We start from the raw sequence: 115,343 nt of genomic DNA, 5'->3' as shown, positions 1-115,343 counted from the left end.
GAGGATCCTTTTCTGTATAACTTAAAATCTGACGCTTTTTTTTAATAAATCCATCAAAAAAATTTGCTCTTGTATATCCACCACCTTTGATACCATTCTCAATAAATTTTGCTACATAATGTTGCCCTTGCTCATCTTTTTCATTTATCAAATTAGTGCCAACTTTTTGCTTATGATAATGCGTTAAATATGTTCCCTTGCCATCTATTGAAAAAAAACGGATATGCGGATGTCTTAAATCTACTTTTTCTAAAACAGATATAAGTTTTTTGCGTATTTGCCCATCATTGTAACCTTGTTGTTTATATTCGTTATAAATATTATCAGCAAATACCTTAAGTCCAACAACAACAACTTTCGCCGTATCTTTTGCATCCTCAACCACCAACTCTTCAATTGTTTGATGACTTATATCTTTAATATCATTAAACCCTCTAAATGAAATAAAAATATTTACGAGACATAAAATACCAAGAGATAAAAAAATACATAACAGTATTTTATATTGTATTTTCATAAAATACTCCTTGTTTTGTTTTTTTTAAATTCTTGTATTATATTTTAATTTTTTTAATTTTTTTAATTTTTTTGAAAAATTATTTAAGTAATATTTTAATTTTTATAAAAAATTGGTCAATCGATTTTTAAAACTGCTAAAAATGCTTCTTGAGGCAATTCTACTTTTCCGATTGCCTTCATACGCTTTTTACCTTCTTTTTGTTTTTCTAAAAGCTTTCTTTTACGCGTAATATCTCCACCATAACATTTTGCAGTTACATTTTTTCCCATAGATTTAATCGTTTCTCTAGCAATAATCTTATTGCCAACGCTTGCTTGAATCGCAACCTCAAAAAGCTGTCTTGGTACAATTTCCTTCATAGATTCTACAAGTGCTTTACCCTTTTCATAAGCCTTTGTCTTATCTACAATAATAGATAGTGCATCTACCACTTCTCCTGCCACTCTTATATCAAGCTTTACTAAATCTCCTTCCCTATTTTCTATAGGTTCATAATCAAAACTTGCATATCCTTTTGTGCAAGATTTTAATTTATCATAAAAATCCATTACAATTTCATTGCTGGGAATGGCATATTCAAGCATTACTCTCGTCTCACTCAAATAATCCATTTTTTCCTGCACCCCTCTACGATTACTAAGCAAAGTGATAATATTACCTAAATATTCTGTCGGAGTAATGATAGAAGCTTTAACATAAGGCTCTTTAATACTGCTAATTTTTTGCTCTGGGGGCAATTCGCTTGGATTTTGTACAAAAACCTTGCTGCCATCTGTAAGCTCCACTTCATAAATCACCGTAGGAGCAGTTGCAATCAATGCCAAATCAAACTCTCTTTCCAAACGCTCCTTTACTACTTCCATATGTAACAATCCTAAAAATCCAACCCTAAATCCAAAACCAAGTGCCACTGATGTTTCAGGTTCAAAACTTAATGCAGAATCATTTAATTTTAATTTATTTAATGCATCTCTTAAATCTTCAAATTTATCAGTCTCTATGGGATAAAGCCCCGCAAAAACAAAAGGTTTTGCAGGCATAAACCCTGCCACAGCCTCTGGTGTAGGATTTTTAGCATCTGTAATACTATCGCCTACTGCAATATCTGTTACACTCTTAAGCCCTAAAGATACAATTCCAATTTCCCCACAACCAATTTTTTTAGTAGAAATTCTTTGTATAGGATTAGGATAATAAAGGCCTAAAACCTCTTGTTTTTTACCTGTGCTCATAATTACAACTTCTTGATTGATAGAAATCTCTCCATCAATCACCCGCACTAAAGCCAAAGCACCCAAATAATTATCAAACCAAGAATCATAAATCAAAGCTTTTGTAGGAGCATTTTTATCACCATTTGGCGGTGGTACTTGCGTAATAATCCTTTCAATCAACTCTTTAATCCCTACTCCACTTTTTGCACTCACCTGCATAGCATCTGTGCAATCAATCCCAATGCTTTGTTCAATTTCTTCTGCTACTCTCATAGGGTCTGCGGCAGGAAGATCAATTTTATTAATTACGGGAATAATCTCTAAATCATTATCAAGTGCAATATAAACATTTGCAATTGTTTGCGCCTCTACCCCCTGTGATGCATCTACAACAAGTAATGCCCCCTCACAACTACTCAAACTCCTACTTACTTCATAACTAAAATCCACATGTCCTGGTGTGTCAATTAAATTTAAAATATACCATTCATTATTATATTGATACTCCAATCTTACAGATTGCGCTTTTATCGTAATTCCACGCTCTTTTTCTATATCCATCGTATCCATAATTTGACTAACCATCTCCCTGTCACTCACTCCATGGCATTCTTGTATCAAGCGATCTGCCAATGTTGATTTTCCGTGATCAATATGTGCAATAATTGAAAAATTACGGATGTTTTTCATTTTTTACCTTTTATTTAATTATTTATTTATTGAAATTATAGCAAATCTAGCTTTTTTGCTTTGAATTTTTCTCCACTTCCCAAAAAAATACTTAGAATTAACAATTGTATTTTTGATAAACTTTAAAAATATTTTTTCTTAAGGGGTATTATGCGTTACCAACTAATTTTTTTATTTCTTATTCACACAACTTTTGCGGATATTCTTTGTGATTTTAAAATTTCTATACTTGAAGAAAGCCTAAAAATTGCGGATTCTAAAAAAGATTTACAAAAAGCAACACAATTAAAAAACCAAATTATCAATCTAAAAAAACACTGTGATAATACAATGATTCTAGAAGAAAGTAAGGAATATATCAAATCTCTACAAAAACAAATCGCGGAAAAAAAACAAACTCTCTATCACGCACAACTCTCCAAAAACCTAGCACAAGAAAAAAACCTCAAACTAGAAATTAATCTTTTACATGAGCAACTCATCGCAGCCAAACAAGAATTACTACGCCTAAAAGACAAATTAAAAGAATAATTTTTTACAAAAGGATAACATTTTTCAAATATAATCTGGAATATCTTTAAAAAAGGAAAAATATGAAAAAAATACTAATTCCCCTAGCAGATGGCTTTGAAGAAGCTGAATTCATTGGCATTGCTGATGTTTTAAAAAGAGCAAGCGAAAACGTACCAGATTTTGAGGTCATCATTGCTTCTTTGGATAAAAATCTCTTAGTCAAAGGTGCAAACAATATTAGCATTCAAGCAGAAACTACTCTAGATAAAGTTGATCTCAATTCACTTGATGGTATTGCTCTAGCCGGTGGTTTTGGTGGTATGAATAATCTTAAAAATAACCCTACTATCATTAAAATTATTCAAGATCTTCATAGTAAAAATAAGCTTGTTGCAGCAATTTGCGCTTCTCCTATAGTTTTAAATCATGCAGGGATTTTAAGTGGGGATTTTACCTGTTATCCAGGTTGCGAAAATGGCTTAAATGGAAATCGCCTCAATCAAGCAATTGTTGTAAATAAAAATGTTATCACATCTGCAGGTCCTGCAACAGCAATACTTTTTGGATTAGAGATTGTGCGTTATCTACTAGGAGAAGAAGTTTACAAAGCACTCTATGAGGGTCTACTCATTCCTCTTACAAAATAATCTTATTACCTTAGCCAAAAGCTAAGGTAATTTATCTCTTTTTTATTTGTAGTTTTAAATACATACCTATAATAATCCCAAGTATTCCTAAAAATATCATGTAATATCCAAGTCCCATAATATTTTTCTGCATAAAAAATGTCGCAACAATAGGAGCAATGCCCCCAAAAATTGCATATCCAATATTATATGCAAAGCTTAGGGCACTAAAACGATAATATACAGGATATAGCAACACCATAGCAAGAGGACAAAAAACCATTACCCCATTTGCAAAAGTGGTTAATAAATATGTTGCAAGCACAATTTGTGCATTAGGATTCATCTGGCTTAATATATAAAAATACATACCATTACTTAAAATAAAAAATACAAAAAAAGCCATCAAACTTTTTATAAACCCATATCTATCTACACAAATCCCCACAAAAATACAAGAAAGACTTGTAAAAAACACTGCAAAAATCTGCACATCTAAACGTTCAAAATGATTAAGCTTTAAAATACTCTCCATAAAATTTGGCATCAAAAGCACAAGCACTACAATACAACCTGTAAGAATCCAAGTAAGCATCATACCTACAAAAATATCAATCTTAGAAAATTTCAACATCTCCTTAATAGGCAAAATCGATCCATTACTTTTTTGAATAGCCAAAAATTCTGGCGATTCGTTCAACATTTTTCTTAAATAAATCGAAAAGATTCCAAAAACTCCACCAAGCAAAAAAGGAATTCTAAAAGCCCAGCTATTAATCTGTTCTTCACTAAAAAGCATATACAACAATAAAGTTACAAACCCTCCAACAAAAATGCCTCCTGTAACGGATGCGGTCAAAACTCCAATTGCAAAGCCTAATTTATTTTTACTAAAATGTTCGCTTACATATACCCACGCTCCAGGCAACTCTCCCCCTACTGCCACACCTTGCAAGATTCTAATTATCACCAATATCAAAGGTGCAAAATACCCAATGCTCTCAAAACTAGGCAATATACCAAGCACAAAAGTAGGAATCACCATCAAAAGCACAGAAAGTAAAAATACATTTTTCCTTCCTTTTTTGTCACCAAAATGCGCCATAATAATCCCTCCCAATGGCCGTGCAAAATATCCCACCGCAAAAGTAGAATACACACCAATAAGCCCCCAAAAACCATCATCTGTTGGAGGATAAAAAATTTTATTAATAATCGCAACAAAGAAAATAAAAATAATAAAGTCATAAAATTCTAGTATCCCACCCAGAGATGACAAAAATAGTATTTTTTTCATAAATTAACCTACTTTTATTAAAGATATTTTCCTCGTATCATACACTATTTTTTATCCAAAATAATTTAAAATTTTTGTCTATTGACAATACTTAAATATATATTATTACACTAAAAAAACTTTATATCACTCCTATAAAGTTTTATAAAATTTATCAATTTTTGCTACAATCTGCTAAATTTATTTTAAGGAGTTTGTATGAGCAAAAAACATAATTTTCAAACTGAAATTAACCAACTTTTAGACCTAATGATTCATTCGCTTTATTCTAATAAAGAAATTTTTTTAAGAGAGCTTATTTCTAATGCCTCCGATGCACTTGACAAACTAAATTATCTTACTCTAACAGATGAAAAGTTAAAAAACCTTACATTCCAACCGGCAATCACAATCCATTTTGATGAAACAAAAAAAACTATAACCTTAGAAGATAATGGAATCGGAATGAATGAAGAGGATTTGATTAATCACCTAGGAACAATTGCAAAATCTGGTACAAAAAGCTTCCTTTCTAATCTCAGTGGTGATAAGAAAAAAGATTCCGCACTCATTGGACAATTTGGTGTAGGATTTTATTCTGCATTTATGGTAGCAGATAAAATTATTGTACAGACAAAAAAAGCAGGTGAAAATCAAGCTTTTGCATGGATTAGCGATGGCAAAGGAGAATATGAAATCAATCCTTGCACAAAAGAATCTCAAGGAACACAAATCACTCTGTATCTAAAAGATGAAGACAAGCATTTTGCTTCGAAATGGGAAATTGAAAATATTATAAAAAAATATTCTGACCACATTCAATTCCCTATTTTTTTACATTACACACAAAGCAAATTTGAAGGCGAAGGTGAAAATAAAAAAGAAACCAAAGAAGATAAAGTAGATCAAATCAATAACGCTAAAGCAATCTGGAAAATCTCTAAAAATGAATTAAAAGATGAGGATTATAAAGAATTTTATAAAAGCTTTAGCCATGACAATAATGATCCTCTTAGCTGGGTACACACAAAAGTAGAGGGGAATTTAGAATACACCACTTTATTTTTTATTCCAAAAAATGCACCTTTTGATCTCTATCGCGTTGATTATCAATCAGGAGTTAAACTTTATGTAAAGCGTGTATTTATCACGGATGATGACAAAGAATTGCTTCCACAATACTTACGATTTGTCAAAGGGATAATTGATAGCGAAGATCTTCCTTTAAATGTAAGTAGAGAAATTTTACAACAAAACAAAATCTTAGCAAATATCAAATCTGCTTCTACAAAAAAAATTCTTAGTGAAATTGCCAACCTTGCCAAGGATGAAAAAACATATAAAGATTTTTATGATAACTTTGGAAAAGTACTTAAAGAAGGACTTTATAGCGATTATGAAAATAAAGATAAAATTCTTGAACTTCTAAGATTTCATACCAACACTCAAGATTCTATGATCTCTTTAAAATCCTATAAAAACTCTATGCCAAGTGATCAAAAAAGCATCTACTATCTTCTTGGAGAAAATCTTGATCTCCTGAAAGCTTCTCCACTTTTAGAAAAATATGCAAAAAAAGGCTATAGTGTTTTATTACTCAATGAAGAGGTAGATTCTTTTGTAATGCCAAATGTTAGCGAATATGAAAAAACTCCGCTAAAAGACGCATCGAGCAAAAATGCTTTAGAAGAATTAGGACTAGATAGTATTGATGAAAATATACAAAAAGATTTTGAGAGCCTTTGCAATACTATCAAAGAAATTACAAAAGATCAAATCAAAGATGTCAAACTCTCCAATACTCTACAATCTCCAGTAGCATTAATCGGTGAAGAAGAAAATGCAATGATGGCAAATCTCATGCGTCAAATGGGTCAGCCAGTTCCTCCAGCACAAAAAATTCTAGAAATCAATATTAATCATCCAATTATTCAAAAATTAAAAGAAGTGCAAGACAAAGCTACTTTGGAAGATTATATTGTTTTATTATTAGATTCTGCAACACTCCTTGAAAAAGGGAGCATTCAAAATGCAAAAAACTTTACACAAAAACTCTTTGCGCTTTTAGAAAAGCAACTCTAAAAGCATTTAGATTCTCTTAAAGAGAATCTAAAATTCTATAGCATTTTCATATTCATATCAACCCAGACTGCCTTATGAATCAGCGCACCCGAACTAATTGCATCAATACCAGTTTGTGCATATTCCAAAAGATTTTCTTTTGTAATATCTCCACTTGCTTCCAATAATACATACGGATATTCTTTATTGCGATATGCCACAACTTCGCGTATTTCACTAGGCTTCATATTATCACACATTACTATATCTACCCCACATTCCATAGCAAATTTTGCAAACTCAATACTCTCACTCTCAATCTCAATCTTACTTGTCCAAGGAATCTTTTTTCTCGCTTGATTAATCCATTGCTTCAAATCACTATTAGGGATATATTTTAAATGTGTATCTTTAAGCATCAATGCATCATCAAGTCCTAAACGATGATTCTTACCCCCACCATTTCTTACAGAATATTTTTCAAAAACTCGCAACAAAGGGCGCGTTTTTCTTGTATCCAACAATTCTACTTTTGTGTCTTTTAAAATCTCTTTGTAGCTATGCGTAAGTGTCGCAATCCCACTAGAATGCTGCAAGATATTTAAAATACAACGCTCTAATTTTAAAAGTAAAGTATAATTACCCTCTATTTCAACCAATGCATCCCCATAAGCAAAAAGTTCAGAATCCTGCTTAAAAAATTTTGCTTCTAATTGATGCATTTTACAGAGCACTTCTACATATTCTACTCCTGAAAAAACCCCCTTGCTCTTTGCTTTGATCCAAGCCTTTGATCTCAAATCCTTCGGACCAATTTTTTCAAACAAATCTCCTCTGCCAATATCTTCATCATACATTAAGCGTAAAAATTCTTCTTTATTCATCAAGAAATCTCCAACATTCTCTCTAAAGCTAAGGCCGCATCTTTCCTAATGTGCTCCTCTAATACAATCTCATTATGCACTCGTCCTTGGTCATAAGAATACAATAATTTCAAAATATCATTTAACCCTGTTTCATTCATTGTAGGGCATTCTGGAATCGTACTAGAAAGAACAAAAGTATTTTCTTTAGCATGTGGTCTTAGCCGTGAAACCAAATTAAACTCTGTACCCACTGCCACACTTTGTGATGCTGGTAAAGATGTTACATAAGCAATAATTTGACTAGTTGATCCTACAAAATCAGCCTTTTTTACCACTTCAGGCTTACACTCTGGATGCACAACAATTTTAATATCCTTATAATTTTCCCTAAAAAAATCAATATCTTCAGGGGTAAAAAGCTGATGTACAGAACAAAATCCATTATAACAAATCACTTGGGAATCTAAAATTTTTTCCTTATTATCCACACCCAAGATTCCACAAGATAAACCATACATATTTGCCAAATTTTCACCCAAACAACGATCCGGTAAGAAAAATATTTTTTTATTTTCTTGTAAAATACGCTCAAAAATCTTTTTTGCATTCGCGCTTGTACATACCATCCCTCCCATGGCACCAACCTTTGCCTTTACTTCTGCACTAGAATTAATATAAGTAATAGGAATAAAATCTGTAATTCCATAACTTTCTAACATATCCACAGAACGATCATAATAATCACTACTCACCATCCTAGCCATCGAGCAGCAAGAAATTTTTGGCATCAATACTCTTTTATGAGGAGCCAAAATCTTCACACTCTCCCCCATAAATCCTACTCCACAAAAAATTACCAAATCCCTAGAATCAGAAGTAGCTTTTTTTGCCAACTCCAAGCTATCGCCACAAAAATGCGCAAGATTTACAATTGCATCTTTTTGATAAAAGTGTGCCACTAAAAGTGCTTGATGCTTTTGCAAAAGACTCTTAATTTCTTCTTCCATGTTACTTCCTTAAAATTTTCCTATCGTCTCTCCAAACAATACTTGTTGTCCTAATGAAACTTCTAAATTTATATTTTTTGCAAAGACAACAACAGTTGATCCCATTTCAAACATTCCAATCTCATCACCCTTTTTAAGCAAAATTTCTTGATCATAACAAAAATTATTTCGCCCATTAGCAATTGCATTGGTCTGCACCCTTGATTCAAAATGAACTAATATTTTACCAACATTTAAAGCTCCAACAGCAACAAAGAAAAATTTTTCTTTATTTTTATCCTCTGCCACAATTACCACGCGTTCATTTTGCACAAATAAACTTTGATTTTTTTTCAAAGATGGCAAATTTACCGGTAAAAGCTTTCCGCCAAAATATCTTACCTCAAGCACCCTTAAATCACAAGGACTATGATAGCGATGATAATCTTTTGGTGAAAGATAATAGTTGATAAAACTATAACAAGAATCTATTTCTTCACCCAAAAGCTCTTTTACACTATACTCCATTCCCTTAATTTGCAAAGCCCTATCTTGCTTCACTTTCCCAAACTCCGTAATCACACTATCTGTCGGAGCAATGATTGTATCCTCATTTCTACAAAATCTTCGTGGCTTTTTTAGTTTTCTGGTAAATAATGCATTAAGGGTTTTATAGGTTTCTATGCTATCAAAATCACTCAAGTCAATCTTAAAAATTTTTACATATATACGATTGATAAAAATTTGAAAAAATTTTGGAAATGCATGATTTGCAAACCTTCCAAAAATTCTAGACATTTTATTAGTCATCAACACTCCTATAATTTTTATAAATTGCTGTATCAAAAATATCTGGAGTATTACATAAAATCTCAAAAGGCTTAAAGCGTGATTTATATCCAAGACTTTTGTGTCCATCTATCCAATATCCAGGATAGAAATAAGAAATATTTTTTTGCTTAGCAATATAAAGCTGCGTAAGAATATTAAAAACCCCAAAACTGCGTTTTTCTACATCTGGATCGTAAAAAAAATAAATTGCACTCATCGCATCTGGCAATATATCTAAATACCCAACCCCCAAAAGTCGCTCATCTAAAAAATAATTTATCTCATATCCAAAATTTAAACTCCCTACCACAAAAGTGTCGTAATAATACCGCTCACTAACTTTTTGATATTTCCATTGTTTTTTTAATTCCATATGACGATGATATTTATCATACAACACCAATTTTTCATCACTCAAACTAGGTTTCTGTAAAATTACTCTTATATCTTGATTATTTTTTAGCACTCTTTTGTGATTTCGTGTAGGCAAAAATTCCCCTGTTTTTTGTCGAATTGTCTTACAAGCATCACAAGACTTACAAATCGGCACAAAAAAATACTCCCCAAATCTCCTCCAACCTCGCTCTAATAATCCTTTATAAAAATGTGCGCTACATTCCTCAATATAAAAATATCGAAATGTATGTGTTTTATCTTCCAAATAACTACAAGATGCATCATCAGGAAAAAACTCTACAAGCTTCAAGCTATTTCCTTAAATATCTGCCAACTTTAATGTAAATTCTACTTCGCCACGTCCTATACGCAACTCTTTTGCAATAGAATCTATACTCCAACCTTCCTGAAATAACGCAATAATTCTTTTTTCATCTACATCGCTATCACCACTTAAATAACCAAAATCACGCACTCTATTCTCAAGTTTTATGATTTTTTCTTCAAGATAATTTCTCTCGTTTCTAATATTCTCTTTCATTTCCTTTAATTGTTGATAAAATTGATTAAGTCCTGATTCCACATTATTTTGAAATTCATCTCCCATTGTCAATCGCACAAACTCTTCTTTTACTTTGATTTCTTGTATATTTCTTTGTAATTGATGTAGCTCATTTGTGAATTTATCAATACTCTCTTCCAAAAGTGCATATTTTTTGGTATTTTTTTTGTCCTTTAAATAAAGATCTACAACGACGCATAGCAAAATAAAAACTATTCCACTAATCCCCATGATCACTTCATTTATCATTTACTCTCCCTTTAAATATTTTTGCACTCTTATTGTTGCCATCTCTGTATTTGCAATATAGCTATCAAAATCTTGAATATCCCTTGCTTGCATCTTTGTAATCTGTAAAATATTTACACTCAACGCCTTAGCAAAAATCGCTATAATTCTATCAGAAAAACTTGGTAAAACAAAACGCAAATAATAAATACTCCCAACCTCTAATATCTCATCTTCCAAAAATAACACTCCATGCCCTAGAGCTAAAATATTACTTTTTGATTCCAAGGCAACAAGATCAAGTTCCTGTCTAATCATTCTATGTTCTAATCGAGAGATTTTTTTATACAATTCCATCAAAATCTCCAAAACCAAAGTATCCTCACCCCTATCTTTTAATTTATTTCCCCAAGGATTTACATCCTCATACGCCGCACCAATTCTAAAATACTCCTCCAGAAACTCTTTTTTTTCAAGAGAAAATTCCACTGCAATAACACTTTCAACTACTCTTGTATTTATCCCTCTATCTTTACAAAATTCATAAAGCTTATGCATAATACATCCTTGCCAAAACATCTAGAATCATAAATCCTAAAAACACAAATCCCAAATATCCATTTGTCACAAAAAATGCCTTAGGAATATTTCTAAAATCTTTAAAAACAATATATTGCTCATAAACTAACATAATTGCAGAAATTGTCAATCCAACAAATGCAAAAAAACCTCCTCCACAAAGCAAAACAAACAATAACCAAAATATCACCGCAAGAATATGTGAGATTCTTGAAACCACAAGAGTTTTTTTCTCTCCAAATTTTGCAGGAAAAGAAAAAAGGCCTTCTTTTTTATCAAACTCTAAATCTTGTAGAGAATACAATAAATCAAATCCTGCAACCCAAAACATTACCCCTAAAGATAATGCAATGCTCCATATAGGCACCATACCAAGCATAGCAATAGCTCCAGAAATAGGTGCTAAACCAAGACACACCCCTAGTACATAATGAGCTAAAACACTAAAACGCTTCACATAAGAATATCCTGCCAAAATCACCAAAAAAACAAACGAAAGAAAAAAAGCAAGAGTGTTAATAAAATAACTCGCCATTACAAACAAAAAAGCATTAATAAGACAAAAAACAATTTGTGCAGCCACTCCTACTCTTCCATCTACACTAGGGCGACTTTTGGTACGAGAATTTTTAGAATCAATATCGCGATCACAAAAACGATTAAAAGCCATTGCAAAATTCCGCGCCCCAATCAATGCCACAATACACCATAAAAACAACTTAAAATTTTCCCAAAAATCCCATTGATCTAAAGATTTTTCATAAAGAGAAATCACAATTGCCATAAGACTAAAAGCTGCAGAAAATACCGTATGTTCAAACATTACCAATTCACTAAAATTTTTTATTTTTCTAAACATCTTTTATCCTAATTATTTAATTCCTAAAGATACAACTTTTTTCAAACCATCAGAAACATTCATGTCAGTTTTTCTAATTTTATCTTTTGGCACACGCAGCAAGATTCCGGAAGTAGGATTTGGTGTAGTAGGAACAAAAACCCAAAAAAACTCCTCTTCTTCTTTAGTAATAAAGCCAATCACATCATTTCCTGCAAGACTTACAAATGCTACACCCAAATAACTCTGCCCCCCAGAACCACTAAACATTTTAACCATATCCTTCAAAACTGCATACACAGCACCAATCCCTGGAATCTTTTCAATCACAAATTCTGAAATTTTTAATAGCAAAAACTCACGATTTTTTTCCAACAAATAACCTGCATAAATTAAAGTTAAAAACATCACAACAAGCACAATAGAAGTACCCAAAACACTATTTGACGTTGTGTTAAAAACAAATTGCACAATATAATTTACAATACTAAAAACAAAAGATAAAATCCATATCAAAATAACAAAAGGCAAAATTACTAAAATCCCCTTGCCCAATAAACGAAAAATCCATTTCATAAAAACTCTTTTTATTTTTATTATATAAAAATTTTTACCTCATCTCAAAAGAAATCTTATAAACAAAAAAACATAAAATATCACACTAACCCCTAACGCTCCATAAAAAAATTTTTTAGAAAAAACCGCAAAAACACATAAAGACATATAAAAAAACAGCAAATACCATGGCGCATAAAATTCTATAAAAGGAATATCAAACTTCAATGCTTCTATATAAACTTTATCAAAAATCCCTCCGATTCCAAAAATATGGGCAATCAATACTATTGGAAAATAAATTACAAACATTAAACTAATAAGAATCGAGATAAATTGATAAGGTGAAAAATAAGGAAAATAAAAATGCACTACAATACCCATCAATAAAAATATACAAATATCAAACCATAAAACATAACTCCACCATCTTTTTTTAGGGATATGCTTCACAAAAAGTAAAATAAAAAATACTCCTGATGCAGACAAAATAAATCCAATATTAAAAATAAAGGAAGGAAAAACTGCTAAACAAATCACTACAACAATCCCTAACATTTTAAATGATAAAATTTTCACACCACTAAAATAAAAAAAATAACCCAATAAAGCCATCAAAAATGCCCTAAAAAATGCAGGTTGATAATCCAAAAATACAAGATAACCATACATACACAACAATACTAGAAACCCTAAATCATAAAAAATATTACGATAGGTAAAATAGTGCTTTTGAAAGAATTTATAAAACAGAGAAAATAACACAAAAAGGATTCCAGAAAGCACTCCCAAATGAAAACCGCTAATTGCAATAAGGTGGGCTATTCCTGTAACATTTGAAAAATTTCTCCATTTTAAATTTACTCCATCACCAAAAAACAAAGCTTTATATAAAATTGCACTATCTAAATCCTCATGCTGCTTATCAATAAAACCCCGCAAAGGTTTTTTATAATCTTTATCAGGAAGTAAACTAATTTTATAGGCCTGAAAATAGCAGCTTTTTAAAAATTTCCAGAAACTACACCGCCCTATTTTCCCATATACACGCACTTTACGATAAGTAATGTCTTTAAGATCTTCAAAAGAAGTAAGATAAAAAGTATAATTTTTACTATCTTGTAATTTTAAAACAAAATATTTTTTATCATTTTTTTCTTTAAGATACTGAATCTTAACTTCACCTCTAATTTCATAAGCATCGGGCTGTTGATAAGATTTATAATCCTTATAGGCACTAAAAAGATTATAAAACAATACTCCGCCAAGAAAAATAAAAAAAATAATCCATTCTTTAGAGTTTGTAAAAATTTCCCCACTAAAAGGGCTTGATAATAATTTTTGCAAAACAAAAACTTAAAATCTAGATGGCATTTCTATAGATTCGCCTAAATTTTTCTCATCATAATTTTTTGTAGCTTGATAGGACTTTTCTTCTGCCATATCCTCCCTACTCGCCTTATTTTCAAATCTCGTAACTTTCTTACTAAATTGTAAGGGTACATCTCTAGTTTCCCCAAATTGACAAGTTATATAGTATTGTCCTTTTTCATATTCAATAAATTTAAAAATTGGCATTACTTTAAAAACATTTTTTTCATTCATTGTGTTTTTGTCTAACAATCTAAAATCTTCCACATAAACTTTTTTTGCCATCGAGTAACAAATATCTCGTAAATATTTATGTCCCATACTTGTTGATTTCCATTGCCATATTTCAAAAATTTCACTAATCGGGATTTGAAATATTTTAAAAAAGGTTTCATTTTCACTATTTAAATGTGCAATTATCCACATAAAAAGTTTAATTTCATTAGCATTCATATCATATTTTGCATAAACAAAGCGATTGTCTTGGGTTACTATAAATTTTTTAATTTTTTGTTTAATAATTTTTTTGTTAGAGGTCTTAGTAGTTAGGGATTGCGTAGTCATTAATAATATCCTTTTAGATAGCTTGAAGATAGAAAAATCTTATACTTAATATTATTTGCATAATACCTCTTTAATATTTTACCTTAAAGAAAAAATAAAGGTGATAGTATTTTAATTATTTTTTTGCCAAGAAGAATTAAAAAAAATTTTTGATTTTGCCTTTTAATTCATTTTTTTATTCAAGTAAAGGTATGGTATAGGGTAATTCATTTTAAACGATTTTTAGGCTAATTCTGTGCGTTTTAAGATATGTTTTTATTTTTATCTAGCTTTAATTAAAAATTGTCTTTTTGCTTTGTATTTTTTTGCCAAGAAGAATTAAAAAAAAATTTTTGATTTGCTCTTGTTTAATATAAGAATCTTGTTTAATGATTCTTGTTTAAGAGGTGTTTTTAGTGCTTTAAACTCCGTAAAATAGGGAGGTCATTTTTCTAAAAAATAGTTTTTTTATTTTAAAAGATAGTTTTTTTATTCCATTTTTTGCCTTAAAAGATAGTTTTTTTATTCTAAAAAGCTTAATTTTTGTCTTTTTGCTTTGTATTTTTTTGCCAAGAAGAATTAAAAAAAAATTTTTGATTTGCTCTTGTTTAATATAAGAATCTTGTTTAATGATTCTTGTTTAAGAGGTGTTTTTAGTGCTTTAAACTCCGTAAAATAGGGAGGTCATTTTTCTAAAAAATAGTTTTTTTATTTTAAAAGATAGTTTTTTTATTCCATTTTTTGCCTTAAAAGATAGTTTTTTTATTCTAAAAAGCTTAAAATCTAGATGGCATTTCTATAGATTCACCTAAATTTTTCTCATCATAATTTTTTGTAGCTTGATAGGACTTTTCTTCTGCCATATCCTCCCTACTCGCCTTATTTTCAAATCTCGTAACTTTCTTACTAAATTGTAAGGGCACATCTCTAGTTTCCCCATTTCTATTTTTTGCAACAATAACTAAAGCATCACTACTCTCACTTTGTAACATGTCTCTAAGTTTAGCTTTCAAAGCAAGAGTATCTTTCCCTGCTTCTGTTTCTTTTGTAATTTTTTGCTCCAATTCCCTCTTAGCATAAACCTCATGACGATATAAAAATAAAATAATATCTGCATCTTGCTCAATAGAACCAGATTCTCGCAAATCTGACAAAATAGGTTTTTTATCATCTCTACTTTCTAAAGAACGATTAAGCTGAGAAAGTGCAATGATAGGGATTTCTAATTCTCTTGCCAGAACTTTTAGCCCCCTACTAATCTCACTTACTTCAAGATGGCGATCTTTTCCACTTCCTTTCATGAGCTGTAAATAATCAATTACTGCAAGTCTAATATTTGGATTCTTAGATTTTAATCTTCTAAGTTTGGAGCGTAATTGTGTAATACCTAACGCCCCTTCATCATCAACAAAAAACTCCTTTTCTCGCATATAATTTATACTATTTGTTAGTTTTCCTATTTCATTTTCATCAAGCATTCCTATTTTTAGCTGTTGTAGACTAATAGAGGTTAAAGAAGAAAGCATTCTTAACATTAATTGTTCAGCAGGCATCTCTAAGCTAAACATTGCCACTCCTATATTGTGATTTAGAGCGTTTTGTATCATATTTAAAGCCAAAGTTGTTTTTCCCATCGATGGTCTTGCACCAATAATAACCAAATCCCCTTTATTAAAACCAGTAGTAACTTTATCAAGATCAGTAAATCCTGTGGGAACACCTGTTACTATCTGATTTCCATTTTTCTTTAATTCAAGTATCATATTTGCAGTAGATTCTAAAATATCTGACATTTTTCTAAAATCTTTTTGTGTAGTTTGTGTAGAAATTTCATAAATCTTTTTTTCAACACTCTCTAATATAGTGTCACTATCTAACTCACCTATTAAAGACTGCTCTCTTAACACATTGGCTAAAGCGTGTAGTTCTCTTTTTAAAGAAATATTTTTTAATTCTTTAATATAAGCTTCAAGATTTCCAATAGGATTTGCTGCAAAAATCGCAACATATTCATTCTCGCTAACTATTTTTTGATTTAAACGATTTTTTACAATTTCTTCATCTATAGGATTGCCCTGTTTATAAAGATTGACACAAATATCAAAGATATGGCGATTTGCAGGATATGCAAAATCTTTAGATTCTAAAGCATCAACAATCCCCTCAAAAATACTAGGGTCAAATAGTATTGCACTAATAATCATTCGTTCTAAATTTGCATAATATCCATTGCCATCATTTAATACAGCAATTTCATCTAGCTTTGCCATTACTTCGTCCTAATTTTAAGTATTTTTGTGATATTAACATGAATTTAATTAAAAAAAATTTATGCTACACCCTTATGCAAAAAAATATTTTTATAAAATCACCAGAATCTAATTTTTGTTTTTATAGATTCATAGAGCTTTGCTACAATAAATAAATATTATCATTTGCTCAAATATTCAAAATACAGGATCACATGAACACAGTACAAAAAAATAAAATTTATTGGATTAATCTTATTACCATTATTCTTATTAGCCTTAATTTACGCGTACCCATCACCTCCATTGGACCTATTGCAGATTTATTACAAACACACTATCAACTCAATGCTACACAAATTAGTCTACTTACCTCTCTCCCACTTTTTGCATTTGGCAGCATTTCTTTCATTGTTGCTTTTTTCCAACCTCTAAAAGCAATGATTTTTGGACTCCTTTTTATATTTTTTGGAGAGATTTTAAGAATCTTTGATTCTAATTATGCACTTTTTATTGGCACTATGATTGTGGGAGTAGGAATTGCAATAGCAAATGTATTGCTCCCCAGCCTTATCAAAGCCAAATTTCCGCGACAAATTCCAAAAATCATGGGATTTTACAGCCTTGCACTTAATATTTCTGCAGCACTAGGAATGGTAACAATTATTCCTCTAACCCATATTATTCCCATTCCTTATACTCTATTAATTTGGAGTATTTTTGCAATTTTAGCCATCATAAGCTTTATACCACAAATAAAAAATAACAGAATTACAAGATTTCAAGGCAAAAAAATTGATATTTTTTCTATTTTTAAAAAACCTGATGCATGGAAAATCAGCTTTTTCATGGGACTTACAAGTTTTTTAGCTTATAGTTTTATGGCTTGGTATCCTAATACAATAACATCACTAGGCTATGACAAAAACACCACTGCACACCTTATCTTTCTTTCCCAGTGCATTGTTATTCCTTTTTCATTTTTCGCCCCTATAGTTTTAGGAAATATCGCAAAAAATTATCGTATTTATTTTATTATCATTTTATGCAACTGCTATACTCTAGGCTTTTTACTCCTCTCTTTTTCTCAAAATTTCTGGGGAGTAATACTAGCTACAATTCTTACAAGTATCCCTGTTGGTGGCGTTTTTAGCATTGCTCTACTTTTTATTTCCTCAAAAAGCTCTAGCGTAAAAATTGCTACCAAACTCTCTGCGATGGCGCAAGGAGTGGGATATTCTTTAGCTTCCTTTGGACCTCTAGCAATAGGAGCAATTTATGATTATTTTCATAATTTTCAAGTCGCTCTTATTCTTTTGGCAAGTTGTGGCGCGATTTTAAGCATACTTGGAATCTTTGTACATAAAATCTCACCTATCAAATAATTAAAAATTATATTTTAATTCCGCCATTACGCGGATTTTATTTAAATCGCCAAAATAAAAAGAGCTTGCCATTGATAAGTCAAGTTGTTTGGTAAAACTATATTTAATACTTGGTGTAAGTTCAACAAAACTCAAATCTCTAAATTTATCTTTAGTATTTTTAGAATTTTGCACTGCATTTGTAAGAACAAAATTATTTTTTCCTGTAACATATGCAACATCTAAGGCAATTTTTAATGGAAATTTAAAACTATAATCTGTTGTAGCATAAATTACTTGAATATCAGAATCTTTCTTACTTCCAGAACTTAAAAAACCAAACCCCTCATAAGTTGCAGTAAAATTACTAAGCCACATTTTTCCCACTACATCAAGCCCACCTTTTGAAGTCATAAGCACTCCATATCCATCGCCAAAACTCTTCAAAAATCCCGCCTTAATCCCATATCCAGAGATTTTATAGGATAAAGAAATATTATAAACTCCACGATTTTTAGCTTGATCTTTTAAAGTATTTTTCAAATCACTATAAATACTTTTCCCTCGATTACCCCCAAGCAATAAATTTGGTGTTGTATTCAATCCTGCCATAGCAATTTGTGCACGAACCCCAAACTCCCCATAATCTCTTTTAATTTTATATTGTCCATCAAGAAAAAGCATATAATCAATAAAATTTACCGCATTTCCAAAAGTCACATTAAAATCCAATCCTCCAAAAATATTTTTTCCACTAGCTCCTAGTAAAAATAAATCATTCCCAATCCCAATTGCTGCTGCCTGTTGATTGCTCAAAGTAGTTGTATCTGAGGCATTTGCTTTTGGATTACTCTGTCGAATTACATAAGCAAAATTATCACTCATCCAGCTATTAGAATAAGAAAAAAAGTATTCAATTCCTTGATATTTTAAAGAAATGTGTGCACCAGAAGCCATATCTAAATTTTTATCATTTAATGGGCTTTGCAAATTCATTCTTCCTATATCAAATTTTAATTGCAACTTTTCAAAATCCATTTGCTTACTTGCATAAAAAACCCCAATTCCAAAACGATCTGAAAAATTGTCATTATAAGCCACACCACGACTTCCTTGCACAGATCCATGAGTTACACTTCCTACATCTGGAGTGCTTGTACCTTGAGAAAAAAATAATCCTCCTGTAACACTATAACCATATATCGCACCCGTTGTTACATCTAATTTAATACGATATTGTTGCGACATTCCCTCACCATCACGCCCAAAATTTCCAAAATACCTAGCAAAACCAAAACCATTAAATTTTAAATCACTAAACATTTTTTTGCCAATAGATTTAAAAGAATTTTGCTCTATTTTTTCTACTTCTTTAATCTCTTCTGTTTTAACTTGATTTGCACACAAACCAAAAAAAGCAGATAAAAATAACAATATTTTTTTCATTTTTTACTCCAAAATCAATTTGCGAAAAAATTCTAAAAACAAGCTGTAAAAATAAAAAGTTTTTTAAGTAAAAATTATGTAAAATTTACCAAAAGGAATAAGTTTGATCAAAAAAATTAAGCATAACATTATTGTTATTTATAATTTTCTCACCCATGAGCAAGAAATTTTATACTATGCTGCGAGTCTGAGCTTTTATACAATTTTTGCCATTATTCCTCTCCTATTTATCGCATTTTCTATTGTTTCTAATCTACCGAGTTTTCATGGAAAAATCGAAGATTTAAAACACTGGATTTTTTCTTACATAGTGCCCACTAATAGTGAGATTTTAAGTAACATGTTAGATACTTTTATAACAAACACTCCTAAAATGGGAATGGTAGGGGTTATATATATCGCTTTTACTTCTTTATTTTTTTTCAGAAATTATGAATTTATTACTTCAAGGATGTTTAACTCTAAACCACGCAAGCTGTTAGATTCTTTAACAATGTATTGGGTGTTTATCACATTTTTTCCCATCATGATAGCTGGAGTTTTTTATCTTATTAATATTTTTGGTACTTTGCTAAGCAATGCTTTTCATTTTTTTTTATTTACCAAAATTGCCTCATGGATGACAACTTATTTTTTATTTATTCTGCTTTTTCAACTCTCTGCTAATAAGGCACTAAATAAAAAAATTCTTTTTCTCTCCTCATTTATTTCTGCAAGTGTTTGGCAATTTTTCAAATGGGGATTTATATCATATATAGCCTACAATAAGGCATATCCAAGCTTATATGGCTCAATCTCCATACTTCTTATTTCTATGTTATGGATTTATCTTTTTTGGACAATTTTATTATTTGGAATGAGGCTTTGCGAGGGAATTAATATTGCTACAGACATAAAAAAAGACATTACCTAAAAATATAAAGGTAATGCCTCTAAAAATAATTATCAATCTTTTAATAACTTAACAAAACAAAAAGGAGAGCGACGCACAACCTATAGCAAAGAAAGGAGGGGGAGGTAACCTTGCTATACTGTGCGTCGAGTCAGCTCTTTGGCTGACTGGTAGAATTATAATCATAGTTTTTATACACAAAGTAAACAAAAAATAAAAAATGATGAATATTAAAAATAAAATAATGCTTAAATTAATTTAAATTTATGTTATAATTTATTTTATTATAAGAAGAAATATAAATACTAAGTTCCATAGAGGATAATACAAATGCGTATCTTGCTAATCAATGAGCTAATCAACTTAATTAATGAAAAACCCAATACTGAAGAAGCCAGAGCTATTAAAGATTTCATTTCTTTTTTTATAAAACGCAATTATCAAACAGATACTGCGGGAAATCTTAAAGATGGTCACTACTATATTGGAATACGACACTATGATGTGGTTCTTTTAAGCTTAGCATGTAAAGAAGATGTTTCAGAGCTCATTGCAGAAATCAAAGCAAAAAATGCAAAAACTGTTATTATTGTTACTGATAAAAAAAATAATCCGGAATCAGAAATTAAAATTTTCAAACTAGGTGCAGATGATTACATCACTGAACCAATTGATAAAAATGCCCTTATGGCAAGAATTGAAGCAAGATTATCTTTTAATGACACAGGAGCAATTGAATTTGGCGATCTTGTTATCAATCCAGAAGAAGAACGTGTTGCATACAAAGGTAAAGAGATTGAAGTAAAAGGCAAACCTTTTGAAGTACTTACACATCTTGCAAGACATAAAGATCGTATCGTGTCTAAAGAACAATTATTAGATGCAATATGGGAAGAACCAGAACTTGTGACACCTAATGTTATTGAAGTTGCAATCAATCAAATTCGCCAAAAGCTTGACAAACCTCTCAAAATTTCTACCGTGGAAACCGTAAGAAGAAGGGGTTATAGATTCTGTTATTCTGAATGATTTTATGATCTAAAGATCATAATCCCCTCCCCTATTTTTTATCTTTATTATTTTATATTTTTATATTTTTCTCTAACTTTTTGACATGCTTTTTTCAAACGCTCAAATCCCAGTTGCATTTCTTCCTCAGTTATTGTCAATGGAGGCAAAAATCTCACAACATTGCGTCCTGATCTTAAAACAATCACTCCCTGCAAAAAAGCATTTTGCAAAATATCTGTTTGTATTTCTATACTTTTTGCTTGCAAACCTCGCATCATCCCCAATCCCGTAACTTCATTAAAAAGATCTGCATAATCTTCAAGTATTGCAAACAAATAAGAATCAAGTTGTTGTATATTTTTTTCTAAAAACTTATGATTTTTATAAGATTCTAAAATTTCCAAAACCTCAAGACCTGCACGACAAGACAATAAATTTCCCCCAAAAGTGCTTCCATGATCCCCTACTTCAAACACATCTTTTAGCGTCGTAAGCACTGCTCCTATAGGAATCCCTCCTGCTAGTCCCTTTGCCAATGTAATAATTTCAGGCTCTATTTCATAAACTTGACTAGCCAACATCTCACCCATCCTAAAAACACCTGTTTGCACCTCATCTATAATCAATAAAATATTGTTTTCTTTAAGATATTTTGCTAATTCTTGTACTTGTTTTTTGTCAAATGCATAAACACCCCCTTCTCCTTGTATTAATTCAAGCATTACTGCACAAGTCTTATCATCAATCAAACTATACACATCATACAAATCTTTAGCAATCTCAAAACCTTCAGGAAATGGTGCAAAATGTTTATGAAATTTTTCTTGCCCAGTAGCACGCAATGTAGCCAATGTTCTACCATGAAAACTAGATTCTAAAGTAATAATTTTATAGCGACCCATCTTGCCATCTTTTTCACCAAATTTTCTTGCAACTTTAATGGCACATTCATTAGCCTCCGCACCAGAATTACCAAAAAAAACTCTCGCATCAAGCCCGCTAAGTTGCACAATTTTTTCTGCTAATTTTGCTTGCAATGCATTTAAATAAAGATTAGAAACATGAATTAACTTATCCACTTGATCTTTGATTGCATTATTTAGTTTTTCATTACTATGTCCAACACTACACACCCCAATTCCGCTACCAAAATCTATATAATCTTTGCCACATGCACTAAAAAGCCTTGCCCCCTTACCATATGAAAAATCTACCAACCCTCTATTGTAAGTAGGAAGAATATATTTTTTATCCAACTCTATCAACTCTTCAAGCTGCATTTTATTTCCTTTGAAATTTTTCTAAATTATAGCCAAGTTATTATCTACTTTTATTTTTCATTATTTATTTAAAACAAAACATATTTAGTTACAATGATGCATCCAAACAATTTTTATGGATGAATAAATTTCAAATCAGGAGACTTTAAATGTTTGAACTAAGACAATTACCTTATGAAAAAGATTCTATGGGGGATTTTTTAAGTCCAGTGACTTTTGAATACCATTATGGAAAACATCACCAAACTTATGTAAATAACCTTAACAATCTTATTAAAGATAGTGAATTTGCAAATAGTGATCTATTTGACATTATTACAAAATCAAGCGGTGGACTCTTTAATAATGCAGCACAAGTTTATAATCATGATTTTTACTGGGATTGCATTGCACCACAAACAAATTCAATGAGCGACTCATTAAAGGCTGCTCTAGAAAAAGAATTTGGTTCTACAGAATCCTTTAAGGAAAAGTTCTTATCTAGTGCTACAACTTTATTTGGTTCTGGCTGGTGCTGGCTTGTATTGGATCCTGCAAGCAATAAATTAGAAATTATTCAAACTAGCAATGCTGCTACTCCTATCACACAAAATAAGATTCCTTTACTTGTAGTAGATGTGTGGGAACATGCATATTATGTTGATCACAAAAATGCAAGACCTGCGTATTTGGAAAAATTCTACAGCCATATTAATTGGGAATTCGTCTCTCAAGCTTATGAATGGGCTTTAAAAGAAGGTATGGGTTCTGTAAAATACTATATCAATACCTATGTAAGAGGCAAGTGATACTCTTGATTTATTAATAAGTTGCATATACAATTTGTAAAATATTTACAAGGATTGTTATGCAAAATAAAACCTATGAAGAGTTGCTTTTTTACTTTACTGAAAGTAAAGTTTTTAAAGCTTCTCTTTTTTCCATTGCTGCAACGACAGTTTTGGGTGCAACAATTATTGCCCCCTCACTACCTGCATTACAAAATCATTTCTCACATATCGGGTATTCTATTGAAGTTCTCTCTAAGCTTATTCTAACAATCCCTGCTCTTTTTATGATGTTATTTTCTCCAATAGCTGGCTTTATGTATGAAAAATTCAAAAAATTAAATATTATTTTTATTTCTCTTTTTATTTGGAGTCTTGCAGGAATTGCTGGATTTTTTCTAGACAATATTTATTATATTTTATTTTCACGCTCTATTCTTGGTATTAGTGCAGCATTTTTAATGACGGGTATTGGAGTTTTATTAGCTGATTATTATACGGGTATAAGAAGAGAAAAAGCACTTGCACTACAAGGATTTTTTATGGCATTTGGTGGAGGAATCTTTTTGATTCTTGGGGGATATCTTGCAGATTTAGATTGGCGTTATCCTTTTTTAGTATATTTTCTTGGAATCTTAATTTTGATTTTTGCATTTTTTCAGCTCTTTGAACCCATTAAACACACACATAATAACCACACAAAAACACTTCACCCTCCATTTAATTTTACAAAATTTCTCCCTGTATACATCATGGCAATTTTTTGTATGACTTGCTTTTATATCGCACCCACACAACTTCCATTTTTTATGACCCAAGATTTAGGAATCAGGCAATCCAATATCGGAAAATGCATGGCTGCAGCATCTGTTGCTATGGCAATTGGTTCATTACTCTACCCCAGAATAAGAAAAATTTTTAATATCTATGAGATTTTTTTTATTGCTTTTAGTATTTTTGGTATAGGTTTCGCCTGCATTAGCCTTTTACATGACTTTAAAAGTATTTTAATTGGCTTTGGATTAATAGGGGTTGGCATTGGTCTTATCACTGTAAATAACAATGCTTGGCTTTTTAGTCTTGCTTATGAATATGAGCGTCCTAGGGCATATGGGTTTTTAGCAAGCTCATTATTTATGGGACAATTTATCTCTCCACTTCTTACACAAATTTTTGTACATTATATTGGAATGGTCAAAATGATTGGTGTTTTTTCTCTCATGATTCTTGGTTCTGGTTTCTTATTTCTTTTATTTTCCTTAAAAAATGGAGGAAAAATTGAAAGATAATCTCTTTGCACAAGACTATGGTAAGCAATTTGAATTTGATTCTAAGGTTGCTAGTGTATTTGATGACATGTTGACACGCTCTATCCCTTATTACAACACCACACTTGAACTTAGTATCGATTTTATTCACTATCACATCAAAGATAAAGCTATGCCTATCATCTATGATCTTGGTAGCTCTACAGGGAATTTTTTACTTTCACTCAAACAAACTCTTCAAAAAGAATCTTTGCTTTATGGACTTGATAATTCTCCTGCAATGATACAAAGAGCTATGGAAAAATCAAAAGCCTATGGCTATGATATCCATTTTGAATGTCAAGATTTTTTAAAAACAAATTTTTTAGATTGCGATGCAATTATTGCACACTACACCATACAATTTATTAGACCCTTATATCGTGAAAAACTTATCCAAAAAATTGCTAACGCACTTTACAAAAAACAAGGAATTTTTATTATGAGTGAAAAAATGACCACTCAAGATAAAAAACTTGATAAAGAAATGATTGATCGTTACTACTGCTTTAAAAAACAACAAGGTTATAGTATTAATGAAATTACAAAAAAAAGAGAGGCACTAGAAAATGTACTTATCCCATACACATTAGAGGAAAATATACAGATGCTAAAAAATTGTGGTTTTAAATCCATTGAAGTGCTTTTTAAATGGATTAATTTTGGCACAATTATCGCCAAAATCTAACTTCATACTTCAATAGTTTCTTGGATCTTAAGATCAAAACCGCCCAATGCACTATATTCACGAGAAGAAGAAGTAATCAATCTAAAGCTATCAATTTGAAGGCATTTTAGAATCTGTGCCCCAATTCCAAAATTTTTTACCACTTCATCCTTACTACCATTATCACGCAAGAAAATCAAATATCCCCCATCATTTTTCAGCTTTTCTACTGCACGCATCAAAAAATCAAACTTTTTTTTATCACTCAATATTATATAATCATCTTGAATAATATGAAATCTCACTAATGGTATCTGTACCCCTGTACCATCGAACCGAAATACAATATGTTGGCGATCAAAATGATCTTTAAAAACTTGTTTTTTACATTTTGTATCCATAAAGGATTCTATGTTTTCTTCTAACATTTGTAATAAATTTTCATGCTTCATGCGATAAGACACTAAGTCAGAAACATATAAAGTTTTTAAATTATGTTTTTTTGCAAAATCTAAAAGAAACTTATCCCCTCTTCTTGCCATCGAACCATCTTCTTTCATGATTTCACAAATTACACTCACAGGCTTCAATCCCGCAATTTTACACAAATCTACGCTTGCTTCTGTATGCCCTGTTCTTACCAAAACCCCTCCTTCTTTAGCAATTAATGGAAAAATATGTCCGGGCCTCACAAAATCATCAGGAGTACTGCTATCATCACACATCAACTGGATTGTCATATCTCTTTCAAAAGCCGAAATCCCTGTTTTTGCCTCTTTTGCATCAATAGAAATTGTAAAAGCTGTTTCATGATTAGAATCATTTTTTGCAACCATAGGAGGTAAATCAAGTTTTTTTGCAAGTGAGTTGGTAATAGAAACACAAATTAAACCTCTTGCTTCTTGAGCCATAAAATTAATTTTTTCTGGGGTGCTAAAAATACCTGCCAATACCAAATCTCCCTCATTTTCTCTATCTTCATCGTCCATAATAATAATCATTTCTCCATTACGAAATGCCTCAATCGCCTCTTTTATCCGTACATGAAACATAGCTTTCTCCAAAATTTTAAATTATAGTTATAATACAACAGTATTCTGAATTATTTTTAAATTACTATTGACAAGAATAAAAAAAAATATTATAATACCATTTCTTTTTTATTGATTATCATGAGTCTTCAGATTGGGGTATCGCCAAGCGGTAAGGCACCTGGTTTTGGTCCAGGCATTCAGAGGTTCGAATCCTTTTACCCCAGCCACTTTTTCGATCTTACTAGATTATTATCGCGGGATAGAGCAGTCCGGTAGCTCGTTGGGCTCATAACCCAAAGGTCGGTGGTTCAAATCCGCCTCCCGCAACCATTTTTTATTAAATCTTTTTTTATTATTTTTTTATTACTTTTCCATCTTCAAAATAAAAAACTTTATTTGCTAATTCAATCGTGCTTGGTCTATGTGCAATCAAAATTACAATTTTATCTTTTGCGATTTTTGAAATTGTTTCTTTAATAGATTCTTCAGTTTTACTATCTAAAGCAGAAGTAGCTTCATCTAAAATCAATACTCTAGGGTTTTTATAAATCGCTCTAGCAATAGCAATTCTTTGACGCTGACCACCACTCAAATTTGACCCAAATTCATCTAAAATCGTATGTATTCCTTGTGGCAACTTCTCTACAAAATCTAATGCATCAGCTTTTTTTAACGCTTCTTGCACTCTTTGCTCATCAATCTCACTACCATAAGCAACATTTGCCAAAACACTATCATGGAAAATAAAAATTCTTTGTGTCACAATAGCCATCTGCTCACGAATACTATACTGCGTAAAATCTTTTATATTTTGCTGGTTAATACAAATCTCCCCACTAGTACAATCATATAATCTTAACAAAAGATTAACAAGACTACTTTTACCACCTCCACTTTTTCCCACAAATGCTACAATATCATTAATTTTTAGTTGCATTGATACATTTTCCAATGCCTTGTGCTTGCCATACTTTAATCCAACTTGTTTAATATCAAGTACTTCAATCAATTCTTCAAGCTGCTTTGCTCCATCCTTAATCAAAGGAGTTCTTTCTAAAATTTCAAAAATTCTATCACTAGCTACACTTGCTTCTTGATAAGAACTCACCATATTTACCAGTCTTTTTATCGGTGTATACATCATAAAAAGTGCAGTAATAAAAGAAAAAAATTCCCCTGCACTAAGATTGCCAGATATAACCTCCCTGCCTCCCAAATAAATAATAAGTCCAATTGCAAGTGCACCTAAAAATTCCATAATAGGTGTATTTAATTGCCCCCAAAATGCACTTTTCAATCCTAATTTAAAAAAAATCTCATTTTGTAAAGCAAAATTTTTAGCTTCTATTTTTTCGCCATTGTTTGCCTTAATAATCTCTATATTGTTAAAAATTTCTGATAACTTCGCGGTAATATCTGAGTTTTTTTCCTGATTTTCTTTAGCAATTTTTTTAATTTTTTTAATAATACGACTAAGTGGATAACTTGCAAGTGGCATAATAATAAGTCCAATAAATGCTAATTTGGGACTTTGATAGATTACAACACCAATCAATCCTACCACCGTAAAAATCTCTTGTGCAGCCTGAGCAAAATAATTTGAAACACTTGCTCTAATTAAACCAATATCATTTGTAATACGCGCAATCAACTCCCCATTACGCATGCTATTAAAAAAATTAATTTCCATTTCTAACATTTTTTCTAACATTCTATTGCGTACTCTTCGCACAATATCTAGGCCAATGTAATTCATAAAATAAGTCTGTACCAATATCCCTATTCCCTTTCCTGAATACGCAAGTATCACAAATAAAGGAAGTATGATAAGCATATGGGAATCTTTTTTAATAAAAATTTCATCTAAGGCTGGTTTGATAAGATATGCTCCCCAAGCAGTACAAGCTCCCGTCAAAGAAGTAGCAAGAATTGCAATTGTAAAAAATAATTTATATTCTCTGATATAGGGCCAAAAACGAAAATAAAATTTTTTCATTCTTTGATATCAAATCCACTATCTAAAATAGCTTCTTTAATATTATTTTCTAAGCTAGATGGTTCAAAAACTACTTTAACTTGAGCATTTTTTAAATCCACGTCAACAAGCTCTACACCATCAATTTCACCAACAAACTTTTCAATCTTATCAATACAATGATTACATTTCATTCCTACTACATGAAAAACTTTTTCCATTTCTCTATCCTTATTTAATAAATTTAAATGCTCTCAATCTCTGTGCATTAAAAATAACACTGAGACTACTCATACACATCGCAAAAGCTGCTATCATTGGATCAAACATAATATTCCAGTGATAAAGCAATCCACACGCAATGCTAATGGCTATTATATTATAAAAAAATGCCCAGAATAAATTTTGCTTGATATTTAAAAAAGTTTTTGCAGATAATCTAATTGCATTAACAACACCATAAATATTGTTATTTAATACCACAATATCTGCTCTTTCCTTAGAAAGATCATTACCTCCACCCATTGCCAAAGAAACATCAGCCAAAGCTAAAGCTGGTGCATCATTTAATCCATCTCCTATCATCATTACCTTCATACCACTTGCTTTTAAATCCTCAATTTTATTATATTTTTCATGAGGTTTAAGATTCCCAAAATACATATCAATCCCTAATTTTTGTGCCACATTTTGAACAACCTTTTCATCATCGCCACTTAAAATCATAATTTTAAATTTCATAGATTTCAAAATATCAATTACTTTTTTTGCATTCGCCTTAATCTTATCCTCTAAAAACAAGATGCCTAAAATTTTTTCTTTACCATTTTCTACACTACCAATAACAACACTTGTATATCCTGATATATCTATTTTTTCTTTGAAAAATTCTTTATTCCCCATTTTATAACAAATTCCATCAATTACCCCCTCTATCCCCATGCCTGCAGTATTTTTAATTTCAGAAGCCTCTTTTGCTTTAACCTGCAAATTATCTGCATATTGTATAATAGCTTTTGCGATAGGATGCTCACTTCTTTCTTCCAAACTCCTTGCAATCTCCAAAAGTTTTACAACCTCCATTTGAGGATCAAAAATTTCTACCTTGCAAACTTCTAATTTTCCTTCTGTTAATGTTCCTGTCTTATCAAAAATTATCATGTCTACTTTATGTGCATTTTCCAAAATCTTAGAATCTTTAAAGAGCAAAGAATTTTTAATCCCCTGTGTACTTGCAATCAAAATTGCCATTGGGGTAGCAAGTCCTAATGCACAAGGACAAGAAACCACCAAAATATTTATAAACATCTTTAATGCAAAACTAAAATCCTGTTTATATACCCACCAAAATACCATGGTACAAATTGCCACAACAATTACAAAAGGTACAAAATAACCAGATATCACATCTGCAAATCGTGCAATAGGAGCCTTAGTATCTTGTGCTTTTCGCACAAGTTTTAAAACTTCTGCAATTGTGCTATGTTGAGAATCTTTTTCTACTTTTACAATACAACCTTGATCTAAGATTATCGTTCCTGCCAAAACACTATCCCCAACAGTCTTATACACCGGCAAACTCTCTCCGCTAATCATAGATTCATCGATATTTCCCCCACCATCTTGAATAATTCCATCTACAGGAATAGTTCCACCAGGCAAAATTTTTAATATATCACCCTTATAAACATCTTTTAACAAAACCTCTTGAAATACTCCTTGAGAATCTTGTCGCAAAGTAGTTTTTTGATAAAAATTTAACACTAAATTCAATTGTTCTAAAGATTTTGTTTTAGCATATTGCTCAAGATATTTACCCAATAAAATGAGACTAATAATCACACATACACTTTCAAAATATAATGCAGAAGCCACACCATCAAACATTAATTTAATATAAATAAATAAGCTATATAAAAATGCTGCACCACTTCCTAATGCTACCAAACTATCCATATTTGGACTGGAATACACCAATGCGCCAAACCCACGGATATAAAATTTTCTCCCCAAATGCATTACCAGCAAAGTAATCACAAGTTGCAAAGAAGATGAAAGTTTAACTCCTAATAAATTTTCAGCACTCAAAGCCTCACTAAACATCCCAAACATCGAAAGATATAAAATTACTATACTAAGAAATAAACTTAAAATCACGCGTCTTTTAGGAGTTAAAAATACATCATCCCATTTTTCAATAGAACTTATTTTTTTTTCTTTTTGTGCATTAGGAGTGTATCCCATTTTTAAAATCTGTGCAAAAATACTATCTAAACTAATAAGATTTTCATCATATTCAACACGGGCATTTTCACTAACTAAATTAACCTCAATAATCTTAATCCCTTTTTTTCTCTTTAAAGAACGCTCAATTCCACTAGAGCACGCAGAACAAGTCATTCCCTTAATTGAAAAAAACACTTCTTTCATTGCATAACTCCACACCCAATGATTCTAAAAATTACTTTTTTATTTTTTAAATAAGATTTTTATGATAACAACAAACAGCCAACGGATAATCCCATAAAAAATATAAAGTGTCATTAAGGCGCCAATCACTTCTTTAGGTCTAAGATAAATCGCCCCCAAAATCAAAATCAAAATAACAAAAATTTTTAAATTCCATTTGGTTTTTTTAAAACTTGGATAACGAATATTACTTACCATCAAAATTCCCAAAAGAAGCATTAAAAACAAAAGCAGGTATTGCATATTCCATTTTTCTAAAATATTGTATTGCAAATCAAGCAAAATCCATAAACTAATCATAATAGCAGCACTAGGAATTGGCAATCCAATAAAAGAACTAGGTTCTGCATTAGTTGTACTAATATTAAATCTTGCCAATCTAATCGCACCAAAAATCACAAATAAAGCACTTACTACAATACCGTATTTACCATATGCAATCCCGGAATAAAAATACAGGAGCATAGCAGGAGCTACTCCAAAAGCCACCACATCAGCCAAAGAATCAAATTCAACTCCAAATTTACTGGTAGTATTTGTCAATCTTGCAACACGTCCATCTAGACCATCTAGTATCATTGAAAAAAGTATCAACCAACAAGATAGCTCAAAAACACCTCTTGAAGCAAACACAATACTTACAATACCCAAAAAAATACTTCCTGCCGTAAAAAGATTAGGCAAAATATAAAGAGGATTCATATTCATTTTACATATCCTAAAATAGTTTCCCCACCTTTAATTTCATCTCCTACATTAATTCTCGCATCTAAAAAACTATCCTTAAAAGTCACTTGAAGTGTGCCTAATTTACAAAATCCAATTCTATCAGCCATATAAACATCTGTAAGGGTATAAAAACTCGATTTAAAAAACTCAGGAACAACTATTAAATCAAACTTATCACTACTAAAATATATTTTTGTATTCATAGCTTCTATAATACTTGATGATAAAAATGTTGTTTTTAAACCATGGGAAGTTTTAATCTCTATATTTTGCGTTGTATAAGGTGCACGAATTAGTCCCACATTCACCCAATCAATCCGCACTACTATAGTGATATATCCTCCTTGATATTGGATATCTATAATCTTCCCATCACAAGGTGCCAAAACTACATTTTCTGACCTTTCGGCAGGATATCTTTCTGGATTTCTAAAAATACAAGCCCATACAATCAAAAAAAATAATGAAAAAAAAACAACAATTTCTAATTCAAAAATAAATGCAAAAATAAGGATCAAAATACCTATAGCAATACCCTTAACCCCCTCTTTTGCCAAAAATTGTGTTCTTGTCATTACAATTCTTCTCGCTCTACTAATTTAGTCTCTAACTGATGTTCCACCTCATACTCTCTAATAATTTCTCTTACACGCTCACCATCAATCACTTCTTTCTCCAACAATTCTGCAACCATTTTCTCAATTGCATCCTTATAGTCTGTCAAAAGTTGTTTGACTGCAGTATATCTTTCATTAAGCGTTTCTTTAATATGATTATCCATTTTCTCTGCAATCTTTTCGCTAAATTCTCTAGATGAACCCATACCGCCACCAAGGAAAGCATTTCTAGGTTTTTCTAAAACCATTAAGCCACTGACATCTGTCATTCCATAATAACTCACCATGGACTTTATAATATCTGTCGCTCTCTCCAAATCATTACTTGCACCAGTAGATATTTCTTGTAAAAATACATCTTCTGCTGCACGCCCACCAAGCAAAACATCTACTTCAGCAATCAATTCATGTTTTTGATAAAGATATTTATTTTCCTCAGGAGTGTTTAATGTATACCCAAGGGCTGCCATACCACGTGGAATAATGGAAACCTTATTTACACGACTAGCACCTTTAGTCATTTCAGAAATTACTGCATGTCCACTTTCATGATATGCAACAATTTGTTTTTCCTTTGGAGAAATTCTACGCGACTTTTTCTCAAGTCCTGCAATTCCTCTTTCTACCGCCTCTTTAAGATTTTTTTGTGTAACTTCTTTTTGATTTGCTCTTCCTGCCAATAATGCAGCTTCATTAATAATATTTGCAAGATCAGCACCCGCCAACCCAGCTGTAAGTTTTGCAATTTCATGCAAATCTACATCTTTTGCAAGTTTAACAGAGTTAATATGCACTTTCAAAATCTCAATTCTGCCATTAAAATCTGGTTTATCTACCAACACTTGCCTATCAAATCTCCCTGGTCGTAAAAGTGCGGGATCAAGTACTTCCGGCCTATTTGTAGCCGCCAAAACAATTACAGGAGCCTCTGAACCAAAACCATCCATTTCTGCCAACAATTGGTTAAGTGTCTGTTCTCTTTCATCATTCCCACTTACAACTCCTCCTGCTGCACGAGATTTACCAATCGCATCAATTTCATCGATAAAAATAATACTAGGTGCCTCTTTTTTTGCAATCTCAAAAAGGTCTCGCACACGACTTGCTCCAAGTCCTACAAACATCTCAATAAAACTACTTCCACTCATTGAAAAGAAAGGCACATTTGCTTCACCCGCAACAGCTTTTGCAAGTAATGTTTTCCCTGTCCCTGGAGGTCCTACCAGCAAAACACCCTTAGGAATTTTTGCACCAATAGAAGCATAACGATCTGGATATTTTAAAAAGTCTACAATTTCTACAACTTCCTCTTTTGCTTCTTCATTTCCTGCCATATCTTTAAAGCGTACATTTGGCTTTTCTGCATTAATGAGCTTTTTGGAACTCCCCATACCAAAAATACCACCACCCATATTTTTCTGCATTTTTGAAGTAATAAAAACCCAAAGAAAAATAATAATTAAAAATGGAAGTAGCCAACCTAACATATCTGTAAAAAAATTTGTTTCACTAAAACCACTATAGCTAATATTTTTTTCATCTAAAAGAGCAACTAAAGAAGTATCTTGAACTTTTTTAGCTACATAATACACCTTTTGTCCATTATGAAAACCTACCGCCTTAACAAGTGTTTGACCAATTTTCACTGAAGTAACTTCATTATTTTTGATTAATTGTTTGAATTGGTAATAGTCAATATTTTTGGTAACATCTCCTCCTATTTTTTCAAAAAATCCACCTTCCCCAGAGCTTGTAAACCTCACCAATAAAACAGCAATAATTGCAAAAATAATAAACATTAATATAGGATTTTTTTGATTTGGTTTTTTGTTATCTTGTTTCTGTGCCATTTTTTCCCCTTATTTTTTAATCATCTTTAAAGCCACCCACTCATCCTGCAACTTTGCTTCTTGTAGCTCAAAATTTTTAAATTTATCAATTACACTATCTTTATATTTTTCTAAAATTCCGGACAATATTAAAACTGAGCCACTTTTTAAGGCTCTATTGAAATCATTATATAATATTTTTATAACATCTGCCAAAATGTTTGCCACAATAATATCATATCCTCCTTCGCTCTTATCAATACTTCCCTCCCAAATCTTATCTATACTTTCATGATTTAAAGTAAAGTTTTTTAAACTTTCCTTTACTGCCAAAGAATCTGTATCGCACATATGTACAATTGCACCATTTTTTTTAGCCACCAAAGATAAAATTCCGCTACCACATCCAACATCAAGCAAAGTTTTTCCTTGTAACGAAAGCTTTGAAATAAAATCAATACACATAGAGGTTGTTGCATGATGCCCTGATCCAAAGGCAAGTGCAGGATCAATCATAATATTTACAGCATCCTCTTTTTTAGGATACCAACTTGGATGAATATAAAACCCATTACACTCTATAGGCGTAATTCCTAAGCGATATTGATTTATCCAATCCTCATTTTTCTTTTTGTCCAAAGCATAAGCAAAACCTATTTTTTGCTCCATACGCTCCGATAATAAATGACTGTATTTTTGAAGTTTTTCCAAAAGCTCCAACACTTCTTCTTCTTTTTGACAACGCACAATGATAGCATCTCCCGAAACACTACCATCAATATTGAAATACTTAAAATCTAAATTTTTAGGATATTTAGAGACCTCTTCTATTGCCTCATTTGTAATTTCTAGAATAAAATCTGTATACAACTCCAAATAAGCATTTGGAATCACAAACAGTTCAAAATAGTTTTCAATCATTCAAGCCTAAAACCGCTTCTAATTTTTCTTTTAAAACCTGAGGAGTAAAAGGTTTTACAATATAATTATTGACACCTGCTTTTAATGCTGTGATTACCTCCGCTTTACCGCCTTCTGTAGTTACCATAATAATAGGAATATCTTCATAACGTGCATCAGATCTAGTTTTTTTAACAAGCTCCAATCCATTCATCTCTGGCATATTCCAATCAGTAATTAACACATCGATCTTTTCTGAACCATTTAATATTTGCCAAGCCTCTACTCCATGTTCTGCTTCTAAAATATCTTCATAACCCAAACGCTGCAAAGTATTTTTAATAATCCTTCTCATTGTAGAGCTATCATCTACGACAAGTAATTTCAAGCAAACTCCTTCATTGTATTCTAATCTTCTTCATTATAAACAATTCTCGCCATTCTATCATAAAAACTTATATAGAAAGTCAAGAAAGTTTCAATCCCACAGGACAATGATCACTTCCCAAGATTTCTGGATAAATTTTTGCATCCACAAGCTTATTGCTAAGCATAGCGGAACAAAGAAAATAATCAATCCTCCATCCCGTATTATTTGTTCTAGCCTTGCCCATATAACTCCACCAACTATACGCCCCCTCCAAATTTGGATAAAAATACCTAAAAGTATCGATAAAACCGCTATCTAAAAGTATAGTCATTTTTTCTCTTTCTTCATCTGTAAATCCTGCATTTCTACGATTTGTCTTTGGGTTTTTTAGATCAATTTCCTTATGTGCCACATTCAAATCTCCACATACAATTACAGGCTTTTTCTTTTCTAATTGCTTTAAAAACATGCGGAAATCATCTTCCCATTCCATACGATACTCCAACCTCTCTAACTCTCTTTTAGAGTTTGGTGTATAAACATTAACTAAAATAAAATCTTCATATTCTGCGGTAATAATTCTTCCTTCTTTGTCATGATGCTCTATTCCCATATCATATTCCACATTTAAAGGTTTTTTTTTACTTAATAACACTACACCAGAATAGCCCTTTTTCTCTGCACTATTCCAATAAGCATGATAGCCATCAAAACTAAAATCAGCCTGTTCTTTTTGCATTTTAGATTCTTGAATACAAAAAACATCTGCATCTACTTGTCTAAAAAAATCCATAAACCCCTTATTCATACAAGCTCTTAATCCATTCACATTCCAAGATACCAACTGCATATTTTTCCTTATAATCATATTTTTAACAATTTTGAAAAAATTATAACTTTTTTAAGCTTAAATTCAAGAATGATTTCTTATAATTAAAATTCATTTTTACAAATTAGATGGCTTGATAGCTCAGTCGGTAGAGCAGAAGACTGAAAATCTTCGTGTCGGTGGTTCGATTCCGCCTCAAGCCACCACTTCTCTTATATATCACACAATTACACACATTCACAAATCTGTTTTTATTATTCTTTCATTAAATCTTTTATAAAACTAACATGTAGTCCCAAATTTTCTCCTATTTTAAAATATGTTATAATCCTCAAAACCACCAAGGATTCTAAGATTGCATGCTTATCTACAAAATAAAAAACTTTTTATCCTGTCAATTTACGGGGCTACACTTCTCTTTTTGGATTATTTTTATCTGTGCTTGTTTCCTTGTCACAATCCCAACATTTTACACACAAGATTTTTGGATCAATTTTTTTATTGCAATCCTTGGCCTCTCCTACGCCTTTTTTGCCGGAGCAAAAAAGACAATTTGCCACATTTTTGGTATTTTTTATGCAATCTTAAGTATTATTTTGAGTTTTGAAATTAAACTTTATGCTGAAATGCTTTTAAACATTTTTTATCTTTTTTTAAATACTATCGGTTTTTTTCTATGGTCAAAAAATCAAAATTCCACCCAAACACAAATCACTATCCAAAATCTTCCACACTCTCTCACTTTTATATATCTTTTCGTGATTCTTGTTTTAAGCATTCTTCATGGTTTTATCTTAAAAAATTTCAATGCATCCTTTGCATTTTTAAACTCCCTTACCCTATTTTTGCAAATCTTTGCACTATTTTTGCAAGTCAAGCGTTATATACAAAACTATCTTTTTATCACACTGGCAAATATTCTTACTCTTTATATTTGGATTGAATTTGTCTTTGTTGATTCTAAATATATTTTTCAATTTTTAAATACTTTAATCTTTCTTTTTATTGGAATTTATTATTATTGGCAATGGAGTAGAAAATGAAAAAACAAGCGCTAATTCTTGCAAATGGACAATTCCCTAGAAATCCTACACTTATACAAGCAATCAAAAATGCAACATTTTTAGTGGTTTGTGATGGTGCAATCAAACATTTAGATCGACTAAAAATTATTCCAAATACCATAATTGGAGATCTTGATAGTATCTCAAAAAAATTTCAAAAAAAATATGCGAACAAAATTATTCACATAAAAGAACAAGAAAGTAATGATTTAAGCAAAGCATTTTTTTATTGTATTAAGCAAAATTTTACACACATTACCATTCTTGGCGCTACAGGTAAAAGAGAAGATCATACATTAGCAAATATATCCTTATTGCTCCAATACTATGACTACGCAAATGTAGAAATTAGAAGTGATTATGGATATTTTAAAGTTTATGAAACTCCTTGTAAAGTTCCAAGCCACAAGGGGCAACAAATTTCCTTATTTTGCTTAGAATCTCACAGAAAAATTACCTCTACAAATCTCAAATATCCCCTAAAAAATCTAGCTCTACCCTTATGGGCAAATGGCACGCTTAATGAAGCATTAGATTCTCATTTTAGTCTAACAAGTGACAAAAAAACAAAAATTATCATATATCAAACCCTTATTTAGTTCCTACCTCTACCCCTCCATCGCCTTTATAAAGTTTTTGTATAATACTCTATCAATATTTATGTAAGGAATTTTTATGGTAGAAAGATACGCAAGAGAAGAGATGAAAAAGCTTTGGGATATGCAAGCAAAATATAATGCTTGGCTAGAAGTAGAAAAAGCTGTCGTAAAAGCATGGAATAAATTAGGATTTATCCCTGATGAAGATTGCCAAAAAATTATTCAAAATGCAAAATTCAACATAGATAGAATCGATGAAATTGAAAAAATCACAAAACATGATCTTATAGCATTCACCACTTCTGTCGCAGAATCCCTAGGTGAAGAATCTCGCTTTGTACATTATGGTATTACCTCTAGTGATTGTATCGACACTGCCGTGGCTTTGCAAATGCGTGATAGTTTAAAAATTATTATCAAGGATATAGAAAAACTACTTTGCGTATTAAAAGATAAATCCTATCAATATAAAGACACTTTAATGGTGGGTCGTAGCCATGGGATTCATGGAGAACCTATCACTTTTGGCCTTGTAATTGCAATTTGGTATGATGAAATCAAACGCCATTTAGAATCTTTATTGCACACCCTCCCAATTATTGCCACAGGTGCCATTAGTGGAGCTATGGGAAATATGGCACACACTCCTATCGAACTTGAAGAATTAGTCTGTGAAGAACTTAATCTTAATTCTGCGAAAATTTCCAATCAAGTAATCCAACGCGATAGTTATGCGCGTTTGATGAGTGATTTTGCATTACTTGCAAGTAGTTGCGAAAAAATTGCTGTTGCTATACGCCATTTCCAACGCACAGAAGTTTATGAAGCAGAAGAATTTTTTAGCAAAGGACAAAAAGGAAGTTCTGCTATGCCTCACAAAAGAAATCCCATTTTAAGTGAAAATATCACTGGACTTTGCCGTATGATACGAGCTTATGCAATTCCTGCTATGGAAAATGTCGCTCTTTGGCATGAAAGAGATATTAGCCACTCAAGCGTAGAAAGATTTATCTTGCCAGATAGCTTCATTACTACAGATTTCATGCTTAATCGTCTTAAAGACTTAATACAAAATCTCGTAGTCTATCCAGAAAATATGCTAAAAAACCTTAATTTAACTGGTGGATTAGTTTTTTCTCAAAGAATACTTTTAGAGCTCCCTAAACAAGGCGTTAGCAGAGAAGATAGCTACAAAATTGTTCAACGCAATGCAATGAAAGTATGGCAAGATCTTCAACAAGGCAAAAGCAGTCTCAATGAAAAAGGCGAAAGCTTATATTTGCAATATCTCCTACAAGATGAAGAATTAGTAAAACTCATCGGCGTTGATGCAATTAAAAATTGTTTTGATTATAGCTACTACACCAAAAATGTAGATAAAATCTTTGCAAGAGTATTTGCATAAAATTCTGAGCAATGCTCAGAATTATCAATCCTATCTTTAATTTTATTTAAATATTTTAATTGCTTCTCTTTTTACTGCACCTAGCACTTTTTAATCTTAATAATCAATCCCTATAATCTCAATCACATCTAAAATCTCCACAAGAAAGTAAAATTTACCATGCTATTTTATAACTCAATAAAATTAGATAAAGTAAAAATAGCTACAACAACAGCCAATAAAATAAATTTCAAAACAAATTCATCACTAATGGTAAAGATAAGTCGCCCTTACACTCATTGCAACAATTGAAAAAGCATGGTTAATACAAATCTATCAAAGCAGCAAACAAAATAAAATATCAATGATTTTATCAAGTATATACTTTGTTTGATCTGTAAAATATTTGCTATCAAATTTAAAACTTTAAATTTTTTTTAAAAATACACAGGATAATTAATAAAACAAAATTACCAGAATTGCTGCAAAAATAGATAAAAATATAGCACTGATTGTAAGAGTAAAAAAACTTAGCAATAAGATGGCAAAAAGTAGGCTAGCCTACTTTTTACTAATAAATTAAAAATCAAAGCTCTTTTAACATCCTTTCATAAGCAGCTTGAGTTCCTGGTCTTACATTGGTAAGCAAACTTGCAATAATAATAACAACTGAGGCTGCTAAAAATCCTGGAATAATCTCATAAAGATCTGAATTAACAAAATTTTTCCACAATACAACAACAGCGGCTCCTGTTATCATGCCTAAAATTGCTCCTACTCTTGTCATTTTGCTCCAAAATAAAGAAAAAAGCATTACAGAACCAAAACTTGCTCCAAATCCTGCCCATGCATAAGAAACTATACTTAAAACACTAGAATGTTTATCTGTAGAAATTAAAAATGCTATCACAGCGACAAGCAAAACACCAACTTTTCCTAAATTTAAAACTACTTTAGCGGGTGCATCTTCTCTAAAGATTTTTTTATAAAAATCTTCTGCAATCGTAGAGCTTGAAACAAGAAGTTGAGAGCTTGCTGTACTCATAATTGCCGCCAGAATTGCTGAGAGTAAAATACCTGTAATCCAAGGATTAAACAAAAGTTGCGACATTACGATAAAAATTTTTTCAGGATCTTGCAAACTTAATTCAAATTTATCAACATAAGCAATGCCTAAAATACCTATAAAACAAGCACTTAAAAGACAAATTGACATCCAAGTAATACCTATAAAAGTGGCTGTAGGAATATCTTTAGTAGAACGAATAGACATAAAACGCACTAAAATGTGTGGTTGCCCAAAATATCCTAATCCCCAAGCTAATGCTGAAACAACACTAATCATACTTATACCCTCTCCCATAGACAAGGCTTGTGGCTTAACTTTCCTTAAAATATTCATTGCTTCATTAAAACCACCCAAATGAGATAGCATAACCAAAGGTACAGCAACTAAAGCTAACATCATCAAAAACCCTTGTATCATATCTGTCCAACAAACTGCCTTATATCCACCCAAAAAAGTATATGCAACAATAATAATCGTTCCTGTTGTTAATGCATACTCATAAGCAATCCCAAAAGTACTTTCAAAAAGCTTTGCTCCACTTACAAGTCCTGATGAAACATAAAATGTAAAAAATATCAAAATTACTACAGCGCATACTATCCGAAGTATATGTTTATCATCATCAAATCTTGTTTCAAAATAATCAGGAATTGTCAAAGAGTTAGCAATTACGCTTGTATAAATTCTCAATCTTTTTGCTACAAAAATCCAATTCAAACTCGCTCCTATAGTCAATCCAATTGCAATATAAGAATCTACAAAGCCACTCACATATAATGCTCCTGGCAAACCCATTAAAAGCCAACCACTCATATCAGAAGCACCTGCGCTAAGTGCAGAAATCATAGGCCCCATAGAACGGCCACCTAAAAAATAATCTTCTGTATTTTTATTTTGTCTATAAAAATAAAAACCTATATAAAGCATCAAAATAGCATAAGCTATAAACATTACCGCTATTGGGGTATTAATATGAACCACTTCCATTTTTACTCCTTTTTATTGCTTCAAGCCTCTGATCCCTAAATTTCCATAACGATGAAAAGATATACTCAAAGACTTTTCATTAAAATAATTTAAAAGCTCAAAACGACCATTTAACAATGGCTTATCCCTTAAAATAATTTTGGCATGATTTGCCGCTTCTTTATAAATTGCATCATTTGAATCAGCCTTTGCAAGATAGCGGATTCTTTCATAATCTTTTATTTTTCCTATAAACTCTTCTTGATTTTCTCGTAAAAACAAGACTTTTGCATCAATTTTTTGAACAATTTCTTCTAAAATATTGATATTTTCATATTGCTCATAACTAACATGTAATTCAACATTAACAATATTTGCTCCTAAAATTATTCCCAAAATATCTTCTAAATTATCATTTTTACAAAGTCTAAACACCATATTTTTTATAGGTGTATAAGAAAACAAATTATCCTCTCCTCGGATATTTACATAATCTTTGGCCTTGCTAAACTCATGATTATAGTGATAGGCATAAGATTTTACCATCTTAATAGCTTGTGTAATTGCTTCTTTGTTTATATTGATTGTTTCTAGCTTTTTGGAAAAACTACACTCGCTTAAATTTTGATCACACTCACTTTGTTCAATATTCAAAAATTGTGTAATATAATTATAGATTCCAACCTTTCTACCATTTCCAATAGCTGACTTTTTAATCCCGCCAAAAGGTTGGCGAAGAACAATAGCACCTGTTGTTGGCTTGTTAATATAAATATTTCCTGCTTGTATATATGTGTGAAAATATTCCCATTCTCTTTCATCTAAACTTTCAAATCCCGCTGTTAATCCATAGCCCGTAGAGTTTACAATTTCAATAGCTTCCTTTAAATCTTCAGCTTTCATTACGGTTAAAATTGGAACAAAGAGTTCATTGGTATGTGTAAAATCACCCTTTTTGGTACCATATTTTATTCCTGGTGTCATTAAATAAGGATTATCATCTAAAAACTTAGGTTTTAATGCCCATTCTTCATAAGGAGCCAACTCATTTAAAGCTTTTTGCACTTTAGCACTCGGCTTGTCTGCTAAAGCACCTAATTTATTTTTAAATTCAAAAGGATTACCTACTGCTAAAGAATTAGCCGCATCTACTAAAGTTTTTTTGAATTCTTCGTCTTCATAAACTTCTTTTTCTAACACAAGCAAAGAAGTAGCGGAACATTTTTGACCGCTGTTACTAAATGCAGAATGAATAATATTTTTAATCGCACTATCACGATCTGCAAATTTAGAAACAATAGTAGCATTCTTTCCACCTGTTTCAGCACTCAAAAGTAAAGTAGGATTAGATTTTAACATAGCATAAGCCGTGTCTTCACCACCTGTAAAAATAGAAAATTTAACCTCTTTATCAATAAGTAAATGTTTAGAAATATCACTTCCTTTTGCGGGTAAAAAAATTAAAGCATCTTGAGGAATACCTGCATCCCAAAAACATTTACAAAGCATATAACCTGTCAAAGTTGAAAGTGAAGAAGGTTTATAAATCACTACATTTCCCGCAGCCAATGGTGCTGCTATGGTTCCAACTGAAATCCCCACTGGAAAATTCCAAGGAGCTATTGTTACACCAATACCCTTAGGACTAAATTTAGTATTTTTATTTTGCTCTCTCAAAACCCTTAAAGAATGTGGATAGAATTCAGTAAAGTCGATTGCTTCACTCACTTCAGCATCAATCTCTAAAAATGTTTTACCTACCTCTAAAGCAGCCAAACCTATCAAATCTCCACGACGCTCTCTCATTAAATTAGCAGCTTTTGATAAAATTGTATTGATTTCATCAAAACTCTTATTTTTAAAATTAGAATTTTTTGCTACATCAAGAGCTTTTTTAATCTCATTTTCTCCTGCCAAATAAGCTTTTCCTATTATCCTATGTTTAATTTTGTCTTTAACTTCTATAAAATTTAAACTATCTTGTTTGAGTTTTATATCCCCAATTACTGGTACTACATCATAATTCTCCAAATTTTCATATTTAGATCTAATATTTTTTGCCCACTCTCTGTTTGCCTTGAGAATAAAATCAGTATCAGCTTCATTTTTAAACACCTTATTCTCATTAAAGATTTTTTGCTCTTTAGTTCTATCTTGCGTTCTATGAGTAGAATTATCAAGCGTTTTTACTCCCTCTAAAGATTTAATAAACAATTCTTTTTGAGCTTGCCAATTAGAATCATTAATCTTAAGATTAAAAAAATATCTCATAAAATTATCTTTACTCGTATTTTCATCAAGTCTTCTTACCAAATACGCAATTGCATTGTTAAAATGCTCTTCATCACACACTGGTGCATAAAGTATAAGATCATGCATTTTAGAAAGCTCATAAGAACATTGCAAACTCATACCTTCAAGCATTTCAAAAGTAAATGATGATAAAGCACCTGCTTGTGAAATCAAAGTATAAGCATAAGCAATTTCAAACAAATTATGACTTGCAATTCCAATATTAATATACTTGTGATTATCACCATCTAACACAAAAGCAAGCATTTTTTTATAATTACTATCAGTATCAATTTTTTGATAAAAAGTTGGTAAATCCCAACCTCTTTGCGAAGCTATGGTTTCTTCGCTTTCCATATTTGCACCTTTTACAAAACGAATTTTTATAGGCTTCATGCCATTTAAAACCCTTTGTTTTGAAAAAGCAAAAAGTTTTTTCAAATATTCATAAGAATCAGGTATGTAAGCTTGCAAAACAATACCTGCTTTGATATTGTATTTTGCCACGCTTTCCATGAAAGCTTCAACAGTTAATTCCAAATCTCTAAATTCTTCCATATCAAGATTGATAAATTTAGATACACCTTGTTTTTTTTCTTCTTCTAAGGCAATTTGATAGAGATAATCAAGCCTTTTAACTATTTCATCTTTAGAATATTCAAAATCAATAATATTAATCTGTGAAAAAATAGTAGTAATCTTAATCGAAATATAAGTGATATATCTAGATCTTAAAGCCTCTTCATATTTTTGAATACGCTGTCTACTCTCTATTTCTCCTAAAACCTCTTCACCGATCAAATTTACATTTAAAGTAATATTGTCTTCTTCTTTTCTTTTGCGCATATGAGGCTCTAAAGCATCATGATTAGCATCTAAAACCATTGCTTTAGTATCTTCTCTTAAATGTTTTATAAAAAAAGGAACACTTAAATTTGGAGCAAATTTACCAAAATTTAAAAAAGTAAAAAGTAAAAATTTTTCAAATGTGCTAAAAAAATCTGCTATGCCATATTTATTTAAAGTATGCTCGATAAGCTCAAAACTAGCGTGTTTATCTCTACATCTAAAAGATCGATCTAGAAGTTCTATCAGCATCACTTTATTTTTAGGATTATTTAATAATTTCTGCATTTTAGCATGAAATTTTTTCTCGTTAGTAGAAATATTATTTTGTATTTTCTCTTGCAATTCTTCAGCTAAAGCTAAAGCTTTTTGTATCATTTAAATCTCCTCAAAAAGTTTTTTTGATAATACAAAAACTCATCAAGAAACTAAAAATTTTTCAACCCTATTAATTACAAAAGTTTTACATTGGTAACATTTATGGATAAAAGTGGCTTTTAGCCACTTAATACTGTCAATTCTAAAAAAGATTTATATAAGTTTGCAATATTGTCTCTCTAGCAATACAAACAAGTTTGTTTATTTTTTATTTTGCAATTTATCAAGATCGCTTAAAATATTCTCACCTTTTGCAAAATTTTCTCGATCAAATTCTGTAAAAGAAATATAAACACTTTCTTTTGGCTTCTTAGCTACACGCTCCAAAGATTCTGAAATGTCTTTGGCAATTTCTCGCTTTTGTTCAATACTAAGTTTTCCTGCTACTTTTACATCTATATAGGGCATTACTACTCCTTACCAACTAAATCCACCGCCAACTTTTAGGCTAAAATAACTAGGAATATTCATTCCTCTAATTTGTGTTAAATGTGTATTGCTCTGCACTGCAATATCCAAGAATCCAAAAAGATTGATACCACCTGTAAATATTACACCTTCATTAAATGGATTTCGCAAATCATACATCGTCCCCACTCTAACATCAACATATTTAAAATCAAACATCATTCCACCGCCAACCATTTGATTCTTTGGTGCAACATAAGAAAGTGTATGATTTGGCAATAAATCCGCATCAAATGCAAGACTAAAAAATCCAGCCTGATATGCAATCCCTGCTCTTAATTGAGGATTAAGATAGATTTTTTCTGTTTCGCTAAGCTTTAAAGCAGGCTCATTAATATTTTTTGCCACAAAACCAACGCTAAATCCCTTAATACTATATAAAGCTCCAATATCAATCCCAAAATTATGCGACATTGTCGGTGCATTTCCAAGAGAAATACCAGAAAGTGTATTAAAATTTCCTGTTTTAGATACATGATAACCCACACCATATAAATATTTTAAGGTCATACCAACACTAATTTCTCCAGCACCAATATTAATACTATGCCCATAGCCCACAGGCACCTCACCAACAATCAACCCGCTAAGTGAGATATTATGCTTTGCACTATCGCTAAACACAGAGCTGCTATCATAAATATCTTTTCCATTCCCACTGCTAGTGCCGCTCGCTTTTGCACTACTGCCAACCAAATCTAGCGTGATCTTATCTCCACTAATCCCAAGTTCAACATATTGACCACCTGCATCAATAATCAAACGATTATGTGTAGAATCAAAGCTTGCCGATCCACTCGCAAAAGCACTTCCAAAAATCCCGATTCCAAACCCTCCTACATCATCATTAGGCTTAGTTTGAAAAACCAAACCATTTTGTGATGAAAGTGAAAAATTATTACTTTTTAAAGTGTTTTCAATAGTCTGTATATCCTTAATTGCCTTAGATAATGATGCATCACCATTTTGAGAAATCTCAACACCATTTAATGCGCCTACAACCTTAGAGACATCAATATCACCCTTACTTGCGTCTTTCAATAAATCTGCAAGTCCGCTAACACTATCACTATCTAAATTTTTAATAATGCTATCTAATAAGGCATTTCCTCCAGCACTTGCACTAGCTTGCAAAAGCTTATCTTGAATGTCTCCTAATATCTTCTCTGGGTTTTCCTGTGCTACTTTTTTGAAATTTTCAACTGCCTTATCTAAATCATTTTCATTACCCATACTATTACCAGCAACACTACCTAAAAATTTTGCCAAATCCCCCTCTGTAAATGTTCCATTGCCACCACTTCCATTACCCAAGAGATTTTTAATCACCTCACCAAAATAACCATCTGGTAACTCCAAAGAATCATTTGCCGCTAAGGTACTTGCACCCAAAAGCGTAGTGCCAGAAGCACTAGAAACGCCACGAGATACTGCTTTTTGCGTTGTACTAAAAATACCACTAATTTGACTTGGCAAACTTTGCAAGTTTTTAATATCTACATTTGCAAGTTTCAAAAGATTATGATCTCTAATTGTAGCACCAAAACTATAAGCAAAGCGATATTTTTTTGTTGTGCCAAGTAAAGCAGGATTGTAATAAAGCCCCCATTGAGAGTTTTTTAAAGCTACTCCAGCGCCACCCATACTTGCTGAAATATTCCCCATGCCACCAAACTCTAATGCTTGAACTTGAGAAAGGCTTAACAAAACTCCGGAAAACAAAAGTGTTTTTGAATTAAATATTCGCATATATATTCCTCACTTTTTTGTATTACTCTATGATTATAACCTCTTTTTGTAGTTTTATTCCAAAAATATCAGAAACTTTTTTCTCTGCCAATTCTATAACTTGCATTGCAGAAGCAAAATCGGCTACTCCACGATTTTTATTTACCAAAAAATTTGCATGTTGTTCAGAAAATCCCACACCATTAATAAAATATCCCTTCATTCCAACAGCCTCAAGTAAACGCCCCGCAAAATCTCCCTCAGGATTCTTAAAACAACTCCCACAACTAGGAAATTTTGGATGTGTTTTTCGCATATTAGAAAATTTTTCTAACAATCCTTCTTGAAAACCTAAAATCTTTTTAAAACGTGCAGCAAAAATCACTCCATCAATCTCTGTCTTACGATAAGCAATCCCCAAAGTTTTTGCATCTCTCCAAACCCCATCCACACACACAGAATCTAAAATCCCCTTCATTTCATATTCTTTCATCCCAGCATTCATTTTTACAAGCCCTCCTAAGCTTCCTGGAAGAGCACGCAAAAATTCCAATCCTGTTAAATTGTTTTGCCAAAAATATCTAAAAATTTTTGCACTACTTGTACTACCTCCAACTTCAATATAATCTCCCAAATCTCGAATATAATCAAAATTATCCCCCAAAATTGCTAGATTTTTTGCACTAGGAGCAATAAGAAGATTAAAACCAAAGCCAAGAATTTTCAACTCTCTGTCATATGTAAAACTATCAATCACTTTTACAGGTAATGCTGCACCTATCTTGATACTTAAATACTTTGAAAAATCAATAATCTTTATCATTATCCAATAAAATTTGGAATCAAATTTATCAGACGCGTTGTATAATCAATCAACATATTTAACATCCAAGGCATCGTAAAAATAATCACACCAATAACTGCTAAAATTTTTGGCACAAATGACAAGGTCATTTCATTAATCTGTGTTGTTGCTTGAAAAATACTTACCAAAAGCCCTACAATAAGCCCTACCAACAAAACCGGCAAAGAAATCATTAAAGTAATTTTATAAGTCTCAATAGCAAGCCCCATTAGTTGTGATTCCATAATCCCTCTATTTAAAAAATTAATTTTTTTGCCATTATATCCAACCATATAACAAAATCAATCATTTTCATTAAACAAAATTTAAGTATCAAATTATATAATAATCCAAAAAGCCGCAATCAAGGAAATAATGGGGTTTTTTGCATTATGATAATCTTTAAGCATTATTATTCTTTAAAAAATTTAAAGGGTATTTTTGATAGAAATTTTAAAAAAAATCACGACAATAAGAAAAGAAAAAATTCAAAAGTTAGGCTTTAATTTTGGTCATTCTATCCCTCAAGAAAGAATAGTGCCGCTAAATCCCCCTAAATTTGCTAATCCGCTACTAATTGCTGAGATTAAACGCTCCTCTCCCTCAAGCGGAATGATTGATGAAATCAAAGATCCCATCTCCCTTGCTTCATACTATCTAGATTGTGGAGCAAATGCTATTTCTATCCTCACAGAAGAAGATCATTTTAATGGTAGTATCAAGGATTTAATACGAGTAAAAAATACTTTTAAAAAAACTACAATTTTACGCAAAGATTTTCTTCAATTTCCTGAAGAAATCGAGATAAGCTATAAAATAGGTGCAGATATGGTGCTTATTATTATTGCAATGTTTTTAGAAGATAAAAAAACTTTTGAAGAGATGTTATTAGAGATAAAAAAATACAACCTTACCCCACTTTTTGAAATCCACACAAAAGAGGAATTAGATTTTTTACTCCCCTACCAACCGCAAATTATTGGAATTAATATGCGTTCTTTGCATACCTTTTCTATCCACAAACAACAAGGAATTTTATTAAAAAATCAGATTCCAGAGGGAATAAAAACAATTTTTGAATCCGGTATTATGAGTAATTATGATGGCTATATAATTGGAAGTAGTGGCTTTGATGGAATGCTTTGTGGTAGTTATTTTGTAAAAAGTAAAAGCAATACCATTACAAGTCTTATCCACTCATACAAAAAATCCAAAAATCCTGCAAATAGATTCCACAAAAATATCTTCAAACGACTTGCAAACAACAAACCTTTAATAAAAATCTGCGGAATCACAAATCTTGATGATGCTTTACTTGCCTGCAAAATGGGGGCAAATATGCTTGGATTTATTATTTCTAAAAATAGTAAAAGATATATTGATATTACAGAAATCAAACAAATTTCACGTGCCTTAAAAACACTTTATCCTGAAGTTTTAAAAATTGGTGTTTTATTAGAAGATACAAAAGATTTCCAACAAGCAAAAGAATTATGTGAACAAAATTTTCTTGATTCTTTACAACTCCACGCGCCAGACAATCTCCCTTATTTTGCAAAATACAATCTTTTAAATGCAAATTTTAATTTTTACATCTGTATAAATTATGAAAATCTTGATGACTATCCTAAAAACGAATATCTACCTTTCATACTTCTAGATTCTAAAAGTAAAGAAAAAGGAGGGAGTGGCAAAAGCATACCACTAGAAGCACTCAAAGAATTAAAAAATACAGGTGAAGCATTATTTGTAGCAGGAGGAATTGGGGCACACAACATACAAGAGCTTTTAAACCTCGGTGTAAGCATGCTAGATATTAATTCGCAAGTTGAAAAAGAAATTGGCAAAAAAGATCCTCAAAAACTTCAAGAAATTTTTGAAATTATCAATAATCACTATCAAAAACTTTAAACAAGGAAAAAGAATGCAACTCTACACAAAATCCAAAAATACTTTTTTTGGTGACAAAAATGAAAGATTTGGCGGACAATATGTCCCTGAGATTCTCTATCCCGCCTTAAAAGAATTAGAAAATGCTTATAAAAATATTTTTCACACAAAAGAATTTCAAGCAGAACTCAAGGAGTTAATGACACATTTTGTCAATCGCCCCACGCCATTAATTTACGCAAAAAATGCTTCAGAAATCTTGCAAAATGATATTTATCTTAAGTTTGAAGGTCTTGCAAATACTGGGGCACATAAAATCAATAATGCCATCGGTCAAGTTTTATTAGCAAAAAAAATGGGGAAAACACGCATTATTGCAGAAACTGGAGCGGGACAACATGGACTTGCCACCGCATGTGCATGTGCAAAACTAGGCTTAGAATGTGAGATTTTTATGGGCAGTGTTGATATTGCTAGACAACGCCCTAATGTTTTAAATATGGAATTATTTGGTGCAAAAGTACGAAGCATAGATTCTGGAACAAAAACTTTAAAAGATGCCGTCAATGAAGCATTAAGAGAATGGAGCAAAGATTCTATAAATACTTTTTATGTTTTAGGAAGTGCGCTTGGCCCCTATCCTTATCCTGATATTGTGCGAGATTTGCAAAGCATTATCTCCAAAGAAGTATTAAGCCAAATTAAACATTATTTCACAGGAATGCCTGATTATATGATCGCTTGTGTTGGAGGTGGCAGCAATGCGATTGGATTTTTTCATGCATTTTTACAAAAAGATGTCAAACTTATTGGAATTGAAGCAGGGGGTAAAGGAAATAATAGCGGGGAACATGCAATGCGTATGCAAAACTCAAGAGATGCTCAAACTGGTATTGCACAAGGTTATAAAACAATTTTTTTACAAAATCAAGAAGGACAACTTGCCAAAACCCATTCTATTAGCGCGGGGTTAGATTATGCTGGGATTGGACCACAATTAGCCCATTTAGGCAAAATTGGACGTGTTCAATTCCAAAGTGCAACAGATGATGAAGTTTTAGAAGCTTTAAAATTTTTTGCCAAAACAGAAGGGATTATCGCTGCTTTAGAATCAAGTCACGCACTTGCAGGAGCAATCAAACTCTGCCAAACACAAAAAAATAAAAAAATCATTATCAATATTTCTGGCCGAGGAGACAAAGATATTTTTATCACAGCAAAATATCTCAAAACCAATATTTGGGAAGATTTTTTGGGTGAAGAAATAAAAAGAATACAAGAATTAAAGGCTATAAAATGAAAGATATTGTACTAATGGGACATATTGTGGGAGGTTTTCCTACAAAAGAAATAAGTCTACAAGCCGCTCAAGGAATTATAGAGGCAGGGGCAAAATATCTTGAAGTGCAATTTCCATTTTCAGATCCAAGCGCAGATGGAGTAATTATTGAAGAAGCATGCAATATTGCCTTAAAAAATGGTTTTAAAATTCAAGATGGTTTTGATATTGTGCAAGAATTAAGTCAAAAAGCAGAAATTTTAATCATGACTTATGCCAATATTGTTTTTCGCTATGGAGTAGAAAGTTTTGTTAAAAAGGCCAAAGAATCTGGTGCAAAAGGCTTGATTATTCCTGATCTTCCTATTTATCAAGATGAAGGCTTGAGAAAATTTGCTAAAAAATTTCACCTCTATGTTGTTGAACTGATCACACCAAATACCACACAAGAAAGAATCAAAATGTTAAGTCAAAAATCACAAGGAGAATTTATCTATGCTGTAGCGCGTGCAGGAATTACGGGAAGCAAAACTATAATCAGCCAAGATTTGTTTGACTATCTTGATAGAATCGCTAAAAATTGTGACAAAAAAATTGCTCTAGGGTTTGGGATTCAAAGCTATAAGCAAATCCAAGCCATTAAAAATAAAATTGATATTGTTGTAGCGGGAAGCTACTTTGTCAAACAAATCACAAAATATTCTAGTAAAGAATCTCTTTTTGACCATACCTTAAAACTTTTTAATCCCTAATTCTTTTAGTTTATAATGGTATGCTGACAAAACTCCTGCAATACTTGCAAAAATAACTGCATATCATAAGAATCAATCTCACCAATATTTGCAATCCTAAACATTTCTTTACCTGCAATTTTCCCTGGATAAATGGTAAAGCCTCGATTTTTACAAAATTGATGCAATTCTTCAAAATTCATATTTTTAGGAATATCAATTGAGGTAATAATCACACTATGAGAGCTTTTTGGATAAATACAAAAGCCCAAATCTTCCAAGCCTTGACGCAAAATTGCATTTGATTTTTGATAACGCAAGAAACGATTTTTTAACCCCTCTTCTTGTAACTCCAAAATTGCTTCATAAAGTGCATAAGCCACTTGCACAGGCGGTGTAAAACGCATTTGATGATGTTTGATAAAATACTCATATTGTGCTTTTAAATCAAGATATAAGCTTTTTGCAAACTCTGCATGCATGATATTTTGATTTTTTGCAATAACAAAAGAAATCCCCGCAGTGCCTTGAATATTTTTATTGCTTGAAGCAATAATAAAATCTACTTCATTTAGCGAAATCTCATAACATGCAAAACTACTCATACAATCTGCAATAATTTTTATTCCCAAAGGATGCGCAATTTTTGAAATTTGCGTAAGATCATTTAAAAGTCCGCTTGTTGTTTCAGAATGCACAACACTCAAAAAATCCGGTCTTTCTTTTTGTAAAAATTGTTCAAGTTCTAGAAAATCAATAGGTTCTAAAAAGCTACTTTGAAATACCACATAATTTAGCCCATGATATTTTGCAATCTCACACATCCTCTGACCATATGCACCATTAACAATAATTGCAAGTTTATGAGACTTATCTAATGTTGATGCCAAGGTGGATTCTACAGCCAAAGTACCACTTCCACCAAATAACACACAACTACTATCTTTAGCATCTTTTACAAATCCTAACAAGCCTGCAGAAATTTTTGCCATCAAATCTCCAAACTCCTGCTCCCTAGGGCAGATATCAGGCACTAATTGTGCTTTTTTTACACGCATGGAAATTGTTGCTGGACCAGGGTTAAGTAAAATATTACGCTTCATTTTTTTCCTTTTCTATCATTGTAATAATTTTGGGATAATACTTTTTTCTGCACGCTCTAAATGTTCTTTGCAGTCAATCTCACACCAAACTAAATCTTCAATTTTTAAAACTTTAAATCCTATTAATAATTCTTCATAATCCTTGCTGTGAAAATCAAAGTGCAAAAAACTCTCATAAGAAATTTTACTAATTCCTACAAGCTCTGCATCAATACTTTTTAATTTTGTTTTATCCTTAGAAAGTGCATTTAAACACTGATTTTGATTAATCTCCAAATACACTTCATCACCAGAATCGCTCCTACCACTACCTAGAATCAAATCTCTTCTACAATCATCTAAAAGCTCTTGTATTGCTCTTTTTTCATAAAGCAAATCTGATTCTAAAAGCAAAAAGTCTTCATGAATTTTATCTTTTAAAGTTTGCAAGGTTTGAGAGCTACCACTAGAATCAAATAAAGGATTTTTACAGGTGCTAAGATGGGCCCCAGAAATCTTTAAATTTTCAAAGTATTCACTTTTATACCCTGTGCCAATCACAATATCCACAATCCCAAAACTTACTAAAATCCCAATACTTCGCTCAATTAAGCTCTGTGTCAATCCTTTTGGTTGTAAAAAAGCTTTAGGTTTATCTCCCTTCAAATTTCCTAATCTACTTCCAAGCCCTGCTGCTAAAATCACTGCTTGCACCCTTACTCCTTTGTTGCAATCACATTGAATCTAAATTCTGAATTTAAATAATTTTTTATATTTTGATCTTGTATTTTACAGACAAAACCATATCTTTTAGCCATCTTTAAAAACATCTCTTTACGATAATACAAATGCGGTAAATTTCCATACATTTTTTCATATTCCTGCCCATATAGCTGTCTTTTTTTCTCAATATCTTGAGATTTTTTTAAAAAATCAAGCACATCTAAAAATAATACGCATTTTTTTGCTTTTTGAAACATTTGCTCCATAACAAATCCTGCATACTCCAAATCAGAAAAATAATGCATTACACTAAAAGTACACATCACATCTACTGAATCTATTTTTTCAAGATATCTTGCATCTTGATGATAAAAGTTATCTTGAAATTGCGGAAAAACCTCTCTGGCATACAAAATAAGATTTTTTGCATAGTCCATACCACCAATGCTTTTAAAGCTACCCCCCCCCCCCACAAGATTTAAAGCAAAAAGAAATGCCCCTGCCCCACAACCAACCTCAAAAATACTTGTATAATCTTTTAATTTTGCTTGTATAAAAATTTCTTGAACAAAATCCCTATAATCCTGCAATTTTAAACTTCCGCTTTTTGTATCAAATCCGTTTAAAAATAGCAATTCTTGCAAAATTTGCTCATCTTGAGAACATGAAAAATCCAATGTGCTTGTTTTTTGATTCCAAATTTTTTTCCAACTCATAAAATCCTCTCAATTCTTCTTGCTACTTCATAAGGAGTAATTTTTGGCCTACCCAAGTCTTTTTTACTACCTTTTTTGATTTTCATATAAATAAATATAGCTCCACCGCTTTTATTCTCCTCAAACTCCTCTAAAGCATCTTTTAAAGAATCTAATGTTTCCAAGCTTAACACTTTTTCATATCCACAAGCATGCGCAATACTAGCAAAATCCACACAAGGTGCAAGACTAAATTGCCCACCTGTAGAATCATGACTTTCATTATCTAGTAAAATATGACAAAAATTCCCCTTATTGTGCATTTTAGTATAATAAGCATTTGTACTTAATGTCCCCATACGCATCAATAATGCACCATCTCCATCAATACAAAGTATTTTTTTATCACTTTTTAATGAGATTCCAAGTCCTAAAGCGCTTACACAGCCCATAGATCCCACCATATATAAATGATTTTCGCAATCCTTAATTTCATAAAGCTCTCTACCACTCTTCCCTGTCGTAGCAAGAGTGATCATGTTTTTTGACAAAGATACAATTGTCTCCAAAATTTCTAACCTCGTATATTTTGCCTCTAGTTTTACACTTAAAAAAGGACTTTTTTTTAAGAAAATCTCTTTTTGATTTTCTAATTTTAAAGATTCTAACACTCCATTTTTTACGATAAAAAAGAAAGATTTGTTATTTTGCAAAATCTTTTTTGCCTCTAAAATCTGCTTACTTGCTTCCACAAAATCTGCACTTAAAAATGCATATTCTACACCACAAACTTCTAAAAGCTTATCTGTAATTACACCCAATAATTCATGTTGTGGTTCATCGGTATTTTGATTATTTATATCTCTCTCACCCCTTAAAGACACAAAACATAAAACTGGAATACCAAAAGTGTGATTTAGTGAAGTAAGCGGACTTAATGCATTTGATAACCCACTATTTTGCATCAATACCACACCATAATTTCGTGAAGTTTCTTTAGCGCCCACCAAAGAGATTCCACTAGCAATTGCCATAGCATCACCCTCATTATTTGCCATAATAAATCTCTCATGCATAATTGCATAATTAATCAATGGTGCAAGATAACTACAAGGCACCCCTACAAAATCTACAAATCCATTATTTTGCAATAATTCTCCAAATGTCTTTGTATCCATATTTACCCCTTAAATTGTCCCTGGTATAAGAGAGAGTATTTCTTTAATACTCATGCATTCTTTTTCTGCTTCCAAGCTTCTATCATTTTCCAAAATACTTTTTGCAACACTTTGCATTGCAATAAATGCACTCCTTAGCATGTGATTTGCATAAATCACAATATTTACACCATATTTTGCTAAGTCCTCTGCAGAAATTGCATTAAAACTCGTAGGCACCACGACAATTGGCGTATTTTTATCTTTTTTACGAAAAGCTTTTAAAAACTCTATAATTTCTACTCCATCTTTATGTCTTGAATGAATCATAATTCCATCAGCACCTGCTTCAATATAAGCAAATGCTCTTTTTAATGCATCATCTTGCCCCTTATCTAAAATCAAACTCTCAATTCTGGCAATAATCATAAAATCCTGTGTTACCTGTGCCTTTTTCCCTGCGCGAATTTTTTGACAAAATATTTCAATATCTTCTTGTACTTGATGTACTTCATTACCTAGCAAACTATTTTTTTTCAAACCTGTCTTATCTTCAATCACTACAGCACTCACTCCCACACGCTCTAAAGTTCTAACACTAAAGACAAAATGCTCAAGAAGTCCTCCAGTATCTGCATCATAAATCAAAGGCTTATGTGTAACCTCAAAAATCTCATTTAATGTGTTTAAACGCATGCTAAGCTCTACTGCTTCAATATCTGGTTTTCCACGATTTGTAGAATCTGTCAATGAGCTTGACCAAAATCCATCAAAACCAACTTTTCTTCCTTCTTTATCTACACAAGTATTTTCTGCAATTAACGCACTTAATGCAGAATGTGTTTCTAAAAATCTTAGTGGCTTTTTTAAACCAAGCAATACTCTTAGGCGTTTTTGCTGCATTGCCTTAGAAATTCCTAAAGCATTAATTGTTCTCTTGATTCCTAAAGCATTAATATGCGTGCTATAAGGCACTTCAATAAGTCTTGGATGATACTCTAAATCTTTTTTTTCTTGTGGATACAAATCATATAAAATCTCTATCACTTCATCACGATAAATCTTTAAATACCCTTTCTTCCAATCATCTCCATGCACTACATAATCTGGCTTTAAACGATAAAGATTTTCCTTATAACTTGGCGCATCTTGCACAACAACAGAATCTACAATGCTAAGATTTTCAATCACCTTTTTGCGTTCTTCAAAATCTAATAATGGAGCATCCTCCATCATAGCAATCGCATGATCGCTAAATAATCCTACAATCACTTTTCCATATTGCTTTGCATGTTGCAAGACATTAATATGCCCCGCATGTAACAAATCCGCCGCCATTGCCACATAGACTATTTTTTGCACTATCGCTCCTTTTTCTTTAGATTTTTTAAGGTTTCTTCTGTAATGTCTTTCCAATTTTTCAATACACTACTATCTTCTTTGATCTCATAAATCTTCTCTAAACCGCGTGCAAAAGCATGCATTTGTGCATGAATAATCTTGCGATCTTTAGGATAATTTTTTAAAATATTTTCAGGAGTATTTTTTAGATTCATCCCATCATAAAGCAATCCCGCAGCATCTGCATTACTCATCAAACGAGAATCAAATACTATTGCACCCTTTGCGCCAAAATCCTTGAAAAGCAATAAACTCTCAGAATGCCTTCCTAATTCCTTACCATGATTTTCTTGCATTTGCTTATAACTATCATAAAGCCCATGATCTGAAGCAATAATAATTTTTGTTTGATCATAAATGCCATTTTTTACCATCCACTTCAAAAAATCTGCAACTGCAAAAATTGCACACACTTCATTATCAAAATGATAAGTCATGTAAGAATTAAGACCAAAAAGATAAGCCATAGGCATTTTATGCTTGAGCTTTTCTACTTCTGTTTGAATCTCTAAGCTTGGTAAACATCCTCTTTTAACATCTAAGCCCCCTGGTGAATGCGTAATCATACTTTTGATATATTTAAAGGTAGGTTGCTTTTGATTAGTATTTGCAAAATCTAAAAAACTCAAGACATCAGAAGCTTGATCTGCTACGATTTTAAACTGCTTAATTTTAGCGCTTTGAGAAAATCTCCATCCATAATCAATATAAAGCTTTGCCCTAAAACTATAAGGTGAGATTTTAAAAAGTCCATAGTTGATGAATTCAACAATAAAATCTGTTTTTGTTGTAAACAAAAACTCCAATTCCTTAGCATGTTTTTTGTAAAAATGCTCTTTATAAGGTGTGCCCTCATAAAATTGAATCCCTTCTTTAGTTTTCCAATTTTTAAAATCTGCAGGCTCTGGATTTAAAATATCTACTTTATAATGATTTTTAGCAAAATTTCTTGCCACATTCTCAAATGCTATCTTAGCCTCTTTAAAAATAATATCTGTCCCTACAACTTGATGATATTTTTGCATTAGCTCATAAACAGAATAATCCATTCCCCCAACAAGAGGACTTGTAGTAAGGTAAGTAAAACTACTTGTAGAAATTGTATTATTAAAATAAGTAAATCCAGAAAAATGCTGAGCCACTTCTGGATAAAGCTCTAAAATCTCTCCAAAATGCGAATTTGTAAAAGCATCTAAAACTAAAAATAATACATTCTTTTCCTTTGAAAAAGAAAGGAGATTTGTCACATCTTGAGTTTGTCCTTCTTGAATTTGTTTTGTGTTTTGTGTAAATTTTTTTTCTGTATGTGTAATGATTTTAAAAGCACTAAACAAAGAAAATAGCACCAAAAATACTGCAAATATTTTCAAAATTTTCAAGAAAAATGCCTTATATCGCAAGGCAATTAGCATCAAAATAATGCCTAAAATCCCACAACAAAAATCTACTAAAATAAGTCCATATTTTGGTTCATTAAACACTTCTCTTTGTGCCATAAACAACATATGATCCAAAGCACCATAGCTTTCATTTTTGATAATATTGAAATCAAGAAAAAAATTATAAACTACAGCGATAAAAAAAATAACACCGATTCCAAAAACACCGATTTTTAGCAATCGTGTTTTATAAAAAAAGCTTGTAAAATAAATTAATAGAAAACTACAAAGCAAAAAACATCCTAGCAAAACACCAAGAGTTTTTAGCATTAATTGTGCATCAAACTGGCTAATATCACTTGCATAAATCAAATAAGGATTATAAACAAACACCATCAAGCAAAGATCTAAAATTATAAAAATAGAAATATTACGATACAAAATGTATTCACGAGAATCTAATAAAACAAAAGGTGTAAAAATCTTTAAAAAAAGATTATATTTTCCTCTTACATTCCCTAATGCTTTAGAATCTTGAGTTTTTATGGCAAAATTATCATTATTTGTAGCAATGGGTAGTGTTGTATCTTTATATTTTTGATTATTTTTTACAAAAACTGCAAAAACACTTCTCAAAAATGCAAAAACCATACTTGTAGTCCAATACAAAAGCAAAGCACTAGGCATCTGATATAACAAAACCAAAAACACTAGCGCAATCAAAGCACCCTGTATTCTAGCCCCCCTATCCTTAGAGCTCACAAATACATTAAGTAAAGTAAAAAAAGTCATCAATAAAGGCAAAAGATTGATTCCAAATAACAAAGAATCTGGCTGATTTAAATCCTTAATTATTCCAAAAGATATTTGCCCTGTAGATTCAAAATGCACCTGCAATAAAAATACTACCGCAATAAAAAATGGCACCTGCAATGCCAAACCACCCAAAGCCTTAAGCGCAAAAATAGGGTGATAATTATTTTGACGATATAAGGTACGGATATAAGCATAAAGCTCTCCACCCTTAAAAACGCTTTTAAATTCTTTGATTTTTTTATCAAGCCTCTGTTTAATAATATTGTGTCTTACCGCCCCGCTATCTGCAAGATAAAATAATTTTAATAAAAACAAATTTACAAACACACTTAATAAAATAATACTTAATCCAAAACTATGAATATAGTGATTTAAAATATCTAAAACAAATTTTAAAATTGTCTCTAAAGGATAAATACAAATAAAATACAAAATATCACTTATCATTTAACTCCCTCCAAAATTTTTTGTATTTGCAAAAACTCTTGTGCAAACTCATAATATTTTCCAAGTCTTTGCTCTAAAATTTTTTGCCTAATTTCTAAAATCGCCTTTGCTCCAATCTCTCCAGATTCTCCTACATGCGTCCATAGAGATTTTTTTACTTCTTGCAATGCTTCTTGATATTTATCCTCAACACAAGCTTCAAAAATCAAATTTTTTATCTGTGCAAAATCTTTTTTGTTAATCCTTCCACCGATATGATCAAAAATGCTAAATTCCCACATCAAATCAATATCTGCGGAATCATAACCTGAATGATCAAATTCAAAATCAAGCGTTAAAACTGGCTTATTATAAAGACAAATATAATCAAAAATAATGCCTGAAAAATCCGAAATCATTACATCGCTTTGCTCCATTGCATAAACATTTGGTGTGTCAATATCCCATACTACTTGTTCATGACTTGCCTTATCTTGCAATGTAGTTATTAACTCTTTTTCTGAAATAAGACTTTGTGGATGTGGGCGGATAATAAGATAAAAACCTGCTTTTAAAATCGCATCAATAAGTTCCATACCATATTTTGCCAAAGCACCTTCCTTGCCCCAAGAAGGTGAAAGTAAGATGGTTTTATTTTTACAATCCTTATTTGGAAAAAAAACTTTTTTCTGCACATTTTCTTGCAATGTGTTTTTTAAGTGATTTAACATATCACAATAGGGCGATCCAATAATTTTTATTATCTTTTCTTTTACATGATGGGCCTTTGTGACTTGATTAATAAAATCTGCTTGCATTGTCGCATTTATCAAAATACTATCATAATAATCCATTCCAAAAGCCCTATAATTTGGACTTCCCAAAGAATGTACAATATGGCAATAATGCTCTACACCTTTACTTCTTTTAATTTCTAAGACATCTAGCCCTGGTGTTGTCATTACTACAATATCTGCCCGTAGAGTATTTAAAAAAGAATATGCCAGATTACCCTTGCCAATAAAACGCACTTTATTTTTATTTTTGCGTAAAAATGCCAGATCGTTTGAATCAGAAGTCAAAAAAACATAATCAATGCCCCAAGAATCTAGTGCATCTAAAATCGGTGCAAAAACATTATAATATTGCTTACCTTCAGAATAAAATACTAAAGAATAGGTTTTTCTATCTCTTAAAAGGCTAGATTTGCCACCCCCCCCCCCTGAGATAATCTAGCACATTTAATACCTTATAAAAAATATTTTTAATAAAAAATATAAAAGAAGCAAAAATTGCAACTACAGAAGATAAAAGTAAAGACCCTGTACTAGGATCTAAATACGCATGCGCCTCCCCGCTAAACAACAAAAACCAAAACATCACAATCTCTTTCTTAGTTATTTATATAAATTTAAGTAATAATTTATATCGTATTAGCATTCTATCAAAACTTAAAGATATAATCTCTAAACTTTGTGTATAAAATAAAAAAATATCATCATAAGGTAGATGCAGACTTGCTAAAAGCAAGTTTTGTAAGATATGTGCCAAACTTCCTTCAAACAAAATTCCTAAATGTGGTTTTTTATAACTCACTTGCACCATAAAAGCAAAAAGCCTATCCACGCATGCAAACAACTCTTTTTTGCTATGAATCTCCCTTCCCAAAATTTCTAACACTTGATCCCTAAAAAGATAAGCATCATGAATATTTTGCTCCAATGAAAATGCATCAATCTTTTTTGTAGAGTTTTTAATAGTCTGTAAAATTTGTTTTTTATCAATAGGTTTAAGGGAAAAATCCGTTGGTTTTACAAACCTACTCCCTTCTATATATGCACCCATTCCAAGGTTAAGCACCATTTTTGGTTGTAGTTTTTTAATAGATTCTTGCAAATTTTGCAAAGAAAGCAAAAATAAAGAATCTGCAAAAACTTTTTTTTGTGTATTTCCTAAAATCTCAATTGCATCTTGTGGAATTTTTGCCTCCTCATCACCATAATAAGAATTTTTTGCATGCTTACTCAACCCTTCAATATACCCACAATCAAGCCCACACAACAAAACTTCACTTCCCAATTGCATTGCTAAACTAGCACCTGCATTACCTACAAATGGAGCACAAAACTCCATCACACTATTTTTAAATAAATAGCTTGATGCACTCCCCCCTCTCAAAAATAAAAAAGCCTCTTTTGCAATTTTCAAAGCACTAGGATTTACCATATTGCCACACAAAAGCGTAGTATCTCCCAATGGTGCTTGCTCTAATACATCTTTCAAATAATCAATACGCTCAATTTCAATTTGAAAATCCACAGAGATTCCATAATCTTTCAAAGGCTTTAAAGCTGTACCACAAGAAAAAATAATCATCTTTTCTGCATTTTCTTTAATAAAGGGCAATAAAAAATCTAAACTTGGTCCATTTGCAACCACACAAATTGGCACATTCAAACGCTTTGGATAAGACAAAAAAGGATAATTTTTATTTTGCAGAGTGTTTAAAAGTCCTATACACTCATCTTCAAAACTCCCCCAACCTCTTTTATTTGCACTATATTCTTGCCGCACCCATGTAATTAGTTTTTCCAATCTTGGACTCACATAGCTTTGTAATTCACAAATTAAAAAATTATTAGTAATCTTTTTAGATGCAAAAAAATTACTAATAGTTTTACGATTTTCAACATTTTGAATACAAAGATAAAATCCACCCTGCGAAACCTGTTTAAAAAGCTCATAATAGTCCACAAAATAACAACTAATACGAAAAAAATCTAAATTTTCTTCAAAAAGTAAAAGTGAATGAAAAAAAACACCTTCTTCACGCATAAACTCTAAAAACAATCCCCCTAAAATTCCATACAAAATCGTTGTGGGCATAAACTTTGGATCTAAATAGTATTCTTTGATACCACGATTTTTCCGTACAAGTTTAATAATTTCATTAATTGCAAACCCTGTAATTGGTAATTTTTTCTCATCAATAAAGTCTAAAAAAACATCATTATAATGCATTTTCCAACGAGGATTACTTGTAGGTTTGGTAGCAATTTCTAAATGCGTCTCAACCATTGTATAACAAGAATCTAGCACGGGATAAAGCATTACTTGTTGTTTTAAATCAATAATATTTAACCCTCTAGAATCTAAAACTAAATTATAATCAATCGGGGGTTTTTGTAGTTGCTGAAATAATTGAGGAGAATTTGATTTAAAAAATTCCATATTTTTTATCATTCTTTGCGATAAAAAATTTTCGATATTTTCTATTTTTCCTTTTGTAAGTATTTCAAGAAGTTTCATAAAATCATCCCTCCCAAAAAGGGAGAGAAAAAATTATTTTTGAGCGTTTAAAGCTTCTTTTGAGATTGACACAACTTTATTGAATGCATTCATATCATTCATTGCCATATCCGCCAAAACTTTTCTATCTAGCTCAACATTTGCAAGCTTTAACCCATGCATAAATTTGGAATAACTCATTGCATTCATTCTGCAAGCCGCATTAATTCTCACAATCCAAAGACTTCTAAAATCTCTTTTCTTTTGTTTTCTATCACGAAAAGCATAACACAAGCTTCTTTCAAGCTGCTCTTTTGCCTTTCTAAAATGTTTTCTTCTACCGCTATAAAAACCTCTAGCGAGTTTTAGTATTTTTTTATGGCGTCTTCTTCTGACAAAACCTGTTTTTACTCTCATTTTTTCTCCTTAACCTAAACTTTAGGTGTAGCATTTAGCTAATCTTGCCCTATAAAGGGGAGCCTTTTTCCTAAAACCAACCTTTGCAAATTATGCTTGACAAAGTAAATTTTTAACCGAATCGCTATTAGCACTATGCACATAATGTGGTTTTCTAAGATTTGTTTTTCTCTTAGGGCTTTTTTTAGTCAAAATATGACTTCTGAAAGCACTACCACGCTTCACGAGATTTTTTTTAACTTTAAATCTCTTAGCAGCACCACGATTTGTTTTCATCTTTGGCATTGTTCTACTCCTTTCATAAGATTAAAATCTATATTATATTATTTTTTTTCTTGTTTTTTAGGAACAAAAAGTAATGTTACATAACGTCCCTCTACTCTTGGCTCCTTTTCTTGCATTGCAATATCCTCAATCATACTTGCTACCTTATGCAATACATCAATACCACCTTGTGGATCACTAGTCTCTCTACCTTTAAGCACAACTTTAAATTTTACATGCTTTTCATCTAAAATAAATTCTCTTGCATGCTTTACTTTATAGCTAATATCATTTTGTGCAATCTGTGTTGAAAGCTTAATCTCTTTAATTTCAATTTGTTTTTGTTTTTTTCTTGCTTCTTTCTGCTTTTTTTCAAGTTGATAACGATATTTTCCATAATCCATCACCTTGCAAACCGGTGGTTTTGCTGTTGGCGAGATCAATACCAAGTCAAGTCCCTTAGAATCTGCAATTTTCTGTGCCTCTTGTGAAGAGATAATTCCATACACCTCACCATCATCACCAACGCATCTTACTTCTTCAAAATCAATATCCTGATTTAATAAAACTTCTTCTTTACTCAAAAGCTAACCTCTCTCATTTTCTTTTCTATCATATTCAAAAACTCACTCTCCTTCATTTCATATTGGCTTTTTTCACGTCGATCTCTAATTGCCAAAGTGCCACTTTGCTGCTCTTTTTCACCAATCACTAAAATCATAGGCACGCGCTGTTTTTCAGCATTACGTATTTTTTTATTTAATGTTTCATTTTTATCCATCACCTCTGCATAAGCCCCCAAAGCAATAATTTGTTTTCTCAACTGCTCTGCATAAGCGTGCTGATTTTCACTAATTGGAATCAACACAATTTGTGTAGGTGCTATAAAGAATGGAAATTCGCCGCCAAAATGCTCTGTAAGTATAGCACTAAAACGCTCAAAAGAACCTAAAATTGCACGATGGATCATTACAGGTTCTTGCATTTGGTTATTTTCATCAACATATTCAAGCATAAAACGATGTGGTAAATTCATATCAATTTGCACTGTTCCACACTGCCATTTTCTCCCAATAGCATCTGTAATTTTTATATCAATTTTAGGTCCATAAAAAGCTCCACCACCCTCATCAATTTTATAAGAAATCTTATGCTCTTGCAAGGCATCTACCAAAGCTTGAGTTGCCACCTCCCAAACACGATCCTCACCGATAGATTTTTCAGGCCTTGTTGCAAGCTCCATTTCATAATGAAATCCAAAAGCCTGCATAATACTATCTGTAAAAGCAATAATATTACTCACCTCTGCTTTAATTTGCTCTGGGCGGCAAAAAATATGCGCATCATCTTGCGTGAATTCTCTTACCCTTAATAATCCATGCAACACTCCACTTTTTTCATGACGATGCACAACTCCATATTCATAAAAACGCAAAGGCAATTCACGATAACTTCTAATTGAACTTTGATAAACCTTGATATGCCCCACACAATTCATGGGTTTGATGCCATATTCCACATCATCAATCGTCGTGAAATACATATTTTCACCATAATTGTCATAATGACCACTTATTTTCCAGACACTACTTTTTAAAATCTCAGGTCCTCTAACAGGTTCATAATCCCTAATCATCAAAGCCTTTGTAAGCATTTCTTCAATTCTTCTTCTTAATCTTGCACCTTTTGGTAACCAAATAGGTAATCCTGCACCAACCTCTTCATCAAAAGTAAAAAGCCCCATTTCTGTACCAATTTTTCTATGATCGCGTTTTTTTGCCTCTTCAATCTGTGTAAGATATGCATTAAGAGTTTCTTTATCAGCAAAAGCAATCCCATAGATTCTAATTAGCATTTCAGCCTTTTCATCTCCACCTAAATAAGCACCCGCAAGTTTTGTAAGTTTAAAGCTATGCAAAAATCTTGTATTAGGTAAATGTGGGCCACGACACAAATCCTCAAAATCCCCTTGTCTATAGATGCCAAAACTATCACCAGTAATTCTACTCATTACTGCTTGTTTCAACTCATCATTTTTAAATTTTTCCATCGCCTCTTGTCTGCTCATCACAGACTTATTAATCGGCAACTTTTTCTTTGCAATCTCTTTCATCTGCTTTTCTATTTTTGGCAGATCTTCCTCGCTAATTTTACTAGCGGTTTTAAAATCATAATAAAATCCCTCATCTACCACAGGACCAACAAAAAACTTCGCATCAGGATAAAGCTCTTTAATTGCTTGTGCCATCAAATGCGCACAAGAATGTCTAATAATTGATAGCGATTCTATAGAATTATCAAAAATGATCTCTTCTCCGCTTAAGCCTCTTTCTTGTGCAGTTTGAGTATCAATAATTTCCTCTCCAACCTTAAAACCTATAATTTCTGACATCACTTTCCTTAAAAATATAAAAAATCCTAAAAAAATTATAACACAAATTTACATTTTAATACTTACGACTCTTTATTAAAGTATGCAAAAAACTCACTTTCATTTAAAATTTTAACCCCCAAAGCCTGTGCTTTTTCTAGCTTGCTCCCTGCATTTTCTCCACAGATTACAAAATCGACTTTAGAACTCACAGAATTAGATACCTTAGCCCCAACATTCTCAAGCATCGCAACAATCAAATCTCTTGGTTGCTGCAATGTCCCTGTTAATACAATTTTCTTCTTAGAAAAATAATTTTGTTTTTGCTCTTGTATTATATTTTTGGGTGTAAGAATCTTTAAGAGCATTTGCACTAAATTTTTATTAATATTAGAGAATTCTACAAAAGATTTTGCCATCTCCTCACCAAACCCCTCAAGCCCAATAATCTCCTCAATATTTTTTTCAAAACACGATAGTCCAAAACTTTGTGCAAGTTTTTTACTCGCCCCCTCACCAATATGCTCGATCCCTAATGCATTAATTAACCGCCACAAATCAATATTTTTCGTATTTGCAATAGATTCTAAAAGATTTTTTGCTTTTTTTTCTTTGAAGCCTTCTAGTTTTAAAAGTTCTCCATAATCTAAACTATAAAGATCAATCACACTATGCACCAAATTTGCATCAAAAAGCTGATAAACAATCCTCTCACCCAACCCATCAATATTTAAAGCCTTTTTGCTTGCAAAATGCACAATACTTTCCTTAACCCTTGCTTCACAAAGTAAATTTTGGCATTTAATAAAAATATCTTCTATCAGAAGCTCTTGATTACACACAGGACAATGCGTAGGAGGCAATATCTTTTTTTCTTCTCCTGTGCGTTTTTCTACAAGCGGTTTAATAATTTTTGGAATTACATCCCCACTTCTAATCACAACAACCCAGTCTAACATTCTTATATCTTTTTTTTCAATTTCTTTATAATTATGCAAAGTTGCCCTTTTTATCTCTGCACCCTCAATCTCTACAGGTTCAAGCTCGGCTACAGGAGTAATCACCCCTGTCCTTCCTACTTGATTTGTTATTGATAAAATTTTTGTATGTTTTTCAACTGCGGGAAACTTATATGCACAAGCAAAACGCGGAGATTTTATCGTAAAACCCAAACTTTCTTGCTGTTTAAAAGAATCTACCATCACCACCATACCATCAAGCATCATTTCAAAATCTGTACGCATTTTCATAATTTCTTCATAATATGCTTGAATAGATTTCAAATCCTTGCAAACTTTTACAAAAGGAACAGGATAAAAACCTAATGACAAAATTTTTTGCATACTTTCAAAAAAACTATCTTGCTGTAATGTATGCTCGCCAAATCCCCATGGAATAAAACGCAACTTTCTACGCGCAGTAATCGCACTATCTAATTGTCGCATACTCCCTGCTGCCGCGTTTCTTGGGTTAGCAAACAAGCTTTCATTATTTTCTAATCTCTCAGTATTAATTTTTTCAAAATCTTCTTTTGTAATCACCACTTCCCCGCGCACTTCGATATTATCAAAATAAGGAATCTCGAGAGGAATTGAAGGGATAGTTTTAGCATTTTGTGTTACTAGTTCTCCCATCACACCATCTCCACGCGTAGCTGCACTTTTTAGCTTTCCATTTTCATAATACAGATTCAATGAAGCGCCATCAAATTTTGGAGAACAAGTAAAACTCGCATCAGGATAAAGTTTAAAAATCCTTTGACACCATTCTGTTAATTCTTCGAAATTAAAAACATCATCTAAGCTCCACATTTTCTTTTTATGTGTGCTTTTTTGAAATTCAAGAAGAGGAGGCATTCCCACTCTTTGGGTTGGCGAAGAAGAAAGAATTTCTTTTGGATTTTTTTCTTCATAATTCTTAACTTGATGATAAAGAATATCATACTCTTCATCGCTTGCTATAGGATCATCTAAGACATAATAATGATATGCCATTTTTGTAAGTTGTTTTACGCATTCTTGATACTGCAAATTATTTTTGATCATTTTTTCCACCACTTATTAAAATGATCAAATTATACCAATAATGCAAAATTAACGCTTCAAATTAATCGCTTCTTTCATTAAATCGTCGCCAGCATTAAATGCTTTAGCATTCATAGAATACCCTCTTTGCATTAAAATAAGATTTGTTAATGCACTAGTTACATCAGTATTGCTTGTCTCAAGATATTTATGCATAATATGCCCAAATTTTAATTTCCCTTCTCCCATATCATCCCAACCTAAAATAGGCGCACCACTTAAAATTTTATTATCTCCATTATTATCAACTGCTTGAGAGATTTCAAACATATTACTACCTGCTTTTTTCAAACCTTGATCATTAGAAAATGCAACAATGCCAACTCTTCCCACAGGAGTTTCTGCACCATTAGTAAAATAAAGCTTAATAATTCCATCCTCATCTACACGAATCTCACTAAGTTTTCCCTCTGTTCTACCATCTGCTTGAGTTTTTAAAAGTGCAGAATCTTGATAACCTAAATTACTAGATAAATCCTCACCTACTCCATCAAAAGAATAACTAATCTTTGCATTTTTAAAATCAATTTCTAGTGGCTCTTTTTTAACAGCTTGATGATCAGAATTAAACTCTAAATTTGTTTCATAAACTTTTTCTTCAAATTCCTTATAATCTTTATCATAAATTTGTGTGCGTGTTGTCCATTTTTGATTGACATTTTCTATATTATTACCTGTTTCATTTAAATAATATTCTGTCTTAATATAAAACTTATCTCCATTATCATCAAAAATTTCTGCATTTGTCGTATAAGATGCAATATAAAGTGCATTGCTTCTTTGTGCTTCGTTATTTTTAATAGGCATATTAGACAATGTCAAACCCAAACGATCGATAAATTTACCTCCAAGTGTTAATTGCATATCATCTTGAGTATTTTTAAGTTCAAATGCCAAAGGCTTAGCAGGCACACCCTCAGCATTTCTCTCTACATCAAGCTCAAGCCCTGTTTGCTCTTTGAATAATTTTTGCAAATCCTCAATAGAGTGAAACTCATTTTCTCCCAATTCTTTTTTAGGGCTATACTTAAAAATATATTCTTTTTCCTCATCATTTTGATTGATACGGATTCTAATATCATTATTTACTCTTGCATCTAAAGGTTGTTTTTCATTATTAAACAATGCATTAACATCAAGATTTTTTAATTCTTGCTCTAAAAAGTTTCCATTTTTATCAAATAAATAATTTTCTAACAAAGTAGAATCTTTTTGCGTGTTGAGGTTTAGCGAGAGTTCTACCTTTGTAGTTTGCGTAGGTTGATAAATAATATTTTGTGGAATCTTTAATGGGGTGAGTTTGTTTGCTTTTAATGCCTTCTTATCCTCTTCTACACTCTTATCTGTTAGTACATTGCCCTGTATTTTTCCTAAATCAACCCCATATACATAATAACCAGAAGAATTTACAAGATACCCTTCACTATCACGACTAAAAGATCCATCGCGTGTAAAATAATTTTCTTGCTCTCCTTCATAACTATCTTCTTCAATAGTCAAGCTTCCTTTTTCATTTTTTCCAACAACAAACCACCCCTTCCCGTTATAAGCCATATCAAATTCGCCTTCACTTGGCTTATAATTTCCACTCTTTGTAGAAATTGCATTACTTGATACTGTGGTACCAAAATTGCGGTCACTGCTAACGGTATTAGAATTAATAGAATCAATATGCTCACTCAAAAGAGATTTGAACTCTGGAATATTTTCTCTATATCCTGTAGTATTAACATTTGCAATATTATTAGAAATACTATCTAAACCAAATTGATGGCTTTTAATACCGCTATAGGAATTAAGAATTGTGTTGTTCATTGCTCTTTTCCTTATCATAGAATTCAATTGCACTATCCATTGGTAAAATCATAGCCCCCATCTTAATCATCGGTTTGCCCTTATCAAACACCACACTATCTACCTCACCCCTTCCTACGCGAGATTGACGATATTTATTTGTAGTGCTATCAAGATTATATTCTGCACGAATATCATAACTTCCATTCTCCACACGCACACCCTTGTCATTTAAACCATCCCACTTAAAAGTAATATAGCCTGATTGCCCCTCTTTTCCTGTGATAGGTAAAGTTGCTACAAGATTTTTTTCTTTATCAAAAATCTGAATTGTAGGTTTTCCTTGATCTTCTTTGATAGGCTCATCAAAATACAATGCAAAATCAATACTTCCATTGCCCTCAATAGTAATTCCATCAACATCAGTTTCTACAATCTTTCCAATCATAGATACTGCATTTAATGCACTTACCTGTGCAAGATATGCATTAGAATCCATACTTTGCTCCATTCCCTTATCGAGTTTTTCTAAAGTATTTTTCAAATCTGTTTGAAAAGTTTTTAATGCATCATTAGTTTCTTTTGTAGATTGCATTGCACTTGCAACCTCTTTCATCGTCTTTTTATTTTCTTCTTGCATTTCTACTTGCGTAAGTTGCGCAGTTTGTGTAATAATCTTATCTGTCTCCATAGGTGCTGTAGGATCTTGATTTTTAAGCTGTTCCAAAAAAAGCTTCATAAATGCATCTTTGTCTAGTCCATTTGCAATTTTTGGCGGCTCTGCTTTTTTTGCCTCTTGTGCTGCCTTTGCTCCTGTAATCTCGGCCAAATCAATAGCCATTTTTGCTCCTTATGCGTATTTTGGTAGAACAATCTCTAAAGTATCATAATTATGATTTGAGATTTCTTCAATTTCTTGATATTCTTGTAAGCTATTTTTGTTCCTTTTTTCCCTTTTTCCTTCTTCTTTTTGTTGTGATGAGCCATTTTGTGAGAAATTAAAATCAATATTATTAAACCCTATGTTTTGAAGATTCTGTCTCAAATCCACTTGATTTTGTGCAAACATATTGATAGCTTGGGTATTAGAAGTAATGCTAATATGCAAATCCTTACCCTTTTTAGTAATACTTAATTCAATTTTTCCTAATTTTTCCGGATTAAGATCAATGCTTAATTTTGTAAGCGGAGGTTTATATTGTTTAATAGATTCTTTAATTTGCTGTGCAAAAGAACTTAGCGTAGTTTTTAAACTAAAATTTTTATCATCTTGTGTTTTTAGTGTAGCAACATTTGCGGTATTTTGAGGCTTTATACTTTCTGTCTTATTTTCCTGATTTTCTTTTACAATGCCACTTTCTTCACTCTCCCCTAACATTTCTTCTAAATTTTTTAAATTTTCTTGGGATTGCAAAAACTCCTCTTCCAAACCTACTATCTTTTCCTGAATCCCCCCTTGTCTCTTCTCTTCCAAATTTTGTGATACAACACTACTAATTGGAATTTTTTTGCTTTTTTGATTCTTATCTATAGCATCATGCAAAGAATTGGCAACCACTGCATTTGTGATATTTCTACCTAGCCTGCTAGGGTTTTTTTTTTATCCATTTCTTGTAATGCTTCTTGCATAACCAAATCTTTAAATTCCACCCCTTCACGTTTGTATCCAAATTTCTCAAAAGCCTTATTATATGCTTCCTCTTTTTTCCCCTCTCTTATTTTAGAATCCACAATATTTTTTGGTAAATTTTTCCCTCTTTCAATTATAGCAATCCTTTCACCCCTCCCCTCTTCTTTGTATTCAATTTTATTTTTTCCCTGAAGTCTCCTTCGCTCCTCCACATCTTTAGCATTAATCTCTTTTAGAGCTTGAGCTAATGGTTCACTAATTTCTTGAGGTTTTTTACTCCCTACTTTTGTTTTTTGCTCCAAAAGTTCTTGTGTGCTCATTTGCATATTTTTTACAGGCTTAGATTCATTTTGTACTTCTTCATGCTCTACTTCTAATTGCGTGGGATTTAATCCTTTATCTTGTGCTAATTGTTTTACATCAGAGAGTTTTTTATCACCATTTTGTGCAATATTTTGCATAGTTTTAGAATCTTTATAATCTGTTTTTGTATTCTCCAAAGAAGGATTTGATGCGTTTTTTATTTCTTGAGATAATAACGTATCTTGCGGGGTTTCTTTGCCAATAGCTCTAGTTTTTATTTCTTTTTTCTCTTCACTTATCGTAGTATTTTTAGCTTCTTTACCATCAACTTCTTTGTCATCAATTTCCTTGCTATTTTTCTTAGCTGTCTTCTCTGCTTCCTTAGCCTTTTTTTCTATTAATTTTGCAAAACTCTCCTGCTCATTTTTCACTTGATCTTGCAACTGGGCTTTTTTGCTCGGATTAGAGTTTGTGCTCTCATTTATTGCTGCATGATTATTAATAGAATCCACCATTTTAATACTCCCAAAAGTCCAAAAAATCTTTGTTTAAAGTTAAATAAGCAAAAAAAGTTCCAAAAATAATTATATTTTTTGATTTACTAAAATCATCTTAAGAAAAAAACAATAATCTATCAAGATTTAATATTCTTTTTATAAAAAAAAGGTAAAATTTCACACATATTTTGTCAAAAAGAGGGTTTATGCAACAAATTAGAAATATCGCAGTTATCGCACACGTAGATCATGGTAAAACAACGCTGGTTGATGGGCTTTTAAGCCAGTCAGGAACCTTTGGTGAGAGAGATAAACTTGATGAAAGAGTAATGGATAGTAATGACCTAGAAAGAGAAAGAGGTATCACAATTCTCTCAAAAAATACCGCTATCAATTATAAAGGTACAAAAATTAACATTATTGACACTCCAGGGCACGCAGATTTTGGTGGGGAAGTTGAACGAGTACTTAAAATGGTAGATGGTGTGTTACTCCTTGTAGATGCGCAAGAAGGAGTTATGCCACAAACTAAATTTGTTGTAAAAAAAGCTTTAAATTTTGGAATCCGCCCCATTGTAATTGTTAATAAAATTGACAAGCCTGCAGCAGAACCCGACAGAGTAGTTAATGAGGTTTTTGACCTTTTTGTAGCAATGGGTGCAAATGATGAACAACTTGACTTTCCTATTATCTATGCAGCAGCGCGTGATGGCTATGCAATCAAAGATTTAAATGATGAAAAAAAGAGCCTTGAGCCACTTTTTGAAACCATTATTGAACATGTTCCTATGCCAAGTGGCAGCGTAGATTCCCCGTTGCAAATGCAAATTTTTACACTTGATTATGATAATTATGTAGGAAAAATTGGTATTGCAAGAGTATTTAATGGAAAAGTAAAAAAAGGTGAAAATGTCCTACTTGCAAAAGGTAATGGGGAAAAAGAAACGGGTAGAATCACAAAACTTATTGGCTTCATGGGATTAGCGCGTACAGAAATCGAAGAAGCACAAGCAGGTGATATTGTTGCAATTGCTGGATTTAACACAATTGATGTAGGAGATTCTTTGGTAGATCCAAATAATCCTATGCCACTTGATCCTATGCATTTAGAAGAACCGACTATGAGTGTATATTTTGCAGTAAATGATAGTCCGCTTGCAGGATTAGAAGGCAAACATGTAACTGCAAACAAACTCAAAGATAGACTTCTTAAAGAAATGCAAACTAATATTGCAATGCGTTGTGAAGAAATGGGCGAAGGTAAATTCCGTGTAAGTGGGCGTGGTGAGTTACAAATCACAATTTTAGCCGAAAATCTTCGCCGCGAAGGTTTTGAATTTTCTATTTCACGCCCTGAAGTAATCATTAAAGAAGAAAATGGTGTGAAAACCGAACCTTTTGAGCACTTAGTTATCGACACACCTCAAGATTTTAGTGGCACAATCATTGAGAGATTAGGGCGTAGAAAAGCTGAAATGAAAGCCATGAATCCTATGGGTGATGGCTACACAAGACTAGAGTTTGAGATTCCTGCAAGAGGTCTCATTGGCTATAGAAGTGAATTTTTGACAGACACAAAAGGAGAAGGTGTTATGAATCACTCCTTTTTGGAATTCCGTCCCTATAGTGGTAGCGTAGAATCTCGCAAAAATGGTGCATTAGTCTCTATGGAAAATGGTGAAGCAACAGGCTTCTCTCTCTTTAATATTCAAGAGCGTGGGGTATTGTTTATCACACCACAAACAAAAGTTTATGTAGGAATGATTATTGGGGAACATAGCAGAGATAACGATCTAGATGTAAATCCAGTAAAATCTAAACATCTTACAAACATGCGTGCAAGTGGGAGCGATGATGCGATAAAACTCGTCCCGCCAAGAGATTTAACACTAGAGCGTGCATTAGAGTGGATTGAAGATGATGAAATTTTAGAAATCACTCCACTTAATATTAGAATCAGAAAAAAATATCTTGATCCTAATGAACGCAGAAGAATGGCAAGAAAATAATTTATCTGCCTCAAAACTCTTATAAGTTTTGAGCAATATTCAAAATCAAAAGGTAAGAACATGAAAGATTTATTTTTACAGGCAATGCGAAGACGCTTTGCGTGCAAAGTTTTTGACTCTTCAAAATCCATCAAAGAAGAGGATTTTGAAGCAATTTTAGAATCCGCTAGACTTACCCCCAGCTCTTTTGGGTTAGAACCTACGCGTATTTTGGTGATAAAAAATCAAAAACTTCGCCAAGAAATACAACCACTTTGTTGGAATCAAAAACAAATTACCCAAGCAGACAAATTAGTAATTCTTACTTCAAAAACTATGGATCTTTTATCTCAAACTCACTACACTACTAAAATGTTTGAACGCAAAGTAGGGAAAGATAAACAAGCACTAATTGACTACAAAGACAAAAGATATAAAAACTTTTTAGAATCAAACGGATATTGCGATTGCAATTCACTTTATCAGTGGACTTCAAGACAGGCTTATCTTATGGCAAGCTCCATGATAAATTGCGCAAGTTTTCTTAACATTGATAGTTGTCCGATTGAAGGCTTTGAAAAAAAGGCTTTAGAAAAACTATTAGGACTTGATCCTTTTGTAGAACAAATTTCTTTGATTCTAACTTTTGGATACCATCTTGAGACTCCAAGCACAAAATCCCAAAGACTAGAAAAATCCGAACTTATTACATATATTTAATAGATAAAAAATCAATACATATAATTAATTTAAGGAAGAAAAATGATTACAGTTACCAAAAGAAATGGCAGAATAGAACCTCTAGATCTTACAAAAATCCATAAATACACCTTAAGTGCAGTAAGGGGCCTTAGCGGTGTAAGTCAAAGTGAACTTGAAACTAGTAGCCATATTTATTTTAAAAATGGTATCACTACCGAAGAAATCCAACAAAGTCTTATTAAAACCGCTGTAAGCAAGATTGAAATTGATGCACCAAATTGGACCTTCGTAGCTGCAAGACTTTTTCTTTATGATCTCTATCACAAAGTTAGTGGCTTTACAGGATATAAAACCCTAAAAGAATATTTTGAAAGAGCAGAAAATGAAGGTAGAATTATTCATGGACTAAAAGAACAATTTGATCTTGATTTGTTAAATAGCCATATCGTACCAGAAAGAGATTTGCAATTCAATTATCTTGGTATCAAAACACTTTATGACCGCTATTTACTAAAAGACAGACAAGACAGACCTATAGAGCTACCACAGCATATGTTTATGGCAATTGCAATGTTTTTAGCACAAAATGAAAAAGATAAAAATCACTATGCTATTCAATTTTATAATGTGCTTTCAAAATTTGAAGTTATCACCGCAACTCCTACTTTATCAAATGCAAGAACCCCACGCCATCAACTAAGTTCTTGTTATATTGGTAGCACTCCTGATAATATCGAAGGAATCTTTGATGCTTACAAAGAAATGGCACTACTCTCTAAATACGGTGGCGGAATTGGTTGGGATTACTCACGCGTAAGGGGATTAGGTAGCTTTATTGATGGACATAAAAATGCTGCAGGGGGCGTGATACCTTTCTTAAAAATTACAAATGATATAGCTATTGCTGTCGATCAACTTGGCACAAGAAAAGGTGCTATTGCTCCATATTTAGAAATTTGGCATAACGATATTCAAGAATTTATTGAATTGAAAAAAAATAGTGGAGAAGAAAGACGCAGAACACATGATCTATTCCCTGCACTCTGGATTTGTGATCTTTTTATGAAAAGAGTGGAAGAAGATTCACACTGGACACTTTTTGATCCCTATCAATGCAGCGAGTTATTAGAACTTTATGGTGAAGAATTTGAAAAAAAATATATCGAGCTTGAAAACTCTGAAGAAATTTTGAAAGAAACAATCAGCGCTAAAACACTTTGGAAAAAAATTCTTACAAATTATTTTGAAACAGGTTCGCCTTTCCTATGTTTCAAAGATAATGCAAACCGTGCTAATCCAAATGGGCATTGTGGAATTATTAGAAGTTCCAATCTCTGTACAGAAATTTTCCAAAATACCGCACCAGATCATTACAAAATAGAAGTTGAGTTTGAAGATGGTACAAAAAAATTTTTTGAAGAAAATATTTTAGTTTGCACAGATGCAGGCGTACAAAAAAAGGCAAATAAAATCACCGCACTAGATTCTTTAAATGGTAAAAAGGTATTTATGTCTCAACGTATTAAGGAAGATGGGAATACTGCTGTATGCAACCTTGCAAGTATTAACCTTAGTCGCATCAACACAAAAGAAGAAATCGAGCGTGTGGTACCTATTGCAGTAAGAATGCTTGATAATGTCATTGATCTTAATCTTTACCCTAATCGAAAAGTAAAAACTACCAACCTATCTAATCGTGCGGTGGGTCTAGGAATCATGGGTGAGGCAGAAATGCTTGCCAGTGCACAAATCCATTGGGGGAGTCAAGAACATTTAGAAAAAATCGATTCTATTATGGAATCTATTAGCTATAATGCTATTCTAGCAAGCTCCAATCTCGCTGTAGAAAAAGGTGTCTACTCTCAATTTAAAGGCTCTAATTGGAGTAAAGGAATTTTTCCGATTGATGTAGCCAATAAAGAAGCTTGTAAACTTGTTGATTGTAAAGGCTTATTTAATCTTGATTATGATTGGGAATTTTTACGCAAAAAAGTCAAAAATGATGGTATGCGTAATGGATATTTAATGGCAATTGCCCCTACCTCAAGTATTTCTATTCTTGCTGGTACTACACAAACTATTGAACCAATTTATAAAGTCAAATGGTTTGAAGAAAATCTCAGTGGCATGATTCCTAATGTTGTACCAAATATGAACCTTAATACACTACCCTATTATATAAGATCTTATGATCTTGATCAAAAACTTATTATCAAGGCAGCAGCTGTGCGTCAAAAATGGATAGATCAGGGACAAAGCACAAATATTTTCATTAAGCTTGAAAATAACCCAAGCATCAAAAGCTTACATGAAATTTATCTACTAGCATGGAAGCTTGGATTAAAATCAACCTACTATCTAAGAAGTGAAAGTCCTGAAGCTAAAGAAGATATCATGGATAGAAGCATAGAATGCTATAATTGTCAATAAACAATTTTCTTTAATTTATAATAACCATCCTATTTTATAATAGTCTCCTTATTATATTTTAAAGGAAAAAACAATGAAAACACTTATACTTTTTGCACACACTTTTTGGAAGGATTCTAAAGTCAATAAAGCACTCTTAGAATCTGTAAAATCATTAGATGATATAACAATTCATAATATTAGCACCGCTTATAGTGATGGTAATATCGATATTCCAGCGGAAATAGAACTACTCAGCCAAGCTGATAAAATTATTTTTCAATTTCCACTTTTTTGGTTTAGTACTCCATCGCTTTTAAAAGAATGGCAAGATCGCATTTTAACAGCAATTTTATATGGTGAAAATAAAGATCTTTTAAAAGGTAAAAAATTTCAGATTATTACAACTTTAGGCGGAGCAGAATCTAGCTATGATGGACATCATGGAGTAACTTTAGAAGAACTTTTAAAGCCAATTTATCACGCACTTAAGTATTGTGGTTGCGAATATGTAGAGCATTATGCAATCTTTCAAGCCAATGTTGATAACCTTGATCTTAATGCTTATCACAATGCAATCAAACTTGGTTAAAAAATATGGCAGTTCTTGCCATATTTTTCCAACAAAATCACCAAAATTACTTTATATTTTATGCAAAAAAGTTTAATTTTATAAATACCAGCAATTCTTACTAGCAGTATTTATAATAAATATTCACTAAAAATACCTATCACAAATCCTATTCGCTAAAGTTTTTACTGATACACACCTCTTTTACCCCCTCTACTTTTAATCCCCCCTACCTTTTCTTTTTTATTTATCAATACCTCTTTGAATTCTAAAATCTAAAACCTAGATTTTAACCATTCGCCAAGTCTAGCCAAATACACATACATCAAAGGAATAAAAAATACTGCCAAAAATGTCGCTGCAAGCATCCCACCAATCACACCTGTAGCAATAGAATGTCGCCCTAGTGCTCCTGCCCCACTACTTAATGCCAAAGGCAATACTCCTAGCCCAAAAGCAAGTGAAGTCATCACAATAGGTCTAAAACGCAATTTTGCCGCCTGCAATGCTGCAGCAACAATACTTTTTCCATCTTTTTCCCGCAAATGCATTGCAAACTCTACAATCAAAATTGCATTTTTTGCAGATAATGCAATAAGCACTAAAAGTCCAACTTGAAAATACACATCATTCTCAAGTCCTCGCAAATAAGTTGCCAAAATCGCACCAAATACCCCAAATGGTACCGCACTAAGCACTGCTAAAGGCATCAACCATCGCTCATATTGTGCTACTAGAATTAAAAATACAAAAAGCAATCCAAAAGCAAAAGCAACACTTCCACTACTTGCACTAGCCTTTTCTTGATAGCTTGCCCCAGAATACGCCAAACTATAGCCTGAAGGCAAAATATTTCTTGCCACTTCTTCAAGCGCATCCATCACTTGCGCACTAGAATATCCCATATTTTGATATCCAATAATTTGTGCAGCAGGAAAGAGATTAAAACGATTTACAATTTCTGCTCCTGCAATACGTTTGAAAGAAATCAATGCGCTAAGTGGCACAAGATTATCATCATTACTTTTAACAAAAATTTTACTCAAATCTTGTGGATTTTTTCTAAAATCTTCACCTGCTTGCATAATTACACGGAAAGTCCGATTATAAAGTTCAAAATTATTGACATAATAATTTCCAAAGGTTAGTTGCATTGTCGTAAAGACATCATTAATATTTACATTCAATGCTGCAGCATTTTCACGATTTAAAAAAATCTCATACTGTGGTGTATCTACAGAAATATTAGTAAAAACCCTCTGAAATTCCGGTCTCTTTGAAGCTTCTTCTACAATCAAATCTGCATAATGCTTCAAATCCTGCATACTTCCGCCCTCTTTATTCTGCAAGAATGCATTCACTCCACTTGCATCCAAGCCAATAATTGTTGGTGCTTGTGCCAAAATAAAAGTCGCATAGGGATAGGCTTCCAATTCTTTTGTAAGTTTTGCAATAATCTCTCTATCGCTTTGTCCTTTTTCCTTACGCTTACTCCAATCTCTTAATCTTTCAAATGCAATTCCCCCATTGGTTTTAAAACTAAATACCAAAAAGCTAAAGCCTGAAATTGTTGTCTGCTCTTCGATAAGGTCATATTTTTTTAATGTCTTTGTTAAAAACTTTTGCGCTTCAATAGTCCTTGAAAGCGAACTACCTTCTGGTAAAATCGTATGCACCACAATAGTTCCCATATCTTCATTAGGCACAAGAGACTTTGGAGTTTTTTGGAAAAGCACATAAATCCCTCCCAACATAATAAAGAAAATCAATACCAAAAATACACCTCTACGCAACCCTCTTGCCACTTGATTAGAAAATTTATAAGTCAGCTTTTCAAAAAAAGAATTAAATTTTTTAATTACAAAATTTGGTGCATGTTGATTATTTTTGAGCAATAATGCACAAAGTGCCGGTGTAAGTGTCAGAGCTACAAAACCAGAAATTACTACTGAAACTACAATCGTAATTGCAAATTGTTTATAAAATTCTCCACTAAACCCGCCAATAAATGCCACGGGTAAAAATACTGCACTAAGCACAAGCACAATAGCAACCACCGCTCCACTAATCTCTCTCATAGATTCTATAGTTGCTTCTTTAGCATTAATATGCTTTTGATGCATAATCCGCTCGACATTTTCAATCACAATAATTGCATCATCTACAACAATACCAATTGCAAGAATCAAACCAAAAAGCGTCAAAAGATTAATAGAAAATCCAAATAAATACAACCCTGCAAAAGTCCCAATAATAGACACAGGAATTGCAATTACTGGAATTAGTGTTGCCCTCACACTTCCTAAAAAGATATAAATTACCAACACCACGAGTATAATAGCTTCAATAAAAGTTTTTAACACCTCATGAATAGATGCGGTAATAAACTCTGTAGGGCGGAATGGGTTTGAATAATGCATTCCTTCAGGAAATTTTTTACTAAGTTCTTGTATTACTTCATTAACTTTTTTTGCCACTTCCAGCATATTTGCCCCTGGCTGCAAAGTAATTCTAATAGGCACAGATGATGTTTCATTATAAAAATTTTCTGTGAGATAATCTTGTGCACCAAGCTCAACTTTTGCAATATCTTTTAGTCTCAAAGTTGAACCATTTGCATTTGCACGAATAATAATATTTTCAAATTCCTTGACACTAGAAAATAATCCTTTAGTAACAATTGTATAAGAAAATGCGGATTTTGAAATAGGTTCAGCGCCAAATTTCCCCGGTGCAAATTGTGCATTTTGCTCTTGTACTTTTTTCAAAACTTCTGTAGGCGAGAGGCCATATTGCTTTAATTTTTCAGGATTAAGCCAAATTCGCATTGCATAATTTTGTAAACTCCACAATTGCACATCCCCTGCCCCTGGGATTCTTTTGAGTTCATCTACAATATTTAAAAGTGCGTAATTTGCAATAAAAAGTTGAGAGTGATTAGGGTTATCAGAATACAAATGATACAACCCCACAACAGCAGTTGATCCTTTCCTAACGCTCACACCAAGGCGCTGTACTTCTATAGGAAGCTGACTTAAAACAGCCTGCACGCGATTATTGACATTTACCACTGCCATATCACCATTAGCTTCATTACTAAAAAATACATTAATTCTAAATTCACCGCTTGATGGCGAGGTAGATTGGATATAAATCATATTTTCTACCCCATTAATACTATTTTCTAACACACTTACCACACTTGTTGAAATGCTCTCAGCATTTGCACCAGGATAACTTCCACTTACCACCACTTGTGTCGGAACTACTTTTGGATATTGCTCAATTGGCAAAGAAAACATGCACAAAAGCCCTGCAATTATCACAATAATAGACATTACAATTGATAGTGCGGGACGATGAATAAAAAACTTAGAAAACATTATTTTGCCTTTTTGAGTTGCAATTCTTGAAAGGTAATTGATGCATTTGGTCTAAGACGCAAAAGATTGGTAACAATTACATATTCTGCACTCTCTAATCCCGAATTTATCAAAATCCAACTACCCACAATTTTCCCTGTTTGCACATAAGCTTTTTTAACAATACCTTGCTTATTATTATTTGTCTGTGGGACAAAAGTATAAACAAAGCTCCCTTGTCCATCTTGCATAAGTGCTTCTTGTGGAATTGCAATAGCATTTTTTCGCATAATTCCCTCTAAGCGCAATTCTACAAATTCATTAGGAGTTAACATATAAGAATCATTTTGCACAATTGCTCTAGCATGCATACTTGAAGTGTTTTGATCCAATACGCTATCTAAAAAATCAATACTTCCTACTTGATCATATATCGTGCCATCATTTAACACATATCTCACTTTAATTGCACTAATATCATTTGCAACAAAAAAATGTAGATCTTTATTAGGGATTGCAAAATCAGCATAAATAGGACTTAGTTGTGTGATTGTTGTTAAGACATTATTATTTCCATTTCCCACAAGATTGCCTACATCATATTTTCTTGCTCCAACTTTTCCAGAAATACTTGCACGCACCTCTGTATAATCTAAATCAATTAATGCATATTTTAGTGCAGCATTAGCATTTTCTAGTTTTGCTTTTGCGGTTTTATAGTTAAATTCTGAAACATCATACACATCAACAGTAATAACTTTTTGCTTATAAAGCTTTGCGGTTCTTTTAAAATCTCTACTTGCTTTTTGCAAGTTTGCCTCTGCAGTGCTCACATCTGCTCGCAATTGATCAACCCTTGCACGATATCGCGAAGGATCGATTCTAAATAAGACATCACCCTGCTTTACAAAGCTACCTTCTTTAAAATTCTGCTCCATCAAAATTCCCTCTACACGCGCATAGATATCACTTTGTTGGATACTTTTCAGGCGTGCAGGATAGCGAAAAACCAACTCAATATCCCTAGGAACAATCTTAATACCACTTGCATTGATAATTTTATTTTGAGCACTTTGAGTTTTTACATCCTTACAAGCAACAAAAAATAACACCAAACCAAAACAAATAATAACTTTTTTCACTTTAAAACCACTCCTATATTAAAATTATAATTATAAAAAAATTTTTTAATATAGTTTAAATATATTTTCATAAGCTTCTTTAATTTTTTTATATTTTTCTTTAATAAAATGTATCTCTCAATCCCCTATATATCATAGATAAAACAAACAATTATCAATAATAAAATAATATATATTGCACCAAAAATGTGCTAAAAACTCATTCTAGTTTATGCAATAAAAACTAAAATGACAGATAATTGCAAAGAGAATATAAATAGAACCTTAAATACAACATTACTATGCTTAAACCTCACTCATTTTTAACTTACAGTTAATCATAGTAAAATCCCTTATTTTCTTAAAATTTTCCATATAACCCCATAAAAGCACAATAAAAAATTTGTATTTAAAGCTTTTAATTTAAATCACTTTTAACAATGTACTTATCCCCATAGAAAATGCAATACCAAAAATAAAACATAATGTAATACGCTTTGCATAAAAATAAGGATCTAAAATCTTTTTAGCAGTTCTATAACCGCCCAAAATCGCACCTGTAAAACCACCACCTGGAAATCCAAATGCAGATGCAAAATAAAGATTCTTAATACTCTTTGACTTGAATCTCTCTCTACCAATAAAGCCCTCCCTATCTTGATCATAGCCATAGATTGCACCCTTTCTTGTGCGAGTATAGCGTTCAATAGTTTTTGGCGTAGCAAGCTCTATGTGGATACAATACTGCATAATTCCTGGATACACACGCTCTAATCTCTTCACCAATGCATTTTGCAATTCCTCTTTTTTAGCCCTATAAGCTTCTTTATCCGAATTTTCCCATTCTTCATAATAGCTATACACTGCACCAACACCAAGATACCTATCACTTCTATCACTTAGCCCACTATCAATTTTAGAATAATTCACAAAAGCAAAATCGCGATTTTCTATAGGTATATTTGCAGAATCTGTATTTTTCTCATCAAAAGATTGATGGAAATACTTTTCATCCACAAGAAATGTAGAATAATCCATATTTGGATAAATCTCACTTAAATTTTTATCAAAAATCATATACAAAGATACAAGCGATGTAGTAAGAAGAAAACCTTGTGTGAGTTTAAAATCTTTTCTATACTCATTTACCGAGAGATTTAAAAGCTTTGTATAGACAATATGTGGATCACAATTAGCAATAATTACATCTGCAAAAATCTTTTTTTCTTCTCCACTCTTTTTATTGATATATCTTACACCTTTAGCACTCCTAAATTCATGCAAAATCTCTACTACATCAGCATTTATCAAAACTTCTCCACCATTTTCTCTAATAATCTCACTTAAAGAATCAGAAAGCTTTTGTGAACCACCTTTAATATACACACCTCTATTGTAATAATTGCTTTGTGCAATGGCATGGTAACTCCAGATAAATTTAAAGGGATTATGATGATAATAAGATATATTGATATTTAAAATTCTCTTTAGTTTAGAATCTTTAATACAAGAATTTAGCACTTCGCCCACACTTTTGTTAGAAAACATATTATAAGCAAAGAAAATAAGTGTAGTAAGTGGTGCAAAGAAAAAGTCCAAAAATTTCATATCAAAAGGAAATTTTCGTACCAAAAAGCTTTGAAATGCAATTTTTTTAAAATATTTTTTTATGCCTTCTTTTTCATGTGGAAATGCCTTAATTAAAGCTTCTTTTGTATATCCATGTGGGATTGTTAAAACCTCATTTGGTCTATTTTGCTCTATAATACTCCATGCGCTAGGAAGAGCAATAAGCTCTAACTTTTTATCAAGACCCAAATTTTTAAACACCACATGTTTAATATCTCTTTTTTCACTTCCAAAGTCCATTTCATGCAATCCTGCATCTACTAGCATACCCTTGCGCTTAAAGCAAGTCGCACACCCTCCAACTAAGCTATGTTGCTCTAGCACTAGCACTTTTTTTCCTGCTTTTGCAAGAGTAGCTCCACTACTTAATCCGCCAAGTCCAGAACCAATGATAATTGCATCATATTTTTGCATAAAACTCCCTATGATTTTTTAAGGTCGAAATTTTAACTATAAAATTTTAATTTTTTGTGTATTTTTATGTAAAGTAATAAAATTATAGTAGTGATAAAAATTAATTTTAAGTCATAGTGTATTTTTAAATCAATCCAAAAACTATAAAAATGCATAAAAACACACTATTTGACTTATAAATACAAAAATAACAAATTAGACATAAAAAGACGCGATCCTGCAAATTCACTATATTCCACAATCACCACAATAAAAACTACAAAGTTTTTACTGGATTTAACAAGCTAAAAATAAACTTCCTTAGAATCATGCTTTCATAAAGGTATTAAAGGTATAATAATATTTTCAAATCACTAAACATAGTAAATAATTAAAAACTAAGGTTATCTAATGGCGAGAAAAGAAGCACAAACTGATTTATGGGTGTATGAACTTTTAAAAGAAGCAAATATAAACTTGACTTATCAAGGATCAAATATAAAAGAATTAAATGATGCTTTGGCTAGTGCATCTAAAAGAGGCACAAAACATAGTGGATATCCTGAATACTGCGGTGTGGTTAAAGATTTTGTAATCGTGATTGAAAATAAAGCAGATATAAGCAAACATAGCAAATTTGACAACAACAATCTTATCTCACAAAATCAAAAAGATGTAGAAAATTACGCACTTAATGGTGCTTTATGGTATGCAAGGCATATTGTCGAAAATCAAAATACCTATAAAAAAATTTTTGCCATCGCTGTAAGTGGGGATAGTAAAAGACATAAGATTACGCCTATTTTTATAGATAATGGAGCATTGATAAAAGAACCTTTAAAGGATATTGAGACTTTTAAATTATTAAATGAGAAAAATATAGAAGAATACTATAAAAGAGAGGTACTAAAAGAAGAATCTAGTAAGCAAAAAACTAAAGAAGAAATAGAAAAAATTGCTGCAAATTTGCATGAAGATTTAAGAAATTATGGAGCATTAGATGACAGGAATAAGCCATTAGTGGTAGCTGGGATTTTGCTCGCATTAGATGAAATGAGAACTAAAAATCTTGATTTAGAATATCTAAATAATGATAAAGTTGATTCTGATGGAAAGAAAATTTATGAACTTATAGAATCTAATTTAAAAAGGTCCAATCTTGCGCCAGAAGTAAAGCGTGATAAAGTTTTAATACAATTTTCTGTTATCAAAGATACTAAAAAGATTAATGAACTTTGCGAAATTACAGATAAAAAAGGTTTAAAAATTTCTTGCACTCCCTTAAAGCATTATGTAAAATTTATTAAAGAAAATATTTTTGATTCTATTCATACTATCAAAAATTCAGATGATTATTTAGGTATATTCTATAGTGAGTTTATGCGTTTTAGTGGTGGCGATGGGCAAACTTTGGGTATTGTACTTACACCTACACATATTACGGAGTTATTTTGTGATTTAGTGAAATTAAAAGCAACAGATAAGGTACTTGATCCTTGCTGTGGCACGGGCGGATTTCTAATTACTGCTATGGATTATATGCTACTTCAAGCACAAAATGAAGGACAGAAAGATAGCATAAAGAAAAAACAGCTTTTTGGATTTGAACTTCAATCTTTTATGTTTGCCGTTGCTACCGCTAATATGGTTCTAAGAGGTGATGGAAAAAGCAATCTTTATGATGAAGATTTTTTAAAACACAATCCCATAAAACTTCAAGAAGATTTTATGGCAAATATAGGCTTTATGAATCCTCCTTATTCTCAAGGAAAAATTGATAAGAATTTAACTGAAATTGCTTTTAGTGAACATCTTTTAAATTCTATTGTAAAGAATGGCAAAGTAGTTGTTATTGTGCCACAGTCTGCTATGACAGGAAAAAGCAAAGAAGAAAAGGTAATAAAAGCAAATATCTTAAAATATCACACACTAGAAGGCGTTATTACATTAAATAAAAATACTTTTTATGGCGTGGGGACCAATCCTTGTATTGCAGTTTTTACAGCTGGTGTACCACATGATGAGAGTAAAATTTGTAAATTTATTAATTTTGAAGACGATGGCTTTGAAGTGCAAAAACATAGAGGTTTAGTAGAAACTATACACGCGCAAGATAAAAAAGCTTATTTGTTAGATGTTTGGCATGATAAAATTGAAGCTCCAACAAAATTTTGTGTTAAAACTAGCATTGAAGCAGACGATGAATGGTTGCATAGTTTTTATTATTTTAACGATGAGATTCCAACTCATGAAGAATTTGATAAAACAATGGCAGATTATCTCACTTTTGAATTTAACATGATCACTCATGGGAGAGGTTATCTATTTGGACTAGAGGATGAAAAAAATGATGAATAAAGATGTAAATACTCTGAATCTAGAATGGAAAGAGTTTAATTTTTCCGAAATTTTTAAAGAGATAAAACGAGGAAAAAGATTAATCAAAGAAAATCAAACTCAAGGGAAGACACCTTATGTGTCTTCAAGCTCTTTAAATAATGGTGTGGATAATTTTATAGATAATGAGGAGGGCGTAAGAAAATTTAGCAATTGCATTTCTTTAGCAAATAGTGGGAGTGTTGGAAGTGTATTCTTTCATTCTTATGATTTTATAGCAAGTGATCATGTTACACAGCTATACAATCCTAGATTCAACAAATATATTTATTTATTTTTACTCCCTATTATAACGCGTCTTAAAGAAAAATATAGCTTCAATCGTGAAATAAATGATAAAAGAATTAAGAGAGAAAAATTACTCCTCCCTATAGATTCTACAGGCAATCTGCACTGGGAATTTATGGAATCTTATATAAAAAATATCGAGCAAAAATATATTAAAAAAGTAGTTAATTACTACAATAAAAAATTACTAAATAATACAGGGGGGGGGGGCAACTACCTACTTATAACAACACCTCACAAAACCACAACAACGCCTCTTATAGCTATCAAAAGCGCATTTTCATTGAGGATGGCCTCATGAAAATTGCACATGAAAAACTTATATTAGAAAATATAGAATGGAAAGAGTTTAAGATAAGTGAGATATTTGAGATTCACACAGGTGCTTTAATACATCAAAAGGATATCAAGGTAGGAACAATTCCTCGTATTACTGCTACAGATTTTAATAATGGTGTTGCTTTTTTTACAAACTATATAAAACATAAAAATTTTAGAACTTTGGAAAACTTCATTAGTATTTCATTTTTAGGGAGTGTTTTTTATCAACCTAAAAAAGTGAGTTTGGATATGAAGATTCACGGAATCAAAGCAAAAAATAAGGAATTTAATCATTATTTAGCTCTTTTTTTAATTCCGTTAATTAAAAAATTTACTTTTAAATATTGTTATGGCTATCAACTATCCACATCTGTTTTAAAAAACCAAAAATTACTCCTCCCCGTAGATTCTACAGGTAATCCAAACTGGGAATTTATGGAAAACTATATGAAAAATATAGAAAAAGCACATTTAGAAAAAATTACTGCTTATTATCATGCGAAATTAAAGCAAATTAATAACGGGGGGGGGGTAATATTTACTCTTGATGAATATAGAGATTTTATCCATCAAGATGAGTTAAAGAATATTCAATGGAAAGAGTTTGTAATAGGTGAAATTTTTGAGATTCAAGCTACGATTAATGGAATTGATAAAAATAAGCTAAATGGCAAAAAGGGTGATTATCCTTATGTTACAAGAAGTGATAAAACTAATGGAATAGATGATTTTATAGCCATGCAAGATGCTTATAAATTTAATAAATCTAATGTAATCACGATAGGATTGGACACACAAACAGCTTTTTATCAAAATAGCCCATTTTATACAGGACAAAATATCCAGATTCTAAAATATAAAGAAATTAATAAACATAATGCACTCTTTATAATTATTACACTTAAAAAACTTATGAAAAAATTTAGTTGGGGTGGGAATGGAGCAACACTTACAAGATTAAAAAGGGGGAAAATTCTTCTCCCCGTAGATTCTACAGGCAATCCAAACTGGGAATTTATGGAAAACTATATGAAAAATATAGAATTACAAAAAATACAAAAACTTATAAAATATTATCAAGAAAAATATTTATTATAAAGCATCAAATCAAGCACTAAAGACATTGAAACATCAATACTTTACTATGGCAAAGTATAATAAACACCATAGATACTAGGATAAAGAAATCTTAATGATGCATATTTGTCATAGTAAAAATACAAAAGGAAAATCATGAAAAATATACTTTTAATTAATGGAGCAAAAGATTTTGGACTTTCTAAAGGGAGATTGAATTCCACTTTGCACGATGTGGCAAAAGACACTCTACAATCTTTAGGACTCTATATAAATGAAACACATATAGACAAGGGCTATGATGCAGAAGTAGAAGTACAAAAAATTCTAGATTCTGATGCAATTATCTATCAAATGCCTGGCTGGTGGATGGGCGAACCTTGGATTGTCAAAAAATATATCGATGAAGTCTTTAATGCAGGGGCGGGAAAACTCTATGCTAATGATGGTAGAAGTAGAGAAGATATAAGTAAAAAATATGGTAGCGGTGGATTATCGCAGAATAAAAAATATATGTTTTCTTTAACTTGGAATGCACCACTAGAAGCTTTTACAGACAAAGAGCAATTTTTTGAAGGTGTGGGTGTAGATGGCGTATATTTGCACTTACATAAAGCGCATCAATTTTTAGGTATGAGTGCATTGCCAACTTTTATCTGTAATGATGTGATAAAAAACCCACAGGTACAAAAATATATAGAAGATTATCAAGCACATTTATTAAAAGTGTTTGGTGCTTAAAAGATAGAGAATCTAACAAATATGGCAATATTTATGCATAGCATAATTTATATTGCCTCATTCTTTGTATTGCTATTTCTTACTTTTCTGGGCTTGTGCTTTATTGTTGCTTGCGATATATACAAAATGAGATTTAATAGACAGTCTTAGAAATTCTTGAAATTTTATAACACTATCATTCACTCTAATAATATGCAATTCTGTGGTTCTAGCACCAAAACCATTTTCTAGCTTATCAAAAATCACAGATTTCCTATTTTTAAAACAAGGGGTAATTTTAGCCACCCCAATATCTCCTTACTTAAAATTCGTAAAACCTTTTTTGACTTCTTTCCATTTTTTAACTTTATAAGAGAAATCGTTGCTATATCCATCTAAATTTTATCCATAGATATAAAAGATACATTTATGTTATCATCAATTTTATTTCTAGGATTGATTTCACTAACCTCTCCTAAACTTTTTAACCTCCTGCACTTGCGGTAAATTTGTCATTGAAATTCCTGTTTAATAAAAGATATATTTTTATTTTTTAGCTGTTTCCAATCTATACATTGATCAAGCACTTTATCATCTTCTCGCAATAAAACTTCATAAGCAAACAACCAATATTCATCATCTAAAATTGTAATATTTCCATTTTTTTTTAAAGTTTGGTTTGTAATAAACTGCTTTGCTACTTTTTTATATTCTTCTATATCATTATCATTCTTTTTGTCATAAAGATAGCATAATAACATCAAGATGCAATCTTCTTCTCTTTTTGCTTCTTCCAATAGACTAAGCTCTTCTTTTAGTTTAAAGTTGTATTTTAGTGCAAAATAAAGAGCATAAGACATTGCCTCATAGTTTCTCTTTTCTTTACCTAAACTAAAAATATCTAAAGATATTTTTTTTATATATTCTTGTGAAATAATATTTTTTTGAAATATTTCATCTAGTAAAAAAATCAAATATGGATAGAGTAAGACTAGATGATGAATTGTGTTAATAAAATATTTTTTAGCACTCGATGTCATTTTATTTTTGATTAAAATCTGAAATGCATAGTTTAAAATCGCAGCGTTATTTTTGTTATCTTTCATTAATTCCAAAGCCATATCCAAAAATGGTGCTATTCCGGTATATTTTATTTTGCCATTATAAGAATCTAATTTGAAAAGCTTTAATTTTCTTACCCACTCTTCTTCAAATGAGCTGGGTAATTCTATGATTTCTGTTTTTTTATGATTTAAGGATAGTCCATATTTTTTAAGTTCCATAGACAAATCCAAGAGAAACTTTTCAGCTTCTTCATAAGATTTAACATAGCAAGTATAATCATCTATATTTCTAATATATTCATATTTTTTACTAAGTTTATAATCAGCTGCTACCAAAATAATTTCAGAAATTAAATTTGAGCTATGAGGACCAATTAAGATTCCGTGTGTTTCTCCATAATTAAGCCATTGTGTAGATTTATCTATCTCATTGTAATATGGTTTATCTTTACCCTTATTTTTATCTTCTTTAGCCATTTTTTTTCCAACCAAAGCCCAAGATATAGCATGCGTATAGATGCTAGGGAAACAATTTGAAATATCTGCTTTTACTTTATATCTTTTTCCAATAAAAATTTCTTGTTCTGGTGCTCCATCAAACTTATAGTTTTTAAAATTCATGTTGAAAATTTTTTGTATGATTTTACTCTCCAATATAGCGTTATTTAAATTGTAATCTCTGTAATCTATAAATTTTTTGTTGTCTAATTTTCTAATATGAATACGACTAATTTTATATTTATTACTCTTAGTTTTTTTGTAAAAATATTTTTTTAATTTTTTCCAACTTTCCTTTAAAACCTTACATTGTTTATAATATACAAATGGATGCGGTATTGATAAGATTCTAGGAATATTAATATTCCTCATATTTTCATATTTAATATATCTATATTCTTTTTGTTCAAAACATGGTTCATTTGATTTGCAAAACTCAAAGAAAGTTTCTGATGTTAGAAAATTTGGTATCTTTTCAGCAAACATACCATATCCTAGCAATCCCTCATAAAGTTCATCTGTTGTTATTTGATTAAGACACTCGTAATATGTTTTTGTGCTTTCTTGATTTTTATACCCCATATATCTCCCTCTGAAGTTCCTCTATACTCTCTCTTAGCATAGGGATTCCGCCAAAGTCCTCTACTATCTCATATGCCTTACCAAGTGAGCTAAGCTCTAGTAGTCTGCCAAGATTGTTAAAATCATTAATCCCATGCTCTTCATAATATCCAAGCAAAAATTCTATAAGCCTTATCGTCCTTTCTTTGTGAAATTTTGATAAAAAGCCACTATTTTTCACGCTTAACACCCGCTCACTGCGTGATAAGATCTCACTATTAAAGCTAATATGTGCCAAAATATCATAAATATCGCAATCTTTTCGCTCAAAAATCTCTTTTAGATTCTCTAGCACCTCACTATCTATCCCCTCATTTGCAAGACTTTTTAAAAAAGCGTCTCTATTTTCTGCATTACTCCACATCTCTTTTAATTTCTTTTCATTATTATAAAAACTCCCAAGCTTACCGATTAAGAATTCTAAAAACTCCTTTGTGCCTAGTGGTCTGCCATCTCCTCCTATATAGCGTGTCTCTATATCTAGCACTTTTAACTTTGTGCCTTTTAGGTGGATAATCACCTTTTGTTTTGGAGGAGTGTCATCATCTTTATCACTGCTTTTATTGTCCTCTCTTATAATTCTAGAATCTTCCTTATCATCTCCGCTTACAACATTACTCTCCCCATCCCATTTTGGATCATAAAAGAGCTTTGTAGCCCCAAAGAAATCTAAAATTGTAAAAAAGTCCTTATTCTCATAGATTCTCGTGCCTCGTCCTATGATTTGCTTAAACTCTATTATCGAGCCTATATTTGCCAAAAGCACGATATTTCGTACATTCCTAGCATCTACACCAGTTGTTAGCATTTTGGAGCTTGTAAGGATTACTGGATATTCTTTATCATTATCTTGAAATGCTTTTAGAGAATTTAGCCCGTCAACTCCCTCATCGCTTGTAACCCTCATACAATATTCCTTTTTATTTACCTCCTTAAACTTATCAATAGCCACTTTCATAGCACTTGCATGGGCTTGATTGGCACAAAAAATGATCGTTTTATCCATAGGATTAATGAGTTTTAGAATCTTTTTAGCGATAAATTCATTATATTTTGGAAGCGTGATAGTGCGTTCAAACTCGCCTGGCTCATAATACTCTTTTTCTAACTTTCCTTGCACGATATCATCTAGATTATGCGTATAGCCATCATTTAAAGAGGTTATAATACGCTTGACCTTATAAGGCGTTAAGAAGCCATCTTCTATGCCCTCTTTTAGACTATACTCATACACCGCATCGCCAAAATATTTATAAGTATCTATATTATCACTTCTTTTTGGTGTAGCAGTAAGCCCTAAATGCACTGCGCTTTTAAAATATTCTAGCACAGCCCTCCAGCTTCCTGTCTCATTTGCCCCGCCTCTGTGGCATTCATCAATAATAATAAGATCAAAGAAATCCTTAGGGTATTGCAAATAAAACTTGCTCTCTATCCCCTCTTGTATATCTTTTTCTTCTCTATCTTTGGATTTATCCACACTACTTAAACTTTGATAGATTCCAAAAAACACATCACCGCTTGTAGGCACTCTACCTTCATTTTTCTTTAATTCTTCTGCACTGATTTCTTTACAATCGCTTTCTATATAGTTAAATTCACTTAAAGCTTGATTACGCAAAGTAATACGATCACAAAGAAATAAAATCTTTGGTTTTCTATTAGCATTCTCTAAATTCCACTTAGATTCTAAAAGGCGATAGCATAGTGCAAAGGCTATAGTAGTCTTACCTGTGCCAGTGGCTAGAGTAAGTAAGATTCTATTCTTGTTATTAATTAGGGCTTGCACCACTCTATCTACTGCGATTTTTTGATAATAACGCAATTCTTTTTGTGGGATTTGGTATTCTCTTTGGGTTACAAGCTTATATTGCCATTCTAAAAGATTTCCAAAAGTCCTAGCAAATAAAATCTGTGGGCTTGGAAATTCTTCTATATACCCACCCTCTAAATTGCACATATCATATTCATAAATCTGCTCACCATTTGTCACATATACAAAGCGGATATTTAAGATTTTGGCATATTCTATGGCTTGTGATAGTCCAGATAGAGAATCTTTACCTAGCTTTTTAGCTTCAATAATAGCTAAATTATTATTTTGAAAGCTAAGCAAATAGTCTGCAAATTTTCTCACTCCTCTTTTATTACCAAGTAGCTTTCTACCATCGGTAAAATAATACTCTCGCTTTATACAATCCTCACTCCAATGGGAATCTTTTAACTTTGTATCGATAAATTTTATTCTTGTATCTGCCTCTGAAATATACATGCACTCTCACCAAACATAAATACTATGCTCATTATATCAATTTACAACTTCAACAATAAGGTTTTATAATACTAAATTACTCTATAAGATAAATTTATATTAAAAAATATAGGTATTAAAATTAAAGCTTTACCAGAAACAAATAGAGTCAATTTTATACTTTATATCACCTCAATATCTTTTATATTTGTGTAGTGGGAATATTTTTCATCAGCTGTATAAACAACACTTATATTTTTATCTTTTATAACCTCAAAAATATCAGGGTATAAATATTTTGTCTTTTCTCGATTTTTTTCTAATACCTATTACTTTGTATCTAAAAGCACCTCATCTACTTTGCAACCCCCCCCCCCTAACCTCTTGTTTAAAAAACTACAAAATTATCTCCCTATAATACTTCTTTTACCCTTAGCATCAGGGGCAGATAAAAATCCTTGTCTCTCAAGTTCTTCTACTAGGTTTGCTGCTTTATTATAGCCCACACCCATGCGTCTTTGCAAATTACTTGTAGAGCTAATTCCGTAAGTCAAAATCACTTCTTTTGCTCTTTGCAATTCGGTACTATCAACATTACTCCCCTCAAAATTCTGCTCAATTAATTCTCTTCCTTCCAAATCAAACTCTTCATCATATACTACTTCGCGTTGCATTTTAATGCTCTCTACAATCCTCTCAATCTCCCCTTCACTACTCCATGGGGCATGGATTCTTGTGACATTACTTCCTCCTAGTGCAAATAGCATATCCCCCTTGCCCAACAAACTTTGTGCCCCCTCCATATCAATTACCACTCGAGAATCAATTTTATTACTTACTTTAAAAGCAATGCGTGAAGGAAGGTTGGTTTTAATCAATCCTGTAACAACATCAGCACTTGGGCGTTGTGTCGCTACAATAAGATGCATACCACAAGCCCGCCCCATCTGTGCTATACGTATAATTGGCATTTCAGCATCTTTCCCACCTGTCATCATCAAATCTGCTAATTCATCGATAATAATCACCAAATACGCAAATGGCTCTAGTCCTACAGCCTTGCATTTTTGATTATAACTTTCAATAGTTTTTACCTTAAGCTCTTGCATCATCTTGTAGCGTTTTTCCATCTCTTTTGTAGCTTGGTTAAGCGCAGAAATCGCCTTTTTAGCATCTGTAATAATCGGTGTTAATAAATGTGGGATATCTTCATACAAACTAAATTCCACCATTTTAGGATCCACCATAATCAAACGCAAACTATCAGGGGAGTTGCGATATAAAAGGGAGAGAATCATGGCATTAATCCCCACAGACTTTCCACTCCCTGTAGTCCCTGCCACAAGCAAATGTGGGAGTTTTTTGAGATCTGTAACAAAAGGATTTCCTGCAATATCCTTACCTAATGCCAAAGTTAGTGGAGATGCAGATTGTTTAAAGATCTCGCTTTCTAAAATCTCACGCATATAAACAATTTGTGATTGTGTATTAGGGATTTCAATACCTACGACATTTTTACCAGGAATTGGTGCTTGGATACGAATAGATTGAGCACTAAGCGTCATTGCTAAATCATCACTTAAATTAGAAATTCTACTCACTTTTACATGACCTGCAGGTTTAAATTCAAAAGTACTAATCAAAGGTCCTGTGCAAATTGTAGTCACATCTCCCTCAATCTTAAAAGTCTTTAATTTTTCAATAAGATTTTGCGCTTTCATATCGATTTCTTCTTCATCAATCTCACAATTTTGCAAAGGTGGTTTTGTGAGCAAATCAAGACTAGGTAGAGAATAATTTTGCGGTTTTTGCATTCCTCCTTTTTCCAAATCTTCCAAAAGCATTGTATTTTGACTTACCTCTTTGAGAATCTGAATTTTGCTTTTTCTAGCTACCTTTGGGGTAAAATCCGCAGTAGAGTTTTCAGAAATATCAGAAGTATTTATCTCAAATTTTTCCTCTTTCAAATCACTTTGTGTGTTATCAAGGTTATTTGATGGAACTATAAAATCTAATGAGGGATCTATCGAGTCTTCTGAATTAGAGGATTTTGTGTTTTTTTCTACTGATTGCATAGTGTTTGATGTAGTATTTTGTTTTATAGAACTCCCAAAATCTTGCGTATTTCTTTGCAAATCTTCTTGTCTTTTAAAAAATTGTGTATCTTTTTGGGGGGATTGTGGAGTTTTAGAATGCAAATCTTGCACTAAAGGTTTTGGCGCAGCTTGCGCTGATAAAAAATCTTCATCTCTGGTTTTTTGATTTTTTGTTTGTTCAGAAATTAAAGCGATTTGTTTTTGTGCCTCGCGTTTATTACGCTCTAAAACCTCTTTGACATAGTCATGATTTTGCACAATCTCCAAAGAATTATCTTCCCCTCCTATATACTCCCTCACCTCCGTATTTTCCTTAGGTTTCCCTACTTTAATATCATAAAATACACGCACCTTTGGTTCTATATCTAAAAACCTCTCCCCTTCATCTGTATTTTTTTCTACAAAATCTATTGGGGATTCTAGTTTTTGCTCCTTGAAATCTCTTTGAAAAAAATCATGATCAGTATTGTAAGAGGAAGATTTTTGTAATCTTTTTTCTTTGATTTTCTGCTTAATATTTTTAAAAATTTGGATAATTTTTTTGCCAAAATTCTCCAAAAACCTTAATGCCGCGATACGAAGTTTTTGTATTGCTTGCAAGAAATGCTGCAAAGAAAATAAAACCCATACCACAATACCAAAAGCCAACAATAAAACATAGATTCCAAAAGTCCCAATAATAGCAGAAAGCACTCTTATGACACTTTGACCAAACCCTCCTTTATCTATCCACAAAGCCTGTAAACAAATCACAATAAAAAAGCTCAAAAATCCGGCAAAAATATATTGAGTATGCTCTGTGCTAAATGTGCCATATTTACCATAAAGATAAAGTGGATAAAGCAACAAAATTGGCCATACTGGTGCTAAGATTCCAAAAACAGAGTTATTAAAATAACTAAATCCTCTGCCAAATTCCCCCACAAATCCTCCTGCGCCAAAAATTGTCGCTAAAAATAAAAAAACAAAAAAAGATGCCAAAAATAAACAAACAACTATTTTTTTAATTTTCAAAAAACCCTCTAAATCATTTTTAAAAATTATAGCATAAGGATGGGCATAGTAAGGGTTATGGGTGACAAATTCCAACCTATCAAGGTGAATAAATTTGCTATAATTTAAGAACTTTTTTTAAAAACCTCTTTAAAAACCTATCAAAATCAAAATAAGAGGACTTTACTTTTAGGTGATTTAATGCATGGAAAAATTCTAAGATACTCTCTTGCTACTGGTGTTGGTGTTATCACAAACCATTCAAAAAAAATTTTTGAATTGCGCAAAGAAAGTTGGCATGACAATCGCCATCTTCCTACCCCTGGAATGCTCATTGAATTTCGTTGCAATAATAGCGGACATATCGTGGATGCTAAAGCCTCTGCATTTCAAGGTTTCCCAGAAGATTCCTACATTAAAGAAATTGATTTTTGGAAAACAGAGACTGATGAAGAATTGCTTTATAAAGAACAAGAAATCCGTACGATGATTATTCAAAAAATCTTCAAAGAAACCAATTTTTTTACTCTTAAAGAAATTCCATTAAATCTCAGTGTAGAAAAATCCATCGAAAAGTATTTTTTTCAAGAACTTAGCGCAATTAATTTAATGACTCAAGAATTCAAAAATATACAAGAACCCCTATTGGATTATCTACAGATGAAGCGTTTTTTAAATAAAGCAATTGATCATCTTGTTTTTACAGACAAAAATATCACTATAGATATTTTTTCTGATCGCTTACAATCCCTCAATAAACTAAGCTATACACATAATCATTTTGTGCAAAATATCAATGTCAATCCACAAAAAATTTTTGAAGAATATTTTTTAGAAAATCAATTATATTATAAAGCCACAATGCAAGCAGCTATTGGATTAGAAGAGAGAATTTTGCAACTTAATACAAGAATAAGAAATTATATTACAGAAACAAAAATCATTCACAGCAAGATAGAATCAAAAACTGTGAAAGATGTAAAAAGTCTTGAAGTCAAACTAAAAACGCTTAAGCAAAATATTGCAAAATACGATGAAGAAGCAAAACCTCTTCAAGAATGCCTCAAACAACTCCATAATATTATTCAAAATTTTAGACAAAAACACTCTCCTGTTTTTGAAAAAGCTTTCAAGCATTTTTATCTTATTGTTTTGCAAAAAACCATAAAAATGCTCAATCTTTGCGCCACAGATTTGGATAATTTTGTCTGGAAATTAAGCACACAATCTACTCCTATTCACAATACTTTTTTTAAGCAAAATATCTCTGGGTCTTACTGTTCAATGACCTTTTTATGGATGTATCTCCAAAACCTCAACAAATCCAAACTCAACCCTAATGATAAAAAAGCCTATGATAGCTATTTGCGCTACAAGCAAAAATATGAAAAAACCTTTCTAATTTATGTAAATAATGCTAAACTAGAAAATTTCTTAAAAATCAAAATTATGTCAGAATCTAAATTTAATACAGTAATTATTGCCAAAACTGATGCAGATTTTTTCTCACAAATTCGCAATAATGTTTTTGCAGGTATCTATCTAGATGCTACATTATCAGAGCATACAGAAACACTAATTACTGAAATCAAAAAAACCAAGAACACACAAGCACAAATCATCACCATCCCCAACAAAAAAGACTAATTTTTGCCATAATGTTCATGATTACCACTTACCCTAAATAGGATATCATAAAACTTTTATTTCTATTTTTCTAACTATGCTAAGCCTATACCCTAATAGGATATTTTATCCTCACAAAAATTGATACTTTTAACTGCGATTACACAAAATAGCAAAATCACAAAATTGACATTCTGTATTTTTTTTACATTTATCAAAACAAATCACCCCATCAAGCTCTTTTAACCTCTTTTCTAAAATCCCTATTTTTTGCATCAAGTCTTCCTCAATAAGTACTTGATTATTTTGCATTGCATAAATCCTACAAGATTGTACTTCTTTACCCTCATTTTCTAATGCTAATGCATAAATCGTCAATTGAAAATCACTCATTTCCTCACTAGCTGTTTGCAATTTTATATTTTTACCAAATTTATAATCTATTATTAAATATTTCTCTCCTATTTTGTCTATACGATCAATCTTTCCTGTAAATTTTTTGCCAAAAATCTCAGTTTTAAATTCATATTCTGCTTGAAAAAATTCACAATTATTAAAATGCTCTTTTTCGCGATCCCAAAAACCACGCATATTTTTCAAAAATACCTCTGCGCTAAATGCCTCAACTCGATCCCTAAAAGGCAATCCTCTTATTTTTTCCTCAAATTCTTTTTTCATCAAAACAGGATTAATTCTACCCTTATAAGCTTTATACACCTCTTCTAAAATCTTGTGAAAGCTACTATAAAGCAAAAAATTATCACTCTTATTAGCAAGCTTTTTGCAATATTTAAAATAAAATCTTCTTTTGCAAGTAAAAAAATCTCGCAAACTACTTGCACTAAAAATAAAATCTGCAGGAATCTGTCCTATAAACTCATCTTCTTGATAAGGGCTTATAGCATTAAAATCAAATAGCGTTCTGTTAAAATTTTTATACTGCACATGGCCTATATTTTGTAAAAAATAAGACATTTGCAATTTAGCATCTTCTACAAAACTTATCTTCACCTCTTTGGAATTTTTTATTAGTTGGTAATAATAATGCTTTTGAAGATTTTGGCGATCTTCTAAAGTAGGCATCCCAATTTTTTTGCGTATTTTTGTATTCAAAAACATATCACTATCACTAAAATTAAAAATCTTCTCCTCATTAAAATCCACAATCACTACAGAATCAAAATGCATTCCTCGTGTCTCAAGCATCCCATAAACCGGAATCTTCCCGCCCCTATTATCACTAATTTTTAATCCCTCCAGTTCTTTTAAATAAAACTCTCTAACATCCTCCATGCTAAAAATATCTATAGTCTCTTGAATTTGCGAAAGGCCAGAAAAAAATTCCTGATTAAAAAGCTTGATTTCTTCTTGAAATTGCAAATGTTTTTTTGCAAGTTCTTGTATTTTTTCTTGAAAGCTCGCAAGGTTTTCTGGTATATCCTGTGCAACAAAATCTTTATAATAAGCAGTTTTTTTAATATCCATCCCCACTGCATAGTTAAAATTTCTATAAATATCAAAAACTTGAAGATATTTTACAAAATCTTCACTAGGAGTAATTAAAGCAACATTCTCTCTTCCTTCCTTTAGCCATTCTCCTGCTTGATGTATTGCAAAAGCCACTTGCTGGATTCTTGAAGCAAATGAAAAAGCCTCTACAATCTTATATTCTTTATTTTCACTTTCTTCTAAGATCTCTTTATTTTGCAAATCAATTTGATAGCTCACATCTTCTTTTAATGTAGAAATTTCCAAAAAATTAAAAAATTTTTTATTATAAGCATCGTATTCAAAATGCAAGATAAGCTTTTTATCCCGTGCAATTTTTGTCAAAATTTCTTGTTCTGTTAAAGAAAGCACCCCATCTAAAAAAAAGTCAATCCTCTCAATATTCGCAAAAATATCTGTATAAATCTCATAATTTTGGCTATAAAAATTTCTATATAATTGATAATTTTTTAATTTTTCTTGAAAATTTTCATAAATATCTTTTAGAATTTTTAAATGCTCTTCATAGTCCTCATAAGTGTCTAAAATGCTAATATCTTCTATTTTTTTTCCAGATAAATCTAACTCAGTAAAAAAGTTTTCTAAAAACTCCATTCCTTCCAAATAGGCCAAAAAACTCTTATCAAAAAGCACAAGCTTATGCGTGTTTTTGTATTCATACAATGTTTGTAATAACAAAAATTTCATCACAAATTTTGGTGCTCTTTTTTTGTTTTCAATCACAATACAAGATTCAAAAAATTCCTGTGCACTCATTACTCTAGGAGCAAAATCCCCATCAAATTCTAAATAAAAATCCCCTATAGCGCGACGAGATGAAAAGACATAAAGATTTTTAGAATCTAGCATAATGCCTTTACTCGCTTAATAATATTTTCTTCACTAAATCCATAAAATTCAAAAAGCTCATCACCCTTTGCAGAACTTCCAAATCCCTCCATCATTAACACATCATCAGCAAAATAATACCATTCATAACTACGCGCTGCTTCAATTGCCAAAATTTTTGTATCTTTAAATAAATTTTTAATATAAGTCTTATCTTGCTTCAATAAAATATCCAAACAAGGCACGCTTATAACCTGAGCAATAATCCCCATTTCTTCTAATTTTTCTGCGCTTCTTAATGCTAAAGACACTTCTGAACCACTCGCAAGCAAAGTGATTTTTGCATTCTCTCTAGCCTTTAAAATATAACCGCCATATTTTACTTGATCATTATCCTCTGGAGTGCATACCTCAAGATTTTGTCTTGATAATACAAACATACTAGGCCCCTGTCTCTCCAAAGCATCTTTCCAACATGCAACGTTTTCATTTGCATCTGCTGGGCGATATACACTTAAATTTGGCATTGCTCTAAAATGACTTAATTGTTCAATAGGTTGATGAGTAGCTCCATCCTCACCCACCCCAATACTATCATGTGTAAAAATATAAAATACCTTTGCATTCATAATACTTGCAATTCGAATACTTGGAGAAAGATAATCACTAAATACAAAAAAAGTAGCGCAAAATGGCAAATATAGGCCATAATTTGCCAAACCATTACTAATTGCCCCCATAGAATGTTCGCGGATTCCAAAATGGATATTTTTACCATTAGGAAAATCCCCTGCTTGATCTAATCCCGTATTATTTGAGGGTGACAAATCCGCACTCCCTCCAATAAACCCAGCTACAGCACTACTAATTGCATTTAAAATCTTACCATTACTTACTCTAGTGGCAACTTTTTGACCTTTTTCAAAAGTAGGGTAAATAATTTTACTAAAATCTTTGTTTTGATATGCTTGTAATTCTGTAATCTTTTCCTTATAAGTATCTTCCCAAATTTTATTAGCACACACACCTTTTTCACAAATATTTCTAAAGCGCAACATTACATCTTCAGGAATATAAAATTCTTTTTGCGCATCAAACCCAAGTGCAACTTTACTTTTTTCAATCACTTCTTGCCCCAAAGGTGCACCATGTGCTTTTGCACTCCCCTCCAATCCAATTGCATCCTTCGCAATTTTTGTATGCATAATAATTAAAACTGGCTTTGTTTGATTTGTTTTTGCTTGAGAAAGAATTGCATCAATTTCCAAAAGATCATGTCCATCACACTCCAATACAAAAAATCCCTGTGCTTCAAAACGCATTTTGATATTTTCACTAATTGCGATATTTGTATCCCCTTCAATTGTAATATGATTGCTATCATAAATCAAAATCAAATTATCAAGCCCAAGATGTCCTGCCAAAGAACTCGCTTCATAACTAATTCCTTCTTGCAAATCCCCATCTCCACACATACAATATACTTTATGATTAATCATTTCTCCAAATTGATTTTGTGCATACTTCGCACCCATTGCAAAGCCTACAGCATTAGCCACACCCTGCCCTAATGGTCCTGTTGTGATCTCTACACCTTGTGTATGTCCAAATTCTGGGTGCCCTGGAGTTTTAGAATCTTTTTGTCTAAAAGCCTTCAAATCTTCTAAACTCACATCAAACCCCCATAAATGCAATAATGCATACACTAAAGACGAAGCATGACCGCCACTAAAAACAAGTCTATCGCGATTAATCCATGTAGGGTTTTTTGGATTAATATTTAAATGCAAAGATAAAACACTCATTACATCAGAAAGCCCCATAGCCACACCAGGGTGCCCACTATTTGCACTTTGCACCATATCTGCACATAAAAATTTTAAAGTATTTGACATCTTTGATAATAGCGGTAAATCTTGTTTTGAAATATTCATTCTCATTGCTCCATAAAATTAATTATAAAAAAACTAAAAAATAGATTTTAATATATTTTTGACACTTTGTATATCTTGAGTAATTTGTTTTTTAAGATCATATAAATTTGCAAAATGCTTGATATCTCTTACACGATCTACAAAATATAAATCTATATACCCTGTTTCTTGATATTCTTTCTTAAATTCTCCTAACACATGCACCTCAACACTAAAACAAGAATCCGTGCTTCTTGTACCAATAAAAGTCGCACAAAAAACTTTTTTTTCTCCCAAAAAACATGCATATACACCAGATTTTGGCAATACATACCCTTGTACATCAAGATTTAATGTAGGATAAAGCATTTTTTTACCAATTCCTTGTCCCTTGATAATCTTCCCTTCAACTTGATATATCCGTCCCAATAGCGTATTTACAAACCTTATATCTCCAGTTTCTTTAAGAATTTCTTGAATCTTTTGTGCATGCACAGAAAATCCATTGTATAAAATTTCAGGAACAATTTCTACACTACCTTCAAAAAAACTTTGTAAATCATAGCAATCACAAGCTCTATTTTTGCCAAAATAAAAATCATAACCCACTACTAAACGCTTCAATTTAGGAAATTTTTTTTTCAAAAACCTAACAAAATCCTCCCCGCTAAATCCACGAATTTCATCTAATAACAACTCAAAAATCTCATACCTAATAAGTTTTTTTTTCAAATCAGGACTACATAGATATTCATTTTTATTATGAGCAATCACTAAAACACCCGCATTTTTACCTAATTTTTCCAAAATTCTTTGATGTGCTAAATGCATACCATCAAATTTACCAATTGCTAACTCTTCAATCTTTTCGCTTAATATGGAAGAAAAATTCTTCATTACCCGCCTTTCCCTTAAGTGTAGATTTACACTCTTTTAAAATCTCATATTCTTGCAACAAAAGATATTTTTTAAAGGATTCTAATGCATTTTTAATCGCAATATCATCCATTACCACACCTTTTTTATTACGCTTAACATTTCTCCCGACTTCAAATTGTGGTTTAAAAAGCAAAATCATCTCTTTACTCAAAGATCTTAAGGACATAAAAATCTTTTCAATACTAATAAAACTCAAATCACATACTAACAAATCATAATCACATTGCTTTTTAAAATCTCTAATATCGCATTTTTCAAAAACTTTGATTCTAGAATCTTTTCTTAAGCTAATATCTAATTGATTATCGCCCACATCCACACAATGCACCTCACAAGCCCCCAAAAGCAAACAAACCTGACTAAATCCCCCCGTGCTTGATCCTACATCAATAATTTTTTTGCCATCTAGCCTTATATCTCCTAAGAAATTATAAAGTTTTTCCCCTGCACGACTAACAAAAATAAATCTCTCTTGCAACTCCACATCATCTTTATCACCTACTTCAAAAGAAGGTTTAAAAATTACTTTTGTATTAATTTTTACCTTACCTTTTTTAATAAGCATACTAGCCTTTTCTCGACTAAGAGAAAATTCTTGAGCTATAAATTTATCTAATCGCATTAAAACTGCTGCGGTAAAGTTTTGAAGCTAAAATCAAAAGTCATAGTCCCATAAGATACAACCTTTGCATTTAACACTATATCTCTTGATTCTAAATTTGCTATACTTTTAAAAGCCAATAAATAACATTTACTCCACTTGTTGCTAGGTTTGATAATTTCATCAAATTCATCTGATTTTATCTCACGAATCCATAAAGGAGTATTCCCATTTAACGTGTATTCAATCAAAGAAAAATCCCTATCTTCCTCTTCTTGAAAAATTTCTACAAAAAAATACTCTCGATTGTTATATGCACTCTGACTTACTTCATTAAGATGTGTGACAATCATATTCATATAATTTTTTTTATCTTTAATAATCTCACCCTTGCGGCTTGCTTGGACTTTTTTCTCTGAAAGAATATCAATATCATCATCACTAACAAAAATAGTGCTGCAACCACAAAAAACAAAAATAATCAAAATGTAACAAAAAATCCTAGACAACTCTGCCGCTCTTTTCGATATTTTTTAAGCTAAAATAATAACAAAATTCTACAAGAGTGGAGATAATATGCAACATTTCATCAAAACAAGCGATTTGGATATCCCTACCATTCATAAAATTTTAGAAAAAGCTAATCATTATCGCGATAAAACACCTGAAAAAACTCTGGAAGGCAAAACTATTATCACAGCCTTCTTTGAAAACTCCACACGCACACTAAGTAGCTTTGAAATTGCTGCAAAAAACCTAGGTGCTAAAGTTATTCGTCTTGATGTCTCAAAAAGTTCTACAAGCAAGGGAGAAACGATTGCAGATACCGCAGCAAATCTCAATGCCATGAATCCACATGCCATCATTATTAGGCATAAAAATGCTGGTGCAGGAGAACATTTAGCGCGCTATATTGATTGTCCTATTATTAATGGAGGTGATGGTGCACATGCACATCCCACACAAGCTCTCCTTGATCTACTCACAATTTTTAATCATTTCAAAGGTAATATTAAAGGTAAAAAAGTTGGCATTGTAGGAGATATTAAAAATTCTCGCGTGGCAAATAGCAATATTGAACTACTCACGCGTTTTGGCTTAGATATTATGCTAATTGCCCCGCCACATTTTTTGCCCTATACCACATTACAAACCTCACATAATCTTAAAGAAAGTGTTAAAAATCTTGATATTCTTATTAGTCTACGTACGCAAACAGAAAGACATAATTATCAAATTTATGGATCTTTGAAAGATTATGCAAAAGATTTTTGTGTCACAAAAGATCTTATTGCAAATCAAGACATTATTATTTTACATCCTGGCCCTGTGCATCACAATATCGATCTAGATGATGAGGTTCTAAAAGATGAACGTTGTAAGGTTTTAGATCAGGTAAATAATGGTGTTTTAATCCGCATGGCAGTTATTGAACATTGTATTTTATAAAGAATTCTATGCTTAAAAGTGTGTAAAAAATACACACTAACTATAAAAAAAGCTAATAAAAAGCTAATAAAAAGCTAATAAAAAGTAAATGATTGTTATTATCCTTACTAAGGAAGTCATATATCAAAATATCGTGATATTCCATATTTATAAGGCAACAAGGAATAATAATGAAGGATAATTTTAAAAATTTGGCTCTTTTTGCATTATTAGGCAGCAGTCTTCATGCAATTGAATTTAAAGCATCTGGTGATGTAGAATTTTTTTCAAAAGTAGGTTTTAATCAAAAGCGTGTAAATTTTGAACAAAATCTCTATCCAACAGATACATGGGGAGCGGTAAGTGCAGCCGCACAAATTGACTTTGATTTTTTATCGCAAGAACAAAAAGATAAGGGTCATAGTCTTACAGGATCTATTGGGGGACGCGCTGGAGGGGTGATTTTTGATGCAATGAAGGATATTACCCTTGACCCAAGATTTCAAAATTATTTCTTTGGAAAAGAAGGAGGTGGTAATTCTATTGTAGCAAATGCTTATATTAATCAAAATTTTGTGCTTTATAATTTATATTTGGAATATATTATCAAAAAAGGTGATCATAGCTTTAGCACCAAAGTAGGTCGCTATCGCTCCAAAGCACAATTTCATAGCGGGTACACACAAGGTTTTGAATTTGATTACAACTATAAAGGCCTAAATCTCTGGTGGTTTAGCTCTTATGGTAGAGCATTTGCCTATACACAATGGATGTATGATTTTTATCAACCAAAAATGCATGGCAATACCTACTATGGAACCCATGCATTTAAACCGTCTTATAGTTTTGATTCTGGATTCTATATTTCACCTTTTATTTATTTTAATACAGATTTTTATGTTGCTCCTATGCTAGAGATGAGCTATACAAGCAATAAAAATTTTAAAGGAGAAGGTTTTAACTCAATTACTAAAATTATTTTTATGGCACCTTTTCATATTGCCAATGGTTTAAAAGATTGGCGCTATATGCATCAAGCTGGAAAAAATGGTCAAACTATTTCTATTGATCAAGAATTTAATTATAATAATTGGAAATTTGGTGGGGGTTGGTATCAAAATTTTGGTAATGCTAATGCCCATATAGGTACTTATGGAAATGCAGCACTTGGTGCCCACTGGGATTTCTGGACTAATACTGCTTATGATTGGGGTGCTTTAACAAATGCAATTTCAAAAGATGCAAAAACGGGTTATTTATTCCTTGGTGCAAATCATGGAAAAGTTAGCTGGGATATTTTAGGAAGAATTACTCGCTCTATCCGTGCAGACGAAGAAGCTGTTCCGCTTAATATTTATTACAATATCAATAAAAATATAAGCATTTGGTTTAAAGTTGAATGGCAGCAAGTTACACTACACAAAGGATTTCTTGTTGGTGATAAGACGGGGTATGAACTTGGCTATGGTACGCATGGACCAGATGGCGCTCCTAAGCTTACCAAAAATTCCAAGCAAGATAGAAGCCACGCATTTGTGCAAATTACCTATAAATTTTAACCTCTCCTCCCCTTTGGGGAGAAATAAAACCCCCAAAATAAAACCCCTAAAATAAAAAGCAAGATAAAAACACATAAAAATAAAGTAATAATCCCGAAAGATTGCACAATAATCTGTGAAAAAACTGGAGATAAAAATTGACCTAAAAATACAATAGAACTTAATCCGCCCAATGCCTTAGCACGACTAGATGCTGGCACAAAAGAAAGCAAAAAAGAATTATTATTGACAAATAAAATTCCCCCGCCCATCCCTAAAAATACCAATGCTACAAATAAAATTGCATAACTATGAAAAATATACAATAATAAAAAACACATTCCCATTAAAAAACATGCCAAGCCATAAAGCTGAGAAATCTTAAAATAACTCCTAAAAAAAGAATAAGAAAGGGAAGAAAAACCATAAGCAATAGCTGAAGCTGACATAGAAATTCCAATAAGATCACTACTTTTATGTAAATTATGCGTAATAAAAAATGGAATTTGTGTTGGTGAAATATAATAAACTACAAAACCAAGAAAGGCCATTAAATACACAAAAATAAGTTTAAAAACAGGGGTTTTTTCCTGATGATTATAATCACTATATTTTTTTGTGGCTATCTTTGGCACGCGCGGTTCAAAAAGCATCAATCCTGCAAGAAAAGCCAAAGGGATTCCTAGCAAATATACCAGAAATGGATAACGCCAATCCAAATTTGCCAAAAATCCACCAATACTAATAAAAATAGCACTCCCACAAGCCGTAGCAAAACCTTGCAAAGATAGAGCCTTTTGTCTTTCATTTCCCACATAATATTCAGCAATCAAACTCGTAGCACCTGTCATAATAAATGCCGTAGCAATTCCAAAAAAAGCACGCGAAAATAAAATTAAATAAATATCATTCAAGAAAAAACCACTAGCCCCAGAAATCGCCCAAAGCAACATACAAAAAATCAAAATCTTTACTTTTTTATACTTATCTAACAAGATTCCTGAAATGGGTGCAAAGATTACAACAAACAAAGCAGGAAAAGTCACCACTAAACGTGATAAAAATTCAATATGTGGCACAGAAATAAAATGATTTTGTAATTGCGGTAAAGAAGGAGCGATGATAATTCCACCTAAAATTGTCGTTGCAGTTGTAGAAAAAAGAGAAAATTTAAAAAGTCGACGCTGCACCAAAGAAGAAATTTTTCTTTGAAAATAATTTGATGTTGTTTCTTGCACAAATACTCCTATGAAATATCAAAATTATAACAACATCATTTTTATAAAAAATTAACAAAAAATTGACATTCATTCCCTATAAATCAAAAAAATTTAAACTAATGAAGTTTTTTTATATTTTCTATAAGATCTAAAGGAGTAAGCGCATAATTATAATTCTTAAATTCCCACGCGCAAAAGCTATGTGTCAAACTCCCTTGTATTGCCGCTTGTAACGTATTTACTCCTTGTGCAAGTAGTCCACCAATAATACCACAAAGTACATCTCCACTCCCTGCTTTTGCCAAAGAAACATTACCAAAAGCATTGACATAGATTTGTTGGGATTGCGCAATCAAAGTATTTGCACCCTTTAACACTACCACAACATGCGGATATTTTGCACAAAATTCCATTAAATATTGTAATTTATTTTCTAAAAACTCCTGTTTTTTTAAAGGTGTAAAACCACAATTTTCCCATAAGCTCAAAAATTCTCCACAATGCGGTGTTAAAACTAAATGCGAGTGATTTTTTAAAATTTCTACCACCTCTTTTTTACGCAAAATATCCGCATCTAATACACAAGGAATATCAGTATTTTTTGCTAAAAATTCTATAAAATTTTTTGGAATCTCCTCTCCCATTCCCATACCAATACAAAATGCACTAGTTTTTATTGAAATCTCTTTCTCATATATAAGCTCTAAAGAATAAGGATATAAATTTCCAAAAACTCCTACGCACCCTGCACCAATTCTCAGTCCAGCAAGTGCACTTAAGTTTCCTGCACCATTTTTATTTCCTGCATACACGCTCAAAAAACCATAATCACCCTTATGTGTATTTTGTTTTTTTCTAAAAGGCAATTGCCAATCACTTTTTTCTAAAAGTTTTATACAAGAATCTTGTGCATAATCCAAAGAACAAAGCCCAAGATTCCCTATTTTTATTTCACCAACATAATCTTTAGCATAATCGCTAAAAAGCGCGTAATTTAAACCTCCCATCGCCATTGTATAATCTGCTTGAAACACCACCTCACCATTTCCATCAAGCGTAATTCCACTTGGCAAATCACAAGCAATTTTTATATGCCCTATCTTAGACATTTTCAAAATAATTTCTTTGGTTTTTGAATCTAATGGTAATTTTAAGCCACTACCAATAAAACAATCTACCAGTATATCACAAGGAAAAAATTCTGAAACAACCTCCACACCAAGTGCTAAAATACGCTGATATTGTAACTTGCAAAGCTCACTTTTTGGCTCTTTAGCAAGAAAAACTTTCACACAATATTTTTCCATCAACTGTCGTGCTAAAACATAACCGTCCCCACCATTATCTCCCCCACCACACACAATTAATACCACACTTCCTAAAGGCGCTAACTCTTCAACAAGAAGCCGCAAAGAGTTTCCAGCATTTTCCATCAAAATTGCAGAATCTATTTTAAAATGCGTCACACATCTTAAATCTAAAGTTTTTTTATCCCTATAAAGATTAAGCATTTTGTTTTTTGAATCTAATAGAAAGAGAGTTTACACAATGTCTTGTATCTTTATCCGTATAACCCTCACCTCTAAAAACATGTCCTAAATGCCCTCCACAATTAGCACAAGTAATTTCAATGCGCCTACCATCAGCATCTAAACTTTCTTTTACACCACCTTCTATACAATCCTCAAAACTCGGCCATCCACAACCTGATTTAAACTTTGATTCTGAACTAAAAAGAGGATTTTCACATTGTCTGCACACATAAATCCCCTCTTCAAAAAATCGATCATATTCTCCACTAAATGGTGGTTCTGTGCCTTTTTCTAAAATAATGCGTGCTTCTTCTTGTGTTAATTTTTGCATGTTTTTCCTTTTTTATTTTGCGAAAATTATAAAATAAAAGCAATAATATTTTTCTTTCTTCAAAGAGCAATCATTAAACTTTATGCTAAAATTATAAAAATTCCAAAAAACTTTACTTTAAGGAATAAAATTGAAAACGATTATCAAAATCTTCATTGCACCCTTTGCATTTATTACAAAATATTTTAAGGCTTGTATTTTTTTTCTTATCCTAGCACTAATTTTTGCAAATTTTAACAATGAGTATGCAATAGACAAAAATATTAATCTTGCAAAAATCTATCTCAATGGTCCTATTATGGATTCTAATAGTATTTATGAGCAAATTAAAAAAATCGATGCAAATCCAAACATTAAGGGAGTTTTACTTCTTATCAACTCTCCAGGTGGTGCAGTCGGAGCTAGTGTAGAGATTAGCGATCTTATCAAAGAACTCAATCTTAAAATTCCTGTTGTTGCCTATGTGCAAGGAGTGATGGCAAGTGGAAGTTATTATGGCGGAATGCATGCGAGCAAAATTTTTGCTAATCGCGGAGCTTTAATTGGCTCAATTGGCGTTATTTTTAGTAGCATGAATGTAGAAAATTTGATGCAAAAAATCGGTATTAGCACCCAGAGTATTAGTGCAGGAGAATACAAAGAAGTTGGAACACCGATGCGAAAATGGACCCCACAAGAAAAAGAATTTCTCAATAATCTCATCCAAGAAGAATATCGCATGTTTATCTCTGATGTAGCAGAAGCACGCAAACTCTCTATTTCAAATTACAAAAAATTTGCTGAAGGTAAAATCTTTAGTGCAAAAAATGCACAAAAACTTGGCCTTATTGACGAAGTCGGATCAATGGATGATGCAATCAATGCTCTCAAAGATCTTTCACAAGTACAAGATCCTGTATGGTTGGAAAAAAATAAGTTTGATGATTATTTGGAAAAGTTTTTAAATTCTAGCACGCAATTTTTACTAAAAAACTTTACTTATCAAATTTATTAAATCATTACAATTAAAAAAAGGAATATCTTGAAAGTAACAAACACAAATAATCATACCCTTTTAATTATGTCTCCTGATATGCAGGGATTAATTTTTAAAGTTTCACAAATTCTTTTTGAATCTAAGCTCAATATAGAAAAAAATGATGAATTTGTCGATAAAGAACAAAATATTTTTTTTATGAGAACAGAGGTAAGCGGAAATCTTAATGCGCCTGAAATTCTAAAAAAATTACAAACTACCCTCCCCACACAAGCACAAATAAATATTATCCCACAAACAAAAAAAACAATCATTATTTTTTGCACTAAAGAAAATCATTGCTTGGGAGATTTATTGTTACGCTATGAGAGCGGTGAGCTTAATGTAAATATTGCCGCGGTAATTAGCAATTATGAAGTTTTAGGGGATCTAGTCAAAAAGTTTAATATTAATTTTATCCATATTTCTCATGAAAATCTCTCTCGTAAAGAGCATGAAGAAAAAATTCTAAAAGCTTGTGAAACATATAATGCTGATTATCTCGTACTTGCAAAATATATGAGGATTCTATCTCCATCTTTTGTAGAAAAGTATCAGCAAAAAATTATCAATATCCATCATAGTTTTTTACCTGCCTTTATCGGTGCAAATCCTTATAAACAAGCCTACCAAAGAGGTGTAAAACTTATTGGAGCAACGGCACATTTTGTCAATGATAATCTTGATGAAGGGCCAATTATTGCACAAGATATAATCAGTATCGACCATAGTTATACTTGGAAAGACATGCAAAAAGCAGGACGCAATATTGAAAAAATCGTTTTTGCAAAAGCTATAGATCTAGCATTACAGGATCGTATTTTTGTCTATGGTAACAAGACGGTTGTTTTTTAATTTTTTCATTTAAGGCTACATTCTCTGTAGCCAAAATTTTACATTTTCTTGTTCTGCAAAAAGCAGAGTGTTTTCTCCATGTCCAGGATAAATAATTTTATCTTTTTGACTTTCTATTTCTCGAAATCTCTGTAAAGATTCTTTCATATCTGTTGCACTTGAATAAGGAAAATCATATCTTCCAATACTTCGCCTAAAAACAAAGTCCCCACTAAAGATACAATCTTCTAACATAATAATAGAACATCCAGGAGTATGTCCAGGTAAATGATTAAAATAAAATTTTAAGCCATGAACTTCTACTTCTTGCTCATCTTTACAGCAAGGAATCAAAACATCAGGAGTACAAGGAGTAATGCCTGTATTAAAACAATCACTCTCCAACATAAAAGCATCAAGCATAGGGCAATACACAAGCACATCAGGAAACTTCTTTTTGAGTTTTGCAACATCAAAAATATGATCAAAATGCCCATGTGTAAGCAAAATTCCCTGTAGATTCTTACATTCTTTTTCAATCCACTCCAAAGCCCCTACCCCAGGATCAATCCCCCACTCCTTACCATCTTTTTTAATAATATAACAATTTGTCTCATAAATCCCGAAGCTTTGCTTGAGTATCTCCATCAAAATCCTTTATTAAATATTGAAATTTGGCAACTGATCAAAATTTAAATAAGTATAAATTTCATCTTTTTTATTCTCTAATTTTTGTACCACATTATCAAAATATTCTTGAGGTGTTGGAATTTTACCCAAAAGTGCACAAACTGCACCAAGTTCCGCACTTCCTAAATATACTTGTGCTCCTTTACCCATTCTATTATCAAAATTCCTTGTAGATGTAGAAAATACTATTGCATTATCCCTAACCCTTGCTTGATTTCCCATGCAAAGACTGCAACCTGGAATTTCCATTCTAGCGCCTGCTGCACCAAATAAAGATAAATACCCTTCCTGAGTAAGTTTCTTTTCGTCCATTTTTGTAGGTGGAGCTATCCAAACCTGTGTAGGACTAGCACCTGCACCTTTTACAATTTCACCAAATGCTCTAAAATGTCCAATATTTGTCATACAACTACCAATAAATACTTCATCAATTTTATGAGGACGATTAGGATTAGCAAGAATTTCTGATAATGTTGCTACATCATCAGGATCATTTGGACATGCTAAAATCGGCTCTTTTATATCTGCCAAATCAATTTCAATTACTGCAGCATATTGTGCATCTTGATCTGCTTCCAATAGCACAGGATTTTTAATCCACTCTTTCATAGCATTAGAGCGATTTTGCAAAGTTGTGACATTACCATATCCTTCCTTAATCATTTTATCAATCAAGGCAATATTACTTTGCAAATATTCAATAATAGGTTCTTTAGCAAGCTTGATAGCACATGCAGCTGCACTTCTTTCTGCACTTGCATCACTCAATTCAAAAGCCTGCTCTACTTTAATATTTTCCAAGCCTTCAATTTCTAAAATCCTTCCATTAAAAATATTTTTCTTACCTTTCTTTTCTACAGTAAGCAACCCCTGCTTGATTGCATAATAAGGAATAGCATTTACCAAATCTCTAAGTGTAATACCAGCATTAAGTTTACCCTTAAATCTCACCAAGACAGATTCTGGCATATTGAGTGGCATGCTACCAGTAACTGCAGCAAAAGCCACAAGACCGCTTCCTGCAGGAAAGCTAATACCAATAGGGAATCTTGTATGACTATCTCCACCTGTCCCTAATGTATCAGGAAGACAGAATCGATTAAGCCATGAATGAATAACACCATCTTTTGGACGCAATGCTACACCGCCTCTTGAGGTAATAAAATCCGGTAATGTAGCCTGAAGACTTACATCTGAAGGTTTTGGATATGCTGCAGTATGGCAAAAACTTTGCATTACAAATTCTGAGCTAAAAGAAAGACTAGCAAGTTCTTTAATCTCATCTCTTGTCATCGCACCCGTAGTATCTTGACTCCCTACAGTAGTGGCCTTTGGTTCACAATATGTACCCGGTAAAACCCCCTCTACACCGCAAGCCTTCCCTACAATTTTTTGTGCAAGACTATAACCTTTTGCTTGATTTTTTGGATTTAATGGTTTTGTAAAAACTTCTGATTCTGGAAGATTTAAAAATGCGCGTGCTCTATTTGTAAGTTTGCGTCCAATGATTAATGGAATTCTCCCACCAGCGCGCATTTCATCAAAAATAGTATTTGGGGTAAGATTAAATTTTGCAATTTCCTTTCCATCTTTTTTAATTACACCCTCATAAGGATAAACCTCAATAATATCTCCTTCTAAAATTTGTGAAACATCAGCAACAATAGGAAGAGAACCACTATCCTCACAAGTATTAAAAAATATCGGAGCAATCACACCTCCAATAACAACACCACCAGTTTTTTTGTTAGGAATATAAGGAATTTCATCACCAAAATGCCACATAATAGAGTTACATGCAGATTTTCTAGAACTACCTGTACCAACAACATCCCCCACATATGCTACAGGAATATTTTTAGATTTAATATTTTGAATCCTCTCTTCATAATTAGGTACTCTATTTTTTAACATCGCTTTAGCATGCAAAGGAATATCGCTTCGTGTAAATGCATCACTTGCAGGAGATAAATCATCAGTATTAGTTTCTCCATCAATTTTTAATGCGCAAAGAGTAATTTTTTCATCTAATGCTTTTTTATTTAAAAACCATTCTGCATCTGCCCAAGACTGAATAACCTCCTTAGCTAAAGGCAAACTTGCAGAAAGCTTAGCAATGGTATCAAAATGATCATAAATCAAAAGCGTATTTTTCAACATAGTAGCTGCTTGCTCTGCTACTTCTTTAGTCTGTGATTGCAATGCCTCTATAAGATAGGGAATGTTATAACCACCAAGCATAGTACCAAGATACTTAACCGCTTCTACAGAAGTGATATTTTGAATATTTGTTTTACCTAACGCAATTTTGCCCAAAAACTCTGCCTTAATTTTTGCTGCATCATCAACTCCAGGATTAACACGATGAATAAGCAACTCCTTAGCAAAATCCTTATATTCTTGCGAAGCACTCTCTAAAATTGAAATAACAGATTCTACATCACTTGCAGTAAGTGGTAATGGCGGTATATTTTCAAGCTCCCTATTTTGTGCATTTTGATTATACTTTGTAATAAAATCTTGCATGTATCATCCTTTGATTGTATGTTTATAAACATCATTATATATTTATATAGTAAAATA

At 31.8% G+C, this 115,343-nt stretch carries 94 protein-coding genes, 3 tRNA genes and 1 pseudogene (1 of these 98 running past the window's edge); 31 read left to right on the top strand and 67 right to left on the bottom strand.

Going from position 1 to position 115,343, the window contains the following annotated elements:
- Both LW133_RS03265 and lepA read right to left on the bottom strand, forming a co-directional pair.
- Window positions 1-517 carry the 5' portion of a methyl-accepting chemotaxis protein gene (locus tag LW133_RS03265; RefSeq protein ID WP_233076357.1) on the bottom strand. 1,169 nt of this gene lie to the left of the window's left edge, so the window shows 517 of its 1,686 coding nt (coding positions 1-517); it begins with the start codon at window positions 515-517; the stop codon falls past the left edge of the window.
- Between the two features lie 116 nt (window positions 518-633).
- Entirely contained in the window at window positions 634-2,424 is a 1,791-nt protein-coding gene (lepA, locus tag LW133_RS03260; RefSeq protein WP_233076356.1) for a translation elongation factor 4, read from the bottom strand.
- A 150-nt stretch (window positions 2,425-2,574) separates the two neighbouring features.
- On the opposite strand from lepA, the gene LW133_RS03255 reads away from it, so the two are divergent.
- Both LW133_RS03255 and LW133_RS03250 read left to right on the top strand, forming a co-directional pair.
- On the top strand, window positions 2,575-2,955 hold the full coding sequence (locus tag LW133_RS03255) for a DUF1090 family protein (RefSeq protein WP_233076355.1): 381 nt from the start codon (window positions 2,575-2,577) through the stop codon (window positions 2,953-2,955).
- Window positions 2,956-3,017: 62 nt separating this feature from the next.
- The gene (locus tag LW133_RS03250; RefSeq protein WP_233076354.1) at window positions 3,018-3,584 is read left to right on the top strand and encodes a DJ-1 family glyoxalase III; all 567 of its coding nucleotides are present in this window, start codon (window positions 3,018-3,020) and stop codon (window positions 3,582-3,584) included.
- A 31-nt stretch (window positions 3,585-3,615) separates the two neighbouring features.
- On the opposite strand, the gene LW133_RS03245 is transcribed toward LW133_RS03250, so the two are convergent.
- Complete coding sequence (locus tag LW133_RS03245) at window positions 3,616-4,860, bottom strand: MFS transporter (RefSeq protein WP_233076352.1); 1,245 nt, start codon at window positions 4,858-4,860, stop codon at window positions 3,616-3,618.
- Between the two features lie 198 nt (window positions 4,861-5,058).
- Between LW133_RS03245 and htpG the strand changes: the two genes are divergently transcribed.
- Window positions 5,059-6,921 (top strand): molecular chaperone HtpG, encoded by a 1,863-nt coding sequence (gene htpG / locus LW133_RS03240; RefSeq protein WP_233076351.1) that lies wholly within the window; start codon window positions 5,059-5,061, stop codon window positions 6,919-6,921.
- 35 nt (window positions 6,922-6,956) lie between these two features.
- On the opposite strand, the gene nadC is transcribed toward htpG, so the two are convergent.
- From nadC to LW133_RS03185, 11 genes are all read right to left on the bottom strand, one after another.
- The gene (nadC, locus tag LW133_RS03235; protein ID WP_233076350.1) at window positions 6,957-7,784 is read right to left on the bottom strand and encodes a carboxylating nicotinate-nucleotide diphosphorylase; all 828 of its coding nucleotides are present in this window, start codon (window positions 7,782-7,784) and stop codon (window positions 6,957-6,959) included.
- The gene (nadA, locus tag LW133_RS03230; RefSeq protein ID WP_233076347.1) at window positions 7,784-8,773 is read right to left on the bottom strand and encodes a quinolinate synthase NadA; all 990 of its coding nucleotides are present in this window, start codon (window positions 8,771-8,773) and stop codon (window positions 7,784-7,786) included. Before nadA ends, nadC begins: the two co-directional genes overlap by 1 nt.
- 9 nt (window positions 8,774-8,782) lie before the next feature.
- Window positions 8,783-9,562 carry a phosphatidylserine decarboxylase gene (locus LW133_RS03225; protein WP_233076345.1) on the bottom strand — a complete coding sequence of 260 codons (780 nt, stop codon included), beginning with the start codon at window positions 9,560-9,562 and terminating at the stop codon, window positions 8,783-8,785.
- Complete coding sequence (locus LW133_RS03220) at window positions 9,555-10,289, bottom strand: arginyltransferase (RefSeq protein WP_233076343.1); 735 nt, start codon at window positions 10,287-10,289, stop codon at window positions 9,555-9,557. The genes LW133_RS03225 and LW133_RS03220 overlap by 8 nt, the downstream gene beginning before the upstream one ends.
- A 9-nt stretch (window positions 10,290-10,298) precedes the next feature.
- Window positions 10,299-10,790 carry a DUF6115 domain-containing protein gene (locus LW133_RS03215; RefSeq protein ID WP_233076341.1) on the bottom strand — a complete coding sequence of 164 codons (492 nt, stop codon included), beginning with the start codon at window positions 10,788-10,790 and terminating at the stop codon, window positions 10,299-10,301.
- A complete protein-coding gene (locus tag LW133_RS03210) occupies window positions 10,791-11,327 on the bottom strand; it encodes a hypothetical protein (RefSeq protein WP_233076339.1) in 537 nt (178 codons plus the stop codon). It lies immediately after the preceding gene.
- A complete protein-coding gene (gene mqnP, locus LW133_RS03205; RefSeq protein ID WP_233076338.1) occupies window positions 11,320-12,207 on the bottom strand; it encodes a menaquinone biosynthesis prenyltransferase MqnP in 888 nt (295 codons plus the stop codon). The genes LW133_RS03210 and mqnP overlap by 8 nt, the downstream gene beginning before the upstream one ends.
- A gap of 12 nt (window positions 12,208-12,219) precedes the next feature.
- The gene (locus LW133_RS03200) at window positions 12,220-12,762 is read right to left on the bottom strand and encodes a DUF502 domain-containing protein (protein ID WP_233076337.1); all 543 of its coding nucleotides are present in this window, start codon (window positions 12,760-12,762) and stop codon (window positions 12,220-12,222) included.
- Between the two features lie 39 nt (window positions 12,763-12,801).
- Entirely contained in the window at window positions 12,802-14,088 is a 1,287-nt protein-coding gene (locus LW133_RS03195; RefSeq protein ID WP_233076336.1) for a ComEC/Rec2 family competence protein, read from the bottom strand.
- A 9-nt stretch (window positions 14,089-14,097) separates the two neighbouring features.
- Entirely contained in the window at window positions 14,098-14,676 is a 579-nt protein-coding gene (locus LW133_RS03190; protein WP_233076334.1) for a replication initiation protein, read from the bottom strand.
- Between the two features lie 755 nt (window positions 14,677-15,431).
- The gene (locus LW133_RS03185) at window positions 15,432-16,925 is read right to left on the bottom strand and encodes a replicative DNA helicase (RefSeq protein WP_233076332.1); all 1,494 of its coding nucleotides are present in this window, start codon (window positions 16,923-16,925) and stop codon (window positions 15,432-15,434) included.
- Window positions 16,926-17,119: 194 nt separating this feature from the next.
- Here LW133_RS03185 and LW133_RS03180 point away from each other — a divergent pair, with 194 nt between their 5' ends.
- A complete protein-coding gene (locus LW133_RS03180; protein ID WP_233076330.1) occupies window positions 17,120-18,289 on the top strand; it encodes an MFS transporter in 1,170 nt (389 codons plus the stop codon).
- On the opposite strand, the gene LW133_RS03175 is transcribed toward LW133_RS03180, so the two are convergent.
- Window positions 18,290-19,714: a hypothetical protein gene (locus LW133_RS03175; RefSeq protein ID WP_233076329.1), complete on the bottom strand. Its 1,425-nt coding sequence runs from the start codon at window positions 19,712-19,714 to the stop codon at window positions 18,290-18,292.
- Window positions 19,715-19,817: 103 nt separating this feature from the next.
- Between LW133_RS03175 and LW133_RS03170 the strand changes: the two genes are divergently transcribed.
- The gene (locus tag LW133_RS03170; RefSeq protein WP_233076328.1) at window positions 19,818-20,627 is read left to right on the top strand and encodes a YihY family inner membrane protein; all 810 of its coding nucleotides are present in this window, start codon (window positions 19,818-19,820) and stop codon (window positions 20,625-20,627) included.
- A 309-nt stretch (window positions 20,628-20,936) separates the two neighbouring features.
- Window positions 20,937-21,635, top strand: a complete 699-nt coding sequence (locus LW133_RS03165; RefSeq protein ID WP_233076327.1) for a response regulator transcription factor — start codon at window positions 20,937-20,939, stop codon at window positions 21,633-21,635.
- A 47-nt stretch (window positions 21,636-21,682) separates the two neighbouring features.
- On the opposite strand, the gene LW133_RS03160 is transcribed toward LW133_RS03165, so the two are convergent.
- The gene (locus LW133_RS03160) at window positions 21,683-22,897 is read right to left on the bottom strand and encodes an aspartate aminotransferase family protein (RefSeq protein WP_233076326.1); all 1,215 of its coding nucleotides are present in this window, start codon (window positions 22,895-22,897) and stop codon (window positions 21,683-21,685) included.
- 149 nt (window positions 22,898-23,046) lie between these two features.
- Between LW133_RS03160 and sodB the strand changes: the two genes are divergently transcribed.
- The 3 genes from sodB to cmoA are packed head-to-tail and all read left to right on the top strand — an operon-like array spanning window position 23,047 to window position 25,659.
- A complete protein-coding gene (sodB, locus tag LW133_RS03155; RefSeq protein ID WP_233037226.1) occupies window positions 23,047-23,685 on the top strand; it encodes a superoxide dismutase in 639 nt (212 codons plus the stop codon).
- A gap of 59 nt (window positions 23,686-23,744) precedes the next feature.
- Complete coding sequence (locus LW133_RS03150; protein ID WP_233076324.1) at window positions 23,745-24,953, top strand: MFS transporter; 1,209 nt, start codon at window positions 23,745-23,747, stop codon at window positions 24,951-24,953.
- Window positions 24,943-25,659, top strand: coding sequence for a carboxy-S-adenosyl-L-methionine synthase CmoA (cmoA, locus tag LW133_RS03145; protein WP_233076322.1), 717 nt, complete (start codon window positions 24,943-24,945; stop codon window positions 25,657-25,659). Before LW133_RS03150 ends, cmoA begins: the two co-directional genes overlap by 11 nt.
- Before the next feature lie 2 nt (window positions 25,660-25,661).
- Here the strand turns inward: cmoA and LW133_RS03140 are convergent, their stop codons facing one another.
- On the bottom strand, window positions 25,662-26,690 hold the full coding sequence (locus LW133_RS03140) for a bifunctional 3,4-dihydroxy-2-butanone 4-phosphate synthase/GTP cyclohydrolase II (RefSeq protein ID WP_233076319.1): 1,029 nt from the start codon (window positions 26,688-26,690) through the stop codon (window positions 25,662-25,664).
- A gap of 134 nt (window positions 26,691-26,824) precedes the next feature.
- On the opposite strand from LW133_RS03140, the gene LW133_RS03135 reads away from it, so the two are divergent.
- A tRNA-Gln gene (locus LW133_RS03135) sits at window positions 26,825-26,899 on the top strand.
- 26 nt (window positions 26,900-26,925) lie between these two features.
- A tRNA-Met gene (locus LW133_RS03130) sits at window positions 26,926-27,002 on the top strand.
- 22 nt (window positions 27,003-27,024) lie between these two features.
- Here LW133_RS03130 and LW133_RS03125 read toward each other — a convergent pair.
- The 9 genes from LW133_RS03125 to LW133_RS03085 form a co-directional block, all read right to left on the bottom strand.
- A complete protein-coding gene (locus tag LW133_RS03125) occupies window positions 27,025-28,668 on the bottom strand; it encodes an ABC transporter ATP-binding protein (protein ID WP_233076318.1) in 1,644 nt (547 codons plus the stop codon).
- Complete coding sequence (locus tag LW133_RS03120; protein WP_233076316.1) at window positions 28,665-28,868, bottom strand: heavy-metal-associated domain-containing protein; 204 nt, start codon at window positions 28,866-28,868, stop codon at window positions 28,665-28,667. The genes LW133_RS03125 and LW133_RS03120 overlap by 4 nt, the downstream gene beginning before the upstream one ends.
- 10 nt (window positions 28,869-28,878) lie before the next feature.
- Window positions 28,879-31,077 (bottom strand): heavy metal translocating P-type ATPase, encoded by a 2,199-nt coding sequence (locus LW133_RS03115; RefSeq protein ID WP_233076314.1) that lies wholly within the window; start codon window positions 31,075-31,077, stop codon window positions 28,879-28,881.
- Window positions 31,078-31,116: 39 nt separating this feature from the next.
- Window positions 31,117-31,824, bottom strand: coding sequence for a CDP-diacylglycerol--serine O-phosphatidyltransferase (gene pssA / locus LW133_RS03110; RefSeq protein WP_233076312.1), 708 nt, complete (start codon window positions 31,822-31,824; stop codon window positions 31,117-31,119).
- On the bottom strand, window positions 31,821-32,420 hold the full coding sequence (locus tag LW133_RS03105; RefSeq protein ID WP_233076310.1) for a phosphatidylserine decarboxylase: 600 nt from the start codon (window positions 32,418-32,420) through the stop codon (window positions 31,821-31,823). Before LW133_RS03105 ends, pssA begins: the two co-directional genes overlap by 4 nt.
- On the bottom strand, window positions 32,420-34,312 hold the full coding sequence (ftsH, locus tag LW133_RS03100; protein WP_233076308.1) for an ATP-dependent zinc metalloprotease FtsH: 1,893 nt from the start codon (window positions 34,310-34,312) through the stop codon (window positions 32,420-32,422). The genes LW133_RS03105 and ftsH overlap by 1 nt, the downstream gene beginning before the upstream one ends.
- A 9-nt stretch (window positions 34,313-34,321) precedes the next feature.
- Window positions 34,322-35,212, bottom strand: a complete 891-nt coding sequence (locus tag LW133_RS03095) for a 50S ribosomal protein L11 methyltransferase (protein WP_233076303.1) — start codon at window positions 35,210-35,212, stop codon at window positions 34,322-34,324.
- The gene (locus LW133_RS03090; protein WP_233037209.1) at window positions 35,205-35,579 is read right to left on the bottom strand and encodes a chemotaxis response regulator CheY; all 375 of its coding nucleotides are present in this window, start codon (window positions 35,577-35,579) and stop codon (window positions 35,205-35,207) included. The genes LW133_RS03095 and LW133_RS03090 overlap by 8 nt, the downstream gene beginning before the upstream one ends.
- A gap of 79 nt (window positions 35,580-35,658) precedes the next feature.
- Window positions 35,659-36,411, bottom strand: a complete 753-nt coding sequence (locus LW133_RS03085; protein WP_233076302.1) for an exodeoxyribonuclease III — start codon at window positions 36,409-36,411, stop codon at window positions 35,659-35,661.
- Between the two features lie 109 nt (window positions 36,412-36,520).
- Here LW133_RS03085 and LW133_RS03080 point away from each other — a divergent pair.
- The 4 genes from LW133_RS03080 to purB all read left to right on the top strand — a co-directional run bounded on the left by LW133_RS03080 (window position 36,521) and on the right by purB (window position 39,458).
- Window positions 36,521-36,596: transfer RNA gene (locus tag LW133_RS03080), tRNA-Phe, on the top strand.
- Between the two features lie 153 nt (window positions 36,597-36,749).
- A complete protein-coding gene (pnuC, locus tag LW133_RS03075) occupies window positions 36,750-37,433 on the top strand; it encodes a nicotinamide riboside transporter PnuC (protein WP_233076301.1) in 684 nt (227 codons plus the stop codon).
- Entirely contained in the window at window positions 37,430-38,053 is a 624-nt protein-coding gene (locus tag LW133_RS03070) for a thiamine diphosphokinase (RefSeq protein WP_233076300.1), read from the top strand. The genes pnuC and LW133_RS03070 overlap by 4 nt, the downstream gene beginning before the upstream one ends.
- Before the next feature lie 76 nt (window positions 38,054-38,129).
- Window positions 38,130-39,458, top strand: a complete 1,329-nt coding sequence (gene purB, locus LW133_RS03065; protein ID WP_233076299.1) for an adenylosuccinate lyase — start codon at window positions 38,130-38,132, stop codon at window positions 39,456-39,458.
- A gap of 565 nt (window positions 39,459-40,023) precedes the next feature.
- On the opposite strand, the gene putP is transcribed toward purB, so the two are convergent.
- From putP to fliQ, 6 genes are all read right to left on the bottom strand, one after another.
- A complete protein-coding gene (gene putP / locus LW133_RS03060) occupies window positions 40,024-41,493 on the bottom strand; it encodes a sodium/proline symporter PutP (RefSeq protein ID WP_233076297.1) in 1,470 nt (489 codons plus the stop codon).
- A 12-nt stretch (window positions 41,494-41,505) separates the two neighbouring features.
- Window positions 41,506-44,988, bottom strand: a complete 3,483-nt coding sequence (locus tag LW133_RS03055) for a proline dehydrogenase family protein (RefSeq protein ID WP_233076296.1) — start codon at window positions 44,986-44,988, stop codon at window positions 41,506-41,508.
- A 201-nt stretch (window positions 44,989-45,189) separates the two neighbouring features.
- A complete protein-coding gene (locus LW133_RS03050) occupies window positions 45,190-45,396 on the bottom strand; it encodes a tautomerase family protein (RefSeq protein WP_233037199.1) in 207 nt (68 codons plus the stop codon).
- Window positions 45,397-45,405: 9 nt separating this feature from the next.
- Window positions 45,406-47,205, bottom strand: coding sequence for a conjugal transfer protein TraF (traF, locus tag LW133_RS03045; protein WP_233076294.1), 1,800 nt, complete (start codon window positions 47,203-47,205; stop codon window positions 45,406-45,408).
- Between the two features lie 22 nt (window positions 47,206-47,227).
- Window positions 47,228-48,010, bottom strand: coding sequence for a UDP-N-acetylmuramate dehydrogenase (locus LW133_RS03040; RefSeq protein ID WP_233077004.1), 783 nt, complete (start codon window positions 48,008-48,010; stop codon window positions 47,228-47,230).
- Entirely contained in the window at window positions 48,007-48,273 is a 267-nt protein-coding gene (fliQ, locus tag LW133_RS03035; protein WP_233037197.1) for a flagellar biosynthesis protein FliQ, read from the bottom strand. The genes LW133_RS03040 and fliQ overlap by 4 nt, the downstream gene beginning before the upstream one ends.
- Window positions 48,274-48,469: 196 nt before the next feature.
- Here fliQ and trpF point away from each other — a divergent pair, with 196 nt between their 5' ends.
- Genes trpF through trpA form a run of 3 tightly spaced genes read left to right on the top strand, consistent with a single transcriptional unit; the run spans window position 48,470 to window position 51,949 of the window.
- Window positions 48,470-49,939: a bifunctional indole-3-glycerol phosphate synthase/phosphoribosylanthranilate isomerase gene (gene trpF, locus LW133_RS03030; protein WP_233076292.1), complete on the top strand. Its 1,470-nt coding sequence runs from the start codon at window positions 48,470-48,472 to the stop codon at window positions 49,937-49,939.
- A gap of 13 nt (window positions 49,940-49,952) precedes the next feature.
- Window positions 49,953-51,218, top strand: a complete 1,266-nt coding sequence (trpB, locus tag LW133_RS03025; RefSeq protein WP_233076291.1) for a tryptophan synthase subunit beta — start codon at window positions 49,953-49,955, stop codon at window positions 51,216-51,218.
- Window positions 51,215-51,949 (top strand): tryptophan synthase subunit alpha, encoded by a 735-nt coding sequence (gene trpA / locus LW133_RS03020; RefSeq protein ID WP_233076288.1) that lies wholly within the window; start codon window positions 51,215-51,217, stop codon window positions 51,947-51,949. The genes trpB and trpA overlap by 4 nt, the downstream gene beginning before the upstream one ends.
- Before the next feature lie 5 nt (window positions 51,950-51,954).
- Here the strand turns inward: trpA and LW133_RS03015 are convergent, their stop codons facing one another.
- From LW133_RS03015 to LW133_RS02930, 18 genes and pseudogenes are all read right to left on the bottom strand, one after another.
- Window positions 51,955-53,031 (bottom strand): aminotransferase class V-fold PLP-dependent enzyme, encoded by a 1,077-nt coding sequence (locus tag LW133_RS03015; RefSeq protein ID WP_233076285.1) that lies wholly within the window; start codon window positions 53,029-53,031, stop codon window positions 51,955-51,957.
- A 15-nt stretch (window positions 53,032-53,046) separates the two neighbouring features.
- Window positions 53,047-53,724 carry a phosphocholine cytidylyltransferase family protein gene (locus tag LW133_RS03010; protein ID WP_233076283.1) on the bottom strand — a complete coding sequence of 226 codons (678 nt, stop codon included), beginning with the start codon at window positions 53,722-53,724 and terminating at the stop codon, window positions 53,047-53,049.
- Window positions 53,725-53,726: 2 nt separating this feature from the next.
- Window positions 53,727-54,449, bottom strand: coding sequence for a class I SAM-dependent methyltransferase (locus LW133_RS03005; protein ID WP_233076281.1), 723 nt, complete (start codon window positions 54,447-54,449; stop codon window positions 53,727-53,729).
- Window positions 54,446-55,606 (bottom strand): phosphonopyruvate decarboxylase, encoded by a 1,161-nt coding sequence (gene aepY, locus LW133_RS03000; protein WP_233076279.1) that lies wholly within the window; start codon window positions 55,604-55,606, stop codon window positions 54,446-54,448. The genes LW133_RS03005 and aepY overlap by 4 nt, the downstream gene beginning before the upstream one ends.
- 9 nt (window positions 55,607-55,615) lie before the next feature.
- Window positions 55,616-56,947, bottom strand: a complete 1,332-nt coding sequence (gene aepX / locus LW133_RS02995; protein WP_408610455.1) for a phosphoenolpyruvate mutase — start codon at window positions 56,945-56,947, stop codon at window positions 55,616-55,618.
- Complete coding sequence (locus LW133_RS02990; RefSeq protein ID WP_233076276.1) at window positions 56,947-59,628, bottom strand: YidC/Oxa1 family membrane protein insertase; 2,682 nt, start codon at window positions 59,626-59,628, stop codon at window positions 56,947-56,949. Before LW133_RS02990 ends, aepX begins: the two co-directional genes overlap by 1 nt.
- Window positions 59,625-60,689 carry a CDP-glycerol glycerophosphotransferase family protein gene (locus LW133_RS02985; RefSeq protein ID WP_233076275.1) on the bottom strand — a complete coding sequence of 355 codons (1,065 nt, stop codon included), beginning with the start codon at window positions 60,687-60,689 and terminating at the stop codon, window positions 59,625-59,627. The genes LW133_RS02990 and LW133_RS02985 overlap by 4 nt, the downstream gene beginning before the upstream one ends.
- Window positions 60,690-60,807: 118 nt before the next feature.
- A complete protein-coding gene (locus LW133_RS02980) occupies window positions 60,808-60,987 on the bottom strand; it encodes a hypothetical protein (protein ID WP_233076273.1) in 180 nt (59 codons plus the stop codon).
- Between the two features lie 21 nt (window positions 60,988-61,008).
- On the bottom strand, window positions 61,009-62,916 hold the full coding sequence (locus LW133_RS02975) for a 6-hydroxymethylpterin diphosphokinase MptE-like protein (protein WP_233076271.1): 1,908 nt from the start codon (window positions 62,914-62,916) through the stop codon (window positions 61,009-61,011).
- Window positions 62,917-62,949: 33 nt separating this feature from the next.
- Window positions 62,950-63,312, bottom strand: a complete 363-nt coding sequence (gene rplT / locus LW133_RS02970; protein ID WP_233037181.1) for a 50S ribosomal protein L20 — start codon at window positions 63,310-63,312, stop codon at window positions 62,950-62,952.
- Window positions 63,313-63,402: 90 nt separating this feature from the next.
- A complete protein-coding gene (rpmI, locus tag LW133_RS02965; RefSeq protein WP_233037179.1) occupies window positions 63,403-63,597 on the bottom strand; it encodes a 50S ribosomal protein L35 in 195 nt (64 codons plus the stop codon).
- Window positions 63,598-63,635: 38 nt separating this feature from the next.
- Window positions 63,636-64,160, bottom strand: a complete 525-nt coding sequence (gene infC, locus LW133_RS02960) for a translation initiation factor IF-3 (protein ID WP_233037178.1) — start codon at window positions 64,158-64,160, stop codon at window positions 63,636-63,638.
- Window positions 64,157-65,968 (bottom strand): threonine--tRNA ligase, encoded by a 1,812-nt coding sequence (gene thrS / locus LW133_RS02955; RefSeq protein ID WP_233076269.1) that lies wholly within the window; start codon window positions 65,966-65,968, stop codon window positions 64,157-64,159. The genes infC and thrS overlap by 4 nt, the downstream gene beginning before the upstream one ends.
- Window positions 65,969-66,030: 62 nt before the next feature.
- Window positions 66,031-67,992, bottom strand: coding sequence for an NAD-dependent DNA ligase LigA (gene ligA / locus LW133_RS02950; RefSeq protein ID WP_233076267.1), 1,962 nt, complete (start codon window positions 67,990-67,992; stop codon window positions 66,031-66,033).
- Window positions 67,993-68,040: 48 nt separating this feature from the next.
- Complete coding sequence (locus tag LW133_RS02945; protein ID WP_233076265.1) at window positions 68,041-69,846, bottom strand: flagellar hook-basal body complex protein; 1,806 nt, start codon at window positions 69,844-69,846, stop codon at window positions 68,041-68,043.
- Window positions 69,847-69,850: 4 nt separating this feature from the next.
- Window positions 69,851-70,666: pseudogene (gene flgD, locus LW133_RS02940) on the bottom strand (flagellar hook assembly protein FlgD); the annotation flags it as partial.
- 9 nt (window positions 70,667-70,675) lie between these two features.
- A complete protein-coding gene (fliK, locus tag LW133_RS02935; protein ID WP_233076256.1) occupies window positions 70,676-71,383 on the bottom strand; it encodes a flagellar hook-length control protein FliK in 708 nt (235 codons plus the stop codon).
- Window positions 71,384-71,403: 20 nt separating this feature from the next.
- Entirely contained in the window at window positions 71,404-72,273 is an 870-nt protein-coding gene (locus LW133_RS02930) for a hypothetical protein (RefSeq protein ID WP_233076254.1), read from the bottom strand.
- Window positions 72,274-72,461: 188 nt separating this feature from the next.
- Here LW133_RS02930 and typA point away from each other — a divergent pair, with 188 nt between their 5' ends.
- The 4 genes from typA (at window position 72,462) to LW133_RS02910 (ending at window position 77,946) form a co-directional block, all read left to right on the top strand.
- Window positions 72,462-74,264 (top strand): translational GTPase TypA, encoded by a 1,803-nt coding sequence (gene typA / locus LW133_RS02925; protein WP_233076252.1) that lies wholly within the window; start codon window positions 72,462-72,464, stop codon window positions 74,262-74,264.
- 60 nt (window positions 74,265-74,324) lie between these two features.
- Window positions 74,325-74,963, top strand: coding sequence for an NAD(P)H-dependent oxidoreductase (locus tag LW133_RS02920; protein WP_233076249.1), 639 nt, complete (start codon window positions 74,325-74,327; stop codon window positions 74,961-74,963).
- A gap of 42 nt (window positions 74,964-75,005) precedes the next feature.
- Complete coding sequence (locus tag LW133_RS02915; RefSeq protein WP_233076248.1) at window positions 75,006-77,375, top strand: ribonucleoside-diphosphate reductase subunit alpha; 2,370 nt, start codon at window positions 75,006-75,008, stop codon at window positions 77,373-77,375.
- Between the two features lie 73 nt (window positions 77,376-77,448).
- Window positions 77,449-77,946 (top strand): NAD(P)H-dependent oxidoreductase, encoded by a 498-nt coding sequence (locus tag LW133_RS02910; RefSeq protein ID WP_233076246.1) that lies wholly within the window; start codon window positions 77,449-77,451, stop codon window positions 77,944-77,946.
- Window positions 77,947-78,200: 254 nt separating this feature from the next.
- Here the strand turns inward: LW133_RS02910 and LW133_RS02905 are convergent, their stop codons facing one another.
- From LW133_RS02905 to LW133_RS02895, 3 genes are all read right to left on the bottom strand, one after another.
- On the bottom strand, window positions 78,201-81,308 hold the full coding sequence (locus LW133_RS02905) for an efflux RND transporter permease subunit (RefSeq protein WP_233076245.1): 3,108 nt from the start codon (window positions 81,306-81,308) through the stop codon (window positions 78,201-78,203).
- Window positions 81,308-82,429 carry an efflux RND transporter periplasmic adaptor subunit gene (locus tag LW133_RS02900; protein ID WP_233076242.1) on the bottom strand — a complete coding sequence of 374 codons (1,122 nt, stop codon included), beginning with the start codon at window positions 82,427-82,429 and terminating at the stop codon, window positions 81,308-81,310. The genes LW133_RS02905 and LW133_RS02900 overlap by 1 nt, the downstream gene beginning before the upstream one ends.
- A gap of 402 nt (window positions 82,430-82,831) precedes the next feature.
- Complete coding sequence (locus LW133_RS02895; protein ID WP_233076241.1) at window positions 82,832-84,451, bottom strand: phytoene desaturase family protein; 1,620 nt, start codon at window positions 84,449-84,451, stop codon at window positions 82,832-82,834.
- 390 nt (window positions 84,452-84,841) lie between these two features.
- On the opposite strand from LW133_RS02895, the gene LW133_RS02890 reads away from it, so the two are divergent.
- From LW133_RS02890 to LW133_RS02875, 4 genes are all read left to right on the top strand, one after another.
- Window positions 84,842-86,788, top strand: coding sequence for an HsdM family class I SAM-dependent methyltransferase (locus LW133_RS02890; RefSeq protein WP_233076240.1), 1,947 nt, complete (start codon window positions 84,842-84,844; stop codon window positions 86,786-86,788).
- Window positions 86,778-87,416 (top strand): restriction endonuclease subunit S, encoded by a 639-nt coding sequence (locus LW133_RS02885; RefSeq protein WP_233076236.1) that lies wholly within the window; start codon window positions 86,778-86,780, stop codon window positions 87,414-87,416. Before LW133_RS02890 ends, LW133_RS02885 begins: the two co-directional genes overlap by 11 nt.
- On the top strand, window positions 87,413-88,534 hold the full coding sequence (locus LW133_RS02880; RefSeq protein WP_233076235.1) for a restriction endonuclease subunit S: 1,122 nt from the start codon (window positions 87,413-87,415) through the stop codon (window positions 88,532-88,534). Before LW133_RS02885 ends, LW133_RS02880 begins: the two co-directional genes overlap by 4 nt.
- A 135-nt stretch (window positions 88,535-88,669) precedes the next feature.
- On the top strand, window positions 88,670-89,254 hold the full coding sequence (locus tag LW133_RS02875; protein WP_233076234.1) for an NAD(P)H-dependent oxidoreductase: 585 nt from the start codon (window positions 88,670-88,672) through the stop codon (window positions 89,252-89,254).
- A gap of 72 nt (window positions 89,255-89,326) precedes the next feature.
- Here LW133_RS02875 and LW133_RS02870 read toward each other — a convergent pair whose 3' ends face one another.
- The 4 genes from LW133_RS02870 to LW133_RS02855 all read right to left on the bottom strand — a co-directional run bounded on the left by LW133_RS02870 (window position 89,327) and on the right by LW133_RS02855 (window position 96,777).
- Window positions 89,327-89,539 (bottom strand): restriction endonuclease subunit S domain-containing protein, encoded by a 213-nt coding sequence (locus LW133_RS02870; protein WP_233076233.1) that lies wholly within the window; start codon window positions 89,537-89,539, stop codon window positions 89,327-89,329.
- A gap of 206 nt (window positions 89,540-89,745) precedes the next feature.
- Entirely contained in the window at window positions 89,746-91,377 is a 1,632-nt protein-coding gene (locus LW133_RS02865) for an RNA-directed DNA polymerase (protein WP_233076230.1), read from the bottom strand.
- Window positions 91,367-93,688: an EcoAI/FtnUII family type I restriction enzme subunit R gene (gene hsdR, locus LW133_RS02860; RefSeq protein WP_233076228.1), complete on the bottom strand. Its 2,322-nt coding sequence runs from the start codon at window positions 93,686-93,688 to the stop codon at window positions 91,367-91,369. The genes LW133_RS02865 and hsdR overlap by 11 nt, the downstream gene beginning before the upstream one ends.
- Window positions 93,689-94,071: 383 nt before the next feature.
- Window positions 94,072-96,777, bottom strand: a complete 2,706-nt coding sequence (locus tag LW133_RS02855; protein ID WP_233076226.1) for a DNA translocase FtsK — start codon at window positions 96,775-96,777, stop codon at window positions 94,072-94,074.
- Window positions 96,778-96,957: 180 nt separating this feature from the next.
- On the opposite strand from LW133_RS02855, the gene LW133_RS02850 reads away from it, so the two are divergent.
- Window positions 96,958-98,403, top strand: a complete 1,446-nt coding sequence (locus LW133_RS02850) for a hypothetical protein (RefSeq protein WP_233076224.1) — start codon at window positions 96,958-96,960, stop codon at window positions 98,401-98,403.
- A gap of 129 nt (window positions 98,404-98,532) precedes the next feature.
- Here LW133_RS02850 and LW133_RS02845 read toward each other — a convergent pair whose 3' ends face one another.
- The 5 genes from LW133_RS02845 to LW133_RS02825 are packed head-to-tail and all read right to left on the bottom strand — an operon-like array spanning window position 98,533 to window position 104,657.
- Window positions 98,533-100,740: a PD-(D/E)XK nuclease family protein gene (locus LW133_RS02845; protein WP_233076223.1), complete on the bottom strand. Its 2,208-nt coding sequence runs from the start codon at window positions 100,738-100,740 to the stop codon at window positions 98,533-98,535.
- Entirely contained in the window at window positions 100,734-102,653 is a 1,920-nt protein-coding gene (gene tkt, locus LW133_RS02840) for a transketolase (RefSeq protein WP_233076221.1), read from the bottom strand. Before tkt ends, LW133_RS02845 begins: the two co-directional genes overlap by 7 nt.
- Before the next feature lie 33 nt (window positions 102,654-102,686).
- Window positions 102,687-103,529, bottom strand: a complete 843-nt coding sequence (locus LW133_RS02835; protein ID WP_233076219.1) for a bifunctional riboflavin kinase/FAD synthetase — start codon at window positions 103,527-103,529, stop codon at window positions 102,687-102,689.
- Window positions 103,492-104,193, bottom strand: a complete 702-nt coding sequence (tlyA, locus tag LW133_RS02830; RefSeq protein ID WP_233076217.1) for a 23S rRNA (cytidine-2'-O)-methyltransferase TlyA — start codon at window positions 104,191-104,193, stop codon at window positions 103,492-103,494. Before tlyA ends, LW133_RS02835 begins: the two co-directional genes overlap by 38 nt.
- Complete coding sequence (locus LW133_RS02825; RefSeq protein ID WP_233076216.1) at window positions 104,193-104,657, bottom strand: hypothetical protein; 465 nt, start codon at window positions 104,655-104,657, stop codon at window positions 104,193-104,195. Before LW133_RS02825 ends, tlyA begins: the two co-directional genes overlap by 1 nt.
- Window positions 104,658-104,748: 91 nt before the next feature.
- On the opposite strand from LW133_RS02825, the gene LW133_RS02820 reads away from it, so the two are divergent.
- Window positions 104,749-105,621: an aspartate carbamoyltransferase catalytic subunit gene (locus LW133_RS02820; protein ID WP_233076215.1), complete on the top strand. Its 873-nt coding sequence runs from the start codon at window positions 104,749-104,751 to the stop codon at window positions 105,619-105,621.
- Between the two features lie 170 nt (window positions 105,622-105,791).
- On the top strand, window positions 105,792-107,159 hold the full coding sequence (locus LW133_RS02815) for an outer membrane family protein (protein ID WP_233076214.1): 1,368 nt from the start codon (window positions 105,792-105,794) through the stop codon (window positions 107,157-107,159).
- Here the strand turns inward: LW133_RS02815 and LW133_RS02810 are convergent.
- The 3 genes from LW133_RS02810 to LW133_RS02800 form a co-directional block, all read right to left on the bottom strand.
- Window positions 107,156-108,376 (bottom strand): MFS transporter, encoded by a 1,221-nt coding sequence (locus LW133_RS02810; protein WP_233076213.1) that lies wholly within the window; start codon window positions 108,374-108,376, stop codon window positions 107,156-107,158. The two genes, LW133_RS02815 and LW133_RS02810, sit on opposite strands and share 4 nt — an antisense overlap.
- Window positions 108,377-108,474: 98 nt before the next feature.
- Window positions 108,475-109,869: an NAD(P)H-hydrate dehydratase gene (locus LW133_RS02805; protein WP_269843725.1), complete on the bottom strand. Its 1,395-nt coding sequence runs from the start codon at window positions 109,867-109,869 to the stop codon at window positions 108,475-108,477.
- A complete protein-coding gene (locus LW133_RS02800; RefSeq protein WP_233037135.1) occupies window positions 109,862-110,221 on the bottom strand; it encodes a methionine-R-sulfoxide reductase in 360 nt (119 codons plus the stop codon). The genes LW133_RS02805 and LW133_RS02800 overlap by 8 nt, the downstream gene beginning before the upstream one ends.
- Window positions 110,222-110,351: 130 nt before the next feature.
- On the opposite strand from LW133_RS02800, the gene sppA reads away from it, so the two are divergent.
- Together sppA and purU are read left to right on the top strand one after the other, a co-directional pair.
- On the top strand, window positions 110,352-111,215 hold the full coding sequence (gene sppA / locus LW133_RS02795) for a signal peptide peptidase SppA (RefSeq protein ID WP_233076211.1): 864 nt from the start codon (window positions 110,352-110,354) through the stop codon (window positions 111,213-111,215).
- A 66-nt stretch (window positions 111,216-111,281) separates the two neighbouring features.
- Entirely contained in the window at window positions 111,282-112,091 is an 810-nt protein-coding gene (purU, locus tag LW133_RS02790) for a formyltetrahydrofolate deformylase (protein WP_233077002.1), read from the top strand.
- 15 nt (window positions 112,092-112,106) lie between these two features.
- Here purU and LW133_RS02785 read toward each other — a convergent pair whose 3' ends face one another.
- Together LW133_RS02785 and acnB are read right to left on the bottom strand one after the other, a co-directional pair.
- Entirely contained in the window at window positions 112,107-112,718 is a 612-nt protein-coding gene (locus LW133_RS02785; RefSeq protein ID WP_233076209.1) for an MBL fold metallo-hydrolase, read from the bottom strand.
- Window positions 112,719-112,730: 12 nt separating this feature from the next.
- A complete protein-coding gene (gene acnB / locus LW133_RS02780; RefSeq protein ID WP_233076202.1) occupies window positions 112,731-115,286 on the bottom strand; it encodes a bifunctional aconitate hydratase 2/2-methylisocitrate dehydratase in 2,556 nt (851 codons plus the stop codon).
- Window positions 115,287-115,343: the final 57 nt, after the last annotated feature.

Source organism: Helicobacter anatolicus (assembly GCF_021300615.1).
In the GTDB taxonomy this organism is placed as follows: domain Bacteria; phylum Campylobacterota; class Campylobacteria; order Campylobacterales; family Helicobacteraceae; genus Helicobacter_H; species Helicobacter_H anatolicus.
This window is presented reverse-complemented; position numbering and strand designations above follow the sequence as displayed.

Excerpts from the sequence above, each read along its gene's own strand:
- lepA (WP_233076356.1), bottom strand. The coding sequence starts at position 2,424 with ATGAAAAACATCCGTAATTTTTCAATTATTGCACATATTGATCACGGA.
- LW133_RS03255 (WP_233076355.1), top strand. The coding sequence starts at position 2,575 with ATGCGTTACCAACTAATTTTTTTATTTCTTATTCACACAACTTTTGCG.
- LW133_RS03250 (WP_233076354.1), top strand. The coding sequence starts at position 3,018 with ATGAAAAAAATACTAATTCCCCTAGCAGATGGCTTTGAAGAAGCTGAA.
- LW133_RS03245 (WP_233076352.1), bottom strand. The coding sequence starts at position 4,860 with ATGAAAAAAATACTATTTTTGTCATCTCTGGGTGGGATACTAGAATTT.
- htpG (WP_233076351.1), top strand. The coding sequence starts at position 5,059 with ATGAGCAAAAAACATAATTTTCAAACTGAAATTAACCAACTTTTAGAC.
- nadC (WP_233076350.1), bottom strand. The coding sequence starts at position 7,784 with ATGAATAAAGAAGAATTTTTACGCTTAATGTATGATGAAGATATTGGC.
- nadA (WP_233076347.1), bottom strand. The coding sequence starts at position 8,773 with ATGGAAGAAGAAATTAAGAGTCTTTTGCAAAAGCATCAAGCACTTTTA.
- LW133_RS03225 (WP_233076345.1), bottom strand. The coding sequence starts at position 9,562 with ATGACTAATAAAATGTCTAGAATTTTTGGAAGGTTTGCAAATCATGCA.
- LW133_RS03215 (WP_233076341.1), bottom strand. The coding sequence starts at position 10,790 with ATGATAAATGAAGTGATCATGGGGATTAGTGGAATAGTTTTTATTTTG.
- LW133_RS03210 (WP_233076339.1), bottom strand. The coding sequence starts at position 11,327 with ATGCATAAGCTTTATGAATTTTGTAAAGATAGAGGGATAAATACAAGA.
- mqnP (WP_233076338.1), bottom strand. The coding sequence starts at position 12,207 with ATGTTTAGAAAAATAAAAAATTTTAGTGAATTGGTAATGTTTGAACAT.
- LW133_RS03200 (WP_233076337.1), bottom strand. The coding sequence starts at position 12,762 with ATGAAATGGATTTTTCGTTTATTGGGCAAGGGGATTTTAGTAATTTTG.
- LW133_RS03190 (WP_233076334.1), bottom strand. The coding sequence starts at position 14,676 with ATGACTACGCAATCCCTAACTACTAAGACCTCTAACAAAAAAATTATT.
- LW133_RS03185 (WP_233076332.1), bottom strand. The coding sequence starts at position 16,925 with ATGGCAAAGCTAGATGAAATTGCTGTATTAAATGATGGCAATGGATAT.
- LW133_RS03180 (WP_233076330.1), top strand. The coding sequence starts at position 17,120 with ATGAACACAGTACAAAAAAATAAAATTTATTGGATTAATCTTATTACC.
- LW133_RS03175 (WP_233076329.1), bottom strand. The coding sequence starts at position 19,714 with ATGAAAAAAATATTGTTATTTTTATCTGCTTTTTTTGGTTTGTGTGCA.
- LW133_RS03165 (WP_233076327.1), top strand. The coding sequence starts at position 20,937 with ATGCGTATCTTGCTAATCAATGAGCTAATCAACTTAATTAATGAAAAA.
- LW133_RS03160 (WP_233076326.1), bottom strand. The coding sequence starts at position 22,897 with ATGCAGCTTGAAGAGTTGATAGAGTTGGATAAAAAATATATTCTTCCT.
- sodB (WP_233037226.1), top strand. The coding sequence starts at position 23,047 with ATGTTTGAACTAAGACAATTACCTTATGAAAAAGATTCTATGGGGGAT.
- LW133_RS03150 (WP_233076324.1), top strand. The coding sequence starts at position 23,745 with ATGCAAAATAAAACCTATGAAGAGTTGCTTTTTTACTTTACTGAAAGT.
- LW133_RS03140 (WP_233076319.1), bottom strand. The coding sequence starts at position 26,690 with ATGTTTCATGTACGGATAAAAGAGGCGATTGAGGCATTTCGTAATGGA.
- LW133_RS03125 (WP_233076318.1), bottom strand. The coding sequence starts at position 28,668 with ATGAAAAAATTTTATTTTCGTTTTTGGCCCTATATCAGAGAATATAAA.
- LW133_RS03120 (WP_233076316.1), bottom strand. The coding sequence starts at position 28,868 with ATGGAAAAAGTTTTTCATGTAGTAGGAATGAAATGTAATCATTGTATT.
- LW133_RS03115 (WP_233076314.1), bottom strand. The coding sequence starts at position 31,077 with ATGAAAGAAGTGTTTTTTTCAATTAAGGGAATGACTTGTTCTGCGTGC.
- pssA (WP_233076312.1), bottom strand. The coding sequence starts at position 31,824 with ATGAATATGAATCCTCTTTATATTTTGCCTAATCTTTTTACGGCAGGA.
- LW133_RS03105 (WP_233076310.1), bottom strand. The coding sequence starts at position 32,420 with ATGACAAGAACACAATTTTTGGCAAAAGAGGGGGTTAAGGGTATTGCT.
- ftsH (WP_233076308.1), bottom strand. The coding sequence starts at position 34,312 with ATGGCACAGAAACAAGATAACAAAAAACCAAATCAAAAAAATCCTATA.
- LW133_RS03095 (WP_233076303.1), bottom strand. The coding sequence starts at position 35,212 with ATGATTGAAAACTATTTTGAACTGTTTGTGATTCCAAATGCTTATTTG.
- LW133_RS03085 (WP_233076302.1), bottom strand. The coding sequence starts at position 36,411 with ATGCAGTTGGTATCTTGGAATGTGAATGGATTAAGAGCTTGTATGAAT.
- pnuC (WP_233076301.1), top strand. The coding sequence starts at position 36,750 with ATGCTTATCTACAAAATAAAAAACTTTTTATCCTGTCAATTTACGGGG.
- LW133_RS03070 (WP_233076300.1), top strand. The coding sequence starts at position 37,430 with ATGAAAAAACAAGCGCTAATTCTTGCAAATGGACAATTCCCTAGAAAT.
- purB (WP_233076299.1), top strand. The coding sequence starts at position 38,130 with ATGGTAGAAAGATACGCAAGAGAAGAGATGAAAAAGCTTTGGGATATG.
- putP (WP_233076297.1), bottom strand. The coding sequence starts at position 41,493 with ATGGAAGTGGTTCATATTAATACCCCAATAGCGGTAATGTTTATAGCT.
- LW133_RS03055 (WP_233076296.1), bottom strand. The coding sequence starts at position 44,988 with ATGATACAAAAAGCTTTAGCTTTAGCTGAAGAATTGCAAGAGAAAATA.
- LW133_RS03050 (WP_233037199.1), bottom strand. The coding sequence starts at position 45,396 with ATGCCCTATATAGATGTAAAAGTAGCAGGAAAACTTAGTATTGAACAA.
- traF (WP_233076294.1), bottom strand. The coding sequence starts at position 47,205 with ATGCGAATATTTAATTCAAAAACACTTTTGTTTTCCGGAGTTTTGTTA.
- fliQ (WP_233037197.1), bottom strand. The coding sequence starts at position 48,273 with ATGGAATCACAACTAATGGGGCTTGCTATTGAGACTTATAAAATTACT.
- trpB (WP_233076291.1), top strand. The coding sequence starts at position 49,953 with ATGCAACTCTACACAAAATCCAAAAATACTTTTTTTGGTGACAAAAAT.
- trpA (WP_233076288.1), top strand. The coding sequence starts at position 51,215 with ATGAAAGATATTGTACTAATGGGACATATTGTGGGAGGTTTTCCTACA.
- LW133_RS03015 (WP_233076285.1), bottom strand. The coding sequence starts at position 53,031 with ATGAAGCGTAATATTTTACTTAACCCTGGTCCAGCAACAATTTCCATG.
- LW133_RS03005 (WP_233076281.1), bottom strand. The coding sequence starts at position 54,449 with ATGAGTTGGAAAAAAATTTGGAATCAAAAAACAAGCACATTGGATTTT.
- aepY (WP_233076279.1), bottom strand. The coding sequence starts at position 55,606 with ATGGATACAAAGACATTTGGAGAATTATTGCAAAATAATGGATTTGTA.
- LW133_RS02990 (WP_233076276.1), bottom strand. The coding sequence starts at position 59,628 with ATGATAAGTGATATTTTGTATTTTATTTGTATTTATCCTTTAGAGACA.
- LW133_RS02980 (WP_233076273.1), bottom strand. The coding sequence starts at position 60,987 with ATGTTTTGGTTTTTGTTGTTTAGCGGGGAGGCGCATGCGTATTTAGAT.
- LW133_RS02975 (WP_233076271.1), bottom strand. The coding sequence starts at position 62,916 with ATGAAACTTCTTGAAATACTTACAAAAGGAAAAATAGAAAATATCGAA.
- rplT (WP_233037181.1), bottom strand. The coding sequence starts at position 63,312 with ATGAGAGTAAAAACAGGTTTTGTCAGAAGAAGACGCCATAAAAAAATA.
- rpmI (WP_233037179.1), bottom strand. The coding sequence starts at position 63,597 with ATGCCAAAGATGAAAACAAATCGTGGTGCTGCTAAGAGATTTAAAGTT.
- thrS (WP_233076269.1), bottom strand. The coding sequence starts at position 65,968 with ATGTCAGAAATTATAGGTTTTAAGGTTGGAGAGGAAATTATTGATACT.
- ligA (WP_233076267.1), bottom strand. The coding sequence starts at position 67,992 with ATGATCAAAAATAATTTGCAGTATCAAGAATGCGTAAAACAACTTACA.
- LW133_RS02945 (WP_233076265.1), bottom strand. The coding sequence starts at position 69,846 with ATGAACAACACAATTCTTAATTCCTATAGCGGTATTAAAAGCCATCAA.
- LW133_RS02930 (WP_233076254.1), bottom strand. The coding sequence starts at position 72,273 with ATGGTGGATTCTATTAATAATCATGCAGCAATAAATGAGAGCACAAAC.
- typA (WP_233076252.1), top strand. The coding sequence starts at position 72,462 with ATGCAACAAATTAGAAATATCGCAGTTATCGCACACGTAGATCATGGT.
- LW133_RS02920 (WP_233076249.1), top strand. The coding sequence starts at position 74,325 with ATGAAAGATTTATTTTTACAGGCAATGCGAAGACGCTTTGCGTGCAAA.
- LW133_RS02915 (WP_233076248.1), top strand. The coding sequence starts at position 75,006 with ATGATTACAGTTACCAAAAGAAATGGCAGAATAGAACCTCTAGATCTT.
- LW133_RS02910 (WP_233076246.1), top strand. The coding sequence starts at position 77,449 with ATGAAAACACTTATACTTTTTGCACACACTTTTTGGAAGGATTCTAAA.
- LW133_RS02905 (WP_233076245.1), bottom strand. The coding sequence starts at position 81,308 with ATGTTTTCTAAGTTTTTTATTCATCGTCCCGCACTATCAATTGTAATG.
- LW133_RS02895 (WP_233076241.1), bottom strand. The coding sequence starts at position 84,451 with ATGCAAAAATATGATGCAATTATCATTGGTTCTGGACTTGGCGGATTA.
- LW133_RS02890 (WP_233076240.1), top strand. The coding sequence starts at position 84,842 with ATGGCGAGAAAAGAAGCACAAACTGATTTATGGGTGTATGAACTTTTA.
- LW133_RS02885 (WP_233076236.1), top strand. The coding sequence starts at position 86,778 with ATGATGAATAAAGATGTAAATACTCTGAATCTAGAATGGAAAGAGTTT.
- LW133_RS02880 (WP_233076235.1), top strand. The coding sequence starts at position 87,413 with ATGAAAATTGCACATGAAAAACTTATATTAGAAAATATAGAATGGAAA.
- LW133_RS02875 (WP_233076234.1), top strand. The coding sequence starts at position 88,670 with ATGAAAAATATACTTTTAATTAATGGAGCAAAAGATTTTGGACTTTCT.
- LW133_RS02865 (WP_233076230.1), bottom strand. The coding sequence starts at position 91,377 with ATGGGGTATAAAAATCAAGAAAGCACAAAAACATATTACGAGTGTCTT.
- hsdR (WP_233076228.1), bottom strand. The coding sequence starts at position 93,688 with ATGTATATTTCAGAGGCAGATACAAGAATAAAATTTATCGATACAAAG.
- LW133_RS02850 (WP_233076224.1), top strand. The coding sequence starts at position 96,958 with ATGCATGGAAAAATTCTAAGATACTCTCTTGCTACTGGTGTTGGTGTT.
- LW133_RS02845 (WP_233076223.1), bottom strand. The coding sequence starts at position 100,740 with ATGCTAGATTCTAAAAATCTTTATGTCTTTTCATCTCGTCGCGCTATA.
- tkt (WP_233076221.1), bottom strand. The coding sequence starts at position 102,653 with ATGAATATTTCAAAACAAGATTTACCGCTATTATCAAAGATGTCAAAT.
- LW133_RS02835 (WP_233076219.1), bottom strand. The coding sequence starts at position 103,529 with ATGAAGAATTTTTCTTCCATATTAAGCGAAAAGATTGAAGAGTTAGCA.
- tlyA (WP_233076217.1), bottom strand. The coding sequence starts at position 104,193 with ATGCGATTAGATAAATTTATAGCTCAAGAATTTTCTCTTAGTCGAGAA.
- LW133_RS02820 (WP_233076215.1), top strand. The coding sequence starts at position 104,749 with ATGCAACATTTCATCAAAACAAGCGATTTGGATATCCCTACCATTCAT.
- LW133_RS02815 (WP_233076214.1), top strand. The coding sequence starts at position 105,792 with ATGAAGGATAATTTTAAAAATTTGGCTCTTTTTGCATTATTAGGCAGC.
- LW133_RS02805 (WP_269843725.1), bottom strand. The coding sequence starts at position 109,869 with ATGCTTAATCTTTATAGGGATAAAAAAACTTTAGATTTAAGATGTGTG.
- LW133_RS02800 (WP_233037135.1), bottom strand. The coding sequence starts at position 110,221 with ATGCAAAAATTAACACAAGAAGAAGCACGCATTATTTTAGAAAAAGGC.
- purU (WP_233077002.1), top strand. The coding sequence starts at position 111,282 with ATGTCTCCTGATATGCAGGGATTAATTTTTAAAGTTTCACAAATTCTT.
- LW133_RS02785 (WP_233076209.1), bottom strand. The coding sequence starts at position 112,718 with ATGGAGATACTCAAGCAAAGCTTCGGGATTTATGAGACAAATTGTTAT.
- acnB (WP_233076202.1), bottom strand. The coding sequence starts at position 115,286 with ATGCAAGATTTTATTACAAAGTATAATCAAAATGCACAAAATAGGGAG.